Source organism: Steroidobacter sp. (genome assembly GCF_036402275.1).
Lineage (GTDB): Bacteria > Pseudomonadota > Gammaproteobacteria > Steroidobacterales > Steroidobacteraceae > Steroidobacter.
In genome coordinates this window covers 55,554-170,896 of sequence record NZ_DASWTF010000011.1, presented here as the reverse complement: position 1 = coordinate 170,896, position 115,343 = coordinate 55,554, and the positions used below count along the sequence as shown (strand labels likewise).

Below are 115,343 nucleotides of genomic sequence, written 5' to 3'. Positions count from 1 at the left end.
CGAAGTTCTCGGCGCGCTGGCAGGCGCTGGACTGGCTGACGTTCCGCGGCTCCGTGGGTACGACGTTCCGTGGCCCGCAGCAGACGCAGCTCGCCGGCACTTCGGCGACTACGCTGGCGCTGATCTCGGCCGTGCAGCAGTACAAGACCTTCGACGTGGTCGGCGATCCGAACCTGGAGCCGGAAGAGGCGTTCACGTTCAACGTCGGCACCATCGTCAAGGCCGGCGGCTTCTCCGCGTCGTTGGACTACTGGAGCTACGATTTCGAGAAATCGCTCGAAGTCGAAAGCGGCGGCGAGATGATCTCGACGTTCTTCCGGCCGACGCCGAACGGCTTCGCGAACGGCTGCACCGACCCGGCCTACGCTGGCCTGCGCTCGCGCTTCCAGTTCAACGGCTCCTGCAGCCTGACGAACCTGTTGCGCGTCACGACCAAGACCATCAACGGTCCGGATCAGCAGTTGTCCGGTATCGACGGCAGCGTGTCGTACCTGTTCGACGGCGTGTTCCTGGGCACCGACATCCTGGTCGGCGCCGACGCTACTTACACGTTGGAGTACGAGCGTGAAGCGTTGTTCGTGGAAGGCATCATGGTCCAGGCTGCCGACGACTTCGTCGGTACGCGTGGCGCTTCGGGTCTGGGCGCGGGTTCGCTGCCCGAGATTCGCGGCGCGGCTTATGTGGACTTCGCGAACGCCAACCAGGGTCTGCGCCTGACAGCGCGCTATGTGGACGGCGTGAAGGACGTGCGCACGAGCCTGGATCAGACGGTGCCCGCTGGCCTGAACGTCGGCTCGTTCCTGACCTACGACGCGGTGTACCGCTTATCGTTGCCGGGCGAGACCACGATCACGGCGTCGGTGATCAACCTGACGGACGAGGATCCGCCGCTCACCCGTCTGGACCTGAGCTACGACCCCTTCCTGGCGAATCCGTATGGCCGTTACTACAAGCTGCTGCTGAACAAGAAGTTCTAGCCCGGCAAAAGTCGCGCCTTTTGACGGGCGTGTCGAAAGGGCCTCGGCCGCTTTCGACCAGATAAGTAGCGGAAAGAGTAATGAAAGGAAAATCGGCGCTCACGGAAAGGGCGCCGATGGGGAAGCGGGACTCTAGCGAGTCCCGCTTTTTTATTGGGCGAACAGGCCCATCAGCATGGGCTTGGCGTACAGCTCGTGCGTTTGCTCGCCGGTCGCGCCTGGCACCCACCAGCGATATTCTGCCGACGCATTCAACGTCGCAGAAAACATTTGCGCGCCGATCATCGGATCGACTGCGCGCATCGAGCCAGCAGTGATGCCGTCGGCGATCACGCCGGCGAAGCGGTTCGACACCTGGCCGTAAGCCTCGATCATCTCCTGGCGCATGGACAGCGGCAGCGCCACCAGCGCCGAGGTGCGCAACAGCGGGCCGCGCTCCGACATCTGATATGCGAACAGAGCCGCGGCGAGCGTCATCAGCTGTTCCCACTGATCGTCAGTCTGCGCGAGCACGGTGCGTTGAATGCGGCGCATGGTGTCGAAGCTGCGCTTGAAACAAGCGACGACCAGATCGTCCTTCGCATCGTGGTGATAGTAGAACGAGCCCTTGGTGACGTTGAGCCGCTCGGAGATCTTCTCGACCGAAGCGCCGCGATAGCCGCGCTCGTTGATCAAGCGGGTGGCGGCGATCAGGAATGTTTCCTGAGCGGCGGAGGTCGACGCTTCGGGCAGCATTTCATCCAGCGATACCTGCACATTGCGCCAGGTGCGGCCCGGCCCGGCAAAGCCGTGCAGGAGGATGTCACACATGCGCCTGTGCACACGCTCGAAGTCGTCCGCGTCGTAACGTCGCAACCAGATCACGGCCCAGAACACTTGCTCGCTCAGGATGTGCGCGCGGGCAGCGCGTTGGGTCGGCGTCATCCAGGCGCACTCGGGTGTTTCGAACAGCGCGCACAGCTTTGCGAAAAAACGGCGGTAAGCATCGCCGACCACGGTGCGTTGAGGTTTCTGTAACGTACGCATGTCGCCGAACAAGGCGACCGGCGGCTCTTCGCCGGCGACGATGCGTTGGCGCAGTTGCAGCCATAGCTGCAACATTCGTTGCACTCGCATGCGGGCGTCGGGTTCCCGCAGAGCCGATTCGACCAGCGCGTCGACACGGCCGATGGCGTCGAGGAAGCAGGCGACGGCCAGGTCCTCTTTTTTCCGAAAGTAATAAGTGACGCTGGTGGTGATCAGGCCGACGCGGCTGGCTACGTTGGCGAGCGTCATGCCTTTGACCCCGTCGCGGTTCAAGATCTCGCTGGCGGCCGCGACGATGGCCTGTTGCTTGCGTGCGTATTTGCTATCGGCGCGCGCCGATTTGCGCGGCCGCTCTTGCGAGGGCGATGAGACCTCTTTATCCGACGCAGACATTCCGCTGATCTCCGGGCGGGATCTGCATCCCGCCCCTGGCTTCCGCCAGTCTACAAGATCAGCCTAGAAGATCTCGAACAATCCCGCGGCGCCCATGCCGCCACCCACGCACATGGTCACGACGCCGTACTTCGCGCCACGGCGCTTGCCTTCGATCAGCAGGTGGCCGGTCATGCGCGCGCCCGACATGCCGTAAGGATGGCCGATGGAGATCGCGCCACCCGACACGTTGAGCTTGTCGTTGGGGATGCCGAGCTTGTCGCGGATGTACAGCACTTGGCTCGCGAACGCCTCGTTCAATTCCCAGATGCCGATGTCGTCCATCTTCAAGCCGTGCTGCTTGAGCAGTTTCGGCACCGCGAACACCGGGCCGATGCCCATCTCGTCCGGGTCGCACGCCGCTACCATCATGCCGCGATAAGCGCCCAGTGGCTTCAGGCCGCGCTTTTCCGCTTCCTTCGCTTCCATCAGCACCAGCGCCGCTGCGCCGTCGGACAGCTGCGAAGCATTACCGGCCGTAATGAACTTGCCTTCCTTGATGCGCTGACCGTTCTTGAACACGGGCTGCAGTCCCTGCAGATCCTGCAGCGTCGTCTTCGGGCGGTTGCCTTCGTCGAGCTTCAGGTTCATGGGCTTTTCGGAGGTCGCGCCGGTTTCCTTGTCCGTCACGATCATCACGGACGGCAGCGGCGCGATCTCGGCGTCATAACGGCCTTCGGATTGCGCCAGCGCCGTGCGCTGCTGAGACTGCAGCGAATATTGATCCTGCGCCTCGCGGCTCACGCCGTAGCGTTCGGCGACGATTTCCGCCGTCTCGATCATCGTCATATAGATCTGCGGAATGTTCTTCACCAGCCACGGATCGGCGGCGCGGAATTTATTGATCTTGTCGTTCTGAACCAGCGAGATCGATTCGACGCCGCCGCCGATCGCGATCTGCATGCCGTCGTGAACGATCTGCTTCGCGGCCGTGGCGATCGCCATCAGGCCTGAAGAGCACTGACGATCCACTGACATGCCGGACACGGTGACGGGCAGGCCCGCGCGCAACAGCGCCTGGCGAGCGACGTTGCCGCCGGTCGAGCCCTGCTGCAGGGCGCAGCCGAGAATCACGTCCTCGACTTCGGCGCCGTCGATGCCGGCGCGTTTGACCGCTTCGGCGATGGCGTGACCGGCCAGCTCCTGGCCTTGAGTGTTGTTGAACGCGCCGCGATAGGCTTTGCCGATCGGCGTGCGTGCGGTGGAAACAATGACTGCTTCGCGCATTTGAACTGTTCCTCTACGTTGGCCCTACGTTCGCCGAGTTACTTGAGGTCCTGAAACTTCTTGCCTTCCGCCGCCAGCTTTTCGAGCAGCGGCGAAATGCTGAAGCCCGCACCCAGCTTGGGAGCGTGTTCCTTCAACTTCGCGACCACGGTAGCCAGGCCGACGGTGTCGGCATAGAACATCGGGCCGCCGCGATACGCCGGCCAGCCGTAACCGTTGATCCAGACGATGTCGATGTCGGAGGGGCGGATCGCGATTTTCTCTTCGAGAATCTTCGCGCCCTCGTTGATCATGGGATAAATGCAGCGCTCGATGATTTCCTGCTCGGAGATCTGACGCGGCGTCGCGCCGGCTTTCGCCATGAAGTCCTTGATGATCTTCTCGGTGACCGGCGACGGCCTGGCATTGCGCTGCTCGTCGTAGTCGTAGAAGCCCGCACCGGTCTTCTGGCCGCGGCGATCCATTTCGCACAGCACTTCGCGCACCGTGGAGCTCTTCGATGTTTCTTTGCTCCAGCCGATGTCGAGCCCGGCAAGATCGCCCATCGCGAACGGACCCATGGGCATGCCGAAGTCATAGAGCTGCTTGTCGACATCCCATGGCATCGCGCCTTCCATCAGCATGGCCTGAGCCTGCGCCTGACGGGCAGCGAGCATGCGATTGCCGACGAAACCGTGGCACACGCCGACCAGCACGCCGATCTTGCCGATCTTTTTCGCCAGCTGCATGGAGGTGGCGACGACCTGTTTGGAGGTCTTCGCGCCGCGCACGACTTCGAGCAGTCGCATCACGTTCGCGGGCGAGAAGAAGTGCAGGCCGATGACCCACTCGGGCCGTTGGGTGGCGCTGGCGATCTCGTTCACGTCCAGATACGACGTGTTGGAGGCGAGGATGGCGCCCTGCTTGACGATTTTGTCGAGCTTGCCGAACACGTCCTTTTTCACGTCCATGTTTTCGAACACGGCTTCGATGATCAGGTCGCAATCGGCGAGTTTCTCCAGCTCGAGCGTGCCGGTCAGCAGGCCCATGCGCTTTTCGACATCTTCCGCCTTGAGCTTGCCGCGCTTCGCGGTGGTCTCGTAGTTCTTGCGAATGACGCCGAGGCCGCGCTCCAGCGCTTCTTGTTTGGTTTCGACGATGGTCACGGGAATGCCGACGTTCGCGAAGTTCATCGCGATGCCGCCGCCCATGGTGCCCGCACCGATGACGCCGACCTTCGCGATCGGCAGCGTCGGCGTGTCGGCCGGCACATCGGGAATCTTCCACACTTCGCGCTCGGCGAAGAACACGTAACGCTGCGCGGCCGACTGGACCCCGCCCATCAGTTCCTGGAACAACTTACGCTCGGTCGCCAGACCTTCGTCGAACGGCAGATTCACCGCAGCTTCGATGCAGCGGATGTTGTATTCGGGAGCGAGAAAGCCGCGGAACTTACGAGCGTTGGCTTTGCGGAAATCCGCGAAGATTTCCGGCTTGCCGCGCGCCGCCACGACTTTGTCGTTCAGATCGCGCACTTTCTTCAGCGGCCGATTCTCGGCGATGACTTTCTTGGCGAAGGCAATCGCGCCAGCGCGCAGTCCACCTTCAGCAACGAGCTCATCGATCAAGCCGGCCGCATGCGCGGTCTTCGCATCGACATGCGCGCCCGACGTCACCATCTCCAGCGCCTTCTCCGGACCGACGATGCGAGGCAGACGCTGCGTGCCGCCGGCGCCTGGCAACAGGCCGAGATGAACCTCAGGCAGACCGCACTTCGCGGAAGGAACAGCGACGCGATAGTGACACCCCAGCGCGACTTCCAGGCCGCCGCCGAGCGCGGTGCCATGGATCGCGGCGATCACCGGCTTGCTGGTGTTTTCAATGACCTCGATGACTTCGGGGAGCCACGGCGATTTCGGCGGCTTGCCGAACTCGGTGATATCGGCGCCGGCCATGAAGGTGCGGCCATCGCAAATCAACACCAGCGCTTTCACCGCTGAGTCCGCAGCCGCCTTCTGCACGCCTTGGACGATGCCTTCGCGGACCGCATGCGACAGCGCATTCACGGGTGGGTAGTTGATTGTGAGGATCGCGATCCCGTCTTCCATGGACAGGTCGGTCACGGCGTTGATTGCCCCCATCGGTGCGTCTCCTGTTGATTGAGTGTTCGGACCGCGAGGCGGAATCAATCGACCGGCGTTGCTGTACCGCCGAAGCCGTTGAACGTCGCGGGAGCGGCATTATGGCGCACTTTTGCGAGTTTTACCGCAGTGCAAAGTATTCCGCATGGCGGGTTGTTTACCAATAGGTAATCAACGACTTAGCCAGGTAGATGCCGCCCGTCAGTTGCGGCTGGAGGGTTTGACCGGGGCGGTCGGGTGGATTTTGCAGCCGTACAAGGCAGCCTCCGCGGAGCACACATCGGGCACGCCTTGTTCCTGCCAGAACGCGGGCAGCCCCGCCGCGCTGACGATTTGTTCGAAGCGCGAGTGATCGCGAAGGAATTTGGTCTGCGGCATCCACAACACTCGCAGCGGCAGGCGCTCGCCTTGGCGCTGCAGACGTGACATGCGATTGAAAACAAACTCGGCCTGTTTCAACGCCGCGCCACACAGAATTTCGGTGGCGGGATCGATCTGCTGCTCGCTCGCCGCCAGCGTGACCGCCTGTAACGCCTGCGGAATGTGACGACGATTTTCCGCCGCGCGCAGCAGCGGTTCGCCCCAACGCACGAAGTCCGGCGTGCCGATCGACGCTCTCAATATTTGTCTGGCGGAATCGTTCTGGCCGGCCAGCAGTGCTTCGAGCGCTTGCACCGTCGAGGGCGTCGCCTGGATGGCGGGCGGCGCGTCCGTCGTGGTGAGCGTGTATGCGAAACATTCGTTCGCGCCGGTGCTCTGCGGCTGCAGTGCCACGGCCTGAGCGCCGAAGGGCGCCGCTTCTTTATAACGTCCGGCATCGACCAGCAAACAAGAGATGCCTTCGAGCGCGGCGGCGGTCTGCGCGTCGAGCGTCAATGCGCGCTCGAACTGTTCGCGAGCGGCGACCCATTCGTTACGACGCAGATGAACCAAGCCGAGCGCGGCGTGCGCATCGGCGATTGCTTCGTCGAGCGCGAGTGCATGCTCGGCGCTGCTCTCGGCCAGCTGCGTCAGCGATGTTTCATCCTCACCGCCGAGACTGAGATAACCAGCGGCGAGCGATCCCCAGGCGCGCGCGAACTTGGGCTGACTGCGAATCAGCGCTTCGAGTCGTTCCACCGAACGGGCACGGCCTGGAGCGGCTGCCGGCTGCGTAAAACCCGAGCTTTCCGGACCGGACCACTCTAGCGAGGTGGTAAGAAAGGTGTCGTACGCTTTGGCGTCGTCGGTGCCGAGCAGTGACGACCAATCGCCGGTGGCATGCGCGGCATTCAGGAAACGCGGCAATGTGGATGCGAAAGCGCGCATGACCGCGAGACGAGATTCATTCGGCAGAGGCAGCGGTGTCTGACGATCTACGACCTCGTCGGGGGCGATCAAGGCGAGCGTCGCCTGTTTGCCATCGCCGCTGAAGGTGATGCGTAACGTGAAGACTTTGGGCTCGGCCGGATCGGTCGAGATGCCTGTCATGTGCATCTTGCCGCGAGTCAGCAGATGGTTGAGCTCGTAACGCAACCACGAAAGGTCGGGGTTCTCGGCCTCGCTCTTCAGCTCCAGCCGCAAGGGTTTGGAGGCATGGAATTCTTCGCGAACCGGGGCGGGCGGGACGACGGGCTCGGGTTCCTCCGGCATGCAGCTACGAAGCACAGGATAGGAAGCGAGAACGGCGAGCAGGACCAAGCCCACCACCCGGCGGGCGGTGAACAAACGGCTGGCGCGGGGCTGCGCTGGTGGAGTCGAGTCTTGCACGGCGCGCTAGTTTAGTGCCGCCGCACGATGCGCCGCCAATGTCGGCGGCGCTACAGGCCCAGATCAGCGCCGGATCAGCGCCACTGATTGCCGCCCTGATCGAGCACGCTCGCGAACTCGGCCCGGCGCGGCACGCCCTGGAAGGTCGAGGTGCGCACGAACATCTTGGCGCGGTCGGTGGCGTTGAAGGAGCCGTTCAGCCCTTCGATGTGGCTGTTGGCGACATGCACGATAGCGTCCTCGACGATGAGGCCCGTGCCGGTCGCGACGATGCTGCTGTTGGTGATGTACAGCTCGCAGCCGCCGCGCGCGATGATCGCGTCGCCCTCGACGTAAATTTTGCGATCGTCGAGCTTCAGCAGGCGCTTGCCTTCGCAAATGATGGGCTCGCTGGCGCGCGCGCCCGCGACGTTCGACGAGGCTGAGGCCGAGCCCTTGCCGGAGCTCACGATGCTGACGCCCGGGCCGGACACACGCAGCTGGCCACCAGACCGATCGATGGTGTAGGCAGCTTCGGAAGCTTCTGCTCTTTCCGCCGCAGCAGCTGGCGAGTTGTCAACCGCTTGCGCGGGTTGTTCAGCGGTGCGCGCGGGAGCGGCGGGCTCAGCGGGAGCAGGCGCCGGTGCATACGTCATCTGTGCAGGAGCCGCCGGCTGAGCTGTCGGAGCAGGCGCAGCCGCCGGAGCGGGCGCCGCGGCCGGCGCTGGTGCTCTGAGTTGCGCGATGGGCGCAGCCGCCAGATCGTTCAGATTCACCGTCTGGACCTGGCCGGTGGTGCGATCACGCACGGTGAACACGCGGGTCTGCGTGTCGCTCGCCAGAACTTCGTAACGCGGATTGCGTTCCAACGCGCTTCGCGCCCAGGCGATCTCGGCGGGTTCGTTCGGCAACGTGGCGGTCTGATCGCCGCCGCGATTGCAGGCGCTGAGCACGGCCAGCGCGATACAACTGAGCGCCACACGTGCGGTGGTGGAACGGGCTGCCGAGCGGATGACGATCGAGGACATGGCGGTCTCCAGAAGCAGGTTCCTATCGTCACTCCGGTGAGGACGAGAGTCCACTTCTGTTCGACGGCCGCGCTCACTTGGATGAGCGACCGGCGGCGATTCATGACCGCCGCCGGATATATGTCACATCGATCTAGCTCTTTTTGGGCGCCAGGCTTTTCAATTGCTTGAGCAGCTCGGCTTCGCGTTCAGCAGTGAGGCCGGCGCGCAGCTTGGCCTTTTGCTCGGCGGGCCGCTGTTCGTGCCAGGCGAGGGTGTCCTTGACGGTCGTGTCCAGATCGCGGAATCGCAAACCCTGCGCAACCGCGCGCGCCGAGCTCACCAGCGTGGCGCCCGCTTCCTTGCCGACCGTCGGCGACCAGATCGGAATCTCGCCGTTCTCCACCAGCTTGTTCTGTTCGACGAACGACTGATCGGCCCAAACGAATGAGGCATTCGATTTCGAGATGCGCTTGCTGGCTTCGAGCAGCTGACCCATCGTGACCGCGCCCGGCGGATTGCAGAGGTTGTAACGACCCGCGATCTTGCGTTCGACGCACGCGTGCATGAACTCCGCCATGTCGCGCACGTCGATGAACTGCACCGGATCGGAAGGCGTGCCCGGCGCCAGCATCTCGCCACCGCGCGCCACTCGCACTGGCCAGTAAGTAAAACGATCGGACGAATCGCCGGGGCCCACAATATACGACGGACGGATGACCGCCTGACGCTGGCCGAATGTTTGCTCGACGATCTTTTCGCAGGCCGCTTTCAAGCCGCCGTAGTTGTCGTTGGTGATCTCGGTGGCGTTGGGATCTTTCAGCTCGGCGAGTTTGTAATCCTCGTCGATGCCGGGCGGCGTGAGATCGGCGTATGCGGAAATGCTGGACACATAAATGTAGTGCTGTACGTGATCCTTGAGGATGTCCGCGCTCCGCTGCACCTCGCCCGGAAAGTAGCCCGAGTTGTCCACCGCTACATCCCAATCGCGACCCTTGAGCATGTCGAGCGGGCCCTTGCGGTCGCCGATCAGCGTCTCGACATTGTCCTTGAACAATCCTGGATTGCGCTTGCCACGATTCAACAGTGTCACTTGATGGCCAGCGGCGAGCAGCTCGCGCACCAGATGCGGTCCGCTGATGCCGGTGCCGCCGAGGATCAGAACCTTCAGAGGTTTCACTTTTTCCTCCGCCGCGAATGTTTGTCCCGCCAGCAGCGTGGCCGCGCCGGCCATCAGCAATGCTTCACGTCGACTGATGCTCATTGCGTCACCTGAGTTTGAGTGGCTTCACTGCCGGTGGCCGAGACCGGGCTGGGTTCGCCCGGGCCGGGCCGCACATATTTCTCCAGCCACTGGCGCTTGGTCTCGTACCAGAACAGCGAGTTCTGCGGCTTCAAGATCCAATGGTTCTCGTCGGGGAAATACACCAGCTTGCTGGGCACGCCGCGGTTCTGCAGCGTGGCGAACAGCTCCAGGCCGTTATTCACCGGCACGCGCATGTCCAGCTGCCCGTGAATCACCAGCGTCGGCGTCTTGAAGTTGTCGGCGAAGGTGTGCGGCGAGTTGCGCGCGAAGCGCTCCAGGTCTTCCCAGAATTCGCCGTAACGTTTCTTGTCCGCGCCATAGTCGCTGGCGTATTGCGTGTATGAGTTGTACACCGCTGCGTGCGCCACCAATGTTTTGAACGGATGGGGTTTGCCCAACAACGAAGACGCAAGATACCCGCCGTAGCTGCCACCGCCAGCGGCCATTCGTTCACTGTCGATCCAGGGCTGCGCGCGGAACCAGTCGGTGGCCTTGATGGTGTCCTCGTACGGCAGCGCCATCCATTCCTTGGTGATGGAGTCGGTCCAGGCCTGGCCGAAGCCGCTCGAGCCGTGGAAGTTGTGCCAGGCGGTGACGTAGCCCCAGTTGGCGAACACCTGCGCGTTCCAACGCCACTGATAGCCATCGGTCACGCCGTTATGCGGTCCGCCGTGCAGGATCATATAAAGCGGCCACTTGCGATCCGGCGAGAAGTTGGGCGGATACACCACCCACATCTGCACGTCTTCGTTGTTAGCGCCCTTATAAGTGACGCTTTCGACTTTGCCAGGCGTCAGTCGCGACAGTACGCCATCGTTGAAATCCGATAGCTTGGTCGCTGCGCCCGTGCGCGCAATGATGCTGACGAGCGTGGGCGGCTCGCTGAAGCTCTGACGCAGGCCGACGATCACCGGGCCGCTGCCGGCGACGGCGAGCGAGCCGAAGCTGTGGTCGCGCGTCACTGCCTTGGGCTCGCCGCCGCCGATGTCGAAGCGATAAATGCGACGCGTGCCGGCATCGTCGATGGCGCCGAATAGAGATGAGCTATCGGGCGCCCACACCAGGCCGTCGGCCGAGCGATCCCAATTATCAGTCACGCCGCGCAGCTTGCTGGCGCGACGGTCGTACAACATCAGGCGCGAGCGGTCGGCGTAGAAACCTTTGATGGTCTGGCGGCGGAAGGCGAGCGAGCGACCGTCGGGGCTGTACAGCGGGGCGGTGTCGTCGGCGGCGTTGTCCTGGGTGAGATTGACCAGGTTCTGCGTCGAGCCGCCTTCCAGCGGCAGCGTGAAGATATCGAAGTTGGGATCGACGCCGCTGCGGTCGGTGTTGACCGCGAACGCCACCTCGGTCGCGTCCGGCGAGATGTCATAAGAATTTGCATCCGGCTCGGCGCGATCCAGCGCGACGCCGGAGTAGCGCGTGATGGCCTGCGGCTCGCCGCCGTCGATGCTGATGGAATAAATATGAGTCTGGCGGTCGTCGAGATAATGGTCCCAGTGGCTCACCGGCGCCTTGTCCCACACCTTCGCGGTCATTTTCGCTTCGGTGCGCTCGGTCATGCGCTTGTCCATGTCGGCCCAGCTGTCCAGATCCGTCCAGACCTGCGACAGAAAGGCAATGCGTCGCGAATCGGGAAACCACTTCGGCGCAATCACTCCAGTCGGGACGTTGGTCACGCGCCGCGCTTCGCCGCCATCGACGGCGATGACATAAAGCTGCTGCTGTTTATCCTCGCCACGCTTGCCGACGAACGCGATCATCTCGCCGTCCGGGCTCCACACGGGCGAAGAGGCCGAGCCGCCGGAGCTGGTGAGCTGCCGCGCCTTGCCCGGCTTGGTGGGCACCAGCCACAGATCGGTGTCGCCCTTGTTCTTGTCGACGTCGTAGCGGGTCACCGGCACGACCGCGAGGCGGCCGTCGGGAGAAATATCGGGATCGCCGAGTCGCTGTAATTGCCACATCGCCTCGGCGCTGTAGGGTTCGGCGTGCGCCACGACCGTGAGCGCGAGGCCAGCGAGCAGCGCGACGACGGAGCCCTTTGCATAGCTCGGGGCGCTGTGCGGTTTTTGCTTATGACAATGCCTGCGATCGCGCCTGCGAAGAGTCGGCATGCAGATCATCGGTGTGCCTCGTGTTGAGTCCATGTAATTGACATTAGTCTAACCAAGCGGCGCGCCTGCGCTGTGCATCTGAGAAGTACATCCATTTCTTCGCAGGCATCGCTACGTACACTCGCGACTGTCCAGCAAGTGCGCGGCCTCGCTTGAATACGCGAGCTTCGCGCGGGCTCGCCAAGAGCCACGCTCAACTCGCACGGAGGCGTCGACCGCATGGAGCGTCCTAAAAGGGGACTTCGAGTGATCCAAGCCAAATATCGTAACCGCCTGCCTTTGCCGCAACCTGCCGTCGTGCACGTGCGCCGCTCCTACGCCGAGAGCCGGTTCGGGCAAATCCACCTGTCGACGGCGTACCCCTCGGGTGGCGGTTTCGACGAGCGTACACCGGTTATCTGTCTGCATCACAGTGGCGGTTCCGGCCGGTTGTTCGCACCTATCCTGCGCGAGCTGGGGCATGACCGCAGCGTTTATGCGCCGGATCTGCCGGGCCACGGCAATTCCGATGCGGCCAGCAGCAAGGCCACCGTCGCGGATCTCGCCGCCGCCATCGCCGATTTCATCGACGGACTGCGTCTGCGCAGCGTCGACCTCGCCGGTTATCAGCTCGGCGCGTTGGTTTCCGCCGAACTCGCCATCACGCGGCCGCAACTGATCCGGCGCGTGCTGCTCTGGGGCGTGCCTTCTTATTCTGCGCAGGACCGTGCCGCGCTTCTGCAGAACGTCGCCTCCCCGGGCTCACGCGAAGACGGCAGCGACGTGTCCGAGGAGTGGCGTCGTATTCTCGAGCGTCGTGGACCGGGTGCGCCCATCGGTGCACTGGCCGACGAACTGGGTGACCGGCTGCGTGCCGGCAGCAGTGGCGCTCGTGCGTTCACGTCGATGGTCGAGTATCCGGTGTCGGAGCGCCTGCCGCTGGTGAAACAGTCGGCGCTGGTGCTGCGACTGAAGGACGAGTTCTGGGAGCACTCGGGTCGCGCCCGCGCCTCGTTGCCCAACGGCTCGATGCTCGATCTGCCGGACTACGGCCAGGGTTTCCTGAGCGCGGCTCCGCAGCGCTTCACGTCCGTGGCTCGCGAGTTCTTCGATCGCTAACGTTTGAACTGCACTGGGCTGGGTCGCTCACATCGAGCGTTCCCAGCTCCAGGCGCACGTCAGGCCTGCGATCAGACAAGTCATTGCCCAGCGCGACGCCATCATCGCCATCGCTTTCGCAGACAACCCGCGCTCCGGCGGGGCAGTCATCCATGCGCCCACTACCGCGGGCAGCGACACAGGCACCCAGCACAGCATCGCGAACGACACGCCGCGGAACCACCAGGGCACGTCGACCATTCCCGCGAGTCCCCAGCTCAGCCAGAACAACAGGCCCAGGCCGGTGCCGCAGATCAGATGCAGGCACGCGTCGGTCAGGCTCAACGAGCTCAAGACCGTGCCGCGCCACCGAAGCAGCTCGTAAATGGAATACAAGACCGAGTGGGCCAGCACGGCGACCAGGCCGCTCAGGCTGCCCATCATCAACAAATAACTCAGCTCCACTGATAGCGTCTCTCGGCCGCGCGTTAACGCAGCACCTGCTGCAGGCCGTTGAATAGTTTGTCCACTTCGTCGTGAGTGTTGAATGCATGCAGCGAGATGCGGACCGCGCCTTCGCTCTTGCCCGGCCACTGCAGGTCACGTGCGAACACGCGATGACCGCGCACCAGTCCCAATGTGATATCGGAGGCCAGGCGCCCCGGCACATGGAACGACAGGATGCCGGCCCACAGGCCAGGGCGAGCGGGCGTGAGCAACTCCACGCCGGGCAGCTGTTGCAAACGCAGGCGAGCGTAAATCGCCAGCTCGCGAATGCGCGCTTCGATACGACTGCGCAATACCTGCCGATGGAAATCCAGCGCCACTTCCACGCCTCGCAGCGACGGCCAGGTGAGCGGCACGATGTTTCCTAATTTATGCAACGCCGCCGGCGCGCCCATGTGGCCTCGCGCTTGCGTCGGTGTGATCACGGGCGGCGAGGCGTCGATGCCGCGAGGTTGCGACGGCCACACCCGATCGAGCATATCCCGGCGGACGTACAGCATGCCGGTGCCGTTGCTGCCGCCGAGCCATTTATGAAATGAAGCGCCGTAGAAATCGCAGCCCAGGTCGCGCAGCTGGAAATCCAGCATGCCGAGCGCCTGCGCGCCGTCGACGACGCTGATCAGATTGCGTTGTCGGGCGAACTGACACAGCTCTTGCACCGGCATCAATGTGCCGTCGGCATATTGAACGTGCGAGAACAGCAGCACCTTGGTGCGGTCGGTGACCGCGCCGGCGAACAGGCCCAGCGCCTGTTCCGGGCCGTTCATGGGCGCGGGCAGATCGATCTGCTTGACCACGATGCCGCGCCGTCTGGCCAGCAACAACCAAGGACTGAGCGTGGCGGGATGTTCGCGATTCGTGGTGAGGATTTCATCGCCCGCGTTCAGATCGAGGCCGTTGGCCACTGTGGCGATCGCTTCGCCGGTGCCGCGCGTGAATACGATCTCGTCGGCGTCGCAGCCGATGAAGCCGCCGAATGCGGTCGCGATGCGCGTTGTCTCGGCGCTCCACTGACCGTCGGCGAACGCGGCGATGTTCAGGCTCTGTGAGTCGCGCACTCGATATTCAGTAGCCATTGCCGCCCGTAGCGTCGGGCCCGCGCCGGCGACGTCCAGATACGTTCGCTGTAGATCCAGCACAGGCTGGGTGCGAAACCACTGCCAGAGCTCTTTGGTCGTCGACGGCATGCTGCCGATGGGCTGCGCGCCCGCGGTCGAGGGCGAGCCGAGGGCGGCGGCGCCCAAGGATGCCAACAGACTGGAGGCAAGCAGGTCTCGGCGGGTGAGGGCGGTCGGATCGTTCATGCGTTCAGATGTTCGCAGCGAGCACGGTTTTGGAGCGGCGCGCATTATCGCAGGAATGCGGTATCCTGGCCTGTATGTCCCACGATTACCTCGAACGTATTCTCAAAGCGCGCGTTTATGACGTCGCCATCGCCACTCCGCTGGACGCCGCGCCGCGGCTGAGCCGCCGGTTGGGCAACACCATCCTCTTCAAGCGAGAGGATCTGCAACCGGTGTTCTCGTTCAAGATTCGCGGGGCCTACAACAAGATCGCCCACTTGTCGGAAACCGCCGCCAGGCGCGGCGTGATCTGCGCTTCGGCTGGCAATCACGCGCAGGGCGTGGCGCTGGCGGCCAAGCGCCGCGGCATTCCGGCCACCATCGTCATGCCTCAGACCACGCCGCAGATCAAAGTTCAGGCGGTATTGGATCATGGCGCGGAAGTGGTGCTCCATGGCGACGATTACGATCAGGCCTACGAGCATGCGATGAAGCTGATGAGCGAACGTCAGCTCGCCTTCATTCATCCGTTCGACGATCCGGACGTGATCGCGGGTCAGGGCACCATCGGCATGGAACTGCTGCGCCAGTGCGCGGGCGAGCAGATCGATGCGATCTTCATCGCCGTCGGCGGCGGTGGCTTGATCGCCGGCGTCGCCGCGTATGTGAAGTATCTGTTTCCAAAGATCAAGATCATCGGCGTCGAGCCGGACGATGCGGATGCGATGTACAAGTCCATGCAGGCCGGCAAGCGTGTCACGCTGGATCGCGTCGGCATTTTCGCCGACGGCGTCGCCGTGCGGCGGGTCGGCGAAGAAACATTCCGGCTGGTGCGTGAATACGTCGATGAGATCATGCTGGTCAGCACGGACGAGATCTGCGCGGCCATGCAGGACATCTTCGAAGAGAATCGCACGATTGTGGAGCCGTCGGGTGCGCTGTCGGTGGCGGGTATCAAACGATATGTGCAGCGCGAGCAGTGCCGTGATCGCACGTTCATTGCCATCAACTGCGGCGCCAACGTGAACTTCGATCGTTTGCGTCACGTCGCGGAGCGCGCCGATATCGGCGGTCAGCGTGAGGCGCTCATCTCGGTGGAGATTCCAGAAGCGAAAGGCAGCTTCCTGCGTTTCTGCGAAGCCGTCGGCCGACGCAGCATCACCGAGTTCAACTACCGCTTCAGCGACGCGACGTCCGCGCAGCTGTTCGTCGGTTTCGGGCTCAGCGACGGTCGGCGCGAGAAAGAATCAGTGATCAAGTCGCTGCGCGACTCGGGCTACAACGTGCACGACATGAGCGACAACGAAGTCGCCAAGCTGCACGTCCGCTACATGATCGGCGGCCACGCCCGCGGGCTCACCGACGAACGTCTGTTCCGCTTCGAATTCCCCGAGCGCCCCGGCGCGCTCCTGAAATTCCTCAACGCCATCGGCACCCGCTGGAACATCACCCTGTTCCACTACCGCAACCACGGCTCCGACTACGGCCGCATCCTGGTCGGCGTCCAGATCCCTCCTTCCGAAAGCACCGAGTTCGACTTGCACGTCCGCGAGCTCAAATACGTCTACGCGGAAGAAACGGACAACTCGGCATACAAGATGTTTCTGGGGGGATGAGGCAGTGACGGTGCCGGAAACATCCTCAGAGAAATCGAACGAAGTTTTCTTCGCGGCCGACGGCGGCCTGGACGCGCCGATGCCGCCGCCTGCCGATCCGTTCCAGGCGCTGGATGAATTGATGGCGGTGATCGAGGAGCTTTGCCCTGTCTGGCCAGCGCGCGAGACGTTTAAGAACGACACGAACTACCGGCTTTGATGGACAAGTAGCCGATCGCTTCAACGTGGCACGAGGCGCCGCGAATTACGTGGAAGATTTTGCCGGTAATGTTTGATCGTGATGATCTGGATCGCCCCGGTCTCAACTCGGTAGATGATCCTGAACGGCCGTTCCAAGATTTCGCGAGGTCGCTGCGGGGATACTCTGGCAAGCGTCGGCCCAGGAGTGGAGGCATCGCAAGTTGCTCCGTGCGACGTAATACTCGCGCGGTCACCTCGCGGGCAACCATAGGGGAGTCTCGGGCAATGTAATTACATATTTCTCGCAGCCGTACCCGAGCTTCCGGGGTCCAGTAGACCCTCATTCGTCGATACCGAATTCCTTCTTCAGGTCTTCGATTGGGATCAGGCGCCCCGCGTCGGCATCGGCCAGACCGCGCTCTATCGAGGCGCGCAACTCAACCTCGTACGCGACATCTTCCCAAGTCGCCGACTCGGGCAAATTGTCGATCAGCTCATGGGCCTGCCGTTTCAGGGAAGGGGCGCTCACGGTGTTCGAGCCTCCTTGGGTGCGGCCACGATTGTACTCCCGCGCATAGGCCGGTGCATTCTCAAGGGACATTTCGATCTCCTGTCGAGCGAATGGTCTCTGAACTACAAAGACTTAGCTGCTGAGACAAGTTGACCCCTACTTGGCGGACTCGACGCTCGCCAGCGCCTCCTTGGTGCGCTTGGTGATGACGGCGTCTTCGCCTTGTGCCTTTGCCAGGATCGGATAGCTGGCGCGTAGCAAGGGCGAGGCTTCCGCCGCGCGGTTTTGGGCGAGGAGGGTGCGGCCGAGGGAGCTGTTGACGGCGGCGAGGGTGGGGCTGTCGGCGGCCAGGGATTTGGCGGCGATTTGAGAGGCCTGGCGCAGCGTTTGTTCGGCGTCTTTGAGGTGGCCTTGTTCGAGTTGGGCGCGGCCGAGGCCGGAGAGGGCGGAGACGGCGAAGGGATGATCGGAAGGTAGCGTGACGGCGTAAATCGCCAGCGCCGCGGTGAAGTCCTGCTGAGCTCGAGCGGGATTGCCTGCGTCCACTCGAAGCATGCCGAGATTCACGAGGTCGTGACCCACGAAGGGGTGCTGCTCGCCGCGAGCCTTGCGGTCGAGATCGACGACGCGAGCGAGCACTTCTTCGGCTCGGGTCAATTCACCGCGACGATGCAGAAAGCGACCGTAGTTGGCGGTGGCATCCAAGGTCATCGGATGGGTCTCGCCGAGCACCTTGCTCAAGATCTGCAAGGACTCGGTAAACAGCGGCGCGGCCTCGCCGAGCTTGCCCTGCGATTGCAGAACGAACGCGAGGTTCTGCACGTGCATGCCCACCTGCGGATGATCGTTGCCGAGCGCGTGCCGATCGATATCGAGCGCCGCGCGATACAGCGTGGCCGCACGCTCGTAGTCGTTGCGATACGTGTACAGCCCCGCCAATTCGTTCATCACGGAAGCAGCGGCGGACGTCCGTTCCTGCTCGTGCGTCCGATATACCTCGAGACTGTCCTTGAAGTACTGCTCCGCCTTATCCAACTCGCCGCGCAACTGCGCGAGCCGACCATGCGCGAGCAGAGTGGGCGCAATGGCTACGGCGTCAGCGCCAAGGAGCTCCTTCTGCATGGCCAGTGCGGCATCGAGTTGCTCCGCGCAGGCATCCAACTGACCTCGATCGCACAACGCCCAGCCCAAGTTCGCCCGCGCGAGCGCCACCGCAGGATCCCGCTCGCCATGAATGCGAATGCGTGACTGCAAGGCATCCTCGAGCAACTCCACGGAGCTTTCATACAGTCCCATGCTGCCGTACACACGCCCAATCGTTCCCAGCAGCGTCGCGCGCGTTTCCGGCTGTTCGTTCAATCCGAGCCGGATGCGCCGCGCGCCGATGTCCAATATTTCGCGCGCTGTCACCTGATTGCCACGGCTCCGCGACGGATCGGACAGCTCGAACAACTCCACGAGAAACGACGAAATCTGTTCCGCCCGAGTGCGTTCGGCGGTCGCCACGTCGCGCTCTTCAGCGATCCGCTGCGCCTGGATGTATGTGACCACCGAGAAGGCAGCGAGCGTAAGAACCGTGACCACGCCCGCAGCCACCGACACCGAATGGCGCTTCACGAACTTCCGCGTTCGATAGAGCCACGTGTCTCGGGTCGCCAAGACGGGCTGCCCCGTCAGGTGATGCTCCAGATCCGTCGCGAGCTGCTCCGCGGACGCATAACGGCGCTCCGGATCCTTCCGCATCGTCATGCCGATGATGTTGTCGAGATCGCCGCGCAGCTGTTTCTGCAGCCGGGCCGGCGTCGTCGATCGGTGGCTGGCGATGTCCGCCATCATCTCGGGCGATTCCGCGCTGACACGCGCGACCATGGCGCTCGGCGCAGGCGCCTCCTGCTCGCAAATGATCCGCTCCATGTCGGTGAGACTGGTGCCGACCAGATGGAACGGCCGCTTGCCACACAGCAACTCGTACAGCAGCACGCCGAGCACATAGATATCGCTCGCGGTCGTGATCACGTCGCCGCGCACCTGCTCGGGGCTGGCGTGCGCGGGCGTCATCACCCGGTACTCGAAATGAGTCACCGCCAGCGTATGCGCCGAATGTCGCGAGTCGAGCAGCTTGGCGATACCGAAATCCAGCAGCTTGGGCACGCCATCGGGCGTAATCAGAATGTTGTTGGGCTTCAGGTCCCGATGCACGATCAAGTTCTGGTGCGCGTAATGGACCGCGCCACAGATGGTTCGGATCAGCTGCAAGCGCGCTTCGACGGACAGTCGCCGGCGGTCGCAGTAAGTGTCGATGGGTTCGCCCTCGATGTACTCCATGACGAGGTACGGCGTGCCATCCGGCGCGCGGCCGCCATCGAGCAGGCGCGCGATGTTCGGGTGCTGCAGAGTCGCGAGGATCTGCCGCTCCATGCGCAGACGGCTTTGGATCTGCGGCGAGAACAACCCGCCGCGCACGATCTTCAGCGCAACCCGCTGCTGATACTCCTCGTCCGCGCGCTCTGCGAGATACACGTCGCCCATGCCGCCGGAGCCCAACTTGCGCACGATGCGATACCGGCCGAGCAGCTGGCCGTCCAGCGATTCGAAGGCTGCGGCGGCGCTACGCTCGCCGGCGGCCACGTCGTCCCAGAATCCCTGCGCCTGCGCCGCTTTCTCGCCGAGAGAATCGGCCAGCGCCTGCAGGACATGCGACAACAATGTTTCATCCGCTCCGCAGGCTCGTCGCACGTACTCGCCCCGGTCCTGTGTGCTCAGGCCACGCGCGTGCGCGACGATAGTCGTGACTTGATCCTGGATGTTCTTGCCGTTTTCCATCGACCGCCATCATGCATCAGCTCGGCGTCACCGTGTAATATGGTTAGGCACGTTAAAACGTGATCAAAACCTGAAAGTGGGACTAACCTGGAGGTAGATCGTGGCAACCAAGCGTAAAGCCAGCAAGAAGGCGGGCAAGAAGAAGGCCGGCAAGAAGGCGGTGACCAAGGCCGTCAAGAAAAAAGCCGGCAAGCGGAAGGTCGCTGGCAAGAAGAAGGTGAGCAAGGCGGGCGCGAACGTAGTTCGCACCCCGCAGTAACACCTTCAGTCCACAGTAGTGGAACGATGCCGTGACGCGCTCGCGTGCGGCATCGTCATCCCTCCCGCCGAAGTCGGTCCTCCTTCAATGTTTCACCGATCGCCGCGCCCTCTGCAAAATGACAGTCTCGAGGCGCGTGGCCTCGCCTTCCATGTGTATCGTTGGCCAGGCGCCGATCCGGATCCGCTGATCCTGCTGCACGGCTGGGGCGATACCGGCGAGACATATCAGTTTCTGGTCGATTGCTTCTCGGCGGATCGAACCTGCATCGCCTTCGACATGCGCGGTTTCGGACGCACGCAGCGGCCGGCCGAAGGGTATTGGTTCCCCGATTACCTCGCCGATCTCGACGCGCTGCTGGATCAATTGGCGCCGGAGGCGCCGGTCGATCTGGTCGGGCACAGCATGGGCGGCAACATCGCGATGCTGTACGCCGGGGTTCGACCCCAACGCATCCGTCGCGTCGTCAGCCTGGAAGGCTTCGGCATGGCCCGCACGACTCCGGACCAGGCGCCGGCGCGCTACGCGCAGTGGCTCGACGAGGTGAAGCACGGCAGCGAGTTCAACGTTTACGAAAGTCACGAGCAGTTGACTCGCGTGCTCGCCCGCCGCAACCCGCGCACTCCCAAAAATCGGCTGGATTTCATCGCCCGCTCCTGGGGCAAGGCGCGTGACGACGGCAAGATCGAGTTGCGCGCCGATCCGAAACACAAGCGAGTGAACCCGGTGCTGTATTCGCGCGAACAGGCGGAAGCGTGCTGGCGCGCCATCGAGTCGCCGTTGCTGTTCGTGCTGGGCGATCAATCCGATCTGGTGAAACGGATGGGCGACGAGCTGGAAGAACACAAACTGCGCGTGCTGTTCCGGACTGGGACGTTCGCGACCGTCAAGGATGCGGGCCACATGATGCATCATGAGCAACCGGAGCAAGTGGCCGCGCTGATCGAAGAGTTCCTGGGATAAAAGAAAAGGCCCCTGCGTCGGCAAGGGCCTTTCCGTCTGACGTTGTCGCGTCGACTTCGCAGCGTCGACGCGGCGACGATCAGTTCTTCTGCAACTCGTCCTTCGCGTCTTCAGCGCCTTCACGCGCTTCGTCGGCGGCGTCGTCCACCTTATTCGCCGTTGACTCTTCACCGCCTCGCTTCATGGTGTCGATGGCTTCATCCACTTCCTCGCCGGCCTGCTCCACTGGACCTTTTTTCTCGCATGCCGCGAGCCCGACGCTCAACGTCGCGGCCAACATCGCGGACCACAGCAGCTTTGCATTCAACTTCATGATGTGTCCTCCACGGCGCGTACGCCGCCCCTCGTTGAAATTACAGATGAAACGTCGTCAGGAAAACGTTTACGTATGTGCGAAGTTCCGAGGAAATCCCGCCGGAACCCGACATAAGCTCACGCGTTCCCTGAGTGAAGCGGTGTGCGGTGCATGAAGGCCGCAAGCTGGAAATTGCAGCTTTTTTCGATTGGACAGACGGGTACGGAGGTTCAAATGCTGTCTTGGGCGCTGACATTTTTCGTCGTCGCGATCATCGCCGCCGTGCTGGGCTTCACCAGCATCGCCGGCGCCGCGGCGGGTATTGCCAAGATTCTGTTCTTCATCTTCCTGGTGCTGACGCTGGTTGCATTGGTGGGTGGCGCGCTGCGCGGTCGGCCGCCAGTGTGACGAGTTGCAAGACTGGGAAATGACAACGGGGCCTCGCGGCCCCGTTTTTTATGGTCGTGCAACCTGCTCAGGCGAACAGCAACGCCTGACTGACGGCCACCCGCACCGTCTCCGGCACGAACGGTTTGGTGACCAGGAACGTAGGCTCCGGCCGCTCGCCCGTCAGCAGGCGCTCCGGATACGCGGTGATGAATACGATGGGAATATCCAGTTCGCTGAGGATCTGACGGACGGCGTCGATACCGGAACTGCCGTCGGCCAGTTTGATGTCGGCAAGGACCAGACCCGGCTCGGTCTTGCGCGCGGCGCGCACTGCTTCGTCCCGAGTGGTCGCGATCGCCGCGACCGTGTGTCCCATCTCACGCACGATGCTCTGGAGGTCGAGCGAAATGATGGGCTCGTCTTCGATGATGAGGACCTTGGTGCTGGGTTGATTGGAAATCTCGCGGACGGCCTGTCCGACCATCTGCTTCACTTCTTCCTCGTCGACGCCGAGGATCTTGGCGGCGTCGCTGATATTGAAACCTTCCATCGCGGTCAGCAGCAGCGCCTGGCGCCGGGCCGGCGTGAGCTCGCTCAAACGTCGCTCGACGCCGTCGGCGTCGCGCTTTACCGACGCCGCCGGCACCTCGACATGCGCGCTGTTCCAGAGCTTGTGGAACAGCCGATACAGCCCCACTCTCGGCGAGAGGCGGGAGTCCAGCACCGAAGTATCGGCAACAATCGCTTCCAGACATGCCCGGACATAGGCATCGCCACTCCTCTGCGTACCGCACAGCGCGCGGGCGTACCGGCGCAGATACGGCAGATGTTCGGCGATGGCGTGAGCTAAGGCCATGGAGACTCCTCAAACGGTTCTTTATAGGCGCGGCTTCGGGGCGCTCTATTGAGTAGACGTCGGCGCGCTCGAATGAGTGCAGCAATACTATGTACGAACGCGGTGGAAGGTTCCTTACTCCCTGGAACTTTTTCACGCCACGGAGCGTTTCCTACCCCACGAAACTGGCCCCCGGGTCTCAAGTCGCCATTTAGCTGAATCGCCATGATCATGAGTGAGCAAACCAAGCCTGACGAGCCCGTCGAAGCACCGGTTGCGAGCGCGACGGAGCAAGTCCCGGATTGGCTCGGTGCGCGCCTGAAGCGCATGTTCACCGAAGTCATGGACGAGCCCGTGCCCGACGAGTTCAAACAGCTGCTCAAGCAGCTCGAGGACAAGGAGCGTGGCGCTTGAGCGGCTCCAGGTTAGCGACCCAGTCCGAGGCGGCGGCGGAGCCCGGCACTGAGCGGAAGCCTACGATGACCGGCCAGGACAAGTTTCTCGATCAGGTCACCGCGTTGCTGCCGGCACTGCGCGCGTTCGGACGCTCGCTGTGTGGCGACCCGGCGCGCGCCGACGATCTCGTGCAGGATACGGTGCTCAAGGCGTGGACCAATCGCGAGCAGTTCCAGGCGGGCAGCAATCTGAAGGCGTGGCTGTTCACGATTCTGCGCAACTGCTACTACTCGGAGTTGCGCCATCGCAAGTTTGAGATCGAGGATCCCGACGGCATCTGCGCCTCGCAGATGGCCATCGCGCCGGACCACGACGCCAAACTGCATCTGCGGGATTTGAACCGCGCGTTGCAGGAGTTGCCCGTGGATCAGCGTGAAGCTCTGGTGCTCGTGTGCGCCACGGGCCTGTCATACGAAGAAGCGGCGGACGTGTGCCAAGTGGCAGTCGGCACTATCAAGAGCCGAATAGCGCGTGCCCGTGACCGACTGGTCGAACTGCTCGGCGAAGACGCTACGCAGGTCACTGGAACGTTGCCAGGCGTGAATTCACTCAGCGAACCCAATAGCAACGAGCGGCGCTCGGGCGCATCCTGAGGCTCGGGAGTCGGTTAACGCGGGGAGTCGCTGCTTGAAGAGCGCCAAGATCGTCGCCGCGTCGCGTTCCTGGTTCGGTCGCAACGCCGGCCTGCGCCCACGGCTCGTGCTCATCGTCGGCATTGCCATGCTGGCGCCGGGCGCGCTCGCCGTTCTGCAGGCCATCTCCAGTTACAACAGCAGCATGCGCATCCTGGAGCAGAACCTCGCTCAGGCCGCGCAGCTGTCGGCGACTGAGCAGGTCAACATGATCTCCTCGTCGCGCGACATTCTCACGAGCCTGGCCGCGCAACCCGACATTCGTCACGGCGAAGGGCCAGCCTGCCGGCGCGCCTTGCAGCGGGCGATCGGCGGCCTGGATCAATACTCGGGCGCTTCCGTGGTCGACGCGAAGGGCAATTTCACTTGTGCTTCGAGCCCGACACGCAGCGGCGTCAATGTCGCCGACCGGCAATGGTTCATCTCGGTGATGAGCGGCGACGGCTTCGTCATCAGCGATCTGATCGTCAGCCGCTGGCTGGGCACGTGGGGCATCACCACTGCTGTGCCGCTGATCGACGACGATGGCGTGATCCAGGGAGCGGTCGCGCTGTTCATCGGCCTGGACTGGCTGACGCGGCGTTATCACTCCGGCAACCAGACCGAGGACACTGCGTTCGCGCTGCTCGATAGCCAGGGCGAGATCATCACGGGCGAAGCGGAGCGATCGCCGGTGAGATCGCCGCTGCCTTCACGCGACATCGTGAACGAGCATCTGCGCGAACATTTGCAAGGCGGTCAGACTCAAACATTCCGCGCGCGTGGTCACGACGGAGTCTGGCGTCTTTACGCGATCAGTCCGCTGCTCGGCGGGCGCATCTTCGTGATCCTCGGTACGCCGGTGTTGACCGCGATCGGTCCGTTGGCTCTGCAAGTGGCGTGGGGCGTGTTCACGCCATTGTTGATGTGGGCCCTGGCGATCGCAGTCGTGTGGTTCGGTATCGAACATCTGGTGGTGCGCTGGATCACCTATCTTGAACGCATCACGTCCGCTTATGCCGCCGGCCGACACAGTGTGCGTCCGGAGCGCGTGAGCGCTGCGCCAGCCGAGATCCGCAGCTTGGGCGAAACGTTCTCGCGCATGGCCGATTTGCTGTCCGCGCGTGAGAACGAGTTGCGCGATTCATTGGCGCAGAAAGAGATCCTGGTGCGTGAGATCCATCACCGGGTGAAGAACAATCTGCAACTCGTCATGAGCCTGCTCAACTTGCATGCGCGCCGAATTCGTGACCCTCGCGCCGAGGTTGCATTCGCTGAAGCGCGCAGTCGTATCAACGCGCTCGCGACGCTGCACCGGCGGCTGTATGAGTCGGAGAGCCTGCAGGAAATCGATCTGAAGTGGTTCCTCGACGATCTATGCGCGGAGCTGCGGCGTGGCGGCCTGTCCCGCGGCCGCAATGTGGAACTGACCGTGGACGCGCCGAGCGAAGTCATCGGTCCCGACGTCGCTGTGCCCCTGGGACTGCTGGTGACTGAGGCGATCACCAATGCCTATAAGCACGCATTCAACGAGCGCGACGGCGGCCATATCCAGGTGCAGGTGACACGCGACTCACCCGCGTCGCTGGTGCTGACCATTCGCGACGACGGCACTGGTTTCGATACCGCCGCCAGCTCCCACGACCACAGCGGGCTCGGTCGCTCGCTCATCGAGGCATTCGTGCGCCAGCTCAGGGGCGAGCTCGAAACGCGCTCCGAGGACGGCACGGTGGTGCAGGTGAAGTTCCCGACGGTGGTGAAGGGCGCGGAGAAGAAGCACGTTCACCATGGTGCTCATCATCATCCGACCGGTCACAACGTAACCGAGGTGCACGCGGCGCCGCCGGCCGAGCCGCCAGCGCCCGAGCGCACGCAGTCGGCCTGAGCAGGTCGGTCGCAGCACGCCGGTACAAGGCGGCGGGTCTCCGGATATCACTTTTCGGTCGGGCCGCTTCAGTTTGACGGTTCCGATCTGGCCAGCAGCGCCTCGCGGCCAGTATCCTGCCGCGTCTCAAGGACCGCCTCCCCAGCTCCGCATGACCACTCTGAGCGCGCAGACCCAGCACGTCCTGCGCAATCCCAACGTTCTGCGCTTCATCGCCGCGCGCTTTCTGGCCACGCTGGCGGCGCAGATCCAGATCGTGGCGGTGGGCTGGCAGATGTACGACGTCACTGGCGATCCGCTCGACCTGGGCTTGATCGGGCTGTCCCAATTCATTCCGTTCGTGACGTTGATCCTGCCGGCCGGTCATGCCGCGGATCATTACAACCGCGCGCGCATCGTCACGACTTGTTATTTCACCAATGCGGTCTGCGCTCTGGTGCTCCTGATCATCACCCTGCGCGGCGTGCAGTCGGTGTGGCCGGTGTTCATGGTGATGATGCTGCTCGGCGCGGCGCGCGCCTTTTCGATGCCAGGCGCTCAGTCGCTGTTGCCGAATCTGGTGCCCACGGAATCTTTCAGTCGCGCGGTGGCGTTGAACTCGTCTTCGCAACAATTCGCAAACATCATCGGGCCGGCGGTGGGCGGCGTGATCTATCTCGCCGGACCTTCGGTCGTGTACGCGTCGGTGATGGGATTGGCGCTCGCGGCGTCGCTGATGATGTTTCAAATCAGAGGAGCGACCGAGCAGACCAACCTGACGCGCGAGCCGCTGTCGCTGGAGAATCTGCTGTCGGGTCTGAAGTTCGTGCGCTCCCGGCCCATCGTGTTCGGCGCCATCTCGCTCGATCTGTTCGCGGTGCTGTTCGGTGGCGCGACGGCGCTGTTGCCGATGTTCGCCAGTGACATTCTCCATGTCGGCCCGACCGGTCTCGGCCTGCTGCGCACCGCGCCGGGCATAGGCGCGGCTGCTTGCGGGCTGGTGCTGGCGCTGAGTCCGATCTCGCGAAACGTCGGGCCGTGGATGTTCGGCGGCGTGGCGTTGTTTGGTGTCGCCACCATCGTGTTCGGCCTGAGCACCAACTTCTATTTATCCATGGTCGCCCTGATCGTCCTGGGCGCGGCGGACATGGTGAGTGTTTACGTCCGACACCTGCTGGTGCAGTTGGACACGCCTGACTACATCCGCGGCCGGGTCAGCGCGGTCGCGTCGGTATTCATCGGAGCTTCCAACGAGTTGGGCGATTTCGAGTCGGGATTGATGGCCAAGTGGTGGGGCGCGGTGCGCGCGGTCGTCATCGGCGGGGTGGCGACGTTGATTGTTACAGGATGGTGGACGCGCCTGTTCCCGGTGCTCTGGCAGATGCAGGCCTTTCCGAAAAAGAAGTAGGCCAAAGAAGAAGAGCGAGAACCGCTTCCATCCTGGGTTTATATCCAGTACTATCCTGTCCATGCCCAGCCCGATTCGCCCTGCTGTTCGCAACGGACGCGGCGCCGTGTCGAATCCTGCTGGGCGCTTTGAATCTTCGCGCGCTGAGGCGGTGGACGATGGCTGGGGCAGCCTGGATGAAGAGCTGCCGGCGCTGCAAACCACCGTTCAGCCCGAGCCTGCGCGCTCCATCATCACGCGCAATAATTCGCCGGACGTTCCGTTCGATCAGTCCATCAATCCTTATCGGGGCTGCGAGCACGGCTGCATCTATTGTTACGCCCGGCCATCGCACGGCTTTCTGAACCTGTCGCCCGGCCTCGATTTCGAGACCAAGCTGTTCTACAAGGCGGACGCCGCGCGCCTGCTCGAAGAAGAGCTGTCGGCGCGCAACTATCGCTGCTCGCCCATCACCATCGGCGCCAACACCGATCCCTATCAGCCCATCGAGCGCGAGTACCGTGTAACACGCAGCATCATCGAAGTGCTGGCGCGGCGTCGGCATCCGTTCTCGATTATCACCAAGAGCGCCATGATCGAGCGTGACATCGATCTGCTGGCGCCGCTGGCGAAGGACAACCTCGTATACACGCTGGTGAGCGTCACGACGCTCAACAATGACATCAAGCGCACGCTCGAACCGCGTACCGCTTCGCCTGCCGCGCGACTGCGAGCCATTCGCAACTTGAGCGCGGCGGGCATTCCAGTCGGCGTCATGGTCGCGCCGGTGATTCCCGTGCTGACCGATTCGGAACTGGAAAAAATACTCGAGGCCGCCGCGGCCGCCGGCGCGCGCTCGGCCGGTTACGTGTTGCTGCGTTTACCTTACGAGTTGAAGGATTTGTTTCAGGAATGGCTCGAACGGCACGAGCCGCTCAAGGCCAAGCACGTCTGGTCGAGATTGCACGATATGCGCGGCGGACGTGACAACGATCCGCGCTGGGGCCACCGCCAGCGTGGTGAAGGGCAATACGCTGAACTTCTGGCGCAACGTTTCGCCGCGGCGTGCGCGCGATACGGGCTCAAACATCGCGAGAGATTTGTCCACAACACGCAATTGTTTGTGGCGGGCTCCACTGCAACCGGCGGCGACCCGCGGCAAATGTCGTTGCTTTGAAGCTCACCCGCCCGCGCGAGGCCGGTGACGAAACGCGCGGCCATTCAGTGGCAGTTCAGCCATTTGACATTGCATTGTTAATTTCCTCGTTCTGCCGCGTTCACGCTTGCGCGTTTTCCCGGCATTGACGTATGAATGGCTGGCGTATACTCGATCGTAAAGGTCGGGCGCGACGCGGCCGAAGCGATCCCAAGCATGAAGCGAATCGGATCGCGTCGAGCCGGCGAACGCTTCAGCACGGATTGTTCCGAACCGGCCTGCAATCCTGGAGATGATCATGAATTCTGCTGGCACTGTCTCCGCACGACTCGCGATGGCCATCGCGCTGGTCTCAACGGGCGGCTGCATGACCGCCAAGATCGAAGAGCTGCGTGAGGCGCCGACGCAAATCTCGTCGCACGAGGCGATCGTGCTGCTCGCCAAACCGCATCTGGAAGGTACGGGCACGGAAGACAAATTCCTGGATTGCCTGGAGCGCGAGCTGGTCGGCGAAGCGGTCTCGGCCGACGTTGCCGAGAGGCAACGTTCGGGCAAGGAGTTCGAGCCGCGCAGTAACTTGAGCAAGGGCCCGTTCCAGATTTACGCGGACCATTATTTCGTCGACGCGCTGTATCCGTGGCTGGAGCCGAGCACCGCGCCGGCCAACGCGCAGGGCTTCAGTGCTTTCCTCGCTCGGCCTGGCGTTGCCGAGCGTGTGGGCGAAATGGGCGTGCGTTACATCGTGTGGGTCGACGGGGTGACACAAAAGACCGACGGCGGCGGCAGCATCGCCTGCGCCGCGGGGCCGGGCGGGGCGGGTTGCCTGGGCCTGGGCTGGTGGGAAAAGTCTTCCGATTACGAAGCGACCGTGTGGGACCTGCGCCAGGGCATCAGTGCCGGCAGTCTCACCACCGATGTGAAAGGCACGTCGGTGATGATCGGCGCGATCGCTCCGATTCCCTTGATCGCGCCGGTGCAGAGCACGGCCTGCGATCGGCTGGCGGGGCAGTTGAAGGCGTTTTTGTTGGGCGCGGGTGACGAGGAGACGGCGGCGGTGTCGCCGCAGTAGCCGAATCGCGCTCTCGCGCGTTGAACTTTGGCGGCGTTGAACTTCTGAACGAGGCTGTCGCTACTCATTGAAAGTGGCTGACGCGCCCCCGACATGGTCAGCGCTCGTTCAGCTGATCGGTCGCAGAGTTCCCTTCAGTGCACATGCGTCCTCATGCGCGCAGGGGAATGGAAGGAGAGGACATGCAGAGTCAACCCACCCGGCCATCGGCCGCCGGGCCCAAGTCGTCGCTCACGTCCCGGCGTGTGCTGACGGTGGCGGTCCATTGCGTGCTCGTGAGCTCCGTTTCCGCTTTCCTGATGGGTGGTTGCGCCGGTCAGCAATCCTCCTCTTCCTCCATGCCCTCGTCCGGGATGCCAAGCGGCGGCTCCTCCGGTTCGTCCGGCGGCTCGTCGGGCTCCAGCGGCGGTTCTTCGGGCGGCGGCGGTTCTTCCAGCAGCATGCCGAGCGGCGGATCGAGCGGTGGCCGATCCGGCGGCGGCCTGCCTTCGGCGGGCGGCGCGAGCGGCGGCGGCTCCATGGGCATGCCTTCTTCTTCCTCTCAAGGCGGTAGTCAGGGCGGTTCTTCCGGCGGAAGCTCGGGTGGCCAGAGCGGTGGTTCGTCCGGTGGCAGCTCGGGCGGAAGTCAGGGTTCCGCCGGCGGCTCACAGGGTGGCGGGTCTTCTGGCGGATCGTCCGGTTCCGCGGGCGGCGCGGGCGGTCAGTCCGGCGGCTCGTCCGGTGGTTCGCAAGGTGGCTCCGGCGGTCCGAATGTAACCGTGGGCACCTCGCTTCCCGGCGCTGGACTGCCCTCGGCAGGTTTGCCTTCTCCTAGCGCGGGCGGTGGCGGCGCTTCCGGTGGTGGCGGCTTGCCCAGCTCGGGTGGCGGTGGCGCCTCCGGTGGTGGTTCGCCTAGCGCCGGTGGCGGCGGCAGCAGCGGCGGCGCCGGCGGCGGCGGCATGCCAGATTCTTCGTCCGGCGGCACATCCGGTGGTGGCTCTGGCAACGAAAGCATCTTCAAAGGATCCAGCGGCGGCGGTGGCGCTTCCGGAGCCTCGGGTTCCGCGGGCGGCTCGGCCGGTGGTGCAATGGGCGGCGGCGGGGCCGCCGGTAGTATGGGTGGTGGAGCCGCGGGCGGCGCCGGCGGCTCGGCCGGGGGCGGTGGATCCGCTGGTGGTGGCGCTCAGGGCGGAGGAGCCCAGGGCGGCGGTGCGGCGGGTGGTGGTGGAATGCAAGGCGGCGGTTCTGCAGGCGGCGGTGGCGCCGCGGGCGGGGCCGGCGCACAGGGTGGCGGCTCCGCGGGTGGCGGTGGCGGTTTCCCGTCGGCCGGGGGCGGAGCCGCCGGTGGTGGCGCGAACGGCGGTTCGCAAGGCGGCGGTGGCGCGGGCGGTGGAGCAATGACCACTGGCGAGCGCACCGCGCAGATCGATCGCCAGTTCGACGAGTCGTTCAGCATCTTCGACGGTCGGATGCGCTCCGAGCAGGCGACGATCGCCGGCGAGCGCGGTGGCCGCGGCGGCTCGGGCGGTGGACAAGGCAACGCTGAAGGCGCCGGCCAGTCCGCGAATGCTCAAGGCGGCGGCAGTGGCGAAGGCCAGGGCGCCGGCGAAGGTTCTGGCAACGGCGGCCGGCAAGGCCGCAACGGTAACGGCCAGGGCCAGGGTCAAGGCGAGGGCGAAGGTCAAGGTCAGCAGGGCCAGGGTCAAGGTGGCCAGCAGGGCGGCGGCGGTGGCGTGGGTGGCGGCGCCGCGGGCGGCGGCGGTCCGAACACGGTCCCGGCCGGCATTCCGGACGGCAGCGACGACGACATCGTCGCCCGGCAGTTGCGCGAAGCCGCAATGAACGAAACCGATCCGGAGCTGCGCGAGAAACTCTGGGAGGAGTATCGCAATTACAAGAAGGGGACCGGCTAACTCCGGTCCCGCGAGAGCGGTCGATCGTCGGATAAAACAAACTGGCGGAACGATTCGGCAATGGGGCAGGTAAGGCACGGCGACAAGAACGACTCAGGTTGAAAGTTATGAAGCGCACGCTTGCTCTAATCGTCATGACGGTCGCGGCCCTGGGTGCGACCGGATGCGTGACCCACGAAACCCGTCCCCAACAGCGAATCAAGGCCATTCAGGCCGCCACCGAAATCCCCGAATCGCAGCTGCTCGACGTCGGCGTGCGTCTGTTCGAGGAAAACCTTCCCAAGGACGAGAAGGTGATGGAGGAAGAGCACATCTTCCCCGAGGTGCGCAAAGCCGAGGCGCGCTTTCTGCCCATGCAGTTGCGCAACACGCTCGAAGGCACCGGCCAGTGGGGCCAGGTGCGCGTGATGCCCGAGGACGCCGAAGCGCTCGACGTATATGTCTCCGGCAAGATCCTGGAATCCACCGGTCAGATGCTGCGCGCGGAAATCACGGTGGTGGATGCGACCGGCCGTCAGTGGTTCAAACGCGAGTACGAACAGCTCGCCGACACGCGCTCGTACAAGGATCAGACCGGCAAGCCGCGCGATCCTTTCCAGAACTTCTACAACACGCTGGCCAACGACATGCTGATGTATCGCCAGCAGTTGACCGCGGCCGATCTCGAGACCGTGCGCCGCGTTTCCGAGCTGCGCTTCGCGTCGGACCTCGCGCCGTATGCGTTCAGCAGCTACATGACCCAGGACAAGAAGGGCGTGAAGCAGGTCGTGCGCCTGCCGTCCGAAGACGATCCGATGCTGCAACGGATGGATCGTATCCGCGAGCGTGATTACGCGCTGCTCGACACGATCAACGAACATTACTCGCTGTTCGCGGACAACATGTCCGAGCCGTACACCAACTGGCGTCGTTACAGCTATTCCGAGCTGGAAGCGAAAGACGAAGCGCGCCGGGCGGCCATCACCCGCAAACTGCTCGGCGCGGCCGCGATCGTCGGCGGCCTGATGGTCGGCGCGGAAGCAAATACATATGCCGGCCAGGCCGCGGCCACCGGCGCGATCTTCGGCGGCGCGTATGCCGTGAAGAGCGGCTTCGACAAGGGCGCGGAAGTCAAACTGCACTCCGACTCGTTGAAGCAGCTTGGCGAATCGTTCCAGGCCGAAGTTCAGCCCATGGTGGTCGAAGTGGAAGGCCGCACGCTGCAACTCAAGGGCACTGCCGAAGAGCAGTACACCGAGTGGCGGCGCTTGCTCAAAGAGCTCTACGAAAACGAAACCGGCACGCAGGTGCCCGTGGCGCCCGTACCCGAGGAGCAAACCTCGAAGGCCGCCGCGAAAACCGGCTCCGGCGACTGACGCGAGGCGCCCAACCCGCGAGCTTTCGTCATGTTGGAGCGCGGGCAGGAACTGTCTGCCAACCTAGTGCTGGTACGCCGCCTCGGCGCCGGCAGCAGCGGCGAAGTTTGGCTGGCCGAAGATCGTGAACGCGGCGGCTTGCGCGCGGTCAAGATCTTGTCGGCCGCGCTGGCGCGGGACGTCGCAACCTGGGCCGCGTTACGAGACGAATACGCACGGGTAGCGGCACTCGGTCATCCGAATGTTCTGCGAATCGTCGGTTTGTATCGGTCGGCGCATCAGGCGTGGATCGCGATGGACTATGCCGCCGGCGGTGACCTGACGCAGCTGCGTGGTCGCTCTTGCGGGGAGATCCTGCGAGCCGTCATTACAGTGGCCTCCGCATTGGCGGCGGCGCATGACGCCAACATCGTTCATCGCGACTTAAAGCCCGCGAATGTACTGTTGAGCGCGGACGGAGTGCCGCTGCTGGCGGATTTCGGCGCGCTCACGACCGGGTCGCCGTTCAGTGCCAGCCCGCAGCAGCTCGCCGGTGCGCCGGTCAGTGTCGCCGACGATATGTATGGTTTTGGCGCGCTGCTCTACGAGTTATTGTCGGGCTATCCGCCGTTCTATCCGGATGCGGCCGCGGCGCGAACTGTTGAGCGCGAGCCTGCGCCGCTGCCGGCCCACGTGCCCGAGGGCGTGGCGCAGCTGGTGGCGAGGCTGTTGGCGCGCCGGCCCGAGGACCGACCGACGGACATGCGGAGTGTCGAAAGAGAATTGCGCGCGGCGCTTGCGAGTCTGCCGCCGCCTGCGATGATGAGCAGTATGAACGAGCCTGCCCCTGACAAGCCTGCTTCGTTGAAGATCGAGCCGCCCGGTCTGCGTCCGCCGCCGGGTCAAGGCGAGCCCTTGCGCAGCGAATGGCAACGTAACGCCGGTCCGCGCGTCAGCGAGGACGAACTGCGCCGTCAGGGTTTCCGCCGTGGACTCGCGGCATCGCTGGTTGCGCTCGGCGTCGCCGCCGTCGCCGTCGTGTTCTTCGTGCTGCCCAAGTGGGTGGCTCGCGATCAGCCGGCCGCGAAAGCGCCGGCCGCCGCGGTAGTCGCGCCCAAGGTCGAGGACAAAGCGGCGGCAGAGAAGAAGGAAGTCGACTTCGCGGCACTGGCCAAAGCGAAGCAGGCTGCCGAAGAAGTGCGCGGCGCCATCGACGAACGGCTGCAGAAGCTCAACGAGCGCGCGGCCGCCCAATGGGGCGGTGAAGAGTACAGCCGCATCAACTCGCTGCTGGCCGCGGCGGATCAAGATTTCACCGCGCGCGAATACACGCTCGCGGAGCAAAAGCTCAACGAGATCCTCCCGCTGCTGGATATCGTCGAGAAACGCGCGCCACAGGTACTGGCGGAGCAGCTGAAACAAGGCGCGAAGGCTTTGCAGGACGGTCGGTCCGAGGACGCCAAGGCTGCGTTCGCGCTGGCGCTGAAGATCGAACCGAACAATCAGGTCGCGACGCGTGGCTTGAAGCGCGCAGGCACGTTGGACCAGGTGCTCGCACTGCTGACCACGGCGGAGCGCCTGGAGAAGGAAGGAAATGCGCTCGCCGCCGCGGACAACTTCCGTAAAGCATTGGCGCTCGATGCCGAAGCGACTCGCGCCAGCGAAGGTCTGGCGCGGATCTCCTCGCGTCAGGCCGCCGACGCATTCGCCAGCTCGATGGCGAGAGGTTACAGCGCGCTCGCAGCGACCAATTATTCGCAAGCACGCGAGGCATTCGAAGCTGCGCGTCGCATCCGTCCGGACGCGCCGGAAATCGCGCAGGCATTGCGGCAGATCGAGCAGGAGCAACGCACGGGCGTCATCGGCGTCAAGCTGCAACAGGCTCAACAGCTCGAGTCGCAGGAAAAATGGGCTGAGGCGTTCAAGGAATATCGCAGCGTGCTCGATCTGGATTCGACAGTGGCCGCCGCCAATGACGGCGTGGCACGCACGTCTCCGCGCGCGACATTGAACGAGCAGCTCGAACTCTATCTCACGCAACCCGAGCGCCTGTTCAGTCAGTCGGTGCGCGCGGTGGCGAAAGAAACATTGGCGCGTGCGGCGAGCATCGCCAATCCCGGCCCGATCCTGAGCCGGCAGGTCAAGACGCTGGGCGAATGGCTGGCGCGCGCCGACGTGCCGGTGCCGGTCGCATTGCAGTCGGACAACATCACTCAAGTGACCATTTATCGCGTTGGTGTGCTCGGAGCGTTCGAGCAGCGCTCTCTGGACCTCGTTCCTGGCAGCTATACCGTGGTCGGCACCCGCCCCGGTTACCGCGATGTCAGGCGCGAAATCAGCGTGATGCCGGGAGCAGCGCCGGAACCGGTCGTGATTCGCTGCGAGGACAAGATTTGAGCGAGCTGATCGTTCGCGAGGCATTGGGCGAGCGCCGATTCACGGCCACGGATTTTCCTATCGCTGTCGGTGGTCAGGGCAGCGCCATCGTCATGGCCGGCCGGCCCGAAGGCGCCGAAGCGTATCTCGGCATGCACGAGGATCAGTTGTTCGTGCAGCCGGCCGATGGCGCCGAAGTGCTTCACAACGGCGTGCCGGTGCGAAACTCCACCTGGCTGCGCAGTGGCGACGTGATCAATTTCGGCGCGGCCCGCCTGCGGCTGCTCGCGCAACGCGATCAGCGGATCGTCGAAGTCGACGACGGCAGCAGCGGCAACATCACGGCGCCGCCGATCATCGAGCCTTCGTCACGGCTGGCGGGCGGCGGCGAAGACGATGCCGAGCGCATCGATCCGTTGCAATTCCGCCCGACCGGTCCGGTCAAGGCCAAACAGACGGTCTCGCTCGACCTCAAAAAGATCGTCGGCGGGATCGCCGCCGTGCTGGTCGCTGTCGTGCTGTGGTTCATTTTCACCGCGACGTCGGTGAGTGTCAGAACCGACCCGGCCGAGGCCGTCGTCGATATCGAGGGCACGTTGCCAGCGGTGCGGTTCGCCGATCGCGTGTTGCTACGACCTGGCGATTATTTGATCAAGGCCACGCGCGAAGGCTACTCGCCCGCGCAGTTGCAGGCGAAGGTCACTAAAGAGACCAATCAGTCGTTCTCGTTGAAGCTGCAAAAGCTGCCCGGCCGTGTGCGCGTGGATGTGCCGAGCCAGGCGCGCGTCACCGTGGACGGCAAAGTACTCGGCGATGCGCCAGGCGAATTCACCATCGCACCGGGCAAGCACACGATTGCAATCGCAGCGGCGCGTTACCAGCCGTTCTCTGGTGAGCTGGACGTGGTAGGCGAGGGCAAGAGCCAGACTTATAAACCGCAGCTCGTGCCGGCCTGGGCGGAAGTCACGGTGACTTCGGAACCCGCGGGCGCGACATTGCTGGTCGGTGGCGAAGAGCGCGGCGTGACGCCGCTGACGACGCAGATCCTCGCCGGCAATCATCCGGTCGAGCTGCGGATGGAAGGCTTCAAATCGTGGACCACGGATGTGCAGGTAAAGGCCAACGAGCCGATGAATCTCGGTCCGGTGCGGCTCGGCTTGCCGGATGGCAAATTGGCGCTGCGTTCCGAGCCGTCGGGCGCGAGCGTTTCGGTGGGCGGCGTGTATCGCGGCCAGACGCCAGTCTCGCTCGAGCTGCGTCCCGACATTGCACACAACGTCGTGCTCACATTGCCTGGCTATGAAGCCGCGACGCGCGAGGTCTCGTTGACGGCGGGCGAAAGCCGCACGTTGTCTGTGCCGATGACCGGCGTGTTCGGCGAAGTGACCGTGCAAGCGCAGCCGGCGGACGCCGAGGTGTTCGTCAACGGCAAATCGGTGGGCGCCGCGAATCAGAAGCTGCGCCTGGTGGCGACCACGCAGGACATCGAAATCCGCAAGACCGGTTTCGTCACCTACAAGACCAGCATCACGCCGCGGCCCGGCGTGTCGCAGAAGATCGAGACCACGCTGCTGACGCCGGCGCAGTCACGACTGGCGCAAACGCCTGCCAACATTCGTAACAAAGCCGACCAGCAGCTCAAGCTCATGCCGGTGGGCTCTTTCACCATGGGCAGCCCGCGCCGCGAGCCCGGCCGTCGCGCCAACGAGGCGCAACGAGATGTGCAGTTCAAACGTCCCTTCTATATGGGCGTGAGCGAAGTCACCAACGGCCAGTTCCGCAAGTTCAAGTCCGAGCATCGTTCCGGCATCGTCGGCCAGCACACGCTGGACCTCGACAATCAGCCGGTGGTGGGCGTGACCTGGAACGACGCCGCATTGTTCTGCAACTGGCTGTCGCAGCAGGAAGGGCTGCCGCCGGCGTACGAGAACAAAAATGGCCGTATGATCGCCGTGCAGCCGCTGACCACGGGCTATCGGCTGCCCACCGACGCGGAATGGGAATGGGCCGCTCGTTACGAAGGCGGCGGCAAGCTCCGGCGCTATCCCTGGGGCGACACCCTGCCGGTGGCGCCGCGCTCGGGGAATTACGCAGATGTGACCGCACGTTTGATCGTTCAGGATGTCATTCCTGACTATGACGACGGCTTCGCCGCGTCGGCGCCGACCAGCAAATTCCCGGCGAGCCCGTTGGGCCTGTTCGATCTCGGCGGCAACGTCGCCGAATGGGTGCACGACTACTACACTGTGAGCGCCGACAGCAGCGCGACGGCGGTCGATCCTACCGGCCCGGCCGATGGCAAGCAGCACGTGATCCGTGGCGCAAGCTGGCGACAATCGAGCGTGACGGACCTGCGTTTGTCGGCGCGCGATTTCGGTGACAGTCAGCGTAACGACGTCGGCTTCCGTGTGGCTCGTTACGCGGAGTAGGTGAGGGGCAACAGATGAAAGCGCTTCGACTGCTGACGATACTGGCCGCGTGTTGCGCATTCGGCACGGCTACGCTGACCCCGCTGACAACCTGGTCCGCCGAGCCCACGCCCGCCAAGCCCGCGACCCCCGCGGCTAAACCGCCAGCGACCAAGCCGGCCGACGAATCCGCCACGCCGAAAGCCGACGAACCATCTTCGTCTGCCCAACCTTCCGCCGCCGCCAAAGGTACTCAAGGCGAGGAGGACGAAGCGGCCGCGGAGGAACAGCAGGCAGCCGCCAAGCCGAAAGCGCCGGGCAAGGGCTCGCCGGAGCGCTTCGTGCCTTCGGAACAGGTCCGCGCCGATTTCGATGTGTCGTTCCCTATCGATATCTGATTCGAGCTCCCGACAGGACACCCCATCATGGTAACTGCAGCCGCACCGGCTCCTCGCTCCACCCGCCCGGTCAAGTATCCGAGCGAGTTCTACGTGAACCTGGTGGCGCTGATCGTGACCATCCTGGTCGTGCATGCGCTGTACGTGTCATGGATCACGCCTACTGGCGATGAAATCGTCGCCGCCGAACAGGCGCGCCTCAAGGCCGATCCGGACTACGTGCCGCAGCGCTCGTTCTTCCTGGTGATCAACGCCACCGAGCAGGAAGTCGAGATCATTCACTTCATCTGGGCGCTGCTCATCCTCGGCTACAAGGCCGTCCTGGTTCGTCGCGAGCGCAAGCTGCTCGAGCGCGAGCTGATCCACGTGCCCGAGGGCATCAAGGTCTTGCCCGAGGATGCGAAGGACTACGCGCGTCAGCTGGAGGGATTGCCGGACCAGGACAAATCCTCGCTGGTGGTTCGCGCCCTACAACGCACGCTGGATCGCTTCTCTTCCACTCGCAGCATTCGCGACTCGGCGGAGACGTCCAAGGCGGTGTGCGATTCCGAAGCGGACCGGCTCGATTCGGGCCTGGCCATGATTCGTTACATCGCCTGGGCCATCCCGGCCATCGGCTTCATCGGCACCGTGCGTCACATCGGCGACGCGCTGTTGCAAGCTCATAAGGCGGTCACCGGCGACATCACCGGCGTGACCTCGGGCCTGGGCATCGCGTTCAACGCCACGTTCGTCGCGCTGATGCTGACCCTGATCCTGATGTTCTTCCTGCACCAGTTGCAGCAGGCGCAGGAGAGCTTCGTGCACGACACCGATCATTGGATCGACCAGCATCTGATCCGACACATGCAGGTGAGGTAGTGCTAGCACTCGAGCTCATCGACGCCGCATTGGTCCTCGCGCGCAAACATGTTGACGGCGGGGGCGAGGCCGTCGACGTCGTTGCCGACGCCCCCGGCGTCGCATTGTTGGAAGATCAAACCACGGTCACGGGTCTCGATGCGCTCCAGCGGTTGAAGGTCAAGCCGCTGCTCGCGCACACCAATTTCTGGCGCGGATTGAGCATACAGCCGCTCACTCGTCCGTCACGCGTCGCAGGTACGACCGCCGACGTGGCGTTCGCTCAAGCGGAAAAATTGCTCGGTCCCTTCAAGCAAGGCAACCAAAGCGTGCTGCTCGCCGTACCGGCCGGGTACAACCGGGATCAGCTCGGTTTGCTCCTCGGTGTGATCAACGAGACCGGCGTTCGCGTGGCCGGGCTGGTCGATGCAGCGCTGGCCGCATGCAGTCTGGAGCCGTCGCCCGCGCGAGTGTTGCATCTGGATCTCGAACTGCACCAGGCGGTGCTCACGGTGCTGGAATATTCCGGCGGCGAGCATCCGGGCCTGAAGCGCAGCCGTTACGAGATCGCCCTGCGTCATGGCTTGCTGGGCATCCAGCAAACGCTGATGCAATTCATCGCGGAGAATTTCGTCCGCAAGACGCGTTTCGATCCGCTGCACGAAGCCAGCAGCGAACAGCGCCTGGTCGATCAATTGCCCGCCTGGTTGAGCGAGTTGCAACAGGCCGAGACCATCACGATGTCGTTCCAATTCGGCGAGCGCGAGTTGCAGCTGGAGATGGAACGATCGCAACTGATTGCCGCCGCCGAGCCTCACTATGTCGAGCTGCTGCGACTGGTGCAGGGCGCGCGAGTGGCGGGCATGGCCATCGAGTTGCGAGTGTCGCAACGAGTTGCGTCGATGCCTGGCCTACTCGATCGGTTGCGAACTCTGCGTGACTGCGCTATCCAAGTGCTGCCGCCGGCGGCCGCGGCGTGGGGCGCGCTCCAGTATGAAAAGAGCATCCGCCGCGCGCCTGATTCATTGGCTCTGGTGTATCAGCTGCCGGTGCCGCGCGCCGAGACGGGAGAGGAGCAAACGTCCGATGTCGAAGCGACGCCGCCCCAATTGCGACCGACGCATGTTTTGTTTCAGGGCCGCGCCTGGAGCATCGACGAACAACCGCTGACCATCGGCTGGGCCGTCGAAGGACGTCAACGCGCGCTGACATTGCCGAACGCGTTGCCCGGTATATCGCGTGCACATTGCACGCTGATCCGTCGTAACGGCGCGGTCATGGTCGAGGATCACAGTACCTACGGCTCTTTCGTCAACGACGAAAAAGTCGCCGGGCGCACCACGCTCACCGTGGGCGATCGCCTGCGGCTGGGCTCGCCCGGCGTCACGCTCGAACTGATTCAACTGGTGAACGACGATGGCGCGCCGCAAGACTGAAGTCTTCAGCATGTCGTTTCTGGACTGCATCACCTGTGCATTCGGGTCGGTGGTGCTCGTCTATACGTTGATCAATGCGCAGGGCGGCCTGCGCGCGCAGACGGTGGATCGGACCCAGCGCGCCGAAGTTTCCAAGATGGAAGAAAAGGTGCTCGAGGGTTACCAGAAGCTGGTGGTGCTGCGTAACTCGCTGATCGAGACCGACGCCGAAAAAGTGCGCACCGAAGGCATGGGCACGCGAGTGCTCAGCGAGACCGAACGACTCAAGATCGAGCTGGCCGACGCCACCAAGGAAACATTGTCGCGGCGTGAAGCCATCGAGCGTCTCAAGGCCGATCTGAAGTCGCTCGAAGAAGGCACGCGCCGCCTCGAGGGCGCGAGCAAGGATTCCAGCGCCACCGGCACGCGCGTGCGTGGGTTCGTCGGCACCGGCGACCGTCAGTATCTGACGGGCCTGCGCGTCGGCGGCGATCGCATCCTGCTGCTGGTCGACGTCTCCGCCAGCATGCTGGACGAGACCGTCGTCAACGTCCTGCGTATGCGCAACATGTCCGAAGCCAAGAAGCTCATGTCGCAGAAGTGGCGCCGCACGGTGTCCACAGTGGAATGGCTCGCGGCGCAGATGCCGCTGGAAGGTCAGTTCCAGATCTACGCGTTCAACACCAAAACCTACCCATTGGTGGAAGGCTCGGAAGGTAAATGGCTCAAGACCAACGATCCCAATGCGCTGACCGACGCGATCGAGAAGTTGCGTAAGACGGTGCCGGCCGACGGCACCAGCATCGAGAACGCGTTCCTGGCGATGAACGCGCTCACGCCGAAACCGGACAACGTCATCATGGTGACCGACGGTTTGCCGACTCAGGCTGCGTCCGCGCCGCTGATCCGCAAGACCATCGATGGTGACGCTCGCTTGAAGCTGTTCGAGCGCGCCTTCGCCAAGTATCCGCGCGACGTGCCGTTCAACGTCATCTTGATGCCGATGGAAGGCGACCCAATGGCGCCGGCCGCGTTCTGGGTGGCGGCGCGCGACACCGGCGGCTCGTTCATGAGTCCCTCCAAGGATTGGCCATGAGTCTCCCAGAAGCGAACCCGGGAGCGGATCATGGGTAAGCGGCCCCGTCGCGAAACCGAGATCTTCAGCATCTCCTTCCTGGACTGCATCACCTGCGGGCTGGGCTCGGTGGTGTTGCTGCTGGTGTTGAGCCAGATCCGCGCGCCGACCATCGAGCAGTCCGAGGAAGACCTGCAAGAACAGTTGCTGAGCCTGCAGGACGAGCTGATCGAGATCGAAGGCCAGGTCGACATCCTGAACCGCGATCTGACCGCCAAGCAGGAACAATTGTCGGACGAGAAGCGTCGCATCGCGCGGCTGCAGGGCGATCTGAGCGACATCCGTGGCAAGTATCAGGCCTCCAAGCGGGAGGCGGATGTCGCCAATCAGCTCGAAGGCCGGCTGGCGTCGGCGCAGCAGTCGATGACCGAAGAAATGAAGCGCTTGCTGGGCGAGGGTTTCCGGCGCAAGGCGGACGACGCTATCGGCGGAATTCCGGTAGACAGCGAATACATCATCTTCATCATCGACACCTCGGGCAGCATGTTCAATTACGTGTGGCCCATGATGCTGGCCAAGGTCGAGGAAACCCTGAACGTGTATCCGCAGGTGAAGGGCTTCCAGATCATGAACGACGAAGGCACGTACATGTTCAGCGGTTATCGCGGCAAGTGGATTCCTGACACGCCGAGCCAGCGGCGCACGGTGATCGACCGGCTGCGCACCTGGAACGCGTTCTCCAATTCCAGCCCGATCGAAGGCATCGTCGAGGCGATTCGCACCTACTACGCGAAGGACAAGAAGATCAGCCTGTACGTGTTCGGTGACGAGTTCACCGGCTCTTCCATCGACTCGGTGGTCAAGGGCGTGGACATCATCAATCGCGAAGACGCCACCGGCGAACGCCGCGTGCGCATTCACGCTATCGGTTTTCCCGTGCGCCCGGATGCGCCTCAATACACCAGCATTCGCTTTGCGACGCTGATGCGGATCCTCTGTCAACGCAATGGCGGTTCGTTCGTCGGCCTGGACGATCCGGCGCGCGGCGGTCCCCGCATCCGTATCGGGCAAAACCTCGCTACGCCGCAGCCCGCGAACGAAGCGCTCGCCCAGGTCCCGCCGGGCTCATGAGGTCATCGTGAAAGACTTTCGCCTCCTGTCTCCGAACTCATGGCTGCACGCACGGCGGCGGCAGCTGGTCGTCGCCGCGGCTTGCGGGTTGAGCACCGCGCTCGTGCTGCTGGCGGGCTGCGGTCCGGTGAAGCTGGTGGCGAGCACCAACATTCCCCAGCCGCTGGTGGTGAAGATTCCCATCGCGGTCGCGCTGTTCGTGCCGACCGAGTTTTCTTCTTACGTGCACAAGGAAGAGCGCTGGAGCACCAAGTGGCACGTCGATCTGGGCAAGGCCCAGACCGAAGGCATTTCGCGGCTGATGAGTGCGATGTTCGAGCGTGTGGTGTCGGTCGAGAGCGTGAGTGCCGGCACGCAGGTTCCGGGCGGTGTGACCGCGATTCTCGAGCCCAGCATCGAGGAATATGCGTTCGTTACACCGCGCGATGCAGGCTCGCCGTTCTATGCGGTCAGCATCAAATATCGCGTGAACGTTTATTTGCCCGATGGCAAGCTCGCCGACTCGTGGGGCTTCACGGGTTATGGGACATCGCCGTCGCAAGGCTTGTCGAGCGAAGCGCCGCTGTCCACAGCCACCGCGTTGGCCATGCGAGATGCTGGAGCGAAGCTGGCTGTCGAATTCCGCGAGCAGGCAGTGATGCGTGGCCTGCTGCCCGAGTCCGCGTCCGCCGACTCGCCGGCTGGAACTGTTACCCCGGCCGCGCCTGGAGCTGCACCGGCTGTCACAACCTCGCCGCCCGCGACCGCGCCCACTGAACCTGCGAAGGAAAATGAGGACGCGGCGAGCGAGCCTCTGGAAGTCGAGAAAGACGTCGAGAAGGACGTCCCGCAAGAAGCCCCGAAAGAAGGCGAGAAGGACGGCGCGATCAAGCCGCCCGAGCCGGAGGCGTTCGCGCCGGTGTCCTGAGCCAGTACCTCAGGACTGGCCTTCCTCTTCGGCCTGCTTGCGCATCTTGAAGACTTCGCGATTGATGACGCCTTCGGTCTGTACCGGCTCGCCGTTCACGAATTTCGGGCGATAGCGCGAGCCGCGCACGGCGTTCAGCGCCTCCGACGCCTGCCGCTGCGTACCGCTCTGCTCGATCACCTTGGCGTCTTCCACGTAACCTTTGTCGTTCACCGTGAACTGCACCGAGACGAACTTCTCGTCGATCTCCTCGGGTGACAGCTGACGATTACGCATCGCCAGCGGCGGCAAGGGATAGTAGACCCGCACTGGGAAGCTCAGCGGCGCCGCCGCCGCTTCCGGCGACGAAGGATCGGTGCTCGTGACCAGCGCAGCCGCGCGCCGATAGTGAGTCAGCGCTTTCTCCGACTGCTGTTTGAGCTGATACCAATCGCCCAACTGGATCAGCGTGTCGGTCAATAAATTCGGCGCGGTGTCGGGCCGCGCTTCCAGAATGGCCACCGCGCGTTGCAAAGCTCTCTCACCGTCGCTGCTGATGTACTTGGGATTCACGCCCTTGGGCTCGACCGCCTGCGGATCGAGCAGCAGCCGGTCATGCAGCGGCTGAAATCCTTGAGTGGCGTAATAGATCTCTGTCACATAGCTGCGCGCCAGGCCCCGCAGCGGCAGGACCAATGCCGGATCGTTCTTGCCCAGCTTGCGCTCGACGATTTCGATGGCGTCCCGATAACGTTCCCGGCCGAGCATGAAATTGCCCGTGTCGATGTACCAATCGGCGATCACGCACAGCATCGGCGACATGCGCGGATCCTTCGCGCCATACGTGCGTTCGCCGACACGCTGCAGATAAAGCATCTGCTTGGAGCCTTCCACCAGGCGACCGGTGTGGGTGAGGCTGGAGGCGAGTTGACGCAGCAGGCCCTGCTGGCCGAGGTCGAACAAGCCGTACGTGCGATGGCTCGCGTTGAGCGCGCGCTCCAGGTACGGGATCGCTTCTTCATGGCGTTCGAGCAACGCCAGCGTGTAACCCAGGCCGCGCAACGGATCGATCAACTCCGCGCCGCCACGTGCGTCCTGCAACTCGGTGATCTTCAAAGCTTCGCGATAAGACGCTTCGGCATTCACCTTGTCGCCGCCGTTGAGCTGCGCGTTGCCCAGGAGCGTCAGCGCGCTGGCGAGCGCCTCGGGCTGGTTCCTGGCCCGGGCCTGTTCGACCAGACGCCGCGCTTCTTCGATGGCGGCCGACCAGTCCCGCTTGTCATAACTCGCCCAGAATTCCTGCTGGGATTCGGGGCGCTTGGGCAGCGGGGGGGCGGCGGCGGCCGGGATGAGTAACGTGGCCAGGCCGAGCATCACGCCCAGCCTGGCAGCCTGTAACAAGGGGTTGGACGAACGCCCATTTTTCATGACCCACCCCCGACTCACTCAGCTCGTCGTTATCTCTCCGCTATCGGACAGAGGCTACGACGCGCCGTCGACACGCACAAGATCAGATATTTACAACTCGGGATCGGGCATCCTGCCACGACCCTCGGGCGAACCGGCGAAAGGCGTGACTTTCGCCTCTCGCTCGCCGCCGGACGGCGGCGCGGGTACATCCATGTACCCGCCTGCGCCCCTGTTACTTGTTGAAAAGGTAATGTGACACGAACCATTCACTGCCGCCGCGGTAGCCCCACAGCTCCGCGCAGGCCATGAAAAACACGCGCCAATACACCCACCAGCGCTGCACGTTCTCGGCGCCGTAGGTGGCCGACAGGATCGGCTCGATCCGGGCGCGGTTGGCGTCCATGTTGGCCAGCCAGCACTCGCTGGTGCGGCTGTAATGCGTCCCATCGACGCGCCAATGCTCTTGCAGCCGCAGATCGCGCTGGAAGTAGCTGAGCAGGTGGTCGCTCGGCATGATGCCGCCCGTGAAGAAATAACGCGCCATCCAGTCGTTCTCGTCGCGGACCTCGAACGGATAGGCGTACTCGCGATGGGTGAAGATGTGCACGAACAGCGTGCCGCCGGGCCGCAGCCACGAGCTGATCCGCGCCAGCAACTGCTCGTAGTTACGCATGTGCTCGAACATTTCCACCGATACGACGCGGTCGAAGCGCGCGTGATCGAGCGCCAGATCGTTCATGTCGCAGGTGATGATCTGGATATTGCGCAGTCCGCGGCTGGCGGCGCGGGCCTCGATGAACTGTTTTTGAGTACGCGAGTTGGAGACGGCGGTGATGCGCGCGTTCGGATAGCGTTCCGCCATCCACAGCGTGAGCGAACCCCAGCCGCAGCCGAGCTCCAGAATGTCTTCGCCATCGGCGATGCGGGCGCGACGGCAGGTGAGCGCCAGCATTTCCGCCTCGGCCTCGTCCAGCGACGTGACGCCCGGCTGGAAATAGCAGGACGAATACTTCATGTGCTTGCCCATGACCATTTCGAAGAACTCGCACGGCAGCTCGTAGTGCTGCTCGTTCGCTTCGCGCGTGTTGATCGCGATCGGGCTGGCCTTGAGCTGCGCGATGAAGCGCATCAGATGACGCTGTTGAGCTTCTTCGCTGGTGCGTTTTTCTTCCCGCAGCCGCTCGGCCAGCAGACGCCGGATGCCGAAGCGCACCAGCGCATCGGGCAACAGATTCTTGGCCAGCAGGCGGAAGGGCAGGGAAATGGCCGGATCGGCCGGACGCGGCGTGATAACTGTGGCGGTCATGATTCAACTTTTCCTCGGCAGCGGAATAAACATGCTGGTGCGCTGCTGATACTCCCGGTACTGCTCGCCTTTGGAGCGCAACGCCTGCTCCTCGGTCGCTTTGACGCCGGTCACGTTGATCAGGAAATGCAACATCAACGCCGGCATGGCCAGCGCCAGCCAGCCCCACGGGGAGGCGAGGGCGAACACGGCGTAGCCGATCCAGATCGTCCATTCGAAGAAATAATTCGGATGGCGCGAGTAGCGCCACAACCCTACATCGCAGACTCGACCGTGATTGGATGCAACGCGCTTGAAAGCCGCGAGCTGGCCGTCGGCGATGCTTTCTCCGATCAGGCCGATTAACCAGATCGCGACACCTGCGGCTTCGAGCACGTGCAGGCGTGGGTCGGGATTGGCGCAGGCGATGAGCAGCGGCAGGGCGAGCACCACGTTGAGCGCTGCCTGCAGCTGAAAGAAGCCGAAGAACTTCGCGTTGAGGTTGGCCGCCCAGCGCTGGCGGAGATCTACGTAACGGCCTTCTTCCGGCTCGCCGATGATGCGCTTGGCAAGATGCCCGGCGAGGCGCACCGACCACAATGCATACATTGCGGCAATGATCCACTTCCGTGTTTCCCAGCCGCCCGCGAGCGTCGCGTATAGCAGCGCGAGCACGGCGAAGTTGCCGGACCATCCGACGTCGACGTAGCTGAAGTTACGATTGCGAATGCCGAGCAGCCACAGCGCGGTCATGATTGCGAAGACCAGCAGCGTGCCCAGTATCGCGAGTAGCCAAGGGCTCATCGCGACGGGGCTCCGCGCGACGTCAGAATGTCACTGGCCGGCGCGCCAGGCGGCAACTTCTGAATCTGCCACAGCACGTAGCTCGCCATCGCCATGTTGCCCAGAGCCATGATGGCCACGAACCACAACACGCGCGAGAGCCACCCGCGCTCCTTGAAACACACCCAGACGAAGAAGGTCACAAAGCCGTAGTAGGCGTCGATGAAAGTCGCGACATTCCACCAGCGGTCCGGCCCCCGGGTGAGGCCCTGCCATTGCCACACGGGCTGCTGATTGCTGGCCCACACGGTGTAGGCGAGCAGGGACAGCAGAATGGCTGCAAACAGGATCTGCAGCAGGGCTCGGGTATTCATCGATTGGCCTCGCGGTCGCTCGCCGGCCTCGGTGCGGGCCGCGCGCTTCCTTTGTTTGCGAGGTATTCGGCGACGGGTGGCGTGTGGATGCACGCCCGCCGCTGCGATTCCACGAGGCGGGCACGAGCCCGCTTAGGCGTTAGTGGAAACGATTAAGCGGCCGATCGGAGTTCTTCTTCGGTCTGTTCCGTCTCGGTCACGGCGAGCGATGGAGCAGGCGTCGTAACGGCCTGTCGCTGGGCGTCGCTGCCCAGCGTGAACATGCCAACGGCATCCAGCAACGTCTCTACCTGACTACGCAACGACTGCGCGACAGCCGCCGTCTGTTCGACGCGAGCGGCATTCTGCTGAGTGTCGCCGTCGATGCGGTCGATGGCTTGGTGGAGTTGGGCGATGTCGTTGGTTTGGGTGCGGCTGGCCATCGCGATTTCTTGCATGATGTGCGAGACGCTCTGCACCGAATTCAAAATCTCCTGCATGGTCTGGCCCGCGCCGTTGACCAGTGCCGCGCCTTTTTCGACGTCTTCGAGCGATGCGCCGATGAGCTTCTTGATCTCGTTGGCAGCAGTCGCGGAACGCTGGGCGAGATTGCGAACTTCGCTGGCGACGACCGCAAACCCGCGCCCCTGCTCGCCGGCGCGGGCGGCTTCAACGGCCGCGTTCAGCGCCAGCAGATTGGTTTGGAACGCGATCTCGTCGATCACGCCGATGATGTCGCCGATCTTGCGTGACGAGCCGGTGATGGCCTGCATGGTCTGTACGACCTGCCCCACGGCTTGATTACCGCGAGAGGCGACCTTGCGGGCTTCATCCGAGACGCGCTCGCCGTTCAAGGCGTTATCTAGATTGCGCTGTACGTTCCCTTGCACCTGCTGAGCGCGCTCGGCAGTCAGGCGCACGGCCGAGGATTGTGAGGCTTCGCGTTGGGCCAGCTCGTCGTTGGAGCTGGCGATCTGCTCGCCAGCGCTGTCGATCTCACTGGTGACCTCGCGAATTCGCGACACTAGCGATTGCAGTTGCGAGCGGCTGACGTTGAAGGCATCGATGAGCTGCGCGATTTCGTCCGAGCCCCGAGCCGGGTAGTTCGTGGTCAAGTCGCCTTGCGCGAGCTTGCGCATGCGCGTCATCAGCGCTGCGAAGCCGCGCAGGTTGGAAAGATAGAAGCTCGAGATCAGATACACGGCGAGCGACAAACCGATCAAGGTGATGGCGAGCAACACATTGCGGCGGTGCTCGAAGCCTTCGATGCGAATGGCCAACAACTCATCCAACGCAGCCGTGGCGGCAGTCGATATCGCCAACGTTTGTTCGCTCAGTTTTCCGCCGACACCCACGCGCGCCGAATCAGGCTCGCCTCGGCGCAATCGCTCGGCGTGTTCCTTGAACTCGGCGTAAGCCTGTTCGAACGCGCTGCCATTCAGTTTGGGAATCAGCGATGGATTTGCCCCGGTTGCGCGCTTGATCGCCAGCGCGAGCGAGTCGCGATACGTGGAGGCGCGGGCAGCGATGAATTGAATGGCGACGTCGTCGGCGCCGGACACCGAGCCGGCGGCTTTGATCTTCAACGCCATCGCGTCCAGCCGCGCCGCCGTTTCCGACAGCTTCGGCGCATAGTCCATCACGAGGGCCATGGCGTAATAGGAATCCAGATCCGGATCGAGCGTCAGCTTGGAGTTGTCGCTGATCAAGCCGTACAGCGAGAGCGCCTGCGCAGTGACATCGTCGAGATCGCTACCGCCCCAACTGCTGCGCAGAGCACGTAACTCTTCCTCGATGGCCAGCGCATTGCCCTGGGATTCATTCAACGTGAGCGCGTCGTCCAGCGCTTCCGATCCGTCACTGACGGCATTGTCGCCGGCGCGCCGCGCCGCCAGCGCCGCCATGAATTCATTCATGGGCGCGAGGTAAGCCGTGCCGAGCCGCTCCTGCTGTGCGAACTCGATGTTGCTTTTGGAATAACTGACCACGCCGTACACCGCGACGCACAGCGGCACCATGAAGGCGGTGCTGATGATGGCGAACTTGATCGGCAGACGAGCCACCTGCATCAAGCGGATCCCGGGCGCGAGTAAACGGTCCAATGTGCTCGACATACGTGGTTATCTTAGTTCGCGGCCAGCCGGATTCGGGCGAAGCTCACCCATGGGCGGAATCGGCGCGCCCGTGACGATCTTGAGTCGGTGCTTGCACCCGATTCAGGCCGGGCCGGGAGCTTTGCGCCGTTCTGTGACTGGGTTCACCGGTGCGCCGGCGTGGGGCAAGTCGCCTCGTGGCGTCGGCGTCAGGCGGAACCCGACAACCCGTTGTATGCGTTTGAACCCATCAGCCGTCAGCCGCAGCCGAACATGAGTGACGACCCGCTTTGGTACAAGGACGCGATCATCTATCAGATGCACGTCAAGGCGTTCCACGACGCCAATGGCGACGGCATGGGCGATTTCGCCGGCCTGGCGCAGAAGCTCGATTACATCCAGGAGCTGGGCGTCAACACCATCTGGTTGTTGCCGTTCTATCCGTCGCCATTGCGCGACGACGGTTACGACATCGCCGATTACACCAACGTGCATCCGGACTACGGCACGCTGGAGGACTTCCGTCAGTTCATCCAGGAAGCCCATCGTCGCGGCTTGAAGGTCATCACCGAGCTGGTCATCAACCACACCTCGGACCAGCATCCGTGGTTCCAGGCGGCGCGACTCGCGCCGCCGGGCTCGCGCGAGCGCGAGTTCTACGTATGGAGCGATGACGACAAAAAGTTCGCCGGCACGCGCATCATCTTCACCGATACCGAAACGTCCAACTGGGCCTGGGATCCGGTGGCGCGCCAGTACTACTGGCATCGCTTCTTTTCGCACCAGCCGGATCTGAACCACAACAATCCCGAAGTCGTCGAGGCCGTGATCCAGGTCATGCGCTTCTGGATGGACATGGGCGTGGACGGCATGCGGCTGGACGCGATTCCCTATCTTTGCGTGCGCGAAGGCACCAACAACGAAAACCTGCCCGAGACCCACGCCGTGCTCAAGCGCATGCGCGCCGCGATGGATGAAAGCTACACGGGCCGCATGTTCCTCGCCGAGGCCAATCAATGGCCGGAGGACGTGCGCGAGTACTTCGGCGAAGGCGACGAATGTCACATGGCGTACAACTTTCCTCTCATGCCCCGCATCTTCATGGCGGTGGCGTTGGAGGATCGCTATCCCATCGCCGAAATCATCCGCCAGACTCCGGACATTCCGGAGAACTGCCAGTGGGCCATCTTCCTGCGCAATCACGACGAGCTGACCTTGGAGATGGTCACCGATCGCGAGCGCGACTACATGTACAAGATGTACGCCAACGAGCCGCGCATGCGTGTGAACGTCGGCATTCGCCGCCGGCTCGCGACGCTGCTCGGCAACGACGTCGATCGCATCAAGCTGATGAACAGTCTGCTGCTGTCCATGCCCGGCTCGCCGATCATTTATTACGGCGACGAGATCGGCATGGGCGACAACATCTATATCGGCGATCGCAACGGCGTGCGCACGCCGATGCAATGGAGCATCGATCGTAACGCCGGCTTCTCGCGCGCCGATCCGCAACGTTTGTATTTGCCCGTGATCATGGATCCGATCTACGGCTATCAGGCGGTCAACGTCGAAGCGCAAAGCCGCGATCCGTCGTCGCTGTTGAACTGGACTCGCCGCATGCTCGCCGTGCGCCGCCAGTTTCAATGTTTCGGTCGGGGCTCGCTGGAATTCGTGCGGCCACAGAATCGAAAGATCATCGCGTATGTGCGCAGCTGCGGACCCGAAATGATCCTGTGTGTCGCGAACCTGTCGCAGACGGCGCAGGCCGTCGAGCTCGACCTGTCGAAGTTCAAAGGTCGCGTGCCGGTGGAAATGCTCGGTCGCAACGCGTTCCCGCCCATCGGCGAGCTGCCGTATTTCCTGACGCTGCCCGCACATGGTTTCTTCTGGCTGCAGCTGAGCGACTCGGCGGCGCCGCCGGCGTGGCACGTCGAGCGGCTGCCGGCCACCGAGCTGCCAGTGCTGGTGTTGTCGGAAGGGCTCGCGACCTTCCTTGCCGAGGTGACACAGTCTGCGACCGGCGGCCTCATGCGTCGCACCTTGCAACAGCTCGAAACAGAGGTCCTTCCCGAATTCATCCGCGCTCGCGGCTGGTTCTCGTACAAGCGCGGCGACGTCACCACGGTGCGCCTGGGACCACGAAGTGTGTGGCGCTATGAGCAACACTCGTACCTGCTCTGCTTCGTGGACGTGGAGGGCGGCAGCGCCGGCCGTCGTCGCTACGTCTTTCCGCTGACCATCGGTTGGGAAGACGGGGGCGACACCATCCTCCGCACCGCTGAGTGGACGCTGGCGAAAGTTCGCCAGCATGCGCGTGCGGGCGTGATGATCGATGCATTTGCCGACCCGTTTTTCTGTTTCGGGCTGGTGCAGAACATGGCCAATGGCGCGACCTTGCCGTTCGCGGGCGGCGAAATCCGCTTCCAGGCGCGTGCCCCATTGCCGCCGTTGCCGGCGCCCGATTTACAGAGCATGCGCCATGTGGGCGCTGGAACGACCAACACCAATATCATCATCGACGAGTCGCTGTTTCTGAAAGCGTATCGGCGCGCCGACACCGGGCCGAATCAGGATCTGGAAATGTCGCGGCTTCTCACCGAAGCCGGCTTCAAGGCCATTGCCCCGTTGCTCGGGCAAATCGTCTGGGAGGCCGAGGAGCCCACGCTGCTGGCCTCGCTGTCTGCTTACGTAGGCAACCAGGGCGACGTGTGGACGTATACGCTGAATCACCTCGAGCGGCATGTGGCGATGATTTCTTCCCAGGACGCCACCGGGCCCGAGCAGCCGCATGCGTTGTTCACGACTCAGATGCAGACGCTCGGGCGGCGCATCGGCGAAATGCATTCGATTCTGGCGCGAGCCGACGACGTGGCGTTCGCGGCCGAACCGATTCGCTCTCAGGATTTGTCGCGTTGGTATAGCGCCGTGCAGTTCGATGCGGACGCGACCCTGACGGCGCTTCACCAACGTCTGCCGACCTTCTCCGACGGTGTGCGGGCGCAAGCCGAGCAACTGATCGGCATGCGCGAACGTTTGTTTGCTCACATCCGTGAGCTGACAGCCGCGCCGATCAACGGTCTACGCACGCGGGTGCATGGCAATCTGCATCTGGCGAAGATTTTGCTGGTCGCCGACGACTTCCTCCTGACCGGCTTCGAAGGTGACATGACCCTGCCGCCCGCCGAGCGCCGCCAGAAGGAATCGCCGCTGCACGATGTGGCGAGCGTGCTGATGTCGTTCCGCTACGCCAGCAGCGTGGCGTTGGAGCATGCCATTGCGCACCGGCCCGAACTGCGCGACCGGCTGGAGCCGGAGCTGGCGCAGTGGCTGCGTCTGACCACAGAGGCATTCCTGCAAGGTTATCGGCGGGGTGCGATCGAGTCAGGCGTGCTGCCCACAGAAGAAGCAGGCACGCAGCGATTGTTGAAGCTGTTCATGGTCATCCGCTCCGTGTACGCCTTGCGGCACGAATTGGAGCTGCGTCCGGACATGGTCCCTGCCGCCATCGACGCGTTGCTGGAGCAGTGTCGGCCCTGAGTCTCAGCCGAAGCTCTCGGTGGTGTAGAGCCACACCTGCAGGTCGGGTGGCCAGAAGTCCGCCGGCCATCCCGCCTTCAATTTCAAATGCCGGATGAAGTCGCGCGGATCGGGAAGTTGTTCCCAGACCGCCGGCAGGAAGGTGCTGCGCCTGGCGCCGGCTTGCAGAATCACGCCATCGACGCCGGGACGTAAGATCTGCAGCAGTTCCGCTTCGTTACGTACGTCGAACGGTTGCGGCTCGCTCAGCACCGAGATCTGAATGCCGGCGTGAATCCATTCCTGCGGCGTGAGCTCTGGAAATCTGGGATCCGCGAACGCCGATGCCCACGCATTGTTCCAAACATCCACGTGCAACGGACGCGTTGCTTCGATGGTCCCGCAACAGCCGCGCAGATCCTCGCCGACCCGCAGCGTAACGAACGACGCGCCGGGACGAGTCAGCTCCGGATCGACCGGCGGGCCCTGATAGGGGGCGAGCTCGCCACGCGGCAACGCCGCTTCGATAGATGCACGCGCCAGCGCGAGCAGCTCAAAACGTTGTTCCGGTTCCAGGCTCATGTAAGGCAAAAGCTCCGTAGCCCACCACGCGGCTGCGATCGCCGGCAGTGTCGCCGGAGTTGCAGCGGGCGATCTCGGCGATGCGCGCATCACGCTGACGCGCAAGAAACGAAAGACCGTTGATGCCAATGCAGCCGCACGCTTGCTCGCCGGTCAGCGACGGCTCGCTGCGCAAGATCGCGGCGATGGTTTCGGCGTCGACTTCGCGTGCTTCTTCGTACGGTAAATAATGGCTCAGGTCGGAGCTGACCAGCACCAATGTCTCTGCTCCACCCCAGACATCCGCCAGCACGGCGGCGACCGCTGGCGGCGACGCCGAGCCCAATGCAATCGGCAGCAGCGTGAAGTCATCGAACAGCGTCTGCAGGAAGGGCAGCTGCACTTCCAGACTGTGCTCGCTCGCGTGCGGCGTATCCGACTCCACCACCTGTTCATGGGTGAGCGCGCGCTGCTTGAGTTCGCCATCTATCGGCACCATACCTAGCGGCGTTTGGAAAACCCCGGACGCAGGTACGGCCATTCCGCGCAGGTAGACGCGATGACTGGGGCCGATCAGCACGATGCGGCGAATCTGCCTACGCTGGTGTGCGACCTGCGCGTACGCGGCGGCGGCAATAACGCCCGAATAGACATAGCCCGCGTGCGGCACGATTAAAGCTTTGGGCGCAGGGCCGGCGACGGTGGGCGCCTGTGCTAAATACGCCGATACGGAATCGCGCAACTCGGCAGGGTCGTCCGGATAGAACAGGCCGGCGACGGCGGGCAGTCGAACTCTTGTGCTCACTTTTCCAGCGTTCCCCCGCATTGCTGTCAGGCGCATGATGGGAATCGCACGTATGTATACGCCGGTCCCCCGGCCGTTGAAAGATCGCTTTGTGAAACCTCCATCATGAACGTTCATCCGACTAAGTACTGGCATGTGTTGGACGACGGTCGCGTTCAGTGCGACGTGTGTCCGCGCGAATGCCGAATGCACGAGGGGCAACGCGGACTGTGTTTCGTCCGTGGCGTCGAGGCAGGCGAGGTCAAGCTGTACACCTACGGCCGATCCAGCGGTTTCTGCGTGGATCCCATCGAAAAGAAACCGCTGAATCACTTTCTGCCCGGCACGTCGGTGCTGTCGTTCGGCACCGCCGGCTGCAATCTCGCCTGCAAGTTCTGCCAGAACTGGGACATGAGCAAATCGCGCGAGATGGACACGCTCGCGGATCAAGCCTCGCCGGACATGCTGGCGGCGGCCGCGAAGCGGCTTGGATGCTCCAGTGTCGCGTACACCTATAACGATCCGGTCGTGTTCATGGAGTACGCGATGGACGTTGCCGACGCTTGTCGCGACGCCGGCATCAAGAGCGTCGCAGTGACCGCCGGCTACATCAGCGCTGCGCCGCGCATCGAGTTCTACAAACACATGGACGCGGCCAATGTCGACCTCAAAGGATTCACAGAGCGGTTCTATAAAAAGGTTTGTGGCGCCGAGCTGGCGCCCGTACTGGAGACGCTCGAGTACCTGAAGCACGAAACATCCGTGTGGTTCGAGATCACCACGCTGCTGATTCCGGACGAAAACGATTCGGACGCCGAGCTCGACCAGATGACCCGCTGGATCATGGACAAGCTGGGGCCGGACGTGCCGCTGCATTTCACGGCGTTCCACCCGGACTGGAAGATGCTGGACAAGTCGCACACTCCGCCGGCGACGCTCACGCGCGCAAGAAACATTGCGCGCGCCAACGGGCTGCACTACGTCTACACCGGCAACGTTCACGATACCGAAGGATCGAGCACCTATTGCACGGGATGCAGCAAGCGCATCGTCGAACGCGATTGGTACGAGCTGGGCGAATGGCAGCTCGATGCGCACGGCAAATGTTTGCACTGTGGCACGCAGCTGCCCGGCGTGTTCGATGGCGCCGCCGGCAAGTGGGGCGCGAAGCGCATGCTGGTGCGACTGGCCGCGGCCGGCGGCCGATAGAAAAAACCCGCCGGCATCGCCGCCGGCGGGCTGTCGCTCAACATTTATCAGCTCAGGACGTTAGAAGCGCCACTGGCCCGTCAACCAGAACGCGTTCGAATCGTCCACGTCTTCCAGATCGATCTTTTCGTACTCGAGCTTGGCGTGCAGCCGCTCGAGGAATGTCACACCGAGGCCGACGCCATACATCAGATCTTCACCGCTGTCGCTGGAGTCGAAGTCCAGGTCGGTGGGATCGTCGATGTTTGCGGTGATGTCGAGGTCGTAAAAGTAATAACCCAGTTTGGCAGACAGTTCGACGGGCCCGAGCGGAAATGAGCCGATCACGGACGGCGCAAAGCCGGAAATCTCGGCTTTGTAATTGCCGCTGGAACCGCTGGTGCTGAAGTCGTCTTCAGGTCCGCCATAGTCGACATAGGCTGCTTGCAGGGCAATGTATGGATTGATGCGCCAGCCCACGAAGGCTTGCCACGCCGTATCGTCGTCGTCGAGCCGACCCAGCGCTTCGTCGATACCGTCCGCGCCGTCGATTTCGATATCGAACTGACCGACGCCGCCGCCGACGTAAAAACCTTCGTCGTTTTCGGGCGACTGCGCGTACGCGGCCTCGGAGATAACTACGGAGGGACCCAATGCCAGCATCGTGGCCGCTATGATTGCGCGATTCATGCACACTCTCCTGTGAGTATTAAAAGTACGAGCTACCCGCCGGCCGGCGTACGCAGCGTTCCGCTTTCGCAACTCGCGTGTGCAAAACGTTTTGTGTATGCGGTGGTTCCCTGCGGCGTCCGCGCTACGGATCGAATTACTGGCCAAACACCCAACGTATCAATTCGGCGTGCACTGCCTCACCGCTGCCGCCTTGCGCGCCAGGGTGATTGACCATGATCACCACAACGTAAGTTTTTCCAGAAGCTGCGTTCACGAAGCCGGCCAGCGCGCTGACGTTGTCCAGATGGCCGGTCTTCAAGCGAATGCGTCCCTGCATGCCGGGCGATTTGAAACGATTGCGCAATGTTCCATCGGTCGCGGACAGCGGCAGCGACGCGGCGAACTCGGGCATGAACGGGCTGTGCCAGGCGAGGTCGAGCATTTCGCCGAGGCCGCGCGCGGTCACTCGCTCGGCGCGCGACAAACCTGAACCGTTGTCCAGCACCAGGCCCGGCATCGTGATGCCATGTTCCGCGAGCCAGAGGCGTACGGCGTTGCGGCCGCTCTCGACCGTGGCGGGCGGGCCGTACTTTTCCACGCCCAGGGTCAGCATCAAATGTCGCGCCATCACGTTGTTGGAATATTTGTTCACCAGCCGGATCACTTCCGCCAGTGGCGCCGAGTCGTGTTCATGAAACAGTTTCGCTTCGGCAGGCAATGTTTTCGTGCGCAGCGCGCCGTCGATGACGCCGCCCGATTGCGTCCACAGCGTGTGGAAGGTCCCATAGGCGTAATCGGGCGCGGTCATGATCGCGCGACCGATGGAGTAGCTGCCGCAGGTCGCCGGCAATACTCCACCCACCACGATCATATTGGGATTGTCGATTGGATCCGGCGTATCGAAGGTGACGCCCGAGGTGTAGCACTTGCCGCCGATCAGGCGCACCTGATTCTGGATCGTCAGGTTGGTGGGCAACGGATTGACCAGGATCAATGGCCGCGCGCGCTGATCGTTGGCGATGATGGTGAACCGCGAAGTCTGGAAATTCACCATCAGCGCATCGGGCAGCACGTTGTAGCTGCGGAACGGTTGATCGTCGAAGTCGGCGCGATTGCCTTCCGCAGGCGCGAAGTAGTTGTTGTCGATGACGAAATCGCCGGTGATTTTCGCGAGGCCCTGCTCGCGAAGATTCTGAACGAAGCGCCACCAGTGCTCCGCGGTCAGGTACGGATCGCCGCCGCCGACCACGAACAGGTCGCCATCCAATACGCCGTTCGACATACGGCCGTCGATATAGGCCCGAGTTTTCCAGGTGTAGCCTGGGCCGAGCGAGTCCAGCGCCACGTACGTGGTGAGCACCTTGATCACCGAAGCCGGACTGCGCGGCTGGTTGGCGTTCACTTCGAGCACGACGGCGTTGGTGCCGGCGTCGCGCACATAGATGCTGAGATTCTTGGCCGGGATGCCGACCTTGTTCATGACGCGCAAAACGGCGGGCGGCAACTGCGAGTCGCGGGCCCGCGCGAGCGGATGAAATGCAGCTGCGATGAGCGCGGCCAGCGCGACGAGGGTTTTTAGCATTCGACGCAAATAGGACAAATCAACGGGCCAGAACCGACGGAGGTGAATGGCAAACGGCCCGCGAATTTTAGCAGCGTGGGCGGCGTGGAGCGCTGCAAACTCGTGATCGCGATGTTCTTCTGTACGGGTACGCCGCATACTGCGCGCTGTGTGCAGCTGGAGACAACGGGCTTCGACGATGCGGCGACTCTGGAACACCTTTCTGAAAGGCCTGGCGGCGGTGCTGCCCGTGGCGCTCACCGTTTACGTCGTGTTCTGGCTGGCCAGGACCGCCGAGTCGGTGCTGGGCGAACCGTTGCGCGCTTGGCTGCCGGAGGATCGTTACTGGCCGGGCCTGGGCCTGCTGGTCGCCTTTCTGCTGATTCTCATCGTCGGTCTGCTGGTCGATGCATACATCGTGCGGCGCTTGTTCCGCTATGGCGAGTCGGTGCTGGCGCGCATTCCCATCGTCAAGACCATCTTCGGCGCCTTCAAGGACTTCAGTCGTTTCCTGCCGGCCGGCGGCAAGGGCCGCGATTTGAAGCGCGTGGTCCTGTGGCGATTCGGCAGCGCGCAGCTGATCGGCTTCGTCACCGAAGAGCAGGTGAATCCCAAGCTGTTCGGCACGATGCAAGAGGACCTAGTCGCGGTGTACTTTCCGATGAGTTATCAGATCGGCGGATACACACTGTATTTGCACAAGGACGAGTTGCGTGAGACCGAATTGTCGGTGGAAGAAGCCATGCGCCTGGTGCTGATCGGCGGTGTGACCAGTCAGTCGTGAGGCAGGGTCCGTCTCACGAATTTTCGGCAAGGGATCAGCCCCTTTTTGGCTCATCTTCGCCCCGGTCGGAGGCGCGAATGTGACGAGGCTCTCGACCTGCCAATTCCTGCCTAGAAAGTGCCAAACTTTGTCACCGCGCGAACTGTGCCGGGTTTAACAATTTCACACTGTGCCTCGCGCGTATTGAAACCGACTACTGATACGATTTCGGCATCTCCTCGGAAGGTTTTGCCAGCAACGGTCTGCTCGTGTCGGAAGCCAATCTTCGACAAATTCGCGTACTGCATATCGTGAGCGCCGGCGGCGTCGCGAGCAGTCTGCAGCCGTCGCTGTTCATGCCGCTGCTGACGCGTCTGCCGCGTCAGCGTGTGAAGGCGCAGGTCGCGTGTCTGTCGCCCGGCGCCGTGCCTTCGGCAGTGCTGCGCCAGAACGGCGTGCCCACTTTCGATCTGGCGCTGTCTCGCAAACGTTTCTCGCCCAAAGCCTTCGGCGAGCTGCTGCAGTCGGCTCGTCACTTTCGTCCGGATGTGATTCAGGCTTGGGGACACACGGCGCAAGTCATCTCCGCCATGCTTCGTAAGCGCTGCGAATGGAAACCGCAGCTGGTGTGGAGTGTTTCGGACACCGTGCCGATGGCGAAGAACGCCGGCTTCATCGATCGTCAGAAGCTCAAGTACGCCGCGAAGTTTGCTTCGGGCGCCGACCGCATCGTTTATACCTCCGAGGCGGCGGCGTCTCAGCATCGGCGTGTCGGCTTTCCCGATGGCGGGCATGAAACCGTGCCGCCGGGCGTGGACGCCACGCGTTTCAAGCCGGACTTCGCTGCTCGCCGCAAGCTGCGCGAGGAGCTGAGTCTGCCGGGAGAAACATTCGTCGTCGGCATGGCGGCGCCGTTTCAGCCTGAGTTCGACCATGCCACTTTGCTCAAGGCCGTCGGCGAGTTGATCAAGGTGAATCCCCACGTCGCAGTGGTGCTCGCGGGGCACGGCGTGCAGAAGGGCAATGCGCCGCTCATGGCTTTAGTCGGCGGTGGATCGTTGGCTACTCGCGTGCACTTGCTCGGTGAATGGTCCGATATCAACGGACTCTACAACGCGTGCGATGTCGTTTGTTCCAGCGCGGTGAACGATCAGGCGCGCATGAATGTCGTGATGGCGATGCTGTGCGGGGTACCTTGCGTGGCCACCGGCATCGGCGCGCAGGGCGAAGTGATCGGACAGCACGGTGTGGCCATCGAGCCGGGTAACCCGGCGGCCTTCGTCAAAGGCATCACGCGCGTGATGCAGCTGTCGCCGGAAAAGCGGACGCACATGGCGCAAGGGGCGCGTAAGCATGCGCTCGCCAATTACGTATACGTGCGCTCGCTGCAGAAATATTTGCAGCTCTATTACGATTTGATCGGGCGCCAGTCGCTGGTGACCAAGGATTTGCCGACGCCCGAGATCGACGCGGCGCTCACTGTGCCGCCGGCTTTGCCGACCGAAGCCGAGATGAATGCGGTCAAGCGCAAGCCCATCACCGTGGTGGACCTGTCCGATCCCGATTCGCTCGAATCCAAGGTCGCCGAGCGGGAGCCGGAAGAGCTGCCGAAGTGGCGCATCGAGCAGGAAGAAGAGCGCAAGAAACGCGAGGACGAGCTGGCCGCTAAAGTTGCGGCGAGCAAGTCGGTCGGCGATGTTTTGCAGGTGTTCGAGAGCGAGCAGAAGGCGGCTGCCTCCGAAACGCCTATGACGGAACGTGCGCGAGGTGTCGCGGACGATTCCGAGGAGTTGTTGTCGCCGGATTTGCTGGCCGCGGAAGCTCCGACGCCGCCCAGAGTTTCCAACGGCCCTTCGGGATCGAAGAAGCCTTCGGCGCCTGCGCCTGCTCCTGTTGCGTCGAAGGAAGACGCCGCCAAACAAGCTGCGCTCAAGGCCGCGCGCATGGCCGCCCTGCAGCCCATCGCTTCGCGCCCTGTGGCCGCGCCGAAGGCGTCAGCCGCAGTGACGCGACCGCCTGTCACCAAGGCGGCGTCCCCCGTTACTCGACCGCCGGCGTCGGCGAACACGCCGCCAGTCTCGACTCCCATTACTCGGCCGCCCGCCTCGACGCCCCTCACGCGCCCGGCCGCGACCGCCGCGCCTGAGCCAGCGAAGGCTGCCTCGATCACAACGGCCGCCGCGCCGGAGTCAGCGAAGCCTGCGGCGTCAGCTCCGCCCGAGGCGGCGAAGGCTGCGGTAGTTGCGAGCGCGGGGCCGGCGAGCACGCCGCGTTCTGAGGCCAGTCTCGATGAGCTGCTAGACATGTTGCCGGAGAGCGCCTGGCTTCAGCCGGCGTCCCCGAATGTTTCAACCGCTGCTGTCTCGCAGCCGGCGGCGCCGAATGTTTCCACCGCTGCGGTAGTGGAGTCGGCGAAGGCGGATCTCGGCGGCACGCAGCCGATGGAGATGCTGTCGGGGGTTCCGTTGTTGCCCGAGGTCGAGTCGAATGTTTCGGCAGCGTCCGGGGCTGGATCGGAGAAAGTGGATCTCGGCAGCACGCAGCCGCTGGAGTTGCTCCCCGAGATCGCGATGTTGCTCGGTTCGAATGTCTCCACTGCGTCAGCGGCCGAGTCGACGAAGGCAGAGGCGAAAGTAGATCTCAGCGGCGAGCAACTGCCAGATCTGCTTCCGGAGATTTCGTTGTTCTCGTCGGCCGAACAGAATGTTCCTGCCGCACCTGCAGCTATCGCCCAGACCGCGGCCAGTGCTGAACCTGCGGTGAGCGCTGAGCCTGCGAAAGTGGACCTGGGTAGCCCGCGGTCGGCCGAGCCAAATGTTCCTTCCGCGCCGGTAGCCGAGACGGAAGCTTCAGCATCGGTCGGCGACTCGTCCGAGAAGTTCGACCCGAACAGCACGCAGTCGATGGGAAAATTCGCGCAGGCGCTGGCGAATGCAACGATGCGCCTCGCTGCCTTCAAGCTCGAAGCGCCTGTGGATGCAACACCCCCGGAGACGGCGCGCGCAGAGGCAGGCAACGACGCCGCTGCGGCGTCGAGCGGAGGCGACTTCGGCGAGCTCGCGTTGATGGCCACCGGGCAATGGATGGCCATGCGCCGTCCGGAAACAAAACCTGAAGCGAAGGCAGCGGCCTCGAAGAGCGGCGAGCTCAGCGGCGCGGAGACGCTGTCCTTGATCTCGACGCCCGCCTCGGCCGCGAAGGCCGAGACGTCATCGGATCCGGCCATTCAACTCGCGCTCCTGCCAGACCCGGGAGTCGAGCCGAAGCGCGCGGCAAGCGGCAAATAACATTCGTCGTCAGCCGGACGCGCCGGCTCGATCAAGCGCGCCGCGAGCGGCAAATACAATCCGGATGGCCGAAGCGCGGCGCTCGACTGTTACTTCGCCTTCGCCAGGCTCGAAGCGTCCTTGGCGAGTCGCTCGATTTCCGCCCAATCGCCCGCGCGAATCTTATCGCTCGGAACGACCCATGAACCGCCCACGCAAGCCACATTCGGCAGCGCTAAAAAGTCCGGCGCCGTGGCCCGCGTGATGCCGCCAGTGGGGCAGAAGACGACTTCAGGGAACGGCGCGCCCAGCGCCTTGAGCATGCCAATGCCGCCCGCCTGCTGGGCAGGAAACAATTTGAACGTGTCGTAACCCCAACCCAAGCCAGCGAGCAACTCCGTTGGCGTCATGATCCCAGGCAGCATCGGAAACGACGCCGCGCGTGCGGCAGCGGCCATCTCAGCAGTGAGCCCGGGGCTCACGCCGAATTGAGCACCCGCGTTGCCAGCCGTGACGAAATCTCCCGGACGAGCCAGCGTCCCCACGCCGACCACCGCATCGGGCACAGCCTTCCGCATCGCTTCGATGGCAGGCAACGCCGCAGCCGTACGCAATGTAACTTCCAGAACGCGCAGACCGCCGGCGCACAACGCGCGCGCCAGCGGCACGGCGTGGTCGATGTGCTCGACCGTGATCACCGGAATGACAGGGGCGAGCGCCAGAATGGATCGAATGTTCATTGAATAATAAATAGTTGATAACTAATGAATGATGACCTGCAGGTAGCGCCGCCTCAGAGCCCGCCGTACACCGAAGCCGCGCCAGCCTCGGCATCGCCGGCAGCAGCGCGGAACGTAGCAAACAACTCGCGTCCCACACCAAAACCGTTGCGGCTCAAATCCGGCTTGGGCACGACGCGACCGCGCAGCACCGCGTCAGGCACGCGCACTTCGAGCACGCCGGTGTAACTATCCAAGTGAATGATGTCGCCGTCCTGGATCTTCTCGAGCGGCCCACCATTGAGACATTCGGGTGTCACGTGAATCGCCGCGGGAATCGCGCCTGAAGCTCCCGACATGCGCCCGTCGGTCACGAGCGCAACCTTGAAGCCTTTGCTTTGCAGGGACGTGAGCGTCGGCGTCAACTGATGCAACTCCGGCATGCCATTGGCGCGCGGCCCTTGATAACGAACCACGACCACGCAATCGCGCGACAACTCGCCAGCCTTGAACGCCTTGATCACGTCTTCCTGATCGTTGAACACACGCGCCGGCGCTTCGACCACGCGATGCTGAGGTTGGACCGCGGACGTCTTGATCACGCCACGACCCAGATTCCCGCGCAACACTTTGAGCCCGCCGTCCGCACCGAAGGGATCCGTTATGGGGCGCAGCACTTCGTGATCGCCGCTCTGCTCGGGCGCAGGCCGCCACCTCAAACCGTCTGGCGCCAGCCACGGCTCCTGTGTGTACGCATCCAGGCCCTGGCCGACGACAGTGACAGTATCCTGATGCAACAACCCCGAGCCGATCAGCTGACGAATCAAAAACCCCATGCCGCCAGCGGCGTGGAAATGATTCACGTCGGCCGCGCCGTTGGGATAAATGCGCGCCAGCAGCGGCACGATTTCGGACAGATCGCTGAAATCGTCCCAATTGATGTTGATGCCCGCCGCGCGCGCCATGGCGACGAGGTGCAACGTATGGTTGGTCGAACCGCCGGTCGCGAGCAAGCCGACGATTGCATTGACGATCGCTCGCTCGTCTACCGTTTGACTCAGCGGCAGGTATTCATCGCCAAGCGCCGTGATCTTCGCCGCTCGACGAGCGGCCGCGCTGGTGAGCGCATCGCGCAGCGGCGTATTGGGTGTGACGAAGGCCGCGCCCGGCAGATGCAGGCCCATCACTTCCATCATCACTTGATTGCTGTTGGCCGTGCCGTAGAACGTGCACGTGCCTTGCGAGTGATAGCTCTGCGCTTCCGATTCGAGCAGCGCGTCGCGGCCCACTTTGCCTTCGGCGAACAGCTGGCGGATGCGCGCCTTCTCTTTGTTTGGAATGCCCGAGGTCATGGGCCCGCCGGGCACGAAGATGGTCGGCAGGTGGCCGAAGGTGAGCGCGCCCATCAACAGGCCGGGAACGATCTTGTCGCACACGCCTAGACACAGCGTGGCATCGAACATGTTGTGAGACAGTGCGACCGCCGTGGCCATGGCGATCACGTCGCGACTGAACAGCGACAGCTCCATGCCCGGCTGGCCCTGCGTGACGCCGTCACACATGGCCGGCACGCCGCCGGCGAACTGCGCCACTGCACCGACTTCGCGCGCGGCCAGCTTGATCAGCTCCGGATAGCGCTCCAGCGGTCGATGCGCCGACAACATGTCGTTATAAGAAGAAACGATAGCCAGATTAGGCCAGCGCGCACCGCGCAGCGTTTCTTTGTCCTGCGTGTCCATGGCGGCGAAGCCATGCGCAAGATTGGTACAAGACAACCCGGTGCGAGTGGGCTTATTTGAGCGCTGCGCTTCGCGCATGCGCTCCAAATAGGCGCCACGGGTGGGCTGACTGCGCTCGCGAATCCTCTCGGTTACGGAGCGCACACGTTCATGCAAGGGTGCGCTGGTCTTCATGTAGGCTGGCTGGCGGTGGGCGTCGGCTGGGTCATGCCGGGATTCTAGCGAGTTCGGCATCGCATCGCTTCGGGACAAGCGCACACGCTATGATTCGCGACCTGTCATTCGTGCCAGGACCGGAATCGAAGCCGCTCGCTGAAACAAATGTCCACAAATGTCTCGTGCCCCTTTCGACTACGGCCGGCGGCGATTCGTGCAATTTGCGCAGCCGTGGTTTGCCGGCGTCTCTCCAGGACGCTAAGTTAGCGGGCGCGATCGAGGATTTCCTGCAAGGCGTCAGTATTCATGCAACCTCTCCCGACTTTCGATCTGGTCCTGTTCGGCGGCACTGGCGATCTGGCCATGCGTAAGCTGTTGCCCGCTCTGTATCGCCGGAAGGCGTCCGGCTATCTCTCGCCCAAATCCCGCGTGCTCGGCGTGGCGCGTGGCGAGTTGTCCCGCGAGGAGTATCTGGCGCAGGTTCAAGCCAGCTGTCAGCAGCACCTCGGCAAGGATTACGACGAGAAACGCTGGGCAGAATTTTCACAACATGTGGACTACTTGAAGGTGGACGCATCGTCCTCCGAGGACTTCTCCGGCCTCGCGCAGAAGCTCAAAGGTTGTGACGATCACGAGCGCGCGTTCTTCCTGTCCACCGCGCCGGATTTGTTCGCGCCGATTTGCGAAGGGCTCGCGGCGCACGGGCTGGTAACACCATGCTCGCGCGTGGTGTTGGAAAAGCCGCTCGGCCACGATCGCCAGTCGTCCGCCGAGATCAACGAGCGCGTCGGCCGCATCTTCACTGAAAAGCAGATCTTCCGTATCGACCACTACCTCGGTAAGGAAACAGTGCAGAACCTGCTGGCGCTGCGTTTCGGTAATACGCTGTTCGAACCGCTGTGGCGGCGGGGCCGCGTCAAGCACGTGCAGATCACGGTGGCCGAAGAGCTGGGCGTGGAGCGCCGTGCGCAGTTCTACGATGAGACTGGCGCCTTGCGCGACATGGTCCAGAACCATCTGCTCCAGCTACTGTGCATTATCGCTATGGAGCCGCCGGCCACTTCGGATCCGGACGCGATGCGCGACGAGAAACTGAAAGTACTGCGCGCATTACGTCCGCTGCGCGGTCGCGACGTCCTGCAGAGAACCGTGCGCGGTCAATACAAGGCCGGCGCCGCCGGCGGCAAACCCGTGGTCGGTTACCAGGACGAGAAGGATGTGCCGGCTGGCAGCAAGACCGAAACGTTCGTAGCGCTGCGCGTGGACATCGATTCGTGGCGCTGGGTCGGCGTGCCGTTCTATCTGCGCACTGGCAAACGGCTGCAAGAAAAGCTGTCCGAGATCGTGGTGACGTTCGAAGATGTGCCACTGTCCATCTACGAGCGCCCGGACACGCCGCAGGCCCTGAACCGCCTGGTCATTCAGCTGCAGCCGGACGAGAGCATCGAGCTCACCGTGCTGGCCAAGTTCCCGGGCGAGGTCATGCGCCTGCGGCCAGTCAATCTGAGCCTGGATTTCTCCGAGACCTTCAAGGCGCCGCGCCTGGACGCCTACGAGCGCTTGCTAACCGACGTGGTCAAAGGCAACTTGACCTTGTTCATGCGCCGTGACGAATTGGACGCGGCCTGGTCGTGGATCGACCCGATCCGCGAGGCCTGGGATCAGGCCGACGAGCCGCCCAAGACGTACACCGCCGGCAGCTGGGGCCCGGCCGCGGCCAGCGCCTTGCTGGGCCGGGACGGGTTTGCCTGGCGCAACGAGCTGTAACCGCGTCGATTCCCCGCCAGCGGGATAAGATACTCGCCAGATACCGGGGGATACGGGCTGTGAGACATCCATGAGCTGGCTTCACGAACACCGCTTTCCGGACTCGCTAGCCCTGGCGCACGCGTTGTCCGGAGAGATCAAGGTCGATCTCGAGGAAGCAATCCAGGAGCGCGGCGCGGCCAGTCTGGTCGTGTCCGGCGGGCGGACTCCCGCGAAGTTGTTCGAACAGCTGCGCACCGAAAAGCTGGACTGGGCCAAGGTATGGGTGACCCTCGCGGACGAGCGCTGGGTCGAGACCAACCAGCCCGCCAGCAACGAAAAACTGGTGCGCGAAACGCTACTGACCGGAGCTGCCGCCGCGGCCCATTTCGTGGGGCTGAAGAATCCCGCGCCGGCGCCCGAGGCCGGGGCAGACTGGGCCGCTCGTGCGTTGACCAGAGTGCCGCATCCGTTCGATGTGGTGCTGCTGGGCATGGGCGATGACGGTCATACCGCATCGCTATTTCCCGGCTCGCTGGCGTTGAATAAGGCCCTGGATCGCACGGCTGCGCCAGGTTGCATCGCCATCAACGCGCTGACCGCGCCGCATGCACGGCTCAGCTTGAATCTGTCGGCGTTGCTGGACTCGCGCCGTATCATTCTTCATATCGAGGGAGAGTCGAAGTGGCAGGTCTATCAACGAGCGAAAGCGGCGGGGCCGGTGGCCGAGCTGCCAGTGCGCTCGGTGCTGCAGCAGAAAGAAGTGCCCATCGATATCTACTGGGCGCCGTGAGCTCAAATCAAGGCCGCAGCACATGATCCAAGCAACAGTCCCGCCGCGCATGATCGCGGATATCGGTGGCACCAACGCGCGCTTCGCTCTGCTAGACGGCATGGACCGTCGCGACGAGATCGTACTCGCCTGCGCCGACTATCCCGATCTGGTGTCGGCCGCCGAGGAATATCTCAAACGAGTCGGCGCGAATGTTCGCGGCCGGCCGCTGGAGGCGGCGCTGGCGATCGCCGGCCCGGTCACAGGCGACATCATCAGAATGACGAATCATGTGTGGCAGTTCTCCGCCGCGCATACCCGGCAGCAGTTGAAGCTGCGTCGTCTCATCGTGCTCAACGATTTCACCGCGCTCGCCATGGCCGTGCGCCATCTCAAAGGCAAGGATCTCGAACAGATCGGCGGCGGCAAAGCGCAGCCCAACGCGGCCATCGCGGTCATCGGGCCTGGCACGGGCCTCGGCGTCTCGGGTTTGATTCCGACGGGCCAGCATTGGATCCCGCTACAAGGCGAGGGCGGGCATGTGACGTTGTCGGTGATGAACGAACGTGAAGTCGCCGTGCTCCAGCAGCTTCAACAGCGCTTCTCGCATGTTTCAGCGGAGCGCGTGTTGTCCGGTCCGGGATTGGTGACGTTGTACGACGCCTTGTGCGGCGTCGAAGGAATCGTTCCCGACGTGCTCACGCCGCCGGACATCACCAAGCGCGCGCAGGAAGGAACGTGTCGGCTGTGCTTCGAAACAGTCAGCATGTTCTGCGCCTTGCTCGGCACGATGGCGGGCAATCTCGTGCTCACACTCGGTGCGCTCGGTGGCGCTTATATCGGCGGCGGCATCGCTCCGGGGCTCGGGCCGATGTTCACGAGCTCGCGGTTTCGGGATCGATTCGAGGACAAAGGACGTTTCACCGACTATGTCTCGCGCGTGCCGACGTTCCTCATTCGCGCGGAACTACCGGCGCTGCTCGGCCTGGCCAGCGCGTTCACTGATCCGGGTCCGCGGCTCGAAGCCGACTGACATCGAACGTTAATAAAACTGTCCGACGGCACTGGCACACTCATTGCAACGCGGTAGGTATCGGAACCTACCCAAGAGTGAGCGTGCATCGTGCGTGTGCTCGTCATCGCTGAATCCTCCGACCGTGCGGAGATCCTGAGAACGGGCGTGCAACTCGGCGGTCATGAGTTGACCGAAGTTGTGCCCCTCGATAGTGCTTTGTCACCCGCGCTGGAGCGGGGCAGGCCCGACGTCCTGTTGCTGGAGGCGCGCTCGCCTTCGGTCGATCTGCTGGATCGTTTGCTCGACGCCATGGGCTCTGCAGCGGTGCCATTCGCCGTGTTCGCGCGAGAGGCTTCGTCGCAGGCTATTGAAAACGGCGTGCGCGCCGGCGCTGCGGCCTATGTGGTCGACGGGCTCGAAGCGGCTCGTGTGCCCGCCATACTGCAAGTGGCGCTGGCGCGGTTCGATTACATCTCCGGTCTGCGTACCGAGCTCGGCCAGGCGCAACAGAAGCTCGCCGAGCGCAAGTTCGTGGAGCGCGCCAAAGGGCTGTTGATGAAGGCGCGCAATCTGAGCGAAGACGAGGCGTATCACACGCTCCGGCGCATGGCCATGGAGCGCAACCGGCGCATGGGCGATGTCGCCAAGTCGGTCATCGAGATGGCCGAATTGTTGAATTGAACCGGTGCATGTCGGCCGCTGGCTGCACCAGAACAGGTCCTCGCGACCGAGTCGTCACCCGTTACAGCTTTACCTGACTGCTCACTTCCAGCAGCCGATGGCTCGGCACGCCGAAGTGAATGGCCGCGAGCTGACTGTTGCGGCCCATGAAGGCGAACAATCGCTTGCGCCACAGCGGCATGCCCGAGCCCGTGGTGAACGTGGGATTCTCGCGGCCCACCACATATACGGTCGTGTCGGGCTCGTACGCCACGCCTTTCTCTTCCGCTGCGCGCAGGGCCGCGACGACGTTCGGCGTTTCCATGAAGCCGTAACGCGCGGTGATACGACACAAGCTGTCGCCGTGGTGCTGTACTTCGATGCGCTCCTCCGGCGGAACGAACGGGATTTCGGGTCGTACGAAGGTGAGCAGCACGTTGCGCTGATGGAGCACGCGGTTGAATTTCAGATTGTTCAACAGCGCGCGCGGCATCCCGCCTGCTTCGGCGGCGAGATAAACCGCCGTACCTTCGACTCGCGTCGGCGGGTCTTTCTCTATCATGGTTAGAAAATCGCGCACCGGCATTTGCTCGCGCGCAATCAGCCACGCCAGCGTGCGCCGACCTTCCTGCCACGTGCTCATCAACACATAGATGCCGATCGCGACGACCACCGGCAGCCAGCCGCCATCGTCGAACTTGAGCATGTTGGAGAAGAAGAACGCCAGCTCCACCAGCAGGATCACCGACAACAGCGCGATGATCTTGCGGTTGTGCGGCTCCTGGCGCACTCGTAACAGCATGATCACCAGGATGGTGTCGATCAGCATGGTGCTCGAGATGGCGATGCCGTACGCGCCGGCGAGCGCGCTGGAGGAACGGAAGGTGAGGATCAGCATGAGCGTGCCGGCGAACAGCAGCCAGTTCACCGTCGGCACATACACCTGGCCGATTTCTTCCTCGGAGGAGTGCGTCACGCGCAGGCGGGGCAGGTAGCCAAGGTTCAGCGCCTGCCGCGTCACCGAGAACACGCCCGAGATCACCGCCTGCGAAGCGATCACGGTGGCGCAGGTCGCGAGCACGATGACTATCGGCAGCAGCCAGCTCGGCGCGAGCAGATAAAACGGATTCGAGACGGCCTGTGGATTGGTGAGCAGCAGCGCGCCCTGGCCGAAGTAATTCAGCACCAGCGCCGGCCACACCACCATGAACCAGCCCTTGCGGATGGGCGAGCGACCGAAGTGGCCCATGTCGGCGTACAGCGCTTCACCGCCGGTCACCGCCAGGAACACCGAGGCCAGCGTGACGAACCCGATGCCGCCGTTGTTGATGAAAAAATGCACGGCATGCAGAGGATTGATGGCCAGCAGGACGCCGGGCGATTCCCCGATGTGCAGCAGGCCCAGTCCGGCCAGGGTCAGGAACCAGGTCAGCGTAATGGGTCCGAACAGACGGCCCATCGCGCCAGTGCCATGCCGCTGGATCAGAAACAAGCCGGTGAGGATGGCCACCGCGCCGGGCAGCACGAACCGCTCCAGCTTCGGCGAGGCGACCTCCAGGCCCTCCATCGCGCTCAACACCGAAATCGCGGGTGTGACGAAGCCGTCGCCGAAGAACAGCGCCGCCCCGAATAAGCCCACCGCGCTCACCGGCCCCCAGAGTTTCCAATTCGGTGTGGCGGTCGACACCAGCGTACTCAACGCCAGCACGCCGCCTTCGCCGCGGTTGTCGGCCCGAAGCACGATGCCGACGTACTTGATGGAAATGACCAGCACCAGCGACCACAGAATCAAGGAGAGCAGGCCGAGGATGTTGGCTTCGTTCACCGCGATGCCGTGGTCGGGATGGAAGCATTCGCGCAGGGCGTACAGCGGACTGGTGCCGATGTCGCCGAACACCACGCCCAGCGCGAGCAGGACGAGCTTGCGATCGGCGCCGTTGCGGTCAGCCTCGGCGGAGGCGGTCGAAGAGATGCCCATGTTGTTGTTACACGCTAGGCGTAGCGGCTGCTGCCAAGGGCGCGGGATTCTAGAGGATTCCGTCGCAATGGACAGGGACGGCGCTCAGTTTCCGTCTGCAGCCGCTGCTTCCACCGGGGGAGTCAGTCCGCCAGTCTGGCCAGCCAGGGCGCGACCAGCATGCCGAACGCGGCGCCCACCACAGCGGTGATGCCGAGCCGGAGGTAATCGATCGAGCGGCCACCCAGTTCAGCCGCGCCTTGGGCCACCAGGTTGTTGGTGATGCCCGAGCTGTCCAGCCAGCTCATCAGCGCAAAAGCCAGCACGATGCCGGCAACAACGCCGGGGATCACGAAAGCCAGCGTGCGCCGCCAGTTACGCGCCAGCGCATTCATCTGATCCTGCCATTCCTGCTCCAGGCGGCGCCGTGCCTCAACGCGTTTGGTCTCGTCGATGGCGTCGATCTTGGCGAACAGCTGCTGGTCGAAGGCCGTGTTCAGCTCCATGGGCGGAGCAGCCTCGACCAGCGCGGCGTCCAGCGCCTCGAAGTCGCCGAGGTTGCCCTGGCACAGCTCGCAACGGGCGAGATGAGCTTCGAACGCCGCACGGTCGGCGTCGTTCAGCTCGCCATCCAGCCAGTCCTGGAGGCTATCGTCCCACTTGGAATGATCGTTTGGCTTCATGGCTCAACTGGCGGCGGACACGTCCTCGGTTGGAGCGGCCTCCGCTTCCTTGGTCAGCTCGATTAGGCGCTTGCGGGCCCGATGAAGCAAGGCTTTGACCGTCCCCAACGGCAGACCCAGGCTAGTCGCCGTCTGCTCGTAGGACTTGTCCTCCATATAGAACAGCACCACCGCCTGGCGATACCGCTCCGGCAGCTGATCCAGCAACTGGCCGACGCTGACCGTCGCCGAGTCGTCGGCATCGGGCGCGGCCAGGGCGGCGACCGCGGGGTTGTAGCTGTCCTCGTCGTCGTTCTGATCCAGCGAGACCGTCGGCTTGCGCTTGCGGATCTCCGACAGCGCGCCGTTCTTGGCGATGGCATAGATCCAGGTCGACAGCTGCGACTGGCCGGCGAAGCCCGGCAGCGCGCGCCAGATCCTCAGGAACACGTCCTGAGTCGTATCTTCAGCGCTGGCGCGATCGCGTAACATACTGAATATGAGACGGAAAACCTTGTCCCGATAACGTGGCAGCAAGAGCGCGAACGCCTCGCGGTATTGCTTGGCCTGCAGCCGCTCTGAAATGTCGGCGTCTGCCTGGGAAGCTGACGAGGACGTCATTGGCGGTTGGGACGTGTGGGGTGGGCGAAAGGTTGCAGTGGGTGTCACTGTAGCAACGTGGGCGGTTTATTAGTCCTAACACCGCCGCCGTCGGCCGGTTACATCCGGTCGTTGGCCGACCCCCTTTTTGGAGGGAAGTTTCCATGGGTAGGGAACAAGCACGGACCAGTATCGGCAGACTACCGGTGCAACCTTGCATGGGGGCTGCGGCGTCTGAACCCCCAGAGCTAGACAGTTTGGTCTTTCGAGGCAGGCAACATGAACGATCTCGTTCCCCTGGTGGCCATCATGTTCGGTGTGGGCGTGCCGCTGTCCATCCCGATCCTGTGGATCGCCCTCAACTATAAGAAGCGCCGTCGCTTGATGGAGCTGCACCACGCCGAGCGCATGGCCGCGATCGAGCGCGGCATGGAAGTTCCGCCCTTGCCGCTGGAGCTGATCGACGGCCGCAGCCGGCGTCGCAGCTCGCTGCTGCCGGGCCTGGTGTGGTTTTTCATCGGCGTGGCGGTGGTGTCGGCCTCGCTCATCGGTGACGACCTGCCGGGGTTCTGGGGTCTGGTGCCGCTCGGGATCGGCGTGGCCTATCTCATCTATTACGCCGTCGAAGGGCGGCACCTCGAAGCGCGTCAGAACGAGCAGGAAACGCGCGAGCGCAACAGCCGATATTCGCAGGGCCCTGCAACCTTGTAGGCGTCCCTCGCATCCATTCCTCCATTCGCAGGAGGAGATGCTCGTGCTCACGATCCGGAACCTGTCCAAGTCCTATGGCAACGTGGCCGCGTTGCGCGATGTTTCTTTGCAGATTCCCGCCGGCATGTTCGGACTGCTCGGCCCCAACGGCGCGGGCAAGTCGTCGCTGATGCGCACCATCGCGACTTTGCAGGATCCCGATTCTGGATCCATCACTTTCGACGGCGTCGACGCGATCGCGGACAAACCCGCGATCCGGCGCACGCTCGGTTATCTGCCGCAGGACTTCGGCGTGTATCCGAAGGTCAGCGCGCTCGGCCTGCTCGACCACTTCGCCGTGTTGAAAGGTTATTTGAATCGCGGCGAGCGCGCCGACGTGGTCGAGGCGCTGCTGCGGCAAGTGAATCTGTGGGACGTTCGCAAACGTAAGCTCGGAACGTTCTCCGGCGGCATGCGTCAGCGTTTCGGCATCGCACAGGCGCTGCTCGGCAATCCCAAGCTGGTCATCGTCGACGAGCCCACCGCCGGCCTCGATCCGGAGGAGCGCAATCGTTTCCTGAATCTGCTGGCCGACATCGGCGGCCAGGTGGTCGTGATTCTCTCGACTCACATCGTTGAGGACGTGACCGATCTTTGTCCGCGCATGGCCATGATCTGTCGAGGCGAAGTACTGATGAGCGGCGAGCCGCGCGAGGCCATCGCGGCCATGCGCGATCGAGTGTGGAGCAAGCTGGTCAGCAAGGCGGCGCTGCCGGAATATCAATCGCGCTACACCGTGCTCTCCACTCGTTTGATCGCCGGCGAGCCATTGATTCACGTGTACAGCGAACAGCGGCCCGAAGACGGTTTCGCGGCCGTCGATCCCGATCTGGAGGATGTCTATTTCCAGCGCCTGCGCCAGCACGGCGCGGTCAACGCTGCGGCTGCCTGAGCAAGGAGTCGCGCATGCTTTGGGAATTCTTTCGCTTCGAGCTGCGTTATCAGCTGCGCTCGCCGCTGCCGTGGGTGATCGCATTGGTGTTCGCTCTGCTCGCGTTCGCCGCGACTACCAGCAGCATCATTACTATAGGCGAGGGCATCGGCAACGTTCATCGCAACGCGCCGTATGTCATTTTGACTTTCCTCGATGTGTTCTCGACGCTCGGCATGTTCGTCGCTGTCGCGTTGATCGCCCAGCCGCTGCTGCGCGACTTCGAGCTGGGCACCGAGGAGCTGTTCTTCAGCAAACCCGTGCGCAAGTCGAATTACCTGTGGGGACGGTTTGCCGCGGGATTCGTGATGGCGCTCATCGTGATGGCGATCACGGCGCTCGGCATGATCCTCGGTTCGTTCATGCCGTGGATCGATCCGCAGCGGCTGGGGCCATTCTCGTGGCAACCGTATCTGTGGGGCTTCGCCGTCATCATCATTCCCAATCTGCTGTTCGTCGGTGGATTGCTGGGCTTGCTCGCGGTGACGACGCGGCGCTTGTTGCTGGTGTTTCTCGGCGTCGTCGCGTTTCTAACGTTGTGGTCCATCGCTGGTGCGCTGACCGATGATATTCAATACGACACGATTTCCGCGCTGATCGACCCGCTTGGCGGCGAAGCGATATCGCAGGTCATGCGCTATTGGTCGGTCGCCGAGCGCAACGTGCAGTTGCCCGAGGTCACCGGGCTGGTGTTGTTGAACCGCATGCTGTGGGCGGGCGTCGCCGTCGTCCTGCTGGTCCTGACCCAGCTGCTGTTCAAGCCGCAGCGCCAGCGAGCGAAGAAGCGTTGGTGGCGGCGTGCGGCGCATCTCGAAGCTCCCTCGATCGGTGCATCGACTGGCGCCGGTGGACCTTCAGTTCCACTTCGGAACTCTTCGCGACAGTTCGACGGCGCAACGGCGTTCCGTCAGTTCACGCACCTAGTGTGGTTCGACACCAAGTCCGTGCTCCGGAGCATTCCGTTCCTGGTGTTGCTGGCCTTCGGCCTGTTCAATTATCTGGGCGGCTCGCTGGCCATGGACAATACCTTCGGCACGCCGATCCATCCGGTCACGGCGCTGATGATGGAGTCCATGCAGGGCAGTTATCAGTTCCTGCTGATCATCATCGTGACGTTCTATGCCGGCGACGTGTTGTGGCGCGAGCGGGATGCCAAGCTATCGGAAGTGACCGATTCGATGCCGGTGCCGAACTGGGTGCCACTGCTGGCCAAGCTCGGTGCGATCACCGCTGTCGTTCTGGCCTTTGTATTCTTTGGCGTGCTGGCGGCGATCGGCTTCCAGTTGTGGCATGGCTATACGAATCTCGAGCCGCTGCTGTATCTGCAAGCGGGGTTCGTCGACGCGTGGCCCTGGATCTTGATGGGTGTGCTGGCGCTGTTCCTGCAGGTCGTCAGCAACCAGAAGTTCATGGGCTATCTGCTGCTGATACTGGTGCTGCTCGCGCAGATCGTGCTCAACCAGATCGGCTATGAGCACAATTTGTATATCTACGGCGGCGCGCCGCAGATGACGTACTCGGACATGAACGGGTACGGTCATTTGTTGCAGCCTTGGGCGTGGTTCCAAAGCTACTGGACCGTGTTCGCGGCCATTCTGGTGGTACTGGCGAATGCGTTCTGGGTGCGAGGTACAGCGTCACGATGGGGGCTGCGCCTGCGTCAGGCGGTCGGCAGTATGCGCGGCCCGCAAGGCGCGGTGCTTGCAACGCTGGTCATTGCGCTCTTCGCCACGGGCGGTTGGATCTTCTATAACACCAACATCCTCAACGAGTACTTGCCCAGCGACGCGGCGCTGGATCGCCAGGCGCGCTTCGAAAAGGAATATCGCAAGTTCAAGGATCTGCCCCAGCCGCGCGTCGTCGACGTGCGAGCGGACGTGGATATCTTCCCCGAAGAACGCCGCTATGAGATCCGTGGTCATTATCGGCTGGTCAACAAACACGATGCGCCGATTCCCGAGTTGCACGTTTACACCAACGTGGATTCGCGGCTGCGGGTCACTGCGCCCGCTGGCTTGGCGGTGAAGCACGACGATCGCGCCGCCGGCATGCGGATCTACACGTTGCCTGAACCGTTGGCTCCCGGCGCGTCGCTCGATTTCGATTTTGTCTTAGAGCGCGCGGAGCGCGGCTTCACCAATAGCGGCATGCCTGCCTCGACGCGCGCGGGCGATCTGCGCTCGACGCTCAACGCCAACGGCACTTTCTTCAACAGCGGCGAGATGCCGCGCTTCGGCTACGACGAGTCGCAGCAGATTCTGGATCGCAACGAACGTCGTAAGCGCGATCTCGGCGAAGTGCCTCGCAAGGCCAAACTGGAAGACGAGAAAGCTCGCTACAGCATGGGCATCGTCGACTCCGACTGGATCAACTTCGAAGCCACGGTGAGCACCAGCGCGGATCAGATCGCGCTCGCGCCGGGATATCTGCAGCGTGCATGGGTGTCGAACGGGCGGCGCTACTTCCATTACAAAATGGATCGGCCGATGCTGCCGTTCTATTGTTTCCTGTCGGCGCGCTGGGAAGTGAAGCGCGGCGAGTGGAACGGTCTGCCCATCGAGATCTATCACGATCCGAAGCACGCCTATAACGTCGATCGCATGATCGATGCGACTCGCAAGTCGCTCGACTATTTCACCGTGAACTTCTCGCCGTACCAGCACAAGCAGGTGCGCATCCTGGAGTTCCCGCGCTATGCGAAATTCGCGCAGAGTTTCGCGAACACCATTCCGTTTTCGGAGAGCATTGGCTTCATCGCCGACCTGCGCGATCCCGAGGACATCGACTATGTGTTTTATGTGACCGCGCACGAGATGGCGCATCAATGGTGGGCCCACCAGGTCATCGGCGCGGACGTGCAGGGCTCGACCATGATCGTGGAGTCGCTGTCGCAGTACTCGGCGCTCATGGTCATGGAGAAGGAGTACGGGCGCGAGCACATGCGGCGGTTTCTCAAATATGAGCTCGACCGATATTTGCGCGGCCGCGGCGGCGAGTTGATCGAGGAGTTGCCGCTGATGCGGGTGGAGGATCAGCAGTACATTCACTACGCCAAAGGCTCGCTGGTGCTGTATCGCCTGCGTGACGAGATCGGCGAGGAGAATCTGAACCGCGCGCTCGCGAATTACATTCGAGACAAGGCGTATCAGCAGCCGCCGTACACGACTACTCTGGAACTGGTCGATTACATTCGCGCCCAGGCTGCAGCGGAGAAGCATCCGTTGATCGACGAGTTGCTCGCCAAGATCATCTTTTACGACAACCGGGTGGTCTCGGCCTCGGTGACTCCGCGCGACGGGAAGTTCGATGTGACCATCGAGTACGAGGCAGCCAAGCGCGAGAGCGACGGCATGGGTCGTGAGACCGAGCTTGGCTTGGATGATTGGATCGAGGTCGGCGTGTTCGCTCGCGAAGCGGGCGAGAGCGAGCGCACCGAAAAGCCGCTTTATCTGGAGCGCCAGCGAATCACGCAGTCCAGCGGCAAGATCACGATGACAGTCGACGCCATGCCCTACGAGGTCGGCTTCGACCCATACAACAAGCTCATCGACCGGCTACCCGACGACAATCGAAAGACCGTGAAGGTGGGTGAGACGACAGCGGCGCCCGCCGCGAGCGTTTCGTCAAGCAAAACCTAACTATGCAGCAGGTCGGCGCAGCCTCCGATGAGGTTGCGCCGACATCGTTGCGTTTACGTCCTCGGCGGAATCAATCCGAAGCGACCGCTCTGATAGTCACGGAACGCCTGCTCGATTTCCTCGCGCGTGTTCATTACGAACGGGCCATATCGCGCGACAGGCTCGTGCAACGGCTTGCCTGACAGCAGCAAAATCTCTGCCGGGCCGGAAGCTTCAGCGGCAACGCTGAGCTGCACCGAGTCACCCGACCCAAGCAACGCAGCCTGCCCTTCCTCAACCTTGCGCTGATCGCTGCCAATCGTCGCGGCGCCTTTGAACACATACACGAGGCCGCTCTGCTCAGCCGGCACCGACTGCAACAACTCACCACCCGGCTGAATGGTGAAGTGAAGCATCTGAATCGGCACTCGCGTGTCGATGCGTGCAGCCTTCCCACAAGACTCGCCGGCAATGACACGAACGAGCACGCGGCCGTCAGCCGTCGTCGCTTGCGGAATATCCGTGGCGCGCAAGGTCTGATAGCGCGGCGTCATCATCTTGTCGACGGCAGGCAGGTTGACCCAGATCTGGAAACCTTCCTGTGCACCGCCTTCGCGATGAAAGCGCTCGGTCGGCATCTCTGAATGAATCACGCCGCCGCCGGCGGTCATCCATTGCACGTCGCCCGGGCGCAGCACGTCGGCGTTGCCGAACGAGTCGCGATGCTCGTTCTCGCCCGCGAGCACGTAAGTGACGGTTTCGAACCCGCGATGCGGATGATCGGGCGCGCCGATCGGGCCGCCCGGCGGCCATTGCACGGGGCCGAGGTGATCGATCAGCAGGAACGGATCGAAGTGGCTGAAGCCCGGCGTGGGGAACGGCCGGCGCACCGGGAAGCCGCCGCCTTCCAGGGTGCTCACGGATTGCACCAGTCGGGCGACGCGCCGGGGCTCGGCGGTATGGGTGGAAGCTAAGGAGGTATTGGCGTTCATGGGTAGTATCCTGACACCCTTTATGGAGTCGCATCTGCCAGCCGCAAGGCATGACACTTATCACGCCGCAGCATGCATGCGAGTCGTCCGCCGGCGACTACTGTGTTCGGGACGCCGACGCGTTAATCTTTCGACTTTAGTTAAGTAGCGCCGAGGGTTCTCGATGACCGCCAGAATGCTGGTCAATATCGACGTTGACGATTTGGCCAAGGCCACCGATTTCTATTGCAAGGCTTTCAACCTGCACGTGGGTCGGCGTTTTGGCTCGGACGCGGTCGAGCTGCTGGGTTCGACTTCGCCCATTTATCTGCTGGTGAAGCCCAACGGCACCGTGGCCTCCGCAACCAGCCGGCACCTGCGCTCGTATGCGCGTCACTGGACGCCCGTGCACCTGGATTTCGTGGTCGACGAAATCGAAGGTGCGCTGGATCGCGCTCGCAATGCCGGCGCCCGGCTCGAGACTCAGGTGAAAACCAACAACTGGGGCAAGATCGCCATGCTCGCCGACCCGTTCGGTCACGGCATCTGCCTGATCGAATTCATCGGCCGCGGCTACGACGAGATCGCCACCCAGAACGACCAGAAGCACCGGTGACGCCGTGGCTCTGGTCTGTTGGAAATGCGGCGCCTCCCTGGCAGATCTGACTCTGCCCCTGCGCCGCCTCGAAGAATGTCGCCAGTGCCACGCCGAACTGCACGTCTGCAAACTTTGCGAGTGGTACAGCATCAGCGTCGCCAAGCATTGTCGCGAGCCCATCGCCGAGGAAGTGAAGGACAAAGAGCGGGCGAACTTCTGCGACTACTTCAAACCTCGCCAGGACGCTTACTCGGCCAAGACCACCGACGCCGCCGCCAAAGCTCAAGCGGAGCTGGATGCGCTGTTTGGCGGCTCGAAGAGCGAAGCTTCCGAACCTTCCGCGGCCGATAAAGCTCGCGCCGAGCTCGAAGCCCTGTTCGGCAAGAAAAAATAGTTGGGCAAAAAGAACCGCTCACTCCGCCGGCGGCGGAAACACGTCGTGCGACGACTTCGATTCTTTCTCCAGCCAGTCGATGACGCCCGCGAGCACCGGGTCGTTCAACCGCCGGGGCAGGCACACCGCGTAAATCGAATATTCGGACGCCACTTCGGTGTCGAACACTTTCACCAGCCGACCGGCGGCCAGCTCGCCGGCAGCGAACACTGCCGAGGCAAGCGCCACGCCCTGGCCTTCCAACGCCGCCTGAAGCATCGAGTTGCGATCGCCACAGACGATGCCGCGACGGGGATTGACGCCTTTGGCGCCGACGGTTTCCAACCATCGAGTCCAGCTGCGATGTGAATCATCGTGCAACAAGGTGAAGTGACGCAGATCGTTGATGTTCTTCAACGGCGGCCCGCCTTTCAGCAGGGCTGGCGAGCACACCACGACGTCTCTCGGACGGAACAACGGCACGACGTGCAGGCCCGGATAGTTGCCGCGACCGAATCGAATGCCGATGTCCACATCCTCCCGGGCGAAGTCGACCAGCTGCGCCGTGGTGATCACTTGAAGATCGACGTCCGGGAACAACATAGAGAACGATCGCAAGCGAGGCATCAGCCAGCGAGCGTTGAAAGAAGAGAACGTCGAAATGGTCAGCTTCCGCCGCGCCGTCGGCGTTGACACATCTTCGAGCGCCGACGCCAGTCGGTCGAACGCGGCACGGGTGCCTTCCGCCAAGAGGGCGCCCTGAGCCGTCAGCCGCAAGCCGCGCGGCAGGCGCTCGAACAGCTTCACCCCCAATCGCTCTTCCAGCTGCTTCACCTGCCGGCTGACCGCCGCGTGGGTGACGTTCATTTCCTCGGCCGCCGCGCTCAGGTTCAGGTTCCGGGCGGCGACATCGAATGCCCGCAGGGGGCCCACCGGTATGCGCTTCATGGCGGTCGCAAAAATCGCTTTTGCTGTGACTTTAAATCATAGATAGCGGACACAAAGTATCGCTATTCGCGGGAAAACGCCAGGAATACGCTACGCCTCCATAACCGAGATGCATATCTCAACGGAGGTTTTTATGGACGAGTACTTGTTCATGACCCTGGCCAGGCTGAAAGCCGACCGTTTGAAACTGGAGAAAGCAGCGCGCCGCGCCGAACCCGACCCGGAGCAGCTGCGGCTGCAATGGGCCGAGCCCGTCGAGTCACGCCGCACTCCGGTTCCGCATGCGGTACGGCAGTCGGTTCTTGCCCGCTGGTTTTCACAGCAGCCTTTATGGAGGGAACAGTCATGAGATTGGTAACGACAGTCACGGCCGCGGTGGTCATCAGCTTGACCCTGCTGTCTGTTCTGGAATGGAACGCCTCGCGTACGCCGTTGCCGGCCGGTGAGGTCACCATTACTCAGATCGAAGAGCCGATCGCGGCGCAGGCCGAGGTCGATCGTCAGGTCATACGGACTGCCAGCAGTCGGTAAAGACCGGGGTTGCGACGGAGGAAATCGCCATGGCGTTCGTATTGGTCACGTTTACCGCGGTGCTGATCCTGGAAGCGGGCGTGCTTACGCTGCTGAAGATTGGCCTGCGGAATGCACCGTGTTGACCGACTCATCATGCGCGCCCTCGATTCAGCTCGCTCTGGCCATGCCGGCCACCAGCCGGCCGAGCTTCTCGATGGCGCGCTCGATGGTCGCCGTCCACAGCATCCCGCAGCTGATGCGGATGTAATTGCGATAGTCGGCCTTGGCCGAGAACACCAGGCCGGGTGCGATGCCGATGCGGCTGGCGAGCGCGGTACGAAACAACTCCGCGCCGTCCACGCCGGCGGGCAATTCGATCCACAGCACGATGCCGCCGCTCGGCCGCGCCACGCGAGTGCCCGGCGGAAAGTAACGAATGATCGCGTCGACCGCGCTCTGCGAATTGGACGCCAGCGTCGTGCGCACGCGGCGCAGATACCGATCGTAGCCACCGCTCGCGTAGTAACGCGCGAGCACCAGTTGTTGCAGCGTTGGGCAAGCCACCGACGAGAAGAATTTGGCGCGCGCGATATCGGCATGGAACTGCGGCGACACCGCCCAGCCGATGCGATAGCCCAGCGCGATGGTCTTGGACACCGAACCACAGGAAATCACCAGGCCCGCGTCGTCATAGGCGCGCAGCGAAGTGGGGCGCACGTTGCCGTAGTGCAGGTCGCCGTAGATGTCATCTTCGATGATGGGCACTTCGGCCGCGGTGAGAATCGAAACGATCTCGCGCTTCGCGTCCTCGGGCGTGACGCTGCCGGTGGGATTGTTGAAATTGGGCATCAGCACGGCCGCGGCGAGCCGCGTCGTGCGTGCAATGTTTCTGACCGCGTCGACGTCGATGCCGGTGCTCGTGTGATTCGGAACCTCGACCACTTTCAACCCGAGGTACTCGACCACCTGCAGCACGCCGAAGTAAGTGGGCGACTCCACCAGCACGGTGTCGCCGGCCTTGCAGAGAACCTGCAGCGACATGGTGATCGCATCCATCGTGCCGCCCGTGATCACGACGTGCGCTGGATCCGCTGGTGCGCCGGCGAACGTCATTCGTTTAGCCACTTGTCGTCGCAGTTCCTCGTGTCCCGGCGGCAGCAAACATTCGCCGGCGTGCGCGGGATGGTCGCGCAGGACTTCGCGAATCAGATTGTTGAGCCGCTGATTCGGATACAAGGTGGGCGACGTGAAGGCGCCGTTGAGTTGCAGGATGTCCGGACGCGCCAGTGCCTCACGACATGTATCGAGTGTTTCCGCTGCGACGGAGATTGGACGGCGCGAGCGACTGACTTTGGGGCGCGGCGGCGGAACAGCGGCGCGCGCCGGCGGGCGGACATAAAACCCGGACTGAGGTCGCGCTTCGATGAGTCCGATGTTCTCCAGATGCAGATAGGCCTGCACCACCGTGGAGATGCTGACCTTGGCCGTGCGGCTCATGGAGCGAACCGAAGGAATGCGTTCATTACCCCGCAACGCTCCGCTGGCAATCTGCGCTTCGACCATGCGGGCGACGCGTTCGTAGAGCAGCGGTTCTTCGGCGGACATGCTCGACCTCAACTGTATTGGTCGCGGGTCAGTCTACCTGAATCTGTACTGCTTGCCAGTCCGCGGTAGAGTATCCAACCGAGCCAAAGGATTTTCCATGTCTTCTTCCAGCACCGCCCGATTGTCGGTGGGTCTGCTCGCCGCCTTCGCCGCCATCTATTTCATCTGGGGCACGACGTATCTCGCGATCGCGGTCGCCATTCAGCATATTCCGCCGTTCATCAGCGGCTCGGCGCGCTTCCTGATCGCGGGCCTCGCCATGTATGCGTGGTTGCGCTGGCGCGATCCGCAGCCCATGGCGAAGGTGGATCTGAAGATGGCCGTGCTCACCGGCGTGTTGCTGTCGGGTATCGGCAATGGTCTGGTGGTGTGGGCCCAGCAGGGCATTCCGTCCGGCATCGCTGCGTTGATCGTCACCGCCGTGCCCGTGATCGTGTTGTTGCTCGACTGGGCGTTCTTCAGCAAGCGCGCGCCGACGCGTCAGGCGTTGATCGGAACGACCATCGCGGTCGTCGGCGTCGTGACCATCGTCACGCACACGCGTTCGCTCTCGGGTGAAGCAAATCCGTGGTACCTGCTCTCGTTGCTCATTGCGACCGTCGGCTGGAGCTTCGGCACGTTGGTTCAGAAGCGAGCGGTGCAGCCGGGTTCCGTGTTGAGCTTCACCTGCGCGCAGATGATTTTCGGCGGACTGTTCCAGCTGCTGATGTCGGTGCTCGACAACGAGTGGACCCACTTCGATCCTTCCGCCGTGACCTGGAGCTCGGTGTTCGCCGTCGGTTATCTCATCGTGTTCGGCAGCATCATTTCGCTCAATTGTTATTTGTGGCTGCTGACTCGCGTCGCCGCTCCGAAGGTTGCCACGTACGCGTTGGTGAATCCGGTGGTGGCGTTGCTGCTGGGCTCGGTCGTGCTGGACGAGCGCCTCACTGCGCTCGCGCTCTCTGCCGCGGCATTCGTGTTGGTCGGTGTGGGCCTGGTACTGTTCCAGGGCGTCTTCACGCCTTCGCGGTTGATGTCGTTTGTGAGGCGCGAGCCGCAAGCAGTCGCTCGCGGTGAATGACGTAGAGACCGCTTGCGACGATGATGGCTGCGCCGGTCAGCATGCGAGCGCTCGGCGCCGTCGTCCAGAGTAACCAGTCGAACAACATGCCCCAGGCAAGCGCCGTGTATTCCAGCGGCGCGATCACCGAGGGGACTGCGAGGCGGAAGGCCTCGGTGAAGAAGTATTGGCCGAGCGCGCCGCTCAGGCCGATGATCACGATCCAATACCAGTGATCCCATAGCACCGGCACCCATGCCGAGCTCGCCAGCGTGCCCGCGAAAATCGAAGTGAGGCACAGCGGCCAAAACACCGTGGCCGCGCTGGATTCCGTCGGCTGCAGAACGCGGACCAGCAACGCTCCCAGTGCATACGCCGTCGCGGACGCGATTGCGGCGAGCCCGCCGACGATCGCCATTCCGCCCAACTCGGCACCTCCACCGCCGGGGCGCACGACCACCAGCACGCCGACCATGCCGGCCGCGACCGCGGCCCAGCGCTGCCAGCCGACGCGTTCGCCGAAGAAAGGCACGGACAACGCCGTGATGAGCAGCGGCGCGGACATGAAGATGGTGTACGCATTAGCTAACGAAAGCCGGCTCACCGCGTAGACAAAAAAGTACAGTGTCGCGACCTGCAGTACGCCACGTAGCAGATGCAGGCCCCAGCGGTTAGGCACCAGATCTTTCCAGCGACCGAACCAAGCCGTCGCGAGCAGAAGAAAAGGCAGCGACGCGAGGGCGCGAATGAACGTCACCTGCATGGCAGGATAAGTTTCGGCCAGGCGCTTCATGCTGACGTCCAGGACGCCGAAACTGGCGACCGCGGCCAGCATGCAGAGAATTCCTCGGACATTATTTGCATGCATATCGGTGCATGCTACGCGTCGCCGTGTAACGCGGCTAGAATCGAGCTTGCTAAAAGTCATCGAGATCGAGTCATGCGCCAGGTTTATATTTGCGACGCTATCCGCACTCCCATCGGCCGCTACGGCGGCGCTCTCGCCAACGTACGCACGGACGATCTCGGCGCGATTCCCATCCGGGCGTTGATGCAAAGGAACGCCAAGGTCGATTGGGCCGCGGTGGACGATGTTTACTATGGCTGCGCCAACCAGGCCGGCGAGGATAATCGGAACGTGGCCAGGATGTCGGCGCTGCTCGCGGGTCTGCCGGATGTCGTGCCCGGCGCGACCATCAATCGCCTGTGCGGCTCCGGTCTGGATGCAGTCAATCTCGCGGCCCGCGCGATTCGTTCCAACGAAGCCGAGCTCGTGATCGCCGGCGGCGTGGAAAGCATGACGCGTGCGCCGTTCGTGATGGGCAAGGCGGACAGCGCGTTCTCACGTACCGCGAAGATCGAAGATACGACCATCGGCTGGCGCTTCATCAATCCGTTGATGAAAGCAAAGTACGGTATCGATTCCATGCCCGAGACGGCGGAGAACGTCGCGGCGGAGTTCGGTGTCGGTCGCGCCGATCAAGATGCGTTCGCTCTGCGCAGTCAGCAGCGTTACGCACGCGCTCACGCCGCGAAGTTTTTCGAAGCCGAGCTCGTGCCGGTGGAGATTCCGCAGAAGAAGGGCGATCCCATCAAGTTCAGCGCCGACGAACATCCGCGCGAAACTTCGCTCGAAGCGCTCGCGAAGTTGAAAGGCGTGGTCAAGCCCGATGGCACTGTCACCGCTGGTAACGCATCCGGTGTCAACGATGGCAGCTGCGCGGTGCTGTTGGCGAGTGAAGAGGCGGCCGTGAAGTATGGATTGAAGTTGCGGGCGCGTGTCATTGCTACTGCAACCGCCGGCGTCGCTCCTCGCATCATGGGCATCGGCCCGGCGCCGGCGACGCGCAAGGTGCTGGCGTTGGCGAAGCTCGAGGTCGGGCAGATGGATGTGATCGAGTTGAACGAAGCGTTCGCCGCGCAGGGTCTGGCGGTGACACGTCAGCTCGGTCTGCCCGACGATGCCGAGCACGTGAATCCCAATGGTGGCGCGATCGCCATCGGACACCCGCTGGGCGCGAGCGGCGCACGACTCGTGACCACCGCGCTCAACCAGCTGGAGAAAACATCCGGGCGCTACGCTCTGTGCACGATGTGCATCGGCGTGGGGCAGGGCATCGCCATGGTGATCGAGCGCGTTTGATTACTGGCAGGACGCCTGGCACTCGCGGAGCTCGGCGCGGCAGATGTTCTGCGCGTCGCGCTCGTTGCGGTAACAGTCGTAACGCATCGATGCGATGTTCTGCTGAATGACGTCGATGCAGACGTCGTAGTGGTGAGAAAAACGAGCGGCGAAGTTGCCTGGGCCGCCACGTCGGCCCAGGTCGCGAAAATAGCTGCAGAAGTACGTGTAGTCGTTATTGCGCATGGTCATCGGGTCGCGCCCGCTGTTGGCGGCGTTGCGCGAACACTCCTGACGCGCCTGGCGCACTTCGCTGTTGCAAGCGCCGTTGGCGAGCTCGCACTGATTGACGCAAGCCTGGCGCGCAGTTTGGGCGGGCGCTGATTGCTTGGTGGCGCGCTCGGGCGCGCGGGCGGCGTCGTCCGCGATGCTGACGCCAATCCATGTCAGCGCCGCGCATAAACTTCCCAACCAGGCCATGGCTTTGCCGTTCATTTTCCTGCCGACCCCGCCTTGCTCGCAGCATCGTCGCCAGCGGGCCTCAACGCGTCAAGGCATCCTGGACGTAGGTACTAGTTAATACGCGGGATCGGGCATCCTGCCACGACCCGCGTGCGAGTCGGCAAAAGGCGCGACTTTTGCCTCTCGCCGCCGCCTGCGGCGGCGGGGCACATCCTTGTGCCCGATAAAGCTCTACGTATCACGCGGGAACTGCAACCTGTCTGTCCGGGTCTCTCTAGTATCCGCAAATATTCCTGGTCGCGGCGGGTCCCACCTAGTTGAACAGGGGGCTGTCCGCGTTATGCTGCGGCGTGTGTCCAGCCGCGACTGTCACCGAAGTGTCCTCTAATGAGTCAACAGTCCGAAGAGCGCCTGCCCGAGTCGGCTTCCGCGGAGGCGAATGGCGCGCCAGGCGCGCGCATCCTGCACCTGAAGGGGCGCCAATACGATTTGCAGAAGGCCATTCAGCAGCGCGCGCAGGAGTCCGTTGAACGCGAAGCCGCCCTCGATCAAGAGGAGCGTCGTCCCAAGCCGCTCAAGTGGCTGGTGGCCGCGGCCATCGCCGCCATCCCGATCGTGCTGACGTTGACCGCCGTCGACAGCTTCCTGAAGGTGTTCCACAAGTACATGAACACGGTCTCCGTGGAGGTTGAGCGCCAGCAAGCAGAGGCCGCCGCCGCTCAAGCCGCTGCCGAGGCCGCAGCCGCCGCCGAAGCGCCGATCACGTCCGACACACCCGGCGTGGTGATGCTCCAGCCGATGACTGTTCCGGAGCAGCAGCCGGCGCAACCCGCGCCTCAGTCGCAGCAACCCGATCCGGCCACACAACCAAAGAAATAAATGAACTGGCGTGGGCGGCGCGCGTGGGGCGCGTCGCTGATCCTCATTTTCGTCGCGGTACTCGCGGCGATGTTCTATCGTCACTCGCGTTCGCCTGATGACGTTCCTGTTCCCGTCGCTGTGACTCCAGCGGCGCGCCCGGCTGCGACTTTCGTCGATGAGACATCCTGCGCCGGTTGCCATGCCGAGCAAGCGAAGGCGTGGCATGGCTCGCATCACGACCTGGCCATGGAGGAGGCGACCGACGCCACGGTGCTCGGCAACTTCAACGACGCGAGTTTCACCAAGGACGGCGTTCGCACGCGCTTTTTCAAACGCGACGGCAAGTATTGGATCAATACCGATGGCGCCGACGGCAAGGCCACCGACTTCGAGGTGAAGTACACGTTCGGCGTGGAGCCTCTCCAGCAGTACCTGATCGCATTGGATCGCGGCCGGCTGCAGTCATTCACCATCGCTTGGGACGTGGGTAAGAAGCGCTGGTTCCATCTCTACCCGGACGAGCGCATCGATCATCTCGACCCGTTACATTGGACGCAGCCGTCGCAGAACTGGAACTTCATGTGTGCGGAGTGCCATTCCACCGACGTGAAAAAGAATTTCGACGTGGAGACCGGCAGCTACAACACGAGCTGGAAGCAAATCGACGTGGGTTGTCAGGCGTGTCACGGGCCGGCGTCGAATCATGTCGCTTCGCAGACGCCAGCCAAGCAGGATTTTTCTCTGGACTTCGCCGCGGCCGATGCGACCGCGCAGATCGAGACCTGCGCTCGCTGTCATTCGCGCCGCTCGGTAATTTCCAGTGACTATCGTCACGGCGAGCGGCTGATGCAGACGCATCTGCCATCGCTGCTCACCGGGGATTTGTATTTTCCAGACGGGCAGATCCGGGATGAGGTGTACGAATACGGATCGTTCTTGCAGTCGAAAATGCATGCGAAGGGGGTTCGCTGCAGCGACTGTCACGAGCCACATTCGTTGAAGCTACGTCGTGAGGGAAACGAGTTGTGCGCGGGTTGTCACAATGCCGGTGCGCCGGCGGCGCGTCCCAGCATCGATGTGTCGACCTTGCAGCACAAGAACTACGACTCATCCGCGCATCACTTTCATGAGCCGGGCAAGCCGGGGTCACAGTGCGTGGACTGTCATGCGCCGTCGCGCGTGTACATGCAGATCGACCCGCGTCGCGATCACAGCTTCCGTATTCCGAGGCCGGATGTTTCTGTGCGGCTAGGAACGCCGAATGCTTGCAATTCGTGCCATGAGAAGCGCTCGGCGAAGTGGGCGGCGGATCAGGTGGCGAAGTGGTACGGACCGAACCGGCGCCAGGAGGAAACGTTTGCTGATGCCTCGACCGACAGTCAGCTCATGCGACTCGCCGCTGATGCGAACACTCCGGCCATCTTGCGTGCGACGACCATCGATCGGCTGACTGCGTATCCGAGTGAGCCCGCGCTCGATACGTTGCAGTCGGCGGTGCGTGCCGCGGATCCGTTGGTGCGTATGGCTGCGGCGGACGCGTTTACTTTTTATCCGCCGGCGCAGCGTTCGGCTGTGCTGCCCTTAGTGAATGATCCGGTGCGAGCCGTGAGATTGGCGGCAGTCACGTCCGCGCCGCCCGAACGTTTGAATGCGAACGCGATTGCCGAGTATGAGCGCGCGCAGATGGAGAACGCCGATCAGCCGGGCGCTCACATCAACATCGGAAATTTGCGCGCGTCACTGGGCCGCGTGGCGGAGGCCGAGACCGCATATCAAACAGCGATTCGCCTCGATCGGACCTTCGGGCCTGCTTACGTCAACCTGGCCGACTTGAAGAGCCGCACTGGCGAGAACGCGATGGCCATCGCCATCTTGCAGGCAGGCCTCGACGCACAGCGCACAGAAGGACCGCAAACGGCTGCGCTACATCACTCGATGGGCCTGGCGATGATTCGCGAGCGGCGTTACGACGACGCCATCGCTCAGCTGAAGACCGCGGCAAAGCAGTCGCCGACAGATGTCCGCTACGCCTATGTGCTCGGTGTTGCGCTTTACGACACTGGCAAGAAGGAAGAGGGCATCTCCACTCTGGAGCGAGCCCTTCGCAGCCATCCCACCGATCGAGACCTGCTCGCCGCCCTGGCCGCCTACGCCCGCGACTCCGGCGACACGGCGGCCGCCGCCGAATACATGAAGCGAATGTCGGGAACCGCGAACTGACCGAGACCGTGGGCCGACGCGGTGCGATGATCGACGCGGCCTGCGGGCCGCATGAAAAACTCTCCGACCCGGTCGTGCGGCCGCGCACCTTGGATCTGCTACCCTGCGGCCCCTCTGGGCAAGGGGATGCAGGGTTAATGATCGTCGATTGGCTGCCGACTCCTTCGCAGCATTTCCTGGTCAGCGCGGTTGCGCTCCTTGTCTATATTCTCACCAGCCGCGCCAGCGAGCAGCGGCGCGCGCCCACGTCTGCGATTGCCTGGGTGCTCGGCCTGGCGTTGGTTCCGTATGTCATGCTGCCGCTGTATATCCTGTTCGGGCAGCGCAAGCTCAAGCCGGTCGCCATTCCCTATGCCGGCGTGGTTGTGGAAGGTCCGCACTGGGCGGCGGAGCTCATCGAAAGTTTCGGACTGGCCCCACCCTCCGCTTGCAAGGTCCGCATGCACGCCGACGGCGCACAGGCGCGCGAGGCGCTGTTCAAGATCGTGGAGGGCGCAACCCACACGTTGGACATCAGCACCTTCGTCATCGGCAATGACGCATTCGGAAGTGACATCGTCGCGCGGCTCGCACGCCGAGCTCGCGAAGGTGTCCAGGTCCGGCTATTGTTGGACGGATTCTTCGCCATTCTCGCGCCAGGCCGTTACGTGAGAGAGCTGACCGCCGCCGGCGCCAAGGTCGCGGTGTTTCGTCCGTTCTTCAGTCTGCGCCGCCTCGGCCCGCGCAACTTGCGGAACCACCGCAAGCTCGTGATCGCGGATGATCGCAATCTGTGGTGTGGCGGTCGCAATCTGGCTGGGGAATATTTCCTCGGCGACGCGCACGGCACGATCTGGCCGGACCTGTCGTTCGATCTCGAAGGGCCAGTCGCCGTCGCCGCCGGCCGTCAGTTCGACCTCGACTGGAGCACCACGCAGCCCCGAAAGGACGTGCGCGAACGCCAGGCAGTACCCATCGAAGGCGGCGAACTGGCGCAGTTCCTGCCGAGCGGCCCGGACCAGGTCGAAGACACCGCGCAGTCTCTATTGATCGACGGTTGTTATCGCGCGCGCCGCCGGTTGCTGATCGTCACACCCTATTTCGTGCCGGACGACAGCTTGCGTGCGGCAATGCGACTTGCGGCCCGTCGCGGCGTGAAAGTGACCATCGCCATTCCTCAGCGCTCGAATCATCTGCTCGCCGATTTCGTGAGATCGAGGCCCATGCGCGATCTCGCTGCCGCCGGCGTGGAGTTCCGTTTGTTGCCGCAGATGGTGCACGCCAAGGCTGTAGTGATCGACGAAACGCTGGCGATGTGCGGCTCCATCAATCTGGATTTGCGGAGCCTCTTGATCAACCACGAAGCCGCGGTGGTGTTTTATGGCCGCCAGTCCATCGACTGGCTGGCGGAGTGGATCGCGGCGGCGGCGGAGCAGGGCAGCGCGTACCACGCGAAGCCGCCCAGCCTGTTGCGAGATATCGCTGAAGGCGTGTTGCTTACTGTTGCCTTCCAGTTGTAGATCCTGACGACGGGTCGTCGAACGACAGCTTCAGCCCCACCGTTTCTGCCGCGCGCACCACATCCACCAAGCGCGTGAGCCGCAGCTTTTTCATCATCTTGGCCCGCTCGGACTTGATGGTTCGCTCGCAGGCGCCGACTTCCACCGCCACCTGCTTGTTGAGCTTGCCTTCCGCCACGCCGGCGAACACGACGCGCTCGCGCTCCGTCAATGTTTTATAGCGTTCGAGCAGTTCGCGTGCTTCACGACGCGCGGTGAAGCGTTGCACAGCGATCTGGCGGGCGTTGCCGATGGCGGCGAGTAGTTTTTCAGCCGGCACCGGTTTGACCAGAATGTCCAGCGCGCCCGATTTCATGACTCGCACGCTGATGGGAATGTCGGCGTACGCGCTGACGAAAATCACCGGCAGCACTTCGTCGTTCACCCGCTGCTCGAACAACTCCAGGCCGTCGCCGTCCGGCATGCAGATATCGAGCAGCACGCAGCCCGGCGCGCCGTCCAGATCCGCCTGCTGAAACTCGGCCAGCGTGGCATAGCCCTGCGCCTGCAGGTTGTGGGCCTTGAACAGACGCACCAAGCTGAGCCGGAAACTGTCGTCGTCGTCGACGATGTGGATGACGAAGCGATGCGCCGCATCGTCCAGCGGCTCCTGATGGCAACCTCCCCCGGTATCCATGTTTCCTGCTCCCCTTCCTGTCCTCTATGGCCTGTCTGCTATGGCCCGTCTTCAGTCGTTCACACCCTCTGCAGCGGAATCGTGAACTTGAAAGCGGCGCCCCCGGCGGGGGTTCCCTCCTGCCAGATCTTGCCGCCGTGAGCCTGGACGATGGTGCGCGCGATGGCCAGGCCCAGTCCCATCCCTTCTTGTTTGGTGCTGAAAAACGATTCGAATATCTTCGGTCGATACGCCGCCGCGATGCCCGGTCCCGTGTCGGTGACCGTGATGGCCGCCGAGAATTTGTCATAACGGCTGGTCGTGACGTCAAGAATACGCTCCGCGGCCCCGTTTGCGGTATTAGAGGCCATCGCATCCATGGCGTTCATCATCAAATTCAGGAGGACTTGCTCGATGTGAACGGAGTCGCCGTGAATGGGAGGCAGCGAGGGATCGAGCGAGCTGCGCACCGTCACCAGTCGTTTGCGTGCCACGGGCTGAATCAGGCTGATGGCGCTAACCGCCACTTCGTTCAGATCGAGCATCGTGGTATGCAGCTCGCGACGCTTCAGCAGGGAGTGCAGATGGCGCACGATTTCGTTGGCCCGCAGGTCGTCGCGACGGATGTCGGCGAGCATGCGGCGGATTTCGTCGAGCGGCGGATGCGGCTGGCCGAGCAGGCTGTCCGCGGCCTCGGCGTTGATCAGAATCGCGCTCAGCGGCTGGCTGATCTCATGCGCGATGGAGCCGGCGATCTCGCCCACCAGTGCGAGTCTTCCGGCGTGCGTGTCGGCGCTTTGCAGGCCCAGCGCCTCGCGCCGCGCCGAGCGCAAACGGCGGGCCCGGAGCGCCCAATAGGCCAGCACGGCCCCTTGCGCGACCACCAACAACACCAGCAATGTCATCAGGATCGGCTGTCGCACGGGGTAGACGCCGCAAACGATCGGTGGCGGTGTGGATCCGGAAATCCGCGACTTTGCCCATTCCGCGTATGTACGGCTGTGAGGATTCGGCAACAATTGCCGGCCGATAAGAAGTTAACGGCAGATTACGGCAAGATACATATTTCGACGGAGCGTTGAGCGGACTTCAGTCAGGCAAGGGAGGAGAGGCCATGGCAAGACTGGTTTTTCGGGACTTCGATGAGTTTGCCGAAGCAATCACAGGGGTAGACGGACGTTTCATTCCGACGGCGCGTTCGACCTCGGAGTGGTGGTCCGAAGCGGTTCGACCCGGGTCGATATCGCTACAACAGATTCAGATTGGCAGCCCGACCACGTTCGCCGGGGATGGCGAGCCGGGCCGCTACACGCTCGGCCTGCCGATGACGGATCCGACGCAGATCCGCATCGATGGACATTTCCTCGAAGAGGACGCGTTCATCCTGCTGCAGGAAGACCAGCCGTTCACGTTCACTGGCCATGACGTGGTGCGCTGGGCTGGCGTCAGCGTGCCTACCGATACGCATCTGATCCCGCCGGAACTGTTCGTGAGCGCACGTTCGGGCGTCGGGCCTCGCACGCGCTCCGCGCTGCCTTATCTGAATCGGCTGCGTTGGGTGACCGAGCGAGCCATCTCCAGCAACATCGACTTCAGCGAGCCGGCGGCTATCGCGGCGGCGGAAGAAGAGGTCGCGCTGTGTCTCACGCATGTGCTCGAGCGCAGCATGAAGGTGCAGGATCGTCACGTCGGTCGGCCGCAGTTCTCGCGCAGCCGGGTCATCGCGCGCACTCTGCAGTTGATCGAAGCGAACGAGGGGCAGCCGCTGTTCGTCGACGATTTGTGCCGCGCCACGCAGGTCAGCGAGCGCACGCTAAGAAACATCTTTCACGAGTTCTTCGGCGTCGGTCCGATGCGCCTGCTCAAGGTTCGCCAGTTGCGTGAGATTCGCGCCGCGCTGCTGCGGGCCGATCCACAGCGCGACACCGTGACGCGCATTGCCGCCCGCTACGGCATTTGGGATTTCAGTTTGTTCGCGCGCAACTACAAGGCGTTGTTTGGAGAATCACCGTCGAAGACGCTGCGTACGCCGCCCAACGAAGTGAAGGCGCGCTCGTCGCTGTCCTGGCTGCATTACGCCTCGCGGATTTTTATCGATGACATGCGGGCCACGGCCGACTCGCATGTCGAGGACGGCAACGGCGAGGACGAGCAGCCCCCGGTGATGATCCAGTCGGCCGAAGCGGTGTCGCTGCGGGCCAAGACCTGAGCATTGGCGGTTACAGGCTGGCCCGCAGGAACAGCAGCGGGCCAGCCATCTGCAGATCCACGAAGCCCGGCGTATCGACGTCGCGCGAATCCACTTCCACGGCGAAGTTCCGATAGCCCAAACCCATCACCAGATGCGGATTCATGCGCCAGGTGAGCGCGGCGCGGGCGTCCAACACCGAGCCGTCGATCTCGTCGAGCTCCACCGATAGATATTGAACGCGCGCTTCCACCGACCAGCGCTCGTTGAAATCGAAACGGCCTTCGATGCCGGCCAGCGGCAACGGAGTGACGCCGGTTTCGGCTTCGCGCACCACGCGGCTGCGGACCACTGCGTTCGCTTCCACTTCGATTACCTGGATGCCGAAGGTGAGCGCAAGATCGAAGCTTTGAATCTGCACGATGCTGTAGCCGTACGTGAGCCCCAGCATGGTCAGGTTGAGCGTGCTGTCGACGACCTCGCCCGGTAGATACGTCTGTTCGTCGAACACGATGGTGCGGTCGATGGTCTGCTCTGCATTGCGACGCAGGCCGAAGCCGCTCAATCGGAGCAGATGGCGATCGCCGGGCAGCAGCGTGATTTCGCCGAGCGGCAGAATCTTCATGTCGTCCAGTCCGAGGTCGTCCTCGGCGTTCACCAGGGTGCCGGGAGTGGCGAGGGTTCGATCGACGCGCAGATCGGTATCGAGGCTGGCGCCGACGGTCATCACCTCGACGCGAAAGCGATCTTCGATGACGTGCGGTTTGGGCTGCGGCGCCCAGTCCGGCAGCTTGTCGTTGGTGGGCTTCTTATCGGCGGCGTGCGCGACGTTCAACGCCAGGCCCATGACCAGGCCGGCGACGAGGTTGCGAGCGAGGCTGCGTTCAGAAATCACTGAGGGCACTCCGGCGTTGAGAAGTCCCGCACCTGGGACCTGTCGGATTATGCCCGTGTGCTCAAGCGGTCGCGACCCAGTGATCGTCCCAGCGGATCGGTTGCTTGCTCGCGATTTTCAGAAAGTGTGAACGCAGTCGACTTTCATCCACGTCGTAAGCCGTGCCGTCGCGTTGTGACGCCACGATCGAACCGTCGGCGACTCGCGACAAACCATATGTTTCCGACGCGGGGATGAAGCCGAGATAACGTTCATCTCGAAGTGACCAGCACGCGACGCCGCCGCCGTATGGGCACGCCGCCGCGATCACGTCGTGCGCTTCGCTGATCGCGACGCTCGCGACGTAACCTTGAAAGCGCGGTGTTTCCTCGGGGGGCGCTGTCAGCAAACGAAACTGCGCCTGTTTGCCGGACTCCGCCGGTCGATACAGCGCCACGATGCCCGGCGCCTGCTCTTTCTCTCCTTCGTATTGCAAGCCCACGGCAGTGGTGCCGCCGCTGGTCATCGACACGTGACGAATGCTCAGCAGATGATCCGGGAGCCGCCATTGCTCCTTGCATTCACCGCTCGCTGCGTCGATCACGCACAGCGACGGATCCATGGTGGGAATGTTCAGCTTGCGGCGGAACGTGCGTGGGTGCGTCATGATGCCGCCGTTCGCAACCAGCAGTGAACGACGATCCGGCATCCAGGCGACTTCATGCGGATCGATGCCATTAGTATCGATCTCACCGACGATGTTGAAGTTGCGCGTATCGCGCACGACCACGACACCACGGGCGCGCTCGTAATCGTGTTCAGGTGTGAAGATCAGATCGCCGTTGGCCGAATAACTGCCATGGCCCGCGAGATGTCGACCGGCCTCGGTCGTGAACACGGTGCGGACTTGCATGGACGCGCGGTCGAGTTCGAACGCCTGGGTTCCAGGGCGACGCGCAAAAAACAAAACGCGATTGGGATCGGTTGGATGAATGGCGCATCCGTGTGCGCGCATCGGCACACGTGCGCCGAACACTTGCTCATCTTCGAGTGACAGACCGCCAACGTATTGATCGCCGCGCGCGTCCTCGAATGCCGAAAGCAGTGTGCCCGTGCGCGCCTTACTTTCCGACGAGAACAACAGTCCACCAGCAGCGACGGCGCTCAACGACGCCGACGCGAGCACGAACTGACGGCGGGACAACTTCGATACTTTCATGCTCGAGCCGCTCATAAGGAGTCGAGGAACTTCAGCAAAGCCTCGCGATCCTGCTGAGACAGATTGCGAAATGCTTCCTTGGCTCGCTCGCCTTCACCGCCGTGCCACAGTATCGCTTCACTCGCATCGCGCGCTCGCCCGTCGTGGAGCAAGCGCGTATGACCGTTGACCTTCTTCTGCAGGCCCAGTCCCCACAGCGGCGGTGTGCGCCATTCGCTGCCGCTCGCGGCAAAATCGGCGCGGCCGTCGGCCAGGTCTTCGCCCATGTCATGCAGCAGCATGTCGGTGAAGGGATGGATGGTTTGTCCGCTCAGCCAAGGTTGACCTTCGACGTTCGCGGTCTTGAACGTGGCGCGATGACAGGATTCGCAGCCGCTCTCAAGAAACAACTGCGCGCCGCGCTTCACTTCCGGCGCGTCCAGGTTACGGCGCACGGGTACAGCGAGCATGCGCTGATACGTGACCATGTGGTCGAAGATCTCTTTGCTGATCTCCGGCTGGCCGCCCGTCGGCGCCTGTGCGCACGCCGTCTGCACGGGCATGCAGATCTCCTGCGGCCGGAATGAGGAGGTCATGCCGATCTCGCTGGAGAATGCCGCTGCGGTTTGATGCGCGATGTCGGGCTGATTGAGTTTCCATCCCAAGCGTCCGAGCACCGCACGGTTAACCAGCGGATCCCACACACGATTCGGACGACCCGAGATACCGTTCTTGTCGGCGTCTTCCGGATCGTTGCGCTCCAGGATCTGCTCCTCCGGAATGGCTTCGAGCAGGCCCGAGCCGAACACGGACGGAGCGACGCGCGGCGATAGTTTGGTATCGGCCGCGAGCTCTCCGTACGCCAGTTCTTCGAAGGAATATTCCGGTGCGAGCAGCGTGTACGGCTTACCGTCAGCGTACGTGCCCGCGATTTCACGATGACGAATGCGAAGCTTGCCTTCCGCCGCTACGCCGCCGATGGCGAATGGATTGAAGTTCACGCCATAGTTGGGATCGGCTTGCGGCTCGTCGTTGTCGCCCGGCGTCGAGGTCGCGAACTGAATCACCAGCGACACCGGCTGTTCCAGCTCGGTCGCAGGCGGTTGGCCTCGGCCGTCGTTGTTGTGGCAAGCATCGCAGCTGCGCGCATTGAACAGCGGGCCGAGGCCGTCGCGCGCGCCGGCGCTGGCCGGGGCCACTACCCAAGGGCTGTTGAAGAATGCATTGCCAATGAAGAACTCTCCGCGTTGCGCGACGCTGAGATTAGTCGCCGGGCGCGAGAACGCATGACGCGACGACTCGCTCACCGTCATGGCGCCACCGGAGTTCGGTTGTAACAAGTCGTCCGTTGACACGCCTTTGGAACATGCGCCGAGCAGGAACATCGTGCTCCACAACGGCGCAAGTTTTGCGATGGTCGTCAATCTCCCAGTCCTTCCAGGTCGGAGAGGAAGATTTGAATGGCTTGTGCGCCACGCGAGAACGACAGCGCCTGCGCGCGCAGCGAATCGATTGCGGCCTGCATGCGTTCGCGACCTTCGGCGTTGTCCGCCAGAATCTCACGATCGAACGGATTCCTGATGACGGACAACGCTTGGCGAGTGCGGGCTAGGCGAGCTTCGATTTCTTCAGCAGCGCGCGCGTCTTTCGCTTTCACCAGATCCGCGAGACTCGGTCCGCTGACGGTCGTGCCGTCGAGCTTCTTGTAGCGACCGAAATAAACGCTCTCGATGCCGACCGCGTTGGCGCGCAGCTCGTCCGCCGTCAGGTCGCTGAAGCACGATTGTTCCTCTTCCTGATCGGAGGACAGGAGCGGCACGTTCATACGCTCGCCGGCCATTTCCACTTCAGACAGCGCCGCGATGCCCGTGAACATTCGCTTCACGCTGGTGTACACGTCGCCGGTGACGAATGCGGTCCGGTAGTTCGGCTCCTTGGACTCGCGCCATTGTGCGGCCACGGATTCCAGATCGCGAAGGATGAGCATGGAGGCGGCTTTCAAATATTTACCGCGGCGAGCGTTCACATCGGTCGCCGGATCGCCTTGAGGAATGAAATCCGTGTATGGGCGTTGGCCGGCCGACTCCGGCGGGTTGTTCCAATCCTGGCCCCACAGCAGGAACTCGATGGCGTGATAGCCGCTCGCGATGTTCTTTTCGCCGCCGGCTTCGTTCTGTTGCGCGATCAGCTCGGGCGTGATTTCCGGAAACTGTTTGGCGTCGCCAATGATATTGAGGCCGGGTGCGGCGTTGTACTTGTCCACGACCACGGCGTCGATGTGATTCTCGTCCAGCGGCCAGCCGTTGAGTTGGCCTTCCGGACCGTTCTCGCCATCGATGGGGCCGCCGTAGAAACGGAACGCCTCCGAATATCCGTAAGGGATGCGCGCGGCACGCCAGCGCTCGCGGGCCGCATTCAATGTTTGCTCGCTGGGGCTCGCGAGAAGCGCGTCGATGGCAGCGTCGAGCTGGCGCGCGGTCGCGATGGTGTCTTCGTAGGTCGCCAGCACGATCTGCGCATAGTTCTCCAGCACGGGGAGGCGCTCGTCCTTGGGTTCGGTACGAGTGCAGCCGGTCGCGAGGGACAAGCAGAGGGCGACCGCGGCGGCGGTCTTGAGGGCGGATGCGAGCATGCTGGGTCGCTTTGTAAGGAAGTAGGTGCGGCCCGCCACGGGCGGGAGACACCGCGATTTTATTCGCAATCGAGAATGACTCGCAATTAAGAATGAGTCAGACCGGTTGGCGGGGCTGCGCGAGCCCGCGAGCGATCAATGCGACATGCGTTTCCGGGGAAAGGCGGGCGGGGAGCTCTCGCCGTGGGCGGCTGGGCGCAGGCTTTGGCGCCGATGGAGGATGTGGGTAAGTTCCTCGCCATCGACGCCAAGCCTGTCCGCGGCCTTTTCGATGGACAACCCCTCGCAGACGATGAGGCTGACCGCCGACCAGTACAGGGCGGCTTCGGTCCGGGAATCGTGCTGGCGCTGCATGTTGCTCATTGCGTCGGAAACGCAAGGCAACATGTTGCGAGGGAGGGGGCTTCGGAGAAACCGGCACATATACTGAAGCCGGCTTGTGAGGGAGCGCGGTAAATGCCTACCGCGCTCCGCACTTACGAGATGGCGAGGCTCAACGCTCCACTTCGGCGAGGCGCTTGCCGACGAACTGCCAGTTGGCGAGCTGCTCCACCACGGCTTTGACGAAGCCGGCGCGGTTCTGCTGGTGATCGAGATAGTAAGCGTGCTCCCAAACGTCGCAGGTCCACAGCGCGTGACCGCTGGTGATCAGCGGGTTGTCGGCATCGTGCGTCGTGGTGATCTCGAGCTTGCCGTCCTTCGCGACCAGCCAGGCCCAGCCGCTGCCGAACTGGCCGACGGCCGCTTCGACGAACTTGTCGCGGAAATTCTCGAACGAACCGAACGAGGCGTCGAGGCGCTTCTTGATCGGCTCCGGCGGCGAGCTGCCGCCGTTCGGCGCGAGCGAGTTCCAGAAGAAATCGTGATTCCAGACCTGCGCGGCGTTGTTGAAGATCTTCCGCTCGGTGCCAGTCTTGTTGGCGGTGGCCTTGATGATGGACTCGAGGTCCTGTTTCTCCAGCGGCGTGCCCGCGATGAATTCATTCAGCTTGGTCACATAGGTCGCATGGTGCTTGCCATGGTGATGATCCAGCGTGCGCGCCGAGATCGTCGGACCGAGAGAATCTTTAGGGAACGGCAGGCTCATCAATTCGAACGCCATGGCGGGCTCCAGCTAGCGGATAACGGGGGATAAAGACGCCAACGTATCGCGGACAGCGAAGTTCCCGGCGCTCCGGGCACCCTTCTGCGTTACGGCTCGGTTACGGCTCGATGCGCGTGAGGCGCGGCCGGGAAGCGATTTCCGGCGACCCGTAGTGCCCGTGACAGGCGATGGCGGTGTCGGAGAATACCCGCAGTGGCCTGCCGTTGACCACCCGCCGGCCCGGCGCGACAGATTGCCGCCTCGTCCTAGTTCTTGTGAACGCGTTCACATACACGGCCGCTGGAGCGCGCGCGGGTGCGCGCCGCGACAATAGCGACTATATTTCACAGGTTCCGTTGCGCGGGCTACAAGTCAATACCAGGGTCAATAGAAGCCCGGACGCCGGCACGGAGGCATTGAGTTCAACGCGACGGGAGTGTGGGCGCATGTTCGCAGGTAAGCGATCTGTCCCATGCACCGGGAGGATATTGTTCGTGGGCAAAGCGACACAGATCGCGGCCATCTATGCCTTTGGCGTAGTGGCGACGGTAGCGACAACAATGGCAGTGCATGCGGCCGAAGATGCTCCAGCCAGCAACTTCGTGACGCTCAAGCTCGAAGGCGCGTGCGACGCGCAGAACAACCGGCTTTGGCTGGTCAATTCTCATACCTATAAGACGGTGGCCACGACCGTGCGCTGGCGCGCGGCTGGCGGCAAGGATCTGAGCGAGCAGTTCTTCCCGGGACCGAATTCGATCCGTGAAATCGGCTGCGCCTCGGAGGCGGAGATTCTGGACGCCAAGTTCGCCGACTTCTGATGCTCAAAAACCGTGCAGCGTGGCGAACTCATCGAGCGCCGCGCGCTCGGTGCGTAGCCAATTGATCGGCGCGCTTTCGTCCATGTAGCCGAGCGCCATGCCGCTGAAGAGCATCGTCTCCGGCGGCAACCGCAGAAACTCCCCGATGGTCTTGTGCCACACGGCCCAGGCTTCCTGCGCGCAGGTGTGCAGGCCGTGCTCGCGTGCCAGCAGCATGACGGTTTGCATGAACATTCCGAGATCGGCCCATTGATCCTGACCCATGCGACGATCGATGCAAAAGAACAATCCGACCGGCGCGCCGAAGAACTCGTAGTTCCTCGCGAACTGCCGCAGGCGGGCCGGCCTGTCGTCGCGAGGAACGTCGATCGTCGCGTACAGGTCTTCACCGCACTTGAAGCGCCGGGCACGATACGGTTCGTGCAGCTCGGGCGGATAGATGTTGTACTCGGTGCCTTCGCCCACCGGCAGCATCGATAATTTGCCGCGGATCAGTTCGAGGAATTCGGCCAGCCTGGGCCCGGCCAGCGCGTGCACCAGCCAAGGTTGTAAATTGCCGCCCGACGGCGTGCGCCTGGCTGTTTCCAGGATGGCGACGAGCGTCTGCTTCGGCACCGGCGTGTCGAGAAAGGCTCGGCAACTGATGCGACTGGCCACAGCGCTGGTGACATTCATGAGGATGACGGAGGAAGCGAGTGCTCGATTCTGCTCAAGATAGCATCACCATGCCGGACGGCACTTCACTGGTGTTTCGCACCTTCCGCCCGACCGGATCTCCACGCGCGGCCGTGATCATTCCCTCCGCCATGGGAGTCGCGCAGAAGTTCTATACGCAGTTCGCCGAGTGGCTGGCTCGCCAGGGCTATTTCGTCACCACGTTCGATTACCGCGGCATCGGCTTTTCCGCGCCTCGCTCGTTGCGTGGCTACGCGATGAACATCTTCGACTGGGGGCGCCAGGACTGCGCGGCCGTGATCGACTTGGTGAAATCACAGTTTCCCGAGGTGCCGCTCTACTGGGTCGGCCACAGTCTCGGTGGCCAGATTTTAGGACTCATCCCCAATCGGGATCGCATCGATGGCGTCATCACCGTCGCGACCGGCACGGGTTATTGGCTTGAAAACACCTGGCGCACGAAATCCGTCGTGTGGTGGCTGTGGTTCGTCCTTGTGCCGCTCGCGTTGCGCACGGCTGGCTATTTCCCCGGCAAGCGCCTGCGCAAGGTCGGCGACCTTCCGTTCGGCGTGATGCATCAGTGGCGCCGCTGGTGCCTCAACCGCGAATACGTGGTCGGCGCCGAAGGCGATCAGGTGCGCGCAGCCTACGCCTCGGTGCGCATGCCGATGCTGTCGCTGTCCTTCACCGACGACGAGATGATGTCCGCCGAGGGCATCAAGTCGCTGCACGGCTTGTATGTGAATGCTCCCGTCGAATATCGCCGCATCGCGCCTCGGGAGATCGGCGCCCGCCACATCGGCCACTTCGGCTTCTTCCGCCCGCAATTCGAACGGACGCTATGGCCGCTCGTGGCTCAATGGCTGAGCGCGCGTTGATCGAATTAGTTGGTGTTCGGTTCGGAGAAAAAAATAGCGTGCGCGAGGTTCATCACATCGCGCACGCCTGCATCCGAGATGGCTCAGGGGGATAATTGACCATCGTCGTTAGCACGTTGAAACCGAAGAGACTCGCGTCCAAAGACGCACGGTTTCATTAATGCAGGAGGCGTGCCAACTGTTCTCCAGCCCGGAACCGCGGAAATTCAGGGCTCGCGGTGCGGTAGATACGCTCCTGATGCACTCACGGTGTGCATGCGTGCGGAACGACGCGCCAAAATGAGTTATCGCTCCCATCGCACGCGGCGTTTGTCATCGGAATGTCAATATCAAGTGGCGGTTAGATTGCGGTCAGGGATTAGTCGTTTCCCCGATTGGCGCGTGAGGATCAGGCGATGGATGAGCCCAGCAGCGCCGATGGCATGCGAGTTATTGGATTCTGTTTGTCGTGACGTTGGTGGGCTGCGCGCCCGCCGGGGAGTCAGTCAGCCGCGGCGAGATCGGTTTGAAATTCGAACGCACATCGGATTCAGACGTGACATTCGTTCTGGCGGATGGGCTCGATCGACAGATTCACATCCGAGGGGAACGCACTTTACTTCGAGCCATTCGGACGTGGCCGCCGCATGCGAGCATTCCATGCCAAGCCGCTGCGCCGCGCACACCCTGACGGAAGAGCTGGGAGACTTTCATGCGCCGGATTTGAAACTCGTCGACGTTGCACCTGGCGAGCGGGTGAAGCTGTTCGTTCGGACCACGTTGCCGCATGAGGCCAGGGGGGCGCTGCTGGCTCACGTTGCCTGTGAAGGATGGTGCAGCCATCGGGCCGATTGAGTTTCGGCCGTGATGAAGGGCGAGAGAAACATGACGACTCTCACTTCTGGGGCGAAGTGGAGGTGCAATTTGACATTCGGCGTTTCCGCGGAAATGTGTAGGCCTGCGGGAGTGCTGTCAGAAACCTACTCATCGAGGTTGGCGGTAAACCCGATCGGCCGCTTCTTCGGCTCCGGCGTGTGCATGAGTTCGCGGATGACCTTGAGGATGCCGACGACGGCTTGATCGTGCGAGGAGACCTTGCGCTCGAGCTCCGCGAACTTCTCGGCGAGCTGGCGGTTGGAGGCGAGCAGATCGCGCAGCTGCACGAATGCGCGCACCACATGGACCATCATCTCTACGGCTCGCGAGCTGTTCAGGATGGTAGCGGCCATGATGGCGCCATGTTCAGTGAAGGCGTAAGGGAGATACTTCCTGTGATGGCCCCGGCCGGTCTTTAAGGTTGCAGATTGCAACCTTAAAGCGCTCGCCTCATCCGTGTTCAGCTGAAACATGAAATCCTCTGGAAAGCGTGCCAGGTTGCGCCTGACCTGTTGGTTGAAGCGCTTGGTGGTGACACCGTAGAGCACGGCGAGTTCGCTATCGAGCAGCACGCGCTGGCCGCGCAAGATCAGGATCGATTGCGTGATGTGCTCAACCGGCATGAGAGCTGCGTTTTTGTTCTTCGCCATTCCTACTCCTCGTTGTGGGCACGCAGGCTTTGCGCAAAAGTGCTGTTCGGCGCTTAGCGTGCACGCACGTGAGGTGTCAGGGACATCGATAAACTGCGGTTTCCCCGAGAAATAGCGACGAAAACCAAGTCCGATTCGAGGTAGGCGGCCTGGGTTCGTCTATGACAGCAGCTTCTCAAGCTGCCCGTCTGGATCGTTCAAGAACCGCTTCGCGACGATGTAATGTTCGGTTTGGCGATATTCGATGCGCGACAGACCGTCCGCGGTGATTTGGTAAAGCCACGCGTTCGGATAAGCCATCAGGATGGGCGAGTGAGTGGCGATCAGAAACTGCGACCGAGCCTGCACGAGCTGGTGCATGCGGGAGAGCATGGCGAGTTGGCGGGTGGGGGAGAGGGCGGCTTCGGGTTCGTCGAGGACGTAAAGAGCATTGCCGCTGAAGCGCTTCATCATTAGTGCGAAGAAGGACTCACCGTGCGATTGCTCGTGAAGGGAGCGGCCACCGTATGAATTTATGATGGGCGGCGCTGGGGCCGGTTCGGCATCCATGCGCTCGATATCGGTGGCGAGGTTGAAGAAGCTTTCGGCGCGCAGGAAGAAGCCATCCCTCGGCCGCTGAATGCCTTTGACGAGAGTCAGGCATTTGTGCAGCGGCGAGTGCGATGCCCGCGTTTGGAAGTTGAAGTTTTTGGTGCCGCCTTCCGGATTGAATCCCCAGGCCACGGCGATTGCCTCCAGCAGCGTGGATTTGCCGCTGCCGTTTTCGCCGACGATGAAGGTTACTGCGGGGTGCAATGGCAGTGTCTGCAGGTTGCGTACCGCGGGCAGGGAGAACGGATATTCACTGAATGACGGAACGCGTTCGCGGCGAAGCTTGATTTCCCGGATGTATTGTTCGCTGCTGACGGCAACCATGATGGGCCCATCTTCGTGGGTGTCATCCGACCGCGTCAATCGGCGCGTGCTGCGCTGCTTGGGGCTGCATAATCCAAAAAGCCTAGCTCAGCAAATAAACGCGCCCGCAGCCTGGAACGCAGGCTGTGCGCTGGCGCGGCAGCCCTGCGGACCAAGAGGCGAAACTACGGTTGCAGATTCGATGCGTCGGGTGGCTAAGATGTGTTGGCGAAATGGGCCAGAGCGCCGGGATGCCGTCGCTCAGAGAGGAGTGCCGTGGTAGCCAGTGACAAGTTGCAGTCGGGGGCGTGCTACTTCTTCGTGACATACGAAGATCGCGATCTGACGGTGCCCGTGGTCGAGACGTTGCGCTTCAAGAACAGGGTGTCAGAGAGCGATTCGCGCGAGCCGGCGTACGTGTTCGAGCGGGTCGCGGGAGCCGGGGAGCCGCAGTGTCGGCTGTCGGAGGATCATCTGGAGACGGTGTTCGAGTTCGATGCAATGGTCTCCGAGTTTGCGGCTCGTCTGAAAGTGCAGCGAGTGGGGGCGCCGTACGAGCCGAGGTATTGCGACGACTGAGATTCAGTCCCGCGTGTATGATGCCCTACATGCCAGACCCCATTCAGTTGATCAGTGCGCTGCTGAATAGAATCGCCGGGCAGGCGGATGTCGAAGAGAGTGCGGAGTGGTATCTCAGGAGCAACTTGATCGACTACAAGCGTGTGCTGTTGAGAAAGTCGTCCGCACAAGAAATCGAGTTTGCGACCGGCGCACTGATGCGCTTTTGTGAGCAGAGTCTGGATAACACGGCGCCTTTGTATCGGGACTGTGCTGAGATCGCCGAGGAAGGGGCGAAGGTGGCGACGCACCTCAAGGCGACGGGTCGCTGAAGTATTACAAGAAAACGCAGGACGTGAGCACGTGCCGAAGCTTTTCAGGATGGTTTTCTGTGTGCTCGGTGGGGCAATGGTGGCTTCGTGCGCTTCCGAAGCGCCGAAGGCACCCGCGCAGGCGAACGTAGTTAATGAATGGCGGGTGCATCAAGAGACTCGTCCTGCCGAGAGCGTCTCGCTTGGACAGCCGTTGATTCGCGCCGAGGTGCTGAATGTTCAGCAGGGAACCACGATCGAGCCGGTGAGTGGCACGGTGTACGTGACGCGCCGAGGAGAAGCGTTCAACCTCAAAGGGTCACAAGCCATCGAGTCGGATGATCTGCTGCAGCTTGCGCCGGATTCCGCTGCACGGCTGAGATCGCCCGGCGGTGAGGAGTTCGTGCTGACGCCGAAACACGGCGAGTGGTTTCGGTTAGAACTCGGCAAAAAGTGAACGTCGAGGCGCGCCGGCAACGGAACCGGCGCGCCTCGAATGTTACTTGCGCCCTCGCGCCGTGCTCAGAACGACACTCGCGCCCTCCAATCCCGCCGACTCCGCACGCAGCGTGATCTTCCCGGCCTGATTCGGCTTGCCGCGAACGATCGCCAGCGCCAACCCGTTGAACGCCTCACGTTCCGACGATTGGAACGGCACGAAGCTGGTGGGATCGCCGTTGTCCGTGGCGACGAGTTCGCCAGGGCCTTCCACGGTGAAGCGAATCGGGTTCTTCGCTGTCGGCGCGGGCAGGCCATTCTTGTCCAGAACGCGAACAGTGACGAACGATAGATCCATCCCGTCCGCCTGGATCCGCGAACGATCCGCGGCCAATTCAAGTTTGGCCGGAGCATCCGCGGTGCGGACAGAGGTGGAGGCCCATTCCTCGCCGTTCTTGTAGCTCACGGCCCGAATTTCGCCAGGCTCGTAAGTCACATAGTCCCACCGCAGGCGGTACTCGTAAGCCGCGCGTTTCTTCCGGCCCTGTGACTTGCCGTTGACGAACAGTTCCGCTTCGTCGCCGGACGTAATCAGATGAACTGGCGTGACTTCGCCCTCGCGACCAGGCCAGGTCCAGTGTGGCAGCAAGTGGGCGAGAGGCAGATCCGGGCGCCAGCGCGCCTGGTACAAATAGAAGCGGTCCTTCTTGAAGCCGGCAAGATCGATGATGCCGGAGTACGAGCTGCGGGATGAGTAGTACGGCGTCGGCTCGCCGAGATAATCCCAGCCCGTCCAAACAAACTCACCGGCCACATATGGATGTTGATCCTGCGCGGCGAACGCACGGTCCGCGGAGGAGCCGAAGTCCGCCGCGTGGAGTTCATAAGCACTGACTTGGCGAGTCTTTGGGTCGCCGCCCGAGCCGGGACGAACCGGGCCGCTGATGCTGCCGGACACCGGGAACTGATATTCGCCCCGGCTGCTGAGCGCCGACGCGCTCTCGCTGCTGAGAATGACTTTGTCCGGGAAGCGTTCGCGGAATGCCGGGAACTGGCCCGGCAGGCTGCGAATGCCCGCGCCTTGATAGTTCAAGCTGATGACATCGACCGCGCCAGGCAGCGGCATGTCCGGCTTGGCCCAGTTCATCGCAGTGGTCGCGAGTCGAGTCGGGTCCTCCTCGCGAACGATGTTCACGAGCTTGCGTGCAATGTTCGCACCGTCTTCGCCGGTGTATTGCTCGCCGACCTCGTTGCCGACGCTCCACATGATCACCGAAGGATTATTTCGATCCCGACGCAACATCGAGCGCAAGTCCTGCTCGTGCCAATCCGGGAAGATCAGATGAAAGTCGAGCGGCGTCTTCTTGCGCTCCCAGGCGTCGAACACCTCGTCCATGACCAGGATGCCCATGCGATCGGTCAGCTCCAGCAGCTCCGGCGCGGGCGGGTTATGGCTCATGCGCAGCGCATTGGCGCCCATTTCCTGAAGCATTTCCAATTGCCGTTCGGCCGCGCGCACATTGAAGGCGGCGCCGAGCGCGCCGAGATCGTGATGATTGTTGACGCCATTGAGCGGGATGCGCTCGTCGTTCACATACACGCCCGTGTTCGGATCGAGCCGCACGGATCGAATGCCGAAGCGAGTTTCATAACGATCGATGGCCTTGCCACCGCGCGACACAGTGGTGACTGCGACGTAACGATGTGGCGTCTGAGTGGGCGGCGGCCCCCACAGGCGCGGATTCGCAAGTGTCGTCGAACCCAGCGCTCGCGCAGTCCCACCTGCGGCAATCCGCACGCTCTGAGGTTTGATTCGCGCGACGACGCCACCAACTCTCTTGCCGGAGACATCGATGGCGTAAATGTCCGTTGCCACATCGACGGAAGCTTCATCCTGAGAATCATTATCGACGGATACAGCGACATCGATAGAAGCCGACAACTTGGAAACCTGCGGTGTCGTCACCTGCGTGCCCCAGTGACTCACGTGCACGCGGTGGGTCTTGGTCAGCCAAACATTGCGATACAAACCACCGCCGGGATACCAACGGGCCGAGTGCGGCGGGTTATCCAGCCGCACGGCGAGCTGGTTCTCTCCGCCGAACACGACGTGCGGGGTCAGGTCCAGCCGAAAGGAGTTGTAACCATACGGCCAGCCGCCAACCAGCTTGCCGTTGAGCCAGACCGTGGCGTAAGACATCGCACCGTCGATGTCCAGAAAGATGGAGCGATCGCGATCGCTGGCCGCAATCTCCAACTTCTTTCGATACCAGCCGATGCCCCAACTCGGCAGTCGGCCCATGCCGCCATACGGACCTTCGGCGATGAACGGACCGGTGATCGCCCAATCGTGAGGCAACGTGACATTGCGCCACGACTTGTCATCGAAACTCGCCTGCACATAGGAAACATCGCTGCCCGGATGACCAGCCGGGCGCCGATGATGGCGCGCGGAATCTTTGATGAAGGCGTTGCCGGACGGCAGGATCCATGGTTTGAGCACCTGCTGTTTCGACGCCGCGACTTTCTCGGCTTCTGTGGGCTCGGCGTCCGCAGCTTTGCCGTCCTCGGTGATGATCACCTTGGGCCGAACATCGTAGTCGAGCGGTGTCGCGAGACCCGCGGGGTCGCCCATTTGAAAGCGCCAGTCGGAATTGATCGAGATACGTTCGCCGGGGGCGGTGGTTTGCGCGACGAGCAGGGTCGGCGCGGCGAACGACACGGCACAGACCATCAACTCGCGCCAGCCCGGAAAGCGGCTGAACAGATTTCGCATTAACTGAGTCCTTGAACGGGGAGCGCGGCGCGCGGGCGCCGGGGTTGCATTATCTCAGACAAATGCGCGACAGTCTAAGCACGGGAAAATACTGTCATACTGAGCGCTCCGGGCACGGAGCGAAGCGAGCTCATGAATTTTCGGCAAGCGTTGATGGTGAGAATGTGTTGGGCGATGTGCTGGCTGCTGCCGCCAAGCGTGTCCTTAGCGGACGAAGCTCCGACCAAACTCGCGTATCAGACCGAGAACAACATTTCTTACTACGACGCCGGTGCGTTGTCGAAGGCTGACGCGTATCAGAAAGAGCAGTCCAAGCTCGACATCTATTTCCCGAAAGGCGCTAAGGACTTCGCCACTGTAGTTTGGTTCCACGGTGGCAGCCTCACCGGCGGCGCGCGTTATTTTCCCGATCTGAAAGAACAGGGCATCGCGCTGGTTGCAGTGAGCTACCGACTCGCGCCCAAGGCCCAAGCGCCCGCCATCATCGAGGACAGCGCGGCTGCCGTTGCCTGGGTGATAAGAAACATTGCCCGCTACGGCGGCGATCCGCAAAAGGTGTTCGTCGGCGGGCATTCCGCCGGCGCGTACCTCTCATCCATGATCGCCATGGATCCCAAGTGGCTCGGCGCGCACAAGCTGTCCAATCGATCTCTCGCGGGCGTGATTTCCGTCAGCGGCCAGATGACGACGCATTTCACGGTCAAGAAGCTGCGGGGTGACCAGGGGCCGGAGCTTCGTCCCATCGTCGACGAATATGCTCCGCTGTATCACGCAAGCAAGGATCTGCCGCCGATTTGTTTGATCGTTGGAGGCCGCGCCATCGAGTGGAAATCACGGGTCGAAGAGAACGAGCTGATGGCGGTCACATTGCGCAACCTGGGCCATCCGCGCGTGGAGTTCTATGAGATGGAAGGGCTCGATCACGGCACCGTTCAGCAGGGGGCGATGATTGTCGCGAAGGGATTCGTTCGCCGCGTGCTCGAAGACAAACGCAAAGGAGAATAGCGATGGAGCGTGGTGCCAGGATGGCTTGCCGCGCGCTGTGGAGCGCGTTGTTGCTTTTGAGCCCGAGCGCGAGGGCTGAAGGACCGAAGGCGGAAGGCGAGCCCATCGTCATCGGCCATCGGTATCGAATCGAATCCGAGGTGATGAACGAAACGCGCAGTTACATCGTTCACAAACCCCGCGGTTATGATTTTTCCGACGAGCGCTATGCGGTCATCGTTTTGCTCGACGGCACTGCCAACATTCACCATGTCGCCGCGACGGTGGACGAGCTCGAGAAAACGGGCCGCTCCGGCCCAATGCTGGTGGTCGGCATCGAAAACACCGATCGCCAGCGCGATCTGACGCCTTCGATCACCAATACCGCGCTGGAGTATCCGCCTCCCCAGGGCGCCATCGGCGGTGCGCACCGGTTCCTGAGCTTCATCGCAGATGAGTTGCTGCCGGAGGTGGATCGCAATTACCGAACGCGCCCGACACGCATATTGATCGGCCATTCCTTCGGCGGCTTGTTCGCCGTTTACACCTTGCTGCACCGGCCCGAGCTGTTCAAAGCGTACATCGCGGTGAGCCCCTCGTTGTGGTGGGACAACCAGGCGCTGGCGAAGCAGGCAGATCGATTCGTGATCGAGCACAAGGATCTGCAGACTGCCGTGTACATGACGATGGGCAACGAAGGCGGCGCGATGTTGGGCGGCGCGCAGAAGGTGGCCGGCTCGCTGGCCAGCGCGCGCGGCATCGGTGTCAACTTCCAGCATTGGCCGGACGAGTCGCACGGCTCGGTGGTCATCCGCAGCGTCTACGAGGGGATGAAGTGGCTCAACGAGAGCTATTACATTCACGACCCCGTGCAGGTTTACGAAACCTCGGGCCTGGAAGCGTTCGAGAAGCGCTTTGCGCGCATCTCCAAGTATCTGGGCTATGAGGTCAAAGTGCCCGAGCGCACGCTCATGCACGTCCAGGGCTATCTGCTGGAACAGAAGCGTCCGCAGGAAGCAATACAGGTGCTGCAGCGAGTGATCGAGCTCTATCCAAAAAGCTCGGGCCCGCACTATGAGCTCGGCAGGGCGTACATGGGCATGAACGATACGCAGCGAGCAGAAGGCAAATTCAAAGACACGCTTGCTCTATGTCCAGGACATTCCGGCGCGCGCTCAGAGTTGGCGAAGCTCGGTATCGACCCCAAGAGCGTGATCACTGAAGCGACCGTTGCCCCGTCGATCTTGCGCGGCTACGTGGGCGAATACCGATACAGCGACGAAACAGCCGTGGTGACGTTCGAAGCTGGCAAGCTGTTCATGAAGGTGGGCAACGACAAGCGCGAGCTGCTGCCGCGTTCCAACACCAGCTTTTTCGCGATCGATTGGAATCGCAACTTCACGTTCAACAGTAAGTCGGGCCGCACCACCTCGCTCACCGTCGAGCTGCCGGAGTTCAGTTACGAGAGCCGCAAGGTGAAGTAGCTTCCAACAGTACGTCGATGGTCGCATCCACGACGCGCCGCCGGCGGTCATGCGCGTACAGGCCGTATTGAACGGTGAGAGGAGCGGGAACGCCGTCTGAAGGCTGCATCGTGCGCATGCTGCTCTCGCGAACCGACTCCGGCGGAAGCAAGCCGACGCCAAGTCCGTTCTCTATCGCTGCTTGCAAGCCCATGACGCTCTGGCTCGTGAATGTGACTCTATGCTCGCGACCCATGGCGGCGAGCGCCTCGATCGCTCGCCTGCGCCAGAGGCAGGGCGCGGCGAATACAACCAAATCGAGCGGCTTGGTCTCATCCGGCACATAGTCCGCCGAGCTTGCCCACTGTAGCTCGACGTTCCATGTAACCACGGCATCGGTCGACACCGAAGAGGTGGGCGCGAGCATGATATCCATGTCATTTTGTTCCCAAAGCTTCCCCAATGCCGTGCTGTGCTCGACCACCACGTCGAGGTGAATGTCAGGAAAGGCACGATGCAGGCGACCGAGCGCCACCGGCAGCGCCGAGTTGGCGATTTCCTCGGCGAGACCGATGCGAACGCTGCCGCTGACTTCAGCATCACGCAAGCGCGCCCACGCCTCATCGCCCAGTGCGAGCATACGAGTGGCGTAGCCGAGAAAGATTTCGCCTTCGGCCGTGGGCACCACGCCGCGACCGGTGCGCTGAAACAGATGTCGTTCGAGAAGGGTTTCGAGCCTGCGCATCTGCATGCTCAGTGCCGATTGCGTGCGGCCGGTCTGCGCAGCGGCGCGGCTCAAGCTGCCCAGCCGGCAGACCGCCACGTAGGTGCGAAGAAGGTCCAGGCCGATCTGCTCAGATATCATGATCTTTGAACTCAGATGTTGCTGATATCAGCCTACGCGAAGGGCGGGTGCGTCGCTATCTTTCTTTCCCCAGCAATGAGGAAAGACTGCAGTGAAAGCGATTCGAGTGCATCGTCATGGCGGTCCCGAGGTGCTCACCTTCGAGGACGTGGACATCGGCCAGCCTGGCCCGGGCCAGGTTCGTGTGCGTAATCGAGCCATCGGGCTCAACTTCGTCGACGTTTATTTCCGCACCGGGTTCTATGTCCCGCCGCAGCTGCCGTTCACTCCGGGCAATGAGGGCGCGGGTGAGGTGGTGGAGGTCGGGGAAGGTGTGCGCGACTTCAAAGTGGGCGATCGCGTGGCCTACGTCGAGCCGCTCGGTTCGTACGCGGAAGAGCGCATCGTGTCGGCGCAGCTGCTCGTGCGTCTGCCCGACGCCATCGATTTCGAGACCGGTGCGGCGATGATGTTGAAAGGGCTCACGGCGCAGTATCTATTGCGACGTACCTTTCGCGTCGAGCCGGGTCAGACCATTCTCATGCATGCCGCCGCGGGCGGCATGGGTTTGATCCTGACTCAATGGGCAAAACATCTGGGCGCGACCGTCATCGGCACCGTTGGCTCTGCCCAGAAGGCCGAGCTTGCGCGCGAGCACGGATGCGACTACGTGATCGACTATGGAAAGGAAAACTTCGTCGCGCGCGTCAAAGAGATCACCAATGGCGAGGGCGTTCACGTGGTCTACGATGGCGTCGGCAAGGCGACGTTTCCCGGTTCGCTCGATTGCTTGCGTCCCTTGGGCTACTTCGTCGCGTTTGGCTCCGCGTCCGGCCCGATCGAACCTTTCGACATCACGCTGTTGATGGAGAAGGGCTCGGTATTCGCGACCTGGCAACTGCTCTACACGCATCTCGCCAAGCGCGAAGATGTTCTCGCCATGAGTGACGATCTGTTCCGCGTCGTCGCCAGCGGCGCCGTGAAGATTCCCATCCACGCTCGTATGCCGCTCGCCGACGTGGCCGAAGCTCACCGCCGCATCGAATCCAGACAGACGACGGGCTCAACGGTGCTGCTGCCATGACGGCGACGATGCGTGCGATGGTGCTCACGCGCTTCGGTGGACCCGAGGCGTTCGAGCTTCGGCAGGTGTCTCGGCCGGTGCCGGGGCCACGCCAGGTGTTGGTGCGAGTGATGGCGACCGCCATCAACCCGCTCGACTATCAGATTCGACGCGGCGACTACGCCTCGCTGGTGCAACTGCCGGCCGTCATCGGGCACGATGTCTCAGGCGTGGTGGAGCAGGTCGGTGCGGCAGTCACGGAGTTCTCAAAAGGCGATGAGGTTTATTACACGCCCAAGATATTTGGCGGCGCAGGCTCGTATGCGCAGTGGCACGTCGCTGATGTCGACATCGTGAGCCGCAAGCCGAAGAACCTGAGTCACATCGAAGCAGCCAGCCTGACGTTGGTTGGCGGCACGTTGGTGGAAGCGCTCCTCACCCGTGCGCAGTTGAAGGTGGGCGAGAGCATCCTCGTGCATGGCGGCGCGGGCGGGGTAGGGACGATCGCCATCCAGCTGGCGAAAGCCTGTGGCGCACGAGTTATTACAACAGCTCGCGAGCGTGATCATCAGTTCGTCAAGGAGCTGGGCGCCGATGAGATCGTCGACTTCGAAACCGAGAGCTACATCGAGCGTGTCCATCAGCTCACGGACGGTCGAGGTGTCGATGTCGTGCTCGACACGCTGGGCCGGGATACGCTGTCGCGCAGCCCGCAGGTGCTCGCTGACTTGGGGCGAGTCGTAACGCTGGTAGACACGGCCGAGCCACAGAACTTGATTGACGCGTGGGGCCGGAATGCGACGTATCACTTCGTTTTCACGCGGCAGTATTCAGGCAAGCTCGACACGCTCACGACGCTCGTGGAGCGCGGCCACATTCGGCCAGTTGTGGGGCTGACGCTTCCGCTGGAAGACATTCCGGAAGCGCATCGTGCGCTAGAGACAAGGGGTGAAGGAGTAAAGATACGTGGCAAGATCGCAATTAACATTGCGCACTAGCTACCGACGCTTCGCGTTCTCCAGCGCTTCGATGGTTTTGGGCCAGTCGTCTTTCAGCAGTCGTGACAGGGCGCGGTCGGCGAGCAGTTTACCGCCGGTCTGGCAGCGAGGGCAGTAGTTGGTTTCGTTCTCGGCGTAACGAATGCGTTGGACGGCTGTGCCACACACCGTGCAAGGCTCGCCGTACTTGCCGTGCACCGCCAATTCTTTGCGAAAGGCGGTGACTTTCTCCGGAAAGTCGCGCACGGCTTCGGCGCGCAGGCGCTCGATCCACTCGGTGAGCACTGCTTGAACGGCGTCGTACAGCCGGGCCCACTCGTCGTCGTCGAGCTGTCGAGTCTGAATCATCGGTGACAACTTCGCCCGATGCAGGATCTCATCGGAGTACGCGTTGCCGATGCCGCTGAGAATGGTCGGATCGGTGAGCGCCCGCTTGAGCGTGTGATTGCGCTCGCTCATGCGAGATCGAAACACCTGAGGTTCGACGCCGAGCACTTCGAGACCGCCGCGATCGTGCTCTTCGAGCTGCGCTTCGCCGGCAACGACATGCAGGGACGCGCGTCGCTTCGTGCCCGCTTCCGTAAGCGTCAGAAAGCCGTTGTCGAGCTCGAACTGAACCAGCGGCGCGCGGATGCGGCCGCGCTGCTCTTTGAGATACCAGTGCAGCCGGCCCGCGATCATCAGATGCAGCACCAGCCAGATGTCATTGTCGAAGCCGATGGCGATGCGCTTGCCGATGCGACGCAGGCGGGTCACGACGTGCCCCTCGCAGCTGTGCAGGGGCGGCTCCGCGGTGCGTAACAGGAACGGATTCTTCAACAGAATCTGTTCCAGCCGATGCCCGACGATGCGGGTCTCGAGCGACTCGATATAGACGGTGACGTCAGGCAGCTCTGGCATAACTGCCTAACGGCCGGGCCTGCGTCAGAGTTCGCGCAGGCCGGTCGTGATCGGCAATTTCGCGGCGCGCAGACTGGGCAGCAAGCCGCCAATCAGGCCGAGGATCAGCGCCCACACCAGCCCCTGGATCAGCAACTGCGGCGTCACCGTGAAGGCAAAGGTCAGCTGACTGAAGGTCGCGAAATTCATGGTCGAGGCGCGCATGCCGTTGAAGGCAAGATACGACACGATCATGCCGACCAAGCCGCCGATCAGTCCGATCAGCATCGCTTCCGCCAGCACGGATGTGATCACGGGCGCGGAGCCAAAGCCGAGCGCCCGCAGCGTCGCGATCTCACGCATGCGAGAGGAAACTGCGGAGTACATCGTATTCAGCGCCGCGAAGATCGCGCCCAGGCCCATCAGAACAGCGATCGAGGTACCGAGCGTGCTCACCAGCGCGGTGAGAATGCGAGACTGCTCTTCGTAATACTGCTTCTCACTGAACACCCGCACGTTGAGGCGAGGATCGCTCGTCATCTCGTCCTTGAACGCCTGCATGGCGCTCGGGCTGGTGAGCTTCACGCGCATCGACTGATACGAACTGCCACGGTTGTAAGCGCCTTGCAGCACCGTTGCATCGGTCCAGACCTCGGATTCGGCCACGCTGCCGCGATCCTCGAAAATACCGGTGACGGTCCAATTCGTGGTGCCCGCGCGGAATTGGTTGCCAACCTTGAGGTCGGCGAACTGCATGCTCGCGCCTTTACCGACCACGACTTCGAATGTGCCGGGCGTGAACATTCTGCCTTCGACAATTTTGAAATTGCCGCGCAGCTTGGTGGCCTGCTGACCCACGCCGCGCAAAGGAACATTCGCGGCGGTGCCGGTGCTGAGCAGCGGCCGATCGACGATGACGTAGAGCTCGGGAGAAACGACCGGGCCCTGTTCGTCGCGCAGCGCCTGCTTGGAGTCGGCGATGACTCGCGTCTGCTCTTGCGACAAGCCGCTGCCCATCTCGTCCGTCGCGCCGTTACGCAACACGATGGCCACTTGATCGGAACCGGAAATCTCCAGCACCGCGCGGAAACCTTCCGCGATGGACAACACGCCGATGAGCACGGTGACCACGCCAGCGATGCCGATCAACGCCACGATGGACGACGCCGCGCGCTGTGACATGTTGCGCACGTTCATCGTGGTGATGGCGGCGATTTGAGCCAAAGAATTATTCGACATGATGTTGTTCCTCCCTGGCTCAAGTCTTGCGCAAGGCGTCGACGATCTTCAGTCGAGACGCCTGCGTGCAGGGCAATGCCGCGGCGAGGCTGCCGAGCACCACGATCAAAACACCGCCAATGGCCCACGTCGCGCTCGGCATGCCGAGCACCGGGAAGAATTGCGCGACCGCGGCGCTCAGGCCTTTGCTTGCCAACGCCGCCAGGCCCATGCCAATCACGCCGCCGATGGCAGTGACGAGAATCGCTTCGGCGAGCACCAGCAAAGTGACGCCCGCGCCCGAGAAGCCCAGTGTTTTCATCACGCCGATCTCGTTGATGCGCTCACGAATCGACTGGCCCATGGTGTTGGCGGTCACCAGCAGCATGGTGAAGAACACTGCCGCGGCCACCATCGTGAGCAGCTTGCCGATGTTGCCCATCTGATTCGCGAAACCTTGGATGAACGCCTTCTCCGTGGAGGTCTTGGTCTCGGTGGAGGAGTTGCCGAACATCGCATCGATATTGCGGGCGATCTCGGCCGAGCGGTCCGGATTGTTCACCTTCACCACTACCCAGCCGATCATGTCGCGGATCTCGGCGCGCGACTCGTTGAGATAGTCGTAATGGAAATAGATGCTTTGATTGTCGCCGTTGGAAGCAT

General features: G+C 62.9%; 103 protein-coding genes (2 of these 103 cut by a window edge). 54 read left to right on the top strand and 49 right to left on the bottom strand.

Translation table 11 applies throughout. The features are described 5' to 3' along the window. A protein-coding gene (locus tag VGD45_RS04660; RefSeq protein WP_331154104.1) for a TonB-dependent receptor domain-containing protein crosses the window boundary here: on the top strand, positions 1–977 show its final stretch. 1,954 nt of this gene lie to the left of the window's left edge; only the last 977 of its 2,931 coding nucleotides appear in the window; its start codon lies beyond the left edge, outside the window; its stop codon occupies positions 975–977. 150 nt (positions 978–1,127) lie between these two features. Here the strand turns inward: VGD45_RS04660 and VGD45_RS04655 are convergent, their stop codons facing one another. The 7 genes from VGD45_RS04655 to VGD45_RS04625 all read right to left on the bottom strand — a co-directional run bounded on the left by VGD45_RS04655 (position 1,128) and on the right by VGD45_RS04625 (position 11,937). Beyond that, positions 1,128–2,396, bottom strand: coding sequence for a TetR/AcrR family transcriptional regulator (locus VGD45_RS04655; protein ID WP_331154103.1), 1,269 nt, complete (start codon positions 2,394–2,396; stop codon positions 1,128–1,130). A 63-nt stretch (positions 2,397–2,459) separates the two neighbouring features. After that, positions 2,460–3,662 carry an acetyl-CoA C-acyltransferase gene (locus VGD45_RS04650; RefSeq protein WP_331154102.1) on the bottom strand — a complete coding sequence of 401 codons (1,203 nt, stop codon included), beginning with the start codon at positions 3,660–3,662 and terminating at the stop codon, positions 2,460–2,462. Positions 3,663–3,700: 38 nt separating this feature from the next. Beyond that, complete coding sequence (locus VGD45_RS04645) at positions 3,701–5,782, bottom strand: 3-hydroxyacyl-CoA dehydrogenase NAD-binding domain-containing protein (protein ID WP_331154101.1); 2,082 nt, start codon at positions 5,780–5,782, stop codon at positions 3,701–3,703. 201 nt (positions 5,783–5,983) lie between these two features. Next, on the bottom strand, positions 5,984–7,531 hold the full coding sequence (locus VGD45_RS04640) for a hypothetical protein (RefSeq protein WP_331154100.1): 1,548 nt from the start codon (positions 7,529–7,531) through the stop codon (positions 5,984–5,986). Positions 7,532–7,605: 74 nt separating this feature from the next. Next, complete coding sequence (locus VGD45_RS04635; RefSeq protein WP_331154099.1) at positions 7,606–8,538, bottom strand: hypothetical protein; 933 nt, start codon at positions 8,536–8,538, stop codon at positions 7,606–7,608. Between the two features lie 133 nt (positions 8,539–8,671). After that, positions 8,672–9,781: an NAD-dependent epimerase/dehydratase family protein gene (locus tag VGD45_RS04630; protein WP_331154098.1), complete on the bottom strand. Its 1,110-nt coding sequence runs from the start codon at positions 9,779–9,781 to the stop codon at positions 8,672–8,674. After that, the gene (locus VGD45_RS04625) at positions 9,778–11,937 is read right to left on the bottom strand and encodes a S9 family peptidase (protein ID WP_331154097.1); all 2,160 of its coding nucleotides are present in this window, start codon (positions 11,935–11,937) and stop codon (positions 9,778–9,780) included. Before VGD45_RS04625 ends, VGD45_RS04630 begins: the two co-directional genes overlap by 4 nt. A gap of 246 nt (positions 11,938–12,183) precedes the next feature. Between VGD45_RS04625 and VGD45_RS04620 the strand changes: the two genes are divergently transcribed. Beyond that, positions 12,184–13,035 carry an alpha/beta fold hydrolase gene (locus tag VGD45_RS04620; RefSeq protein WP_331154096.1) on the top strand — a complete coding sequence of 284 codons (852 nt, stop codon included), beginning with the start codon at positions 12,184–12,186 and terminating at the stop codon, positions 13,033–13,035. Between the two features lie 27 nt (positions 13,036–13,062). Here the strand turns inward: VGD45_RS04620 and VGD45_RS04615 are convergent, their stop codons facing one another. Both VGD45_RS04615 and VGD45_RS04610 read right to left on the bottom strand, forming a co-directional pair. Next, positions 13,063–13,479: a hypothetical protein gene (locus VGD45_RS04615; RefSeq protein WP_331154095.1), complete on the bottom strand. Its 417-nt coding sequence runs from the start codon at positions 13,477–13,479 to the stop codon at positions 13,063–13,065. Between the two features lie 23 nt (positions 13,480–13,502). After that, positions 13,503–14,825 (bottom strand): aminotransferase class V-fold PLP-dependent enzyme, encoded by a 1,323-nt coding sequence (locus VGD45_RS04610; protein ID WP_331154094.1) that lies wholly within the window; start codon positions 14,823–14,825, stop codon positions 13,503–13,505. Positions 14,826–14,899: 74 nt separating this feature from the next. Here VGD45_RS04610 and ilvA point away from each other — a divergent pair, with 74 nt between their 5' ends. Next, positions 14,900–16,420, top strand: coding sequence for a threonine ammonia-lyase, biosynthetic (gene ilvA, locus VGD45_RS04605; RefSeq protein ID WP_331154093.1), 1,521 nt, complete (start codon positions 14,900–14,902; stop codon positions 16,418–16,420). A 4-nt stretch (positions 16,421–16,424) separates the two neighbouring features. Next, a complete protein-coding gene (locus VGD45_RS04600; protein ID WP_331154092.1) occupies positions 16,425–16,619 on the top strand; it encodes a hypothetical protein in 195 nt (64 codons plus the stop codon). Here the strand turns inward: VGD45_RS04600 and VGD45_RS34285 are convergent. From VGD45_RS34285 to VGD45_RS04590, 3 genes are all read right to left on the bottom strand, one after another. Further along, positions 16,591–16,944 (bottom strand): type II toxin-antitoxin system RelE/ParE family toxin, encoded by a 354-nt coding sequence (locus VGD45_RS34285; protein ID WP_414717552.1) that lies wholly within the window; start codon positions 16,942–16,944, stop codon positions 16,591–16,593. The two genes, VGD45_RS04600 and VGD45_RS34285, sit on opposite strands and share 29 nt — an antisense overlap. Next, entirely contained in the window at positions 16,941–17,201 is a 261-nt protein-coding gene (locus VGD45_RS04595) for a hypothetical protein (protein WP_331154091.1), read from the bottom strand. Before VGD45_RS04595 ends, VGD45_RS34285 begins: the two co-directional genes overlap by 4 nt. A gap of 66 nt (positions 17,202–17,267) precedes the next feature. Further along, entirely contained in the window at positions 17,268–19,934 is a 2,667-nt protein-coding gene (locus VGD45_RS04590; protein ID WP_331154090.1) for a tetratricopeptide repeat protein, read from the bottom strand. A gap of 100 nt (positions 19,935–20,034) precedes the next feature. On the opposite strand from VGD45_RS04590, the gene VGD45_RS04585 reads away from it, so the two are divergent. Both VGD45_RS04585 and VGD45_RS04580 read left to right on the top strand, forming a co-directional pair. Beyond that, positions 20,035–20,193: a hypothetical protein gene (locus VGD45_RS04585; RefSeq protein WP_331154089.1), complete on the top strand. Its 159-nt coding sequence runs from the start codon at positions 20,035–20,037 to the stop codon at positions 20,191–20,193. Between the two features lie 87 nt (positions 20,194–20,280). Further along, the gene (locus VGD45_RS04580) at positions 20,281–21,156 is read left to right on the top strand and encodes an alpha/beta hydrolase (RefSeq protein ID WP_331154088.1); all 876 of its coding nucleotides are present in this window, start codon (positions 20,281–20,283) and stop codon (positions 21,154–21,156) included. Between the two features lie 79 nt (positions 21,157–21,235). Here the strand turns inward: VGD45_RS04580 and VGD45_RS04575 are convergent, their stop codons facing one another. Beyond that, positions 21,236–21,469 (bottom strand): hypothetical protein, encoded by a 234-nt coding sequence (locus VGD45_RS04575; RefSeq protein WP_331154087.1) that lies wholly within the window; start codon positions 21,467–21,469, stop codon positions 21,236–21,238. A 216-nt stretch (positions 21,470–21,685) separates the two neighbouring features. Here VGD45_RS04575 and VGD45_RS04570 point away from each other — a divergent pair, with 216 nt between their 5' ends. Further along, positions 21,686–21,859, top strand: coding sequence for a DUF1328 domain-containing protein (locus VGD45_RS04570; RefSeq protein WP_129641894.1), 174 nt, complete (start codon positions 21,686–21,688; stop codon positions 21,857–21,859). A gap of 67 nt (positions 21,860–21,926) precedes the next feature. Here VGD45_RS04570 and VGD45_RS04565 read toward each other — a convergent pair whose 3' ends face one another. Further along, positions 21,927–22,697 (bottom strand): response regulator, encoded by a 771-nt coding sequence (locus VGD45_RS04565; RefSeq protein WP_331154086.1) that lies wholly within the window; start codon positions 22,695–22,697, stop codon positions 21,927–21,929. 210 nt (positions 22,698–22,907) lie between these two features. Between VGD45_RS04565 and VGD45_RS04560 the strand changes: the two genes are divergently transcribed. From VGD45_RS04560 to VGD45_RS04485, 16 genes are all read left to right on the top strand, one after another. After that, entirely contained in the window at positions 22,908–23,090 is a 183-nt protein-coding gene (locus VGD45_RS04560) for a NepR family anti-sigma factor (RefSeq protein WP_331154085.1), read from the top strand. Further along, positions 23,087–23,725 carry a sigma-70 family RNA polymerase sigma factor gene (locus VGD45_RS04555; RefSeq protein ID WP_331154084.1) on the top strand — a complete coding sequence of 213 codons (639 nt, stop codon included), beginning with the start codon at positions 23,087–23,089 and terminating at the stop codon, positions 23,723–23,725. The genes VGD45_RS04560 and VGD45_RS04555 overlap by 4 nt, the downstream gene beginning before the upstream one ends. A 34-nt stretch (positions 23,726–23,759) precedes the next feature. Beyond that, on the top strand, positions 23,760–25,628 hold the full coding sequence (locus VGD45_RS04550) for a sensor histidine kinase (RefSeq protein WP_331154083.1): 1,869 nt from the start codon (positions 23,760–23,762) through the stop codon (positions 25,626–25,628). A 151-nt stretch (positions 25,629–25,779) separates the two neighbouring features. Further along, complete coding sequence (locus VGD45_RS04545) at positions 25,780–27,015, top strand: MFS transporter (protein ID WP_331154082.1); 1,236 nt, start codon at positions 25,780–25,782, stop codon at positions 27,013–27,015. A 61-nt stretch (positions 27,016–27,076) separates the two neighbouring features. Further along, positions 27,077–28,171: a PA0069 family radical SAM protein gene (locus tag VGD45_RS04540; protein WP_349263208.1), complete on the top strand. Its 1,095-nt coding sequence runs from the start codon at positions 27,077–27,079 to the stop codon at positions 28,169–28,171. Positions 28,172–28,448: 277 nt separating this feature from the next. Further along, positions 28,449–29,219, top strand: a complete 771-nt coding sequence (locus tag VGD45_RS04535; RefSeq protein ID WP_331154080.1) for a hypothetical protein — start codon at positions 28,449–28,451, stop codon at positions 29,217–29,219. Positions 29,220–29,401: 182 nt separating this feature from the next. Beyond that, positions 29,402–31,111 carry a hypothetical protein gene (locus VGD45_RS04530; RefSeq protein WP_331154079.1) on the top strand — a complete coding sequence of 570 codons (1,710 nt, stop codon included), beginning with the start codon at positions 29,402–29,404 and terminating at the stop codon, positions 31,109–31,111. A 107-nt stretch (positions 31,112–31,218) separates the two neighbouring features. Beyond that, positions 31,219–32,466: a hypothetical protein gene (locus VGD45_RS04525; protein ID WP_331154078.1), complete on the top strand. Its 1,248-nt coding sequence runs from the start codon at positions 31,219–31,221 to the stop codon at positions 32,464–32,466. Between the two features lie 30 nt (positions 32,467–32,496). Further along, positions 32,497–34,842, top strand: coding sequence for a protein kinase domain-containing protein (locus VGD45_RS04520; protein ID WP_331154077.1), 2,346 nt, complete (start codon positions 32,497–32,499; stop codon positions 34,840–34,842). Further along, the gene (locus VGD45_RS04515) at positions 34,839–37,250 is read left to right on the top strand and encodes a PEGA domain-containing protein (RefSeq protein WP_331154076.1); all 2,412 of its coding nucleotides are present in this window, start codon (positions 34,839–34,841) and stop codon (positions 37,248–37,250) included. The genes VGD45_RS04520 and VGD45_RS04515 overlap by 4 nt, the downstream gene beginning before the upstream one ends. Positions 37,251–37,264: 14 nt before the next feature. After that, positions 37,265–37,627: a hypothetical protein gene (locus VGD45_RS04510; protein WP_331154075.1), complete on the top strand. Its 363-nt coding sequence runs from the start codon at positions 37,265–37,267 to the stop codon at positions 37,625–37,627. Positions 37,628–37,654: 27 nt separating this feature from the next. Next, positions 37,655–38,488 (top strand): MotA/TolQ/ExbB proton channel family protein, encoded by an 834-nt coding sequence (locus VGD45_RS04505; RefSeq protein ID WP_331154074.1) that lies wholly within the window; start codon positions 37,655–37,657, stop codon positions 38,486–38,488. Next, positions 38,488–39,903, top strand: a complete 1,416-nt coding sequence (locus tag VGD45_RS04500; protein WP_331154073.1) for an FHA domain-containing protein — start codon at positions 38,488–38,490, stop codon at positions 39,901–39,903. Before VGD45_RS04505 ends, VGD45_RS04500 begins: the two co-directional genes overlap by 1 nt. Further along, complete coding sequence (locus tag VGD45_RS04495; protein WP_331154072.1) at positions 39,884–40,978, top strand: vWA domain-containing protein; 1,095 nt, start codon at positions 39,884–39,886, stop codon at positions 40,976–40,978. Before VGD45_RS04500 ends, VGD45_RS04495 begins: the two co-directional genes overlap by 20 nt. A 30-nt stretch (positions 40,979–41,008) precedes the next feature. Continuing rightward, a complete protein-coding gene (locus VGD45_RS04490; RefSeq protein WP_331154071.1) occupies positions 41,009–42,088 on the top strand; it encodes a hypothetical protein in 1,080 nt (359 codons plus the stop codon). A 7-nt stretch (positions 42,089–42,095) separates the two neighbouring features. Beyond that, entirely contained in the window at positions 42,096–42,995 is a 900-nt protein-coding gene (locus tag VGD45_RS04485) for a hypothetical protein (protein WP_331154070.1), read from the top strand. 9 nt (positions 42,996–43,004) lie between these two features. On the opposite strand, the gene VGD45_RS04480 is transcribed toward VGD45_RS04485, so the two are convergent. The 5 genes from VGD45_RS04480 to VGD45_RS04460 form a co-directional block, all read right to left on the bottom strand. Continuing rightward, positions 43,005–44,402, bottom strand: a complete 1,398-nt coding sequence (locus VGD45_RS04480; RefSeq protein WP_331154069.1) for an energy transducer TonB — start codon at positions 44,400–44,402, stop codon at positions 43,005–43,007. Positions 44,403–44,616: 214 nt separating this feature from the next. Then, positions 44,617–45,690 carry a cyclopropane-fatty-acyl-phospholipid synthase family protein gene (locus VGD45_RS04475; protein ID WP_331154068.1) on the bottom strand — a complete coding sequence of 358 codons (1,074 nt, stop codon included), beginning with the start codon at positions 45,688–45,690 and terminating at the stop codon, positions 44,617–44,619. Between the two features lie 3 nt (positions 45,691–45,693). Continuing rightward, the gene (locus VGD45_RS04470) at positions 45,694–46,473 is read right to left on the bottom strand and encodes a DUF1295 domain-containing protein (protein ID WP_331154067.1); all 780 of its coding nucleotides are present in this window, start codon (positions 46,471–46,473) and stop codon (positions 45,694–45,696) included. Continuing rightward, positions 46,470–46,826, bottom strand: coding sequence for a DUF1475 family protein (locus VGD45_RS04465; protein ID WP_331154066.1), 357 nt, complete (start codon positions 46,824–46,826; stop codon positions 46,470–46,472). The genes VGD45_RS04470 and VGD45_RS04465 overlap by 4 nt, the downstream gene beginning before the upstream one ends. A 152-nt stretch (positions 46,827–46,978) precedes the next feature. Continuing rightward, positions 46,979–48,919 carry a methyl-accepting chemotaxis protein gene (locus tag VGD45_RS04460; protein WP_331154065.1) on the bottom strand — a complete coding sequence of 647 codons (1,941 nt, stop codon included), beginning with the start codon at positions 48,917–48,919 and terminating at the stop codon, positions 46,979–46,981. Between the two features lie 252 nt (positions 48,920–49,171). Between VGD45_RS04460 and treS the strand changes: the two genes are divergently transcribed. Further along, positions 49,172–52,435, top strand: coding sequence for a maltose alpha-D-glucosyltransferase (gene treS / locus VGD45_RS04455; RefSeq protein WP_331154064.1), 3,264 nt, complete (start codon positions 49,172–49,174; stop codon positions 52,433–52,435). 3 nt (positions 52,436–52,438) lie between these two features. Here the strand turns inward: treS and amrA are convergent, their stop codons facing one another. Both amrA and amrB read right to left on the bottom strand, forming a co-directional pair. After that, on the bottom strand, positions 52,439–52,996 hold the full coding sequence (amrA, locus tag VGD45_RS04450; RefSeq protein ID WP_331154063.1) for an AmmeMemoRadiSam system protein A: 558 nt from the start codon (positions 52,994–52,996) through the stop codon (positions 52,439–52,441). Further along, positions 52,968–53,972: an AmmeMemoRadiSam system protein B gene (gene amrB / locus VGD45_RS04445; protein ID WP_331154062.1), complete on the bottom strand. Its 1,005-nt coding sequence runs from the start codon at positions 53,970–53,972 to the stop codon at positions 52,968–52,970. Before amrB ends, amrA begins: the two co-directional genes overlap by 29 nt. Between amrB and amrS the strand changes: the two genes are divergently transcribed. After that, entirely contained in the window at positions 53,886–54,968 is a 1,083-nt protein-coding gene (amrS, locus tag VGD45_RS04440) for an AmmeMemoRadiSam system radical SAM enzyme (protein WP_331154061.1), read from the top strand. The two genes, amrB and amrS, sit on opposite strands and share 87 nt — an antisense overlap. Before the next feature lie 60 nt (positions 54,969–55,028). On the opposite strand, the gene VGD45_RS04435 is transcribed toward amrS, so the two are convergent. Both VGD45_RS04435 and dacB read right to left on the bottom strand, forming a co-directional pair. Continuing rightward, entirely contained in the window at positions 55,029–55,637 is a 609-nt protein-coding gene (locus tag VGD45_RS04435) for a porin family protein (RefSeq protein WP_331154060.1), read from the bottom strand. Between the two features lie 136 nt (positions 55,638–55,773). Continuing rightward, positions 55,774–57,201, bottom strand: a complete 1,428-nt coding sequence (dacB, locus tag VGD45_RS04430; protein WP_331154059.1) for a D-alanyl-D-alanine carboxypeptidase/D-alanyl-D-alanine endopeptidase — start codon at positions 57,199–57,201, stop codon at positions 55,774–55,776. Positions 57,202–57,379: 178 nt separating this feature from the next. Here dacB and VGD45_RS04425 point away from each other — a divergent pair, with 178 nt between their 5' ends. Together VGD45_RS04425 and VGD45_RS04420 are read left to right on the top strand one after the other, a co-directional pair. Then, the gene (locus tag VGD45_RS04425; protein ID WP_331154058.1) at positions 57,380–57,964 is read left to right on the top strand and encodes a DUF502 domain-containing protein; all 585 of its coding nucleotides are present in this window, start codon (positions 57,380–57,382) and stop codon (positions 57,962–57,964) included. Positions 57,965–58,212: 248 nt separating this feature from the next. After that, positions 58,213–61,230, top strand: coding sequence for a glycosyltransferase (locus VGD45_RS04420; protein WP_331154057.1), 3,018 nt, complete (start codon positions 58,213–58,215; stop codon positions 61,228–61,230). 89 nt (positions 61,231–61,319) lie between these two features. On the opposite strand, the gene eda is transcribed toward VGD45_RS04420, so the two are convergent. Beyond that, positions 61,320–61,949, bottom strand: coding sequence for a bifunctional 4-hydroxy-2-oxoglutarate aldolase/2-dehydro-3-deoxy-phosphogluconate aldolase (eda, locus tag VGD45_RS04415; protein ID WP_331154056.1), 630 nt, complete (start codon positions 61,947–61,949; stop codon positions 61,320–61,322). Between the two features lie 53 nt (positions 61,950–62,002). Beyond that, positions 62,003–63,841, bottom strand: coding sequence for a phosphogluconate dehydratase (edd, locus tag VGD45_RS04410; protein WP_349263207.1), 1,839 nt, complete (start codon positions 63,839–63,841; stop codon positions 62,003–62,005). Between the two features lie 288 nt (positions 63,842–64,129). Here edd and zwf point away from each other — a divergent pair, with 288 nt between their 5' ends. The 4 genes from zwf to VGD45_RS04390 all read left to right on the top strand — a co-directional run bounded on the left by zwf (position 64,130) and on the right by VGD45_RS04390 (position 68,037). Beyond that, positions 64,130–65,590, top strand: a complete 1,461-nt coding sequence (zwf, locus tag VGD45_RS04405; RefSeq protein ID WP_331154055.1) for a glucose-6-phosphate dehydrogenase — start codon at positions 64,130–64,132, stop codon at positions 65,588–65,590. 70 nt (positions 65,591–65,660) lie between these two features. Beyond that, positions 65,661–66,362 carry a 6-phosphogluconolactonase gene (pgl, locus tag VGD45_RS04400; protein WP_331154054.1) on the top strand — a complete coding sequence of 234 codons (702 nt, stop codon included), beginning with the start codon at positions 65,661–65,663 and terminating at the stop codon, positions 66,360–66,362. Between the two features lie 22 nt (positions 66,363–66,384). Then, on the top strand, positions 66,385–67,374 hold the full coding sequence (locus tag VGD45_RS04395; protein ID WP_331154053.1) for a glucokinase: 990 nt from the start codon (positions 66,385–66,387) through the stop codon (positions 67,372–67,374). 90 nt (positions 67,375–67,464) lie between these two features. Next, a complete protein-coding gene (locus tag VGD45_RS04390; protein WP_331154052.1) occupies positions 67,465–68,037 on the top strand; it encodes an ANTAR domain-containing response regulator in 573 nt (190 codons plus the stop codon). Positions 68,038–68,098: 61 nt separating this feature from the next. Here the strand turns inward: VGD45_RS04390 and VGD45_RS04385 are convergent, their stop codons facing one another. From VGD45_RS04385 to VGD45_RS04375, 3 genes are all read right to left on the bottom strand, one after another. Then, complete coding sequence (locus VGD45_RS04385; protein WP_331154051.1) at positions 68,099–69,994, bottom strand: potassium transporter Kup; 1,896 nt, start codon at positions 69,992–69,994, stop codon at positions 68,099–68,101. 122 nt (positions 69,995–70,116) lie between these two features. Then, entirely contained in the window at positions 70,117–70,656 is a 540-nt protein-coding gene (locus tag VGD45_RS04380; protein ID WP_331154050.1) for an anti-sigma factor family protein, read from the bottom strand. A 3-nt stretch (positions 70,657–70,659) separates the two neighbouring features. Further along, entirely contained in the window at positions 70,660–71,256 is a 597-nt protein-coding gene (locus VGD45_RS04375; RefSeq protein ID WP_331154049.1) for an RNA polymerase sigma factor, read from the bottom strand. A gap of 258 nt (positions 71,257–71,514) precedes the next feature. Between VGD45_RS04375 and VGD45_RS04370 the strand changes: the two genes are divergently transcribed. From VGD45_RS04370 to VGD45_RS04360, 3 genes are read left to right on the top strand one after another with little or no spacing between them, the layout of a single operon-like run. Continuing rightward, the gene (locus tag VGD45_RS04370; RefSeq protein WP_331154048.1) at positions 71,515–71,946 is read left to right on the top strand and encodes a DUF6249 domain-containing protein; all 432 of its coding nucleotides are present in this window, start codon (positions 71,515–71,517) and stop codon (positions 71,944–71,946) included. A gap of 43 nt (positions 71,947–71,989) precedes the next feature. Continuing rightward, a complete protein-coding gene (locus VGD45_RS04365) occupies positions 71,990–72,877 on the top strand; it encodes an ABC transporter ATP-binding protein (protein ID WP_331154047.1) in 888 nt (295 codons plus the stop codon). Positions 72,878–72,891: 14 nt separating this feature from the next. Continuing rightward, complete coding sequence (locus VGD45_RS04360) at positions 72,892–76,554, top strand: ABC transporter permease/M1 family aminopeptidase (RefSeq protein WP_331154046.1); 3,663 nt, start codon at positions 72,892–72,894, stop codon at positions 76,552–76,554. 53 nt (positions 76,555–76,607) lie between these two features. Here VGD45_RS04360 and VGD45_RS04355 read toward each other — a convergent pair whose 3' ends face one another. After that, positions 76,608–77,525 carry a pirin family protein gene (locus tag VGD45_RS04355; RefSeq protein WP_331154045.1) on the bottom strand — a complete coding sequence of 306 codons (918 nt, stop codon included), beginning with the start codon at positions 77,523–77,525 and terminating at the stop codon, positions 76,608–76,610. A 163-nt stretch (positions 77,526–77,688) separates the two neighbouring features. On the opposite strand from VGD45_RS04355, the gene VGD45_RS04350 reads away from it, so the two are divergent. Then, positions 77,689–78,120, top strand: a complete 432-nt coding sequence (locus VGD45_RS04350; RefSeq protein WP_331154044.1) for a VOC family protein — start codon at positions 77,689–77,691, stop codon at positions 78,118–78,120. Positions 78,121–78,124: 4 nt separating this feature from the next. Next, positions 78,125–78,496: a hypothetical protein gene (locus VGD45_RS04345; RefSeq protein ID WP_331154043.1), complete on the top strand. Its 372-nt coding sequence runs from the start codon at positions 78,125–78,127 to the stop codon at positions 78,494–78,496. Positions 78,497–78,514: 18 nt separating this feature from the next. Here the strand turns inward: VGD45_RS04345 and gcvA are convergent, their stop codons facing one another. Further along, positions 78,515–79,423 carry a transcriptional regulator GcvA gene (gene gcvA, locus VGD45_RS04340; protein WP_331154042.1) on the bottom strand — a complete coding sequence of 303 codons (909 nt, stop codon included), beginning with the start codon at positions 79,421–79,423 and terminating at the stop codon, positions 78,515–78,517. A 133-nt stretch (positions 79,424–79,556) separates the two neighbouring features. Here gcvA and VGD45_RS04335 point away from each other — a divergent pair, with 133 nt between their 5' ends. Both VGD45_RS04335 and VGD45_RS04330 read left to right on the top strand, forming a co-directional pair. Continuing rightward, positions 79,557–79,772 carry a hypothetical protein gene (locus VGD45_RS04335; RefSeq protein ID WP_331154041.1) on the top strand — a complete coding sequence of 72 codons (216 nt, stop codon included), beginning with the start codon at positions 79,557–79,559 and terminating at the stop codon, positions 79,770–79,772. Next, positions 79,769–79,954 carry a hypothetical protein gene (locus VGD45_RS04330; RefSeq protein WP_331154040.1) on the top strand — a complete coding sequence of 62 codons (186 nt, stop codon included), beginning with the start codon at positions 79,769–79,771 and terminating at the stop codon, positions 79,952–79,954. The genes VGD45_RS04335 and VGD45_RS04330 overlap by 4 nt, the downstream gene beginning before the upstream one ends. A 150-nt stretch (positions 79,955–80,104) precedes the next feature. Here the strand turns inward: VGD45_RS04330 and VGD45_RS04325 are convergent, their stop codons facing one another. Beyond that, positions 80,105–81,541, bottom strand: coding sequence for a PLP-dependent aminotransferase family protein (locus tag VGD45_RS04325; protein WP_331154039.1), 1,437 nt, complete (start codon positions 81,539–81,541; stop codon positions 80,105–80,107). 97 nt (positions 81,542–81,638) lie between these two features. Between VGD45_RS04325 and VGD45_RS04320 the strand changes: the two genes are divergently transcribed. Continuing rightward, the gene (locus VGD45_RS04320) at positions 81,639–82,604 is read left to right on the top strand and encodes an EamA family transporter (RefSeq protein WP_331154038.1); all 966 of its coding nucleotides are present in this window, start codon (positions 81,639–81,641) and stop codon (positions 82,602–82,604) included. Here the strand turns inward: VGD45_RS04320 and VGD45_RS04315 are convergent. After that, a complete protein-coding gene (locus tag VGD45_RS04315; RefSeq protein WP_331154037.1) occupies positions 82,540–83,451 on the bottom strand; it encodes a DMT family transporter in 912 nt (303 codons plus the stop codon). The genes VGD45_RS04320 and VGD45_RS04315 overlap by 65 nt on opposite strands. 72 nt (positions 83,452–83,523) lie before the next feature. Here VGD45_RS04315 and pcaF point away from each other — a divergent pair, with 72 nt between their 5' ends. Further along, positions 83,524–84,726 carry a 3-oxoadipyl-CoA thiolase gene (gene pcaF / locus VGD45_RS04310; RefSeq protein ID WP_331154036.1) on the top strand — a complete coding sequence of 401 codons (1,203 nt, stop codon included), beginning with the start codon at positions 83,524–83,526 and terminating at the stop codon, positions 84,724–84,726. On the opposite strand, the gene VGD45_RS04305 is transcribed toward pcaF, so the two are convergent. Next, on the bottom strand, positions 84,727–85,200 hold the full coding sequence (locus tag VGD45_RS04305) for a hypothetical protein (RefSeq protein ID WP_331154035.1): 474 nt from the start codon (positions 85,198–85,200) through the stop codon (positions 84,727–84,729). A gap of 354 nt (positions 85,201–85,554) precedes the next feature. On the opposite strand from VGD45_RS04305, the gene VGD45_RS04300 reads away from it, so the two are divergent. The 3 genes from VGD45_RS04300 to VGD45_RS04290 all read left to right on the top strand — a co-directional run bounded on the left by VGD45_RS04300 (position 85,555) and on the right by VGD45_RS04290 (position 89,747). Continuing rightward, positions 85,555–86,046 carry a hypothetical protein gene (locus VGD45_RS04300; RefSeq protein ID WP_331154034.1) on the top strand — a complete coding sequence of 164 codons (492 nt, stop codon included), beginning with the start codon at positions 85,555–85,557 and terminating at the stop codon, positions 86,044–86,046. Next, complete coding sequence (locus VGD45_RS04295) at positions 86,047–88,248, top strand: tetratricopeptide repeat protein (RefSeq protein ID WP_331154033.1); 2,202 nt, start codon at positions 86,047–86,049, stop codon at positions 88,246–88,248. A 137-nt stretch (positions 88,249–88,385) separates the two neighbouring features. Then, positions 88,386–89,747: a phospholipase D-like domain-containing protein gene (locus VGD45_RS04290; RefSeq protein WP_331154032.1), complete on the top strand. Its 1,362-nt coding sequence runs from the start codon at positions 88,386–88,388 to the stop codon at positions 89,745–89,747. Here the strand turns inward: VGD45_RS04290 and VGD45_RS04285 are convergent. Both VGD45_RS04285 and VGD45_RS04280 read right to left on the bottom strand, forming a co-directional pair. Next, entirely contained in the window at positions 89,725–90,423 is a 699-nt protein-coding gene (locus tag VGD45_RS04285; protein ID WP_331154031.1) for a response regulator transcription factor, read from the bottom strand. The two genes, VGD45_RS04290 and VGD45_RS04285, sit on opposite strands and share 23 nt — an antisense overlap. A gap of 59 nt (positions 90,424–90,482) precedes the next feature. Beyond that, positions 90,483–91,325 (bottom strand): sensor histidine kinase, encoded by an 843-nt coding sequence (locus VGD45_RS04280; RefSeq protein WP_331154030.1) that lies wholly within the window; start codon positions 91,323–91,325, stop codon positions 90,483–90,485. Positions 91,326–91,516: 191 nt separating this feature from the next. Between VGD45_RS04280 and VGD45_RS04275 the strand changes: the two genes are divergently transcribed. Then, entirely contained in the window at positions 91,517–92,611 is a 1,095-nt protein-coding gene (locus VGD45_RS04275; RefSeq protein WP_331154029.1) for a helix-turn-helix domain-containing protein, read from the top strand. 10 nt (positions 92,612–92,621) lie between these two features. Here VGD45_RS04275 and VGD45_RS04270 read toward each other — a convergent pair whose 3' ends face one another. From VGD45_RS04270 to VGD45_RS04245, 6 genes are all read right to left on the bottom strand, one after another. Further along, on the bottom strand, positions 92,622–93,485 hold the full coding sequence (locus tag VGD45_RS04270; RefSeq protein WP_331154028.1) for a hypothetical protein: 864 nt from the start codon (positions 93,483–93,485) through the stop codon (positions 92,622–92,624). A 61-nt stretch (positions 93,486–93,546) separates the two neighbouring features. Further along, positions 93,547–94,683, bottom strand: coding sequence for a DUF1513 domain-containing protein (locus tag VGD45_RS04265; protein WP_331154027.1), 1,137 nt, complete (start codon positions 94,681–94,683; stop codon positions 93,547–93,549). 11 nt (positions 94,684–94,694) lie between these two features. Further along, on the bottom strand, positions 94,695–96,086 hold the full coding sequence (locus VGD45_RS04260) for a di-heme oxidoredictase family protein (RefSeq protein ID WP_331154026.1): 1,392 nt from the start codon (positions 96,084–96,086) through the stop codon (positions 94,695–94,697). Continuing rightward, complete coding sequence (locus VGD45_RS04255; protein ID WP_331154025.1) at positions 96,083–97,294, bottom strand: imelysin family protein; 1,212 nt, start codon at positions 97,292–97,294, stop codon at positions 96,083–96,085. Before VGD45_RS04255 ends, VGD45_RS04260 begins: the two co-directional genes overlap by 4 nt. A 135-nt stretch (positions 97,295–97,429) precedes the next feature. Beyond that, complete coding sequence (locus VGD45_RS04250; protein WP_331154024.1) at positions 97,430–97,657, bottom strand: hypothetical protein; 228 nt, start codon at positions 97,655–97,657, stop codon at positions 97,430–97,432. Between the two features lie 130 nt (positions 97,658–97,787). After that, entirely contained in the window at positions 97,788–98,396 is a 609-nt protein-coding gene (locus tag VGD45_RS04245) for a superoxide dismutase (RefSeq protein WP_331154023.1), read from the bottom strand. A 476-nt stretch (positions 98,397–98,872) separates the two neighbouring features. On the opposite strand from VGD45_RS04245, the gene VGD45_RS04240 reads away from it, so the two are divergent. Next, entirely contained in the window at positions 98,873–99,196 is a 324-nt protein-coding gene (locus VGD45_RS04240; RefSeq protein ID WP_331154022.1) for a hypothetical protein, read from the top strand. A 3-nt stretch (positions 99,197–99,199) separates the two neighbouring features. Here VGD45_RS04240 and VGD45_RS04235 read toward each other — a convergent pair whose 3' ends face one another. Further along, positions 99,200–99,871: a nitroreductase gene (locus tag VGD45_RS04235; protein ID WP_331154021.1), complete on the bottom strand. Its 672-nt coding sequence runs from the start codon at positions 99,869–99,871 to the stop codon at positions 99,200–99,202. A 20-nt stretch (positions 99,872–99,891) separates the two neighbouring features. Here VGD45_RS04235 and VGD45_RS04230 point away from each other — a divergent pair, with 20 nt between their 5' ends. Both VGD45_RS04230 and VGD45_RS04225 read left to right on the top strand, forming a co-directional pair. Then, positions 99,892–100,749, top strand: a complete 858-nt coding sequence (locus VGD45_RS04230; RefSeq protein ID WP_331154020.1) for an alpha/beta fold hydrolase — start codon at positions 99,892–99,894, stop codon at positions 100,747–100,749. Positions 100,750–101,388: 639 nt separating this feature from the next. Continuing rightward, positions 101,389–101,583, top strand: coding sequence for a hypothetical protein (locus VGD45_RS04225; RefSeq protein ID WP_331154019.1), 195 nt, complete (start codon positions 101,389–101,391; stop codon positions 101,581–101,583). Positions 101,584–101,708: 125 nt separating this feature from the next. Here the strand turns inward: VGD45_RS04225 and VGD45_RS04220 are convergent, their stop codons facing one another. Together VGD45_RS04220 and VGD45_RS04215 are read right to left on the bottom strand one after the other, a co-directional pair. Beyond that, the gene (locus tag VGD45_RS04220; protein ID WP_331154018.1) at positions 101,709–102,254 is read right to left on the bottom strand and encodes an ORF6N domain-containing protein; all 546 of its coding nucleotides are present in this window, start codon (positions 102,252–102,254) and stop codon (positions 101,709–101,711) included. Positions 102,255–102,413: 159 nt separating this feature from the next. Next, entirely contained in the window at positions 102,414–103,169 is a 756-nt protein-coding gene (locus tag VGD45_RS04215; protein ID WP_331154017.1) for an AAA family ATPase, read from the bottom strand. 255 nt (positions 103,170–103,424) lie between these two features. Here VGD45_RS04215 and VGD45_RS04210 point away from each other — a divergent pair, with 255 nt between their 5' ends. From VGD45_RS04210 to VGD45_RS04200, 3 genes are all read left to right on the top strand, one after another. Further along, the gene (locus VGD45_RS04210; RefSeq protein WP_331154016.1) at positions 103,425–103,727 is read left to right on the top strand and encodes a hypothetical protein; all 303 of its coding nucleotides are present in this window, start codon (positions 103,425–103,427) and stop codon (positions 103,725–103,727) included. 29 nt (positions 103,728–103,756) lie between these two features. Then, entirely contained in the window at positions 103,757–104,038 is a 282-nt protein-coding gene (locus VGD45_RS04205) for a hypothetical protein (RefSeq protein ID WP_331154015.1), read from the top strand. A gap of 145 nt (positions 104,039–104,183) precedes the next feature. After that, positions 104,184–104,474, top strand: a complete 291-nt coding sequence (locus VGD45_RS04200; protein ID WP_331154014.1) for a hypothetical protein — start codon at positions 104,184–104,186, stop codon at positions 104,472–104,474. 42 nt (positions 104,475–104,516) lie between these two features. On the opposite strand, the gene galB is transcribed toward VGD45_RS04200, so the two are convergent. Continuing rightward, positions 104,517–107,231: a beta-galactosidase GalB gene (galB, locus tag VGD45_RS04195; RefSeq protein ID WP_331154013.1), complete on the bottom strand. Its 2,715-nt coding sequence runs from the start codon at positions 107,229–107,231 to the stop codon at positions 104,517–104,519. 132 nt (positions 107,232–107,363) lie between these two features. On the opposite strand from galB, the gene VGD45_RS04190 reads away from it, so the two are divergent. Together VGD45_RS04190 and VGD45_RS04185 are read left to right on the top strand one after the other, a co-directional pair. After that, on the top strand, positions 107,364–108,236 hold the full coding sequence (locus VGD45_RS04190) for an alpha/beta hydrolase (protein ID WP_331154012.1): 873 nt from the start codon (positions 107,364–107,366) through the stop codon (positions 108,234–108,236). A gap of 2 nt (positions 108,237–108,238) precedes the next feature. After that, positions 108,239–109,699, top strand: a complete 1,461-nt coding sequence (locus VGD45_RS04185) for an alpha/beta hydrolase-fold protein (RefSeq protein WP_331154011.1) — start codon at positions 108,239–108,241, stop codon at positions 109,697–109,699. On the opposite strand, the gene VGD45_RS04180 is transcribed toward VGD45_RS04185, so the two are convergent. After that, entirely contained in the window at positions 109,671–110,543 is an 873-nt protein-coding gene (locus VGD45_RS04180) for a LysR substrate-binding domain-containing protein (RefSeq protein ID WP_331154010.1), read from the bottom strand. The two genes, VGD45_RS04185 and VGD45_RS04180, sit on opposite strands and share 29 nt — an antisense overlap. A gap of 91 nt (positions 110,544–110,634) precedes the next feature. Here VGD45_RS04180 and VGD45_RS04175 point away from each other — a divergent pair, with 91 nt between their 5' ends. Together VGD45_RS04175 and VGD45_RS04170 are read left to right on the top strand one after the other, a co-directional pair. Then, positions 110,635–111,606 (top strand): quinone oxidoreductase, encoded by a 972-nt coding sequence (locus VGD45_RS04175; RefSeq protein ID WP_331154009.1) that lies wholly within the window; start codon positions 110,635–110,637, stop codon positions 111,604–111,606. Continuing rightward, a complete protein-coding gene (locus tag VGD45_RS04170; RefSeq protein WP_331154008.1) occupies positions 111,603–112,583 on the top strand; it encodes a zinc-dependent alcohol dehydrogenase family protein in 981 nt (326 codons plus the stop codon). The genes VGD45_RS04175 and VGD45_RS04170 overlap by 4 nt, the downstream gene beginning before the upstream one ends. Here the strand turns inward: VGD45_RS04170 and VGD45_RS04165 are convergent, their stop codons facing one another. The 3 genes in view from VGD45_RS04165 to VGD45_RS04155 are tightly spaced (at most 24 nt apart) and all read right to left on the bottom strand, a layout consistent with a single transcriptional unit that may run on beyond the window. Then, entirely contained in the window at positions 112,584–113,483 is a 900-nt protein-coding gene (locus VGD45_RS04165; RefSeq protein ID WP_331154007.1) for an Fpg/Nei family DNA glycosylase, read from the bottom strand. Positions 113,484–113,507: 24 nt separating this feature from the next. After that, positions 113,508–114,701 carry an ABC transporter permease gene (locus VGD45_RS04160; RefSeq protein WP_331154006.1) on the bottom strand — a complete coding sequence of 398 codons (1,194 nt, stop codon included), beginning with the start codon at positions 114,699–114,701 and terminating at the stop codon, positions 113,508–113,510. 19 nt (positions 114,702–114,720) lie between these two features. Next, on the bottom strand, positions 114,721–115,343 hold the 3' portion of the coding sequence (locus tag VGD45_RS04155) for an ABC transporter permease (protein WP_331154005.1). 535 nt of this gene lie beyond the right edge of the window; the window shows 623 of its 1,158 coding nt (coding positions 536–1,158); its start codon lies beyond the right edge, outside the window; its stop codon occupies positions 114,721–114,723.

Coding starts and splice junctions, on each gene's coding strand:
- amrA (WP_331154063.1), bottom strand. CDS start 52,996: ATGAGCCTGGAACCGGAACAACGTTTTGAGCTGCTCGCGCTGGCGCGT.
- VGD45_RS04350 (WP_331154044.1), top strand. CDS start 77,689: ATGACCGCCAGAATGCTGGTCAATATCGACGTTGACGATTTGGCCAAG.
- eda (WP_331154056.1), bottom strand. CDS start 61,949: ATGAACATTCGATCCATTCTGGCGCTCGCCCCTGTCATTCCGGTGATC.
- VGD45_RS04595 (WP_331154091.1), bottom strand. CDS start 17,201: ATGTCCCTTGAGAATGCACCGGCCTATGCGCGGGAGTACAATCGTGGC.
- VGD45_RS04460 (WP_331154065.1), bottom strand. CDS start 48,919: ATGTCGAGCACATTGGACCGTTTACTCGCGCCCGGGATCCGCTTGATG.
- VGD45_RS04425 (WP_331154058.1), top strand. CDS start 57,380: ATGCGGCGACTCTGGAACACCTTTCTGAAAGGCCTGGCGGCGGTGCTG.
- VGD45_RS04655 (WP_331154103.1), bottom strand. CDS start 2,396: ATGTCTGCGTCGGATAAAGAGGTCTCATCGCCCTCGCAAGAGCGGCCG.
- VGD45_RS04315 (WP_331154037.1), bottom strand. CDS start 83,451: ATGCATGCAAATAATGTCCGAGGAATTCTCTGCATGCTGGCCGCGGTC.
- VGD45_RS04520 (WP_331154077.1), top strand. CDS start 32,497: ATGTTGGAGCGCGGGCAGGAACTGTCTGCCAACCTAGTGCTGGTACGC.
- galB (WP_331154013.1), bottom strand. CDS start 107,231: ATGCGAAATCTGTTCAGCCGCTTTCCGGGCTGGCGCGAGTTGATGGTC.
- VGD45_RS04435 (WP_331154060.1), bottom strand. CDS start 55,637: ATGAATCGCGCAATCATAGCGGCCACGATGCTGGCATTGGGTCCCTCC.
- edd (WP_349263207.1), bottom strand. CDS start 63,841: ATGAAGACCAGCGCACCCTTGCATGAACGTGTGCGCTCCGTAACCGAG.
- VGD45_RS04565 (WP_331154086.1), bottom strand. CDS start 22,697: ATGGCCTTAGCTCACGCCATCGCCGAACATCTGCCGTATCTGCGCCGG.
- VGD45_RS04645 (WP_331154101.1), bottom strand. CDS start 5,782: ATGGGGGCAATCAACGCCGTGACCGACCTGTCCATGGAAGACGGGATC.
- VGD45_RS04560 (WP_331154085.1), top strand. CDS start 22,908: ATGAGTGAGCAAACCAAGCCTGACGAGCCCGTCGAAGCACCGGTTGCG.
- VGD45_RS04170 (WP_331154008.1), top strand. CDS start 111,603: ATGACGGCGACGATGCGTGCGATGGTGCTCACGCGCTTCGGTGGACCC.
- VGD45_RS04495 (WP_331154072.1), top strand. CDS start 39,884: ATGGCGCGCCGCAAGACTGAAGTCTTCAGCATGTCGTTTCTGGACTGC.
- VGD45_RS04255 (WP_331154025.1), bottom strand. CDS start 97,294: ATGCTCGCATCCGCCCTCAAGACCGCCGCCGCGGTCGCCCTCTGCTTG.
- VGD45_RS04275 (WP_331154029.1), top strand. CDS start 91,517: ATGGCAAGACTGGTTTTTCGGGACTTCGATGAGTTTGCCGAAGCAATC.
- gcvA (WP_331154042.1), bottom strand. CDS start 79,423: ATGAAGCGCATACCGGTGGGCCCCCTGCGGGCATTCGATGTCGCCGCC.
- ilvA (WP_331154093.1), top strand. CDS start 14,900: ATGTCCCACGATTACCTCGAACGTATTCTCAAAGCGCGCGTTTATGAC.
- VGD45_RS04360 (WP_331154046.1), top strand. CDS start 72,892: ATGCTTTGGGAATTCTTTCGCTTCGAGCTGCGTTATCAGCTGCGCTCG.
- VGD45_RS04250 (WP_331154024.1), bottom strand. CDS start 97,657: ATGAGCAACATGCAGCGCCAGCACGATTCCCGGACCGAAGCCGCCCTG.
- VGD45_RS04190 (WP_331154012.1), top strand. CDS start 107,364: ATGAATTTTCGGCAAGCGTTGATGGTGAGAATGTGTTGGGCGATGTGC.
- VGD45_RS04305 (WP_331154035.1), bottom strand. CDS start 85,200: ATGAACGGCAAAGCCATGGCCTGGTTGGGAAGTTTATGCGCGGCGCTG.
- VGD45_RS04525 (WP_331154078.1), top strand. CDS start 31,219: ATGAAGCGCACGCTTGCTCTAATCGTCATGACGGTCGCGGCCCTGGGT.
- VGD45_RS04265 (WP_331154027.1), bottom strand. CDS start 94,683: ATGAAAGTATCGAAGTTGTCCCGCCGTCAGTTCGTGCTCGCGTCGGCG.
- VGD45_RS04610 (WP_331154094.1), bottom strand. CDS start 14,825: ATGAACGATCCGACCGCCCTCACCCGCCGAGACCTGCTTGCCTCCAGT.
- VGD45_RS04185 (WP_331154011.1), top strand. CDS start 108,239: ATGGAGCGTGGTGCCAGGATGGCTTGCCGCGCGCTGTGGAGCGCGTTG.
- VGD45_RS04205 (WP_331154015.1), top strand. CDS start 103,757: ATGCCAGACCCCATTCAGTTGATCAGTGCGCTGCTGAATAGAATCGCC.
- dacB (WP_331154059.1), bottom strand. CDS start 57,201: ATGCTAAAAACCCTCGTCGCGCTGGCCGCGCTCATCGCAGCTGCATTT.
- VGD45_RS04335 (WP_331154041.1), top strand. CDS start 79,557: ATGGACGAGTACTTGTTCATGACCCTGGCCAGGCTGAAAGCCGACCGT.
- VGD45_RS04225 (WP_331154019.1), top strand. CDS start 101,389: ATGCCAAGCCGCTGCGCCGCGCACACCCTGACGGAAGAGCTGGGAGAC.
- VGD45_RS04580 (WP_331154088.1), top strand. CDS start 20,281: ATGTTTCACCGATCGCCGCGCCCTCTGCAAAATGACAGTCTCGAGGCG.
- VGD45_RS04370 (WP_331154048.1), top strand. CDS start 71,515: ATGAACGATCTCGTTCCCCTGGTGGCCATCATGTTCGGTGTGGGCGTG.
- VGD45_RS04330 (WP_331154040.1), top strand. CDS start 79,769: ATGAGATTGGTAACGACAGTCACGGCCGCGGTGGTCATCAGCTTGACC.
- pcaF (WP_331154036.1), top strand. CDS start 83,524: ATGCGCCAGGTTTATATTTGCGACGCTATCCGCACTCCCATCGGCCGC.
- VGD45_RS04385 (WP_331154051.1), bottom strand. CDS start 69,994: ATGGGCATCTCTTCGACCGCCTCCGCCGAGGCTGACCGCAACGGCGCC.
- VGD45_RS04590 (WP_331154090.1), bottom strand. CDS start 19,934: ATGGAAAACGGCAAGAACATCCAGGATCAAGTCACGACTATCGTCGCG.
- VGD45_RS34285 (WP_414717552.1), bottom strand. CDS start 16,944: ATGAGGGTCTACTGGACCCCGGAAGCTCGGGTACGGCTGCGAGAAATA.
- VGD45_RS04475 (WP_331154068.1), bottom strand. CDS start 45,690: ATGACCGCCACAGTTATCACGCCGCGTCCGGCCGATCCGGCCATTTCC.
- VGD45_RS04290 (WP_331154032.1), top strand. CDS start 88,386: ATGATCGTCGATTGGCTGCCGACTCCTTCGCAGCATTTCCTGGTCAGC.
- VGD45_RS04285 (WP_331154031.1), bottom strand. CDS start 90,423: ATGGATACCGGGGGAGGTTGCCATCAGGAGCCGCTGGACGATGCGGCG.
- VGD45_RS04220 (WP_331154018.1), bottom strand. CDS start 102,254: ATGGCGAAGAACAAAAACGCAGCTCTCATGCCGGTTGAGCACATCACG.
- treS (WP_331154064.1), top strand. CDS start 49,172: ATGAGTGACGACCCGCTTTGGTACAAGGACGCGATCATCTATCAGATG.
- VGD45_RS04625 (WP_331154097.1), bottom strand. CDS start 11,937: ATGCCGACTCTTCGCAGGCGCGATCGCAGGCATTGTCATAAGCAAAAA.
- VGD45_RS04300 (WP_331154034.1), top strand. CDS start 85,555: ATGAGTCAACAGTCCGAAGAGCGCCTGCCCGAGTCGGCTTCCGCGGAG.
- VGD45_RS04545 (WP_331154082.1), top strand. CDS start 25,780: ATGACCACTCTGAGCGCGCAGACCCAGCACGTCCTGCGCAATCCCAAC.
- VGD45_RS04635 (WP_331154099.1), bottom strand. CDS start 8,538: ATGTCCTCGATCGTCATCCGCTCGGCAGCCCGTTCCACCACCGCACGT.
- VGD45_RS04395 (WP_331154053.1), top strand. CDS start 66,385: ATGATCCAAGCAACAGTCCCGCCGCGCATGATCGCGGATATCGGTGGC.
- VGD45_RS04235 (WP_331154021.1), bottom strand. CDS start 99,871: ATGAATGTCACCAGCGCTGTGGCCAGTCGCATCAGTTGCCGAGCCTTT.
- VGD45_RS04535 (WP_331154080.1), top strand. CDS start 28,449: ATGAATTCTGCTGGCACTGTCTCCGCACGACTCGCGATGGCCATCGCG.
- VGD45_RS04295 (WP_331154033.1), top strand. CDS start 86,047: ATGAACTGGCGTGGGCGGCGCGCGTGGGGCGCGTCGCTGATCCTCATT.
- VGD45_RS04465 (WP_331154066.1), bottom strand. CDS start 46,826: ATGAATACCCGAGCCCTGCTGCAGATCCTGTTTGCAGCCATTCTGCTG.
- VGD45_RS04180 (WP_331154010.1), bottom strand. CDS start 110,543: ATGATATCTGAGCAGATCGGCCTGGACCTTCTTCGCACCTACGTGGCG.
- VGD45_RS04245 (WP_331154023.1), bottom strand. CDS start 98,396: ATGGCGTTCGAATTGATGAGCCTGCCGTTCCCTAAAGATTCTCTCGGT.
- VGD45_RS04160 (WP_331154006.1), bottom strand. CDS start 114,701: ATGTCGAATAATTCTTTGGCTCAAATCGCCGCCATCACCACGATGAAC.
- VGD45_RS04325 (WP_331154039.1), bottom strand. CDS start 81,541: ATGTCCGCCGAAGAACCGCTGCTCTACGAACGCGTCGCCCGCATGGTC.
- VGD45_RS04165 (WP_331154007.1), bottom strand. CDS start 113,483: ATGCCAGAGCTGCCTGACGTCACCGTCTATATCGAGTCGCTCGAGACC.
- VGD45_RS04320 (WP_331154038.1), top strand. CDS start 81,639: ATGTCTTCTTCCAGCACCGCCCGATTGTCGGTGGGTCTGCTCGCCGCC.
- pgl (WP_331154054.1), top strand. CDS start 65,661: ATGAGCTGGCTTCACGAACACCGCTTTCCGGACTCGCTAGCCCTGGCG.
- VGD45_RS04650 (WP_331154102.1), bottom strand. CDS start 3,662: ATGCGCGAAGCAGTCATTGTTTCCACCGCACGCACGCCGATCGGCAAA.
- VGD45_RS04215 (WP_331154017.1), bottom strand. CDS start 103,169: ATGGTTGCCGTCAGCAGCGAACAATACATCCGGGAAATCAAGCTTCGC.
- VGD45_RS04575 (WP_331154087.1), bottom strand. CDS start 21,469: ATGAAGTTGAATGCAAAGCTGCTGTGGTCCGCGATGTTGGCCGCGACG.
- VGD45_RS04355 (WP_331154045.1), bottom strand. CDS start 77,525: ATGAACGCCAATACCTCCTTAGCTTCCACCCATACCGCCGAGCCCCGG.
- VGD45_RS04540 (WP_349263208.1), top strand. CDS start 27,077: ATGCCCAGCCCGATTCGCCCTGCTGTTCGCAACGGACGCGGCGCCGTG.
- VGD45_RS04375 (WP_331154049.1), bottom strand. CDS start 71,256: ATGACGTCCTCGTCAGCTTCCCAGGCAGACGCCGACATTTCAGAGCGG.
- VGD45_RS04470 (WP_331154067.1), bottom strand. CDS start 46,473: ATGAGCCCTTGGCTACTCGCGATACTGGGCACGCTGCTGGTCTTCGCA.
- VGD45_RS04630 (WP_331154098.1), bottom strand. CDS start 9,781: ATGAGCATCAGTCGACGTGAAGCATTGCTGATGGCCGGCGCGGCCACG.
- VGD45_RS04530 (WP_331154079.1), top strand. CDS start 29,402: ATGCAGAGTCAACCCACCCGGCCATCGGCCGCCGGGCCCAAGTCGTCG.
- VGD45_RS04490 (WP_331154071.1), top strand. CDS start 41,009: ATGGGTAAGCGGCCCCGTCGCGAAACCGAGATCTTCAGCATCTCCTTC.
- zwf (WP_331154055.1), top strand. CDS start 64,130: ATGCAACCTCTCCCGACTTTCGATCTGGTCCTGTTCGGCGGCACTGGC.
- VGD45_RS04510 (WP_331154075.1), top strand. CDS start 37,265: ATGAAAGCGCTTCGACTGCTGACGATACTGGCCGCGTGTTGCGCATTC.
- VGD45_RS04505 (WP_331154074.1), top strand. CDS start 37,655: ATGGTAACTGCAGCCGCACCGGCTCCTCGCTCCACCCGCCCGGTCAAG.
- VGD45_RS04480 (WP_331154069.1), bottom strand. CDS start 44,402: ATGAAAAATGGGCGTTCGTCCAACCCCTTGTTACAGGCTGCCAGGCTG.
- VGD45_RS04380 (WP_331154050.1), bottom strand. CDS start 70,656: ATGAAGCCAAACGATCATTCCAAGTGGGACGATAGCCTCCAGGACTGG.
- amrS (WP_331154061.1), top strand. CDS start 53,886: ATGAACGTTCATCCGACTAAGTACTGGCATGTGTTGGACGACGGTCGC.
- VGD45_RS04570 (WP_129641894.1), top strand. CDS start 21,686: ATGCTGTCTTGGGCGCTGACATTTTTCGTCGTCGCGATCATCGCCGCC.